Raw genomic sequence first — 115,343 nt, 5'->3', positions numbered from 1 at the left:
ATTTTGAGCATTCTTATCTTTGCGCTCGCCAAAGCGATGCCCGGAGACGCATTAACAGGCCAACTGGAGAGCAATCCGCAGATGGATGCACGAACTTTAGCGGAGCTCAAGGAGAAGCTGGGATTAAATGATCCTTTGTATGCCCAGTACACAAGATGGGCAGCCCATTTACTACACGGCGATCTGGGTCTCTCCTATATCCACCAGCAGCCTGTAGCCAGCATTTTGGCTGATAGAATAGGGAATACGGTTCTACTGGCTGCTTGCATTTTAGTAGTAACCTACCTCATTGCCGTACCTCTGGGTGTTATATCAGGGAGATGGAATGATTCATGGGCGGACAAACTGATCGTTGGATACAGCTATACAAGCTTTGCGACCCCATTATTTATTTTTGCTTTAATTATGCTGTATCTGTTCGGATTTAACTTAGGCTGGTTTCCTACGGGCGGCAGTGTTGATATTCAGTTGGAGCAAGGGACGGCCGGTTATTACATGAATAAAATGCAGCATCTGATTTTACCAACCTTGTCGGGGGCACTTATTGGTACAGTGGGCATGATTCAATATTTGCGCAGCGAAATCATCGAGACCAAGATGAAAGATTTCGTGAAAACAGCGAGAGCCAAGGGAGTGCCGGAATCACGGATTTATTCGCGCCATATTTTGCGCAGCTCCTTTATACCTATTGCTGCATTCCTCGGCTATGAAATTACGGGGTTAATTGGCGGCTCGATCTTTCTGGAGTCCATCTTCAGCTTTCCGGGGATCGGACAATTGTTCCTACAATCCATTATGCAGCGTGATTATAGCGTCGTTACTGCGCTCGTCATGATATCCGGGGCTGCCACCTTGGTTGGAACGCTGCTCTCCGATATTATTTTAAGCATTGTAGATCCACGCATACGAATCGAGTAGTAGGGGGCATAAAACGTGAATATCCTTTGGCGGGAAGTTGTGAAAGATAAATTGGCATTCAGCTCTCTGCTTCTTCTTGGACTCATTCTTATTTCGGTCTATGCTTCGTCTCTTTTATTGAATCAGGAGAAAATACTCAAGGTCGATTTGTTTTCGATTTATAAGCCTCCATCTGCGGAGTATTGGTTAGGCACCGATTACGGGGGTAGAGATATTTTTGGTCAGCTGATGATTGGCGCAAGGAACTCATTTAGTATAGCTCTGGCAGTTACCCTCCTAACCGGAATCGTAGGTTTGGCGGTTGGTTCGATCGCCGGGTATTTTGGCGGAATTATCGATAATCTCATTATGCGGGTGATTGATTTTATTCTAATTTTGCCTTTCTTGATGTTGGTCATTGTTTTTATCACCCTCGTTCCGAAAAATGATGCAGCGATGTTTATTCTGATTATGAGCGCTTTTTTATGGACGGGAAAAGCACGTCTAATCCGGGCCAAGATGCTGGCGGAAAGGGGAATGGATTATGTCAGTGCGTCAAAGACGCTGGGGACTCCAGACTGGAAGATTATCATCAGGGAGATTCTCCCTAATTTAAGCTCTATCATTATTGTGAGCTTAACCTTGAATTTGGCAGGAAATATCGGGATTGAGTCCGGGTTAAGCTACTTGGGCTTTGGTTTGCCAGGAAGCACGCCAAGTCTTGGTACATTAGTAAGCTATGCCATGAATCCGGAGGTTTTGCAAAATAAATGGTGGATATGGCTGCCTGCATCCTTACTTATCTTTGTGATGATGCTGTGTATTAATTTTATCGGTCAAGCCTTGAAGCGTGCGGCTGATGCAAGACAACGATTAGGATGATGAGGGGGAAGCACGAATGGGCAAGTATTGGAAGGTTTTCAGTGTGCTGGCCGGTCTTTTGCTTGTACTATCGGCATGTGAAGGAAGCTCGACAAGCAGTTCTGCTAAGAAATCAGAAGCCCAAAAAGAAAGCATCGAAAGCTTTCCGATGGCTGTCAAAAACGATGGCAAGCCTGTCGATGGAGTGCTGAATTACGGCTTGGTATCAGCTACTCCGTTCGAAGGGACACTCAATACGGCTTTCTACACAGGGACACCGGATGCGGAGATATTGCAATTTTTTGATGAATCTCTATTCCGTACGAATGGGGATTATGAAATTACGAATGATGGAGCCGCGACGTTTGAGCTTTCCAGTGATAAAAAAACGATGACGATCAAAATTAAAGACAATATTAAATGGCATGACGGCGAGCCCGTCAAAGCGGAGGATTTGGAATACGCCTATCTGGTAATTGGCAGCAAGGACTACACAGGTGTTCGATACGGGAGTACACTCATTCAAGATATAGTCGGGATGGAGGCTTACCACAGCGGGAAGGTGCAGAGCATTGCCGGAATTAAAGTCATGGATGCCAAAACGTTGACCATTACATGGAAGGATGCCAACCCATCGTTATTAACAGGAGTATGGGCAACCCCGTTTCCCAAGCATTATTTGAAAGATATTCCGATCAATCAATTAGCGCAGTCCAATAAAATTCGTAAAAACCCGATTGGCTTTGGACCTTTTAAACTGAGTAAGATCGTTCCCGGTGAGTCTGTCGAGTTCGTGCGAAACGAAGATTATTGGGCAGGTAAGGCGAACTTAAAGGGTGTTATTGTGAAAGTGGTCAGTCCGCAGGTTGTGCTGCAATCATTGAAAAAAGGCGAGATTGATATGGCTGAGTTTCCAACTGATCAATATTTAACGGCAAAAGGCACGAAGAATCTTCAATTTATCGGCAAAATTGATTCAGCTTACACGTATATCGGTTTCAAGCTCGGACATTGGGACGCTCAAAAAGAAGAAAGTGTGATGGATAATCCTAAATTCCAAAATAAAAAGCTTCGACAAGCTATGGCTTATGCGATGGATAACCAGTCAGTGGGGGATAAGCTCTATCATGGGCTGCGATTTCCAGCCACAACCTTAATTCCGCCATCCTTCATGGGATATCACGACAAGGGCGCGAAAGGGAATATGTATGATCCTGAAAAAGCAAAAAAGCTGCTGGATGAAGCAGGGTACAAAGACAAAGACGGGGACGGACTTCGTGAAGATCCGGATGGCAAGAAATTTACAATCAGCTTCCTTATGATGAGTGGAAGTGAGCTTTCCGAACCGCTGGCGAAGTTTTATATGCAGAGCTGGAAAGAGGTTGGCTTGGATGTACAGCTTGTGGATGGCCGGTTAGCCGAGTTCAACTCGTTTTATGATAGGGTGCAAAAGGATGATCCGAAAGTGGACATATTTGCTGCGGCGTGGGCAACGGGGTCAGATGTCGATCCGTATGGACTATACGGACGTAACGTTATGTTCAACTATACGCATTGGGTTAATGCCAAAAATGATGAGCTATTGGAAAAGGGCCATTCCGAGCAAGCCTTTAATAAGGAATACCGCAAAGATATTTATAATCAATGGCAAGCATTGATGAATGAAGAGGTGCCAGTGATGCCGACCTTATATCGGTCGGAGATCTATGCAGTGAACAATCGTGTGAAGAACTTAACGGTTGACCCAAGCTCGAATTTGACCTGGAAGGATGTCAGCGTTACATCGGAGAAGCCGGCTATGGAATAAAAGTAAAATCCCTACAGGCCCACGATCCATTCATTCGGGGAAGATTCAGAAGGACATCATATTCAATGTGCCCAAAGCCACTTCAATTGTTGGAGTGGTTTTTTTGTTTGCGAATAGTAAGTAGGGCACGAATAATTTGGAATGAACTTGGTTAACCTTCATGGGGTTAAATCCGAATTATGGCAGAACTATATTTGGAAAGCAAAGGAGATATAGAAATGGCTCGTCTTACAAATAAGGTGGCAATCATTACTGGAGCAGGGAGCGGTATGGGGCGTGAAGAAGCGCTTTTATTCGCGAGAGAAGGAGCCAAGGTAGTGGCAACGGATATTAATGAAGCAGCGGTACAAGCCGTTGTTAAGGAAATTGAAGCTATGGGTGGGCAAGCGTCAGCCTATGCGCATAATGTTGTTTCAGAGGAAGACTGGATCAAGGTTGCGGCAGATACGGTTAAAGCTTACGGCAAAGTGGACGTCTTGGTCAACAACGCAGGCATTTCTCTAGCTGTCGGATTGCTTGAAACGACGATGGATCAATGGAATAAAGTAATAAACATTAACTTGACCAGCACTTTCCTCGGAATGAAGCATATCATCCCGCACATGCAAGCCAATAATGGGGGCTCAATCGTTAATATCTCATCTATCGCGGGTCTGACGGGCAGCAGTGGAGCGGGTGCTTATACGGCTTCCAAAGGAGGGGTCCGCATGCTTAGCAAAGCGGCGGCTGTCGATTACGGCAAGGATCATATCCGTGTCAATTCGGTTCACCCGGGCTTTATAGAAACGCCCATGAGTGCCGAATTTGTTAATAACGATCAGATGCTGCAATGGTTCTTATCTCAGACGGCATTGCCAAGAGTCGGACGTGCATCCGAAGTGGCTGAAGCCGTTTTGTTCCTCGCTTCTGACGAATCTGCTTATATTACAGGTATTGAATTGCCAGTCGATGGAGGCGTCACCGCTAAATAAAACTTTATTGCAGAATAAAATTCCATTGTTCTTCGTGGAACAATTAGTAACGGATTAACCGATTAATAGAAAACAAAATGCACCTCTGCAAAACAAGGTAACAGGTGAGCCTTCAGCACTTTGTATCCTGATGCGGGGTGCATTTTTTCTACTTATATACTCTTCACGATATCACCCATCTAAGCCTAAGCACTACTCCACCGATGAATTGTTGCTATAATAGAGACTCAAAACCGAAATCAGCGCTTGACGAAGTCATCCGATTTTGTCTTCGTGTCCAGCCTAGCCCTAGACAAAAACTTAATAACGGTAATGACAGGGCACACGGCGTTATTAAAATTAATTCGATCGAAGCCCGTGCCTTCTCCCAAAAACCTGCATCTATACAGTTTTTGGCCCGGTATATCCGAAGTCTTATTGAATTCATGCAAATGTGCAGTTATTTTTTCATTCTTAGCTAATCCGCGGCGTTTTCCATGAAAATGGATGTACTTTTGCAGGTTTGTTCCCACTAGAGCAATTTCGGTAGGAAAATAACTGCATGTTTGCAGGATTTGTGAGAACTGGTGGTCGGAGGAGGGTCAAGTACTGATTTTGAAGCTGAGCTATAATAGAATCATTCTGTTTATGGAAAATGAGTTTACTATTAAAATGTTCTGTAATAAAAATTTCCTAATTAAGGAACGATAAGGCAATGGGCGCGGTCGATCTCCCTCGTGCTCCTTCCCTGGCAAGCTGTCAGGGAAAACAGGTTTTCTATTCATTTCATTCTTACAGTGTAGGTGGGATATACATGCGTTCAATATGGCAAATCTATAAAACAGATTGGTTAAATATTTTCAAGGTGCCTACCGGAATTTTTCTGATTGTGGCGATTATTTTACTGCCATGTTTGTACGATTGGGTCAATATCAAATCCGTATGGGATCCATATGCCAATACATCCGGAGTTAAAGTTGCGGTCACAAGCGAGGATCAGGGAGCTAACGTTGAGGGCAAAAGCATCAATATCGGGAGTGAGCTGCTTAAGAGCCTGGAGAGCAACAAGAAGCTTGGATGGACTTTCGTCAACAAGGAACAGGCAGAGAGGGGCCTGGACAAGGGAGCCTACTATGCCAGCATCTTGATTCCGGCCGACTTCTCCTCGAAAATTACCGGAATTATCACCGGGAATCTGGACAAGCCGCAGGTGATCTATAGCGTGAATGAAAAAGTCAATGCAGTTGCGCCTAAAGTAACCTCATCCGGTGTCTCTGCGATTACCAAGCAGATCAATGAGAGCTTTACGGAAGCGGTCAGCGAAGCCTTGCTTACGAAGCTTAAAGAGGTTGGCATTCAAATTGAGGAGCAATTGCCTACCATACGTAAAGTCGAGAGCGGTATCTTCGAACTCGAAAGCAAGCTTCCAGAGATTCAAGCCGCAGCACAGAAGGTGATAGAGCTGGAGGAGAAGCTGCCGGAAATCCATGAGAAAGCTCAAATTATACCGGAAGTGGAGAAGAGAATTCCCGAGATTAATCAAGCTGCTCAATATGTACTGAAAATCCAAAACAATTGGTCCAAAATCAGTGAAGCTTTATTGGAGATTGTTGAAATTCAGAAGAAGCTGCCACAAATTCAGCAAGCGGCGGATCGAATTCAGGAGCTGGATCAAAATTTCGATAAAGTAGCTGATGCAATAACTCTCGCGTCCAACAAGGCAAGTAAGGCGATCGAAATCGTTACGGCTGCACAAAATGCTTTGCCTCATATTGCTGAACTTGCTGATAAGGGCTCTGCATTCGCTAATCAACTTAATGAGTTTCTGGTTGCTAACAAGGATGCCTTCGAGATGGTAGCTCCGCTGGTGAAGCAAAACTTGATATTAGTGCAGCAAGCGCTCGATTCAGCCTCATTGCTCACAGATAGATTACTTAGCATAGACCCTAAGGTTCTGCCTACTGCAGAAGAGGTAACGGCCGTTAAAGACAAAATCACCACGGTTCTGAGAGTACTGGAACATACCACTTCATTGCTTGGGAGGATTAATAGCTATATTCCAGGTCAACCATTGAACGATAATATAGCACGGCTGCAGACTATAGAGAATAACTTGAATCGGCAAATCTCCATTTTGGGCATGATTGCGACCTCTCTGGCCAACGGAAATACCCCTGCCAAGGATTTGGTTGAACGCTTAAATGAGCTGTCCAAAAATACGAGTGCCGGATTAGGAAGTATTCTCTCCAAATATGATAGCGAAATTGTCCCTTTAATTTCCCAAGGTATCGAGAAGCTGCAGACGATCGCTAGTGCATCTTCCGACAAGCTGCAGATCGCTAAAAACAAGCTTCCGGATATTGAAGCGATCCTTAAGGATGCGAAGGCAGGGCTGGAATTCGGGCAAGCCGAGCTGACTCAGATTCAAGAACAGATGCCGCAGATTCGTGCGAAAATTCATGAGCTGGCGCAAACGCTGCAGAGCAAAGCGGATGCTTTCACCAAAGCGATTGATATCGCGGCGCCTTTCGTTCAGGACAATCTCTCGTCAATCGGTAAGAAACTGGACGAGGCGGCCTCATTCGTTGAGAACGACTTGCCTCAGGCGGAGAAGGAGCTCTCCAAGCTAGCCGATTTCGTACGCGAGAAGCTTCCGGAAGTGGAGTCCGGCGTCCACAAAATCGCTGGGCTTGTTCGCGATGACCTGCCTCAGCTTGAGCATGCCGTTCGCCAAACAGCGGATAAGCTCAGAAAAATTGAAGAGAACAACCACTTCGCTGATCTTGCCAAGCTTTTGCGCGGTGACATTCAGAAGGAGAGCGAGTTTCTGGCCAGTCCTGTGCAGATCATAGAGAACCGGAAATACCCGATTCCGAATTACGGCTCGGCGATGTCTCCGTTTTATTGTGTACTATCCCTATGGGTAGGCGCTACTCTGTTGATTTCCTTATTGAAGGCGGAAGCCGGCAATCCGGAAGGGCGCTTCAAGCCCTATCAGCTTTACTTGGGCCGCCTGGGCACGTTCATGACCATTGGGCTGCTTCAGGCTCTATGTATCACGCTGGGAGACTTCTTTATTCTGAACGCCTTTGTGGCGGACAAAATAGCATTTGTTTTATTCGCCATGCTGGTCAGCGCGGTGTTCGTTACGATTACCTATACGCTTCTGTCTGTTTTCGGCAATGTGGGCAAAGGAATCGCGATTATCTTCATGGTGTTCCAATTTTCCAGCTCGGGCGGTACGTTCCCGATTAGCATGACTTCACCATTTTTCCAGGCCTTGAATCCGTTTATGCCCTTCACCTATGCGATCAGCCTGCTGAGAGAAGGGGTCGGGGGTATTCTATGGGAAACGGCGATTAGAGATATTTTATACCTGTTCGGATTTATCGGCCTTAGCTTGTTCATCTCGCTTGCTCTAAAACGTCCGCTTAGCGGTATTATTAAAAAATCGACAGAAAATGCCAAGAAAACGAAGATTATTGCATGATTACAACCGCATTCAATCTCGCAGAATTTGCCAAAACTTGAAATAATAATTGATTAAAAGAGAGAAGGTGTAATACAATTAAGAGACAATGTTTGGAAATGGTAAAATGAGAGAGGGATAGTCTTGGCTATTATTGATGTTATAAAGTTTAATGGGATAGCCAATCGCAATTGGTTGGTTTATCGGTATCCGGGAGAAAGCTTTGTCTTTGGTACACAACTTATCGTTGGCGAGGGTCAGATAGCTGTTTTTGTTAAAGGAGGCAAGGCTCTCGACTATTTCTCCGCAGGAACCCATACCCTCAATGCTAAGAACATTCCTATTTTGCAAGGGTTAATCAATATTCCTTTTGGTGGAAGGACGCCTTTTACCGCAGAAGTATTTTTTATAAACAAAACAGTAAAGCTGGATATTTTATGGGGAACCAGCGATCCGATCAGTTTAATTGACCCTAAATATGCAGTCAGATTAAGAGTACGCGCATTCGGGCAATTTGGAATTAGGATTTCAGATTACCGTGTATTTTTGACAGAACTCATAGGTGCTGTGGGCGATGATCAGATTGTTAAATATGATACCGTAATTAGTTATTTCAAAGGTGTTACGGTTACCAAGGTTAAAACCATTATCGCCAATATCATTATTAACCAAAAAATTTCTGTGCTTGAAATAGCTCCTAAACTGGAGGAAATATCAGAGAGTTCCCAAAGAAGCCTTTCGGATGAATTTGAACGGTTCGGGATAGAAATTGTTAACTTTTATTTGTCTTCCATTAACTTTCCAGATGAAGATTTCGAAACTATCAATAGATTACTAGGTGAAAAAGCAGCCTTCGATATCATAGGGGATAATCGCTATACCGTTAAACGTAAATTTGATGTTATGGAAACGGCGGCCAGCAATGAGGGTGCAGGAAGTATAGCGGCGGCTGGTATGGGCTTAGGGTTTGGTGCTGGAGCGGGTACAGCAATGGGAAACCTATTTGGCAATATGTCAGCCAATGACGTCCATGCACATCCCAAAGGACAGCCTTGTAAAAAATGCGGGGAAATGAATGAGGCAGGGGCCAAGTTCTGTAGTAACTGCGGCGATAAACTTATCATTGCCCAAATCGAATGCTACTCTTGCAAAACCATGGTAGATGAGAATGTGAAGTTTTGTTCGAATTGCGGCAGCTCCATGATGAAAAAAATATGCCCCGGATGTCACAAAGAGAATAAACCTGGAACCAAGTTCTGTGCGGACTGCGGCACTAAGCAGGAGGAGTGAATATGAGATACTTCAATTTTTCCAATTTCGGACTTTATAGGCTGCTGGCAGTTCTAGTTTTTGACATTGCGATTATTTTAGGTTTCTATTCCATTTTTTCCGTCTTGTTTATTCTGGCGCCTATGAAGCTAGTAATCATGTCCCTGGTTTTGTTTGCAGGACTATTGTTTTTAAGCGGGGCTGTTGTATTTCCGAACCTGTTTGGAAGAGGCAGTATCCCTTATCCCATATCGATTGTGGTTGTATCCATCCTGTATTTAGCTGTATCTAATCTTATCTCGGTTACTTTTATTATGGGAAATATAGTTTGGTATATATGCTGGGAACTGTTTATCTTTGCGATCCTGATTGGCGTATTGTCAACTATCACTTATTTCTCCAATCGTGAATCTGAGGACTCCACCGAGTTGGAGAAATCCGAAAAGACCAACATCAACATGCAGCTCATGATCATTGAAGCCTCGCTCAATGCCAAGAAAAATAATGAGGGGATATTGCCCATCATCCAATCCTTCAAGGTGCTAAAAGAGCGAATCAATGCTTCAACACCTTTTGGCAGAATTACTGGCAACAGTGCAGTCTATGAATTGGAAAACACTATACGGGATAATTTGGAGTTTATACAATTACATATTCGATCGAATGCCATCGACAAAAATATCGCAGATATTCAGAGTTTAATTGATGAAACTCGACATCTTATTGTTAATAGAGAAGCATTAAACGTCAGATAAATATGTAAAGTAAGGGAGAGACATCTTATGAGTACAAGTAACTGTCCAGCCTGCGGGGCACCAGTCGCACAGAATGTAACGGAATGTAAATATTGTGGGGAAAGTATCGCTGTTAATCAGCCGCAAGTGCAGGCTCAGCAAAATACATCCGGATTTAATTCCTACACGCAGACTATTACCACATCGAATGTGAATTCCCCGGAATCTATAAACAAGGTCAATGAAATGATGAAAGATATGAATGAAATGATGGCTGGCATGAACACGAATAATGCCAACAACATGAATAATAACATGAACAATAATAACATGAACCATATGAATACTATGAATAGCAATGTGTATGTTCCCAGAAAAAGCAAGACTACTGCAGGTATACTCGCAATTTTGCTTGGTGGATTAGGGGTGCACAAGTTTTATCTTGGAAAAGTGGGTTGGGGAATTGTTTACTTACTTTTTTGCTGGACTTATATCCCGGCGCTTATTGGTTTTATCGAAGGCATTATTTACCTCGCATCGAGTGACGAATCGTTCAATATGAAATATGGAAGAAGCTAAGTTATTTCGATGAACGTCTCCAAGAGGAAATATTAGCTTGATTACGGGGTTGTTTCTAGTCTTATCCAGACTTAAGAGACAACCCCTTTAAACTGCGCAGGGTGTCCATAGGGATGCCCTGTATTTTCGTTCAATAGGTGTTATACTGAATCGTATTACTTAGGAGAGGTTAACTTTAATAGTTAAGAAGGTACATCGATATGAAAAAAAGAGCGGCGGATATTTTTATTCTTATTGTGGGTTCATTGATGTTTGCTTTGGCTGTAAATCTTTTTGTTATTCCTAATGAATTTGGTGAGGGCGGGGTTATAGGGACAAGCATTATTCTCTATTACGTATTTCAATGGTCCCCCGGATTGGTCAGCTTAATATTAAACTCTTGCTTACTGCTAGTAGGCTTTAAGTTTCTGGATAAAACAACGACACTCTATACGATTATTGCGGTTTCCTTCAATTCTCTTTTTTTATTTTTAACGGAGGGTTGGCGTATTTCTTCAGATGAATTAATCGTAAATGCCTTGTTCGGAGGAGTATTTGCGGGGATTGGCTTAGGCTTAATTATTAGAGTCGGAGGCACAACAGCGGGCACGACCATTCTGGCCAGAATAGCGAACAAATATCTCGACTGGAATATTAGCTATGCCCTGTTATTGTTTGATCTGATTGTTGTTTTTTCCTCGTATTTTATTATTGGGGCTCAAAGTGTAATGCTTACTATTGTAATGCTCTATGTAGCGACCAAGGTTATGGATTTCATCATAGAAGGGGTTAACCCCAAAAAGGCTGTCACCATAATATCGAATGAGCAGAGTAAAATTGCCGAACAAGTAAATGTGCTAATGGACAGAGGCGTTACTGTTATTTATGGCCATGGCTATTACACAAAAACGGCTAAAGAGATTCTGTATATCGTCATTAGTAAACAGGAAGTAAGCCTGCTCAAAAAAATTGTTAGAGCAACCGATAAAAATGCGTTTATAACGATTCATGATGTACGGGATGTGTTTGGAGAGGGATTTATTGATATTACAAAGTAATGGCCCTGTGGCGGGTGGTTCTGGCAAGCCAAGATTTACAAACCTTGAAAGTCCAAGTCCCCTTGCTTTAATAGAAGAATTTTGGGACAATCATAGAAAGAATGGTTAGCTTCGGCTGTAACTAGAATAAGTCTCGAATTCGTTTTGAAAAGAGGATAAGAATGAATAAAGACTCCATATATGGACTGACGTTGGAACAGTTGATAGCATGGCTCATGGAAAATGGGCATAAAAAGTCGCGGGCCTTACAGGTGTGGGATTGGCTGTATAGGAAGCGCGTAACGGATTTCTCAGATATGGTTGATGTTAATAAAGATTGTATTCAATTATTGGCCGATCATTTTGCCATTCAAACCTTAAACGAGCACTTGAAGCAGGAATCGGCCGATGGAACGATCAAGTTTCTGTTCAAGCTAAAAGATGGCAATCTCATTGAAACGGTATTGATGAGACATAAATATGGGCTGTCCGTATGTGTAACAACTCAAGTAGGCTGTAACATTGGATGCAGCTTTTGTGCGAGCGGATTATTAACCAAAAGCCGTGATTTATCCAGCGGAGAGATTGTCGAGCAAATTATGAAGGTTCAGCTTCACCTGGATCAAGCGCAGCAAGATGAAAAAGTGAGCCATGTTGTAGTTATGGGAATTGGCGAGCCTTTTGATAATTTTAAAAACACGGTGGACTTTTTGCAGGTGATTATAGATCACAAAGGACTAGCTATTGGGGCAAGACATATCACGGTATCGACTAGCGGACTCCCTGATAAAATAGTTGAATTTGCCGATATCTATATGCCTGTGAACCTGGCTGTTTCCTTACATGCGCCAAACAATGAACTGCGAACACAGATTATGAAAATCAACCGTGCCTATTCCATCGAAAAGCTAATGCAGGCTATTGATTATTACTTGCTAAAAACGAATCGGCGGATCACGCTCAGCTATATTTTACTGAAGGATGTAAATGATGGCAGGGAGCATGCGTTGGAGCTTGCTGACTTGATTCGGGATAAGCGGCAGCTGATAAATGTTAACTTGATTCCATACAATCCAGTGGATGAGCTTGATCAATACAAGAGAAGCGAGCATGAATCAGTGCGAGCGTTCTACGATACGTTAAAGAAGCAAGGCATTAGCTGTAGTGTTCGGCTTGAACATGGGACAGATATTGATGCTGCTTGTGGTCAGTTAAGAAGCAAACAGATCAAACAAACGACATAATGAAGGGACTGTCCCTTAAGGGTAGTACCAAATGAGCCTGTCCCCCAATAAAAAAGACTCCAGACCATTGTTAAAGTAGGCTGGAGTCTTCTTTGTTTGTATATAAAATTAATGCTGTACGGCTTGATCCTGTTCTTGTTCTTCCTTCAAATCCACAACAATTTTCCAAGCGTTTCCGATAGGAGGTAAGCTTCTTGTCATTGTCGGCCCGTAAAAGCCTACTACTTGGGTACCCTTAACGAGCAGAGATTTATCAATAGGATCTCCATCTTTGTTGATTAGAGTGGTTTCATCAGATATCTGAAGAACGATTTCGCTTTGTGACTGGTCGCTTAGTTTTGTGCCTTTAATCAAAAAGCTTGTTTTCCCGGCATCATTGCTGCGCACCTCTTCAATCTGGCCTGCAGTGCCAAGCAAATCTGCTTGTCTCTTTGGATCCAGAACCGTAATTTTGGTTGTAGGGGTTTGTGGCGGCAGACTAAGTGTGGCAGCAAGCGAATGCTCAGCTACTACAGTCAAGCCAATATGCAGATCAGAGAGGCTTAGCTTGGTCTCGTCAAGCATTTGATACTCAGTTTCGTCCCCTACATTAAGCACGAGTCCATTCATGCCCACACCCTGGATTTGAACGGATGAGTGGTTCCCTTCATTTCTGATAGCGGTAATAACTCCTGTTGCTTGAACCTTTTTTTGCTGCTCGGCGAGTGTTATTGACACTGAATTTCCTTGTGAAGCTACGGAAGCATGCAAGATCTTGCTTACAAAGGATGAAGGTACATACAGCTTGCTGTCGACCAGCTCAGGCGCTGTGCCAAGAGTTGTAAGCATTTTGTTGATAGTATAACTATCTTCGCCTGTTTTTACAGTTGTAAAAATCGGGCCTTTATTCAAATCGACGGATAGAGTCTCAGGGTTCCAGACTAAAGTATAGCCTAATTTCTCTGCAACAGCCCGGAGAGGCAGCATAGATTCTGCAGCATTAGGTGTTTGGTAGCCATATTCTGATAGCGGTTCGCCATTTAGATTAATAGTAACGGGAGACGTAGCAGCTTGAGTGGTAATGGGTGTTAAGGCATTAATAGGCTGTACATTATCAGTTGAAGCGTAAGCTGCCCCAGTTGACATCATAGTGGATAGGGTTAGAACGACCAGACTTTTTTTCATTAAAGGTTTCATTGTTGTAATTCCCTTCTGCGAGTAATTTAATGTTGCTGTCAATGATCTTTGACGAGACGGGTTTGGATTATGTTGCACTTGAGGTAATTGTTCGCAGAATACAGCGCTGTCGATCTGTTGTTAATCTTCTTGAATTGCGAATGGTTAAGGCGCTAACTTGGGATTAACCTAATGTAATAATCGCATTATTCATTGACGCTAGTGGGAACGAGTGATACTGTAAGATTATGTTCTTTATAAAGAACGAAAGCTCAAAGGGAGGTATTCTATTGGAAAAACAAACCGTACTCCTGCCACAATATATGCGCGAGTTTTCATGTATCGGTCCCGCGTGTGAGGATACATGCTGCGCAGGCTGGAAAATTACAGTTGACCAAAAAACGTACAAGCGATATGAGGAGGTTCAGGGCCTCGCTTCCACCCTTCCACTTTTGGAGCATCTAAAGAAGATTGAAGCATCTCCTGGCAGTCGGCATTTTGCAGAAATTCAATTAACCACGGGATCCGTATGCCCCTTTCTTAATCAGGAGAAATTATGCAGCATCCATTCGCAGCTAGGCGAATCGTATCTTTCTAATCTATGTGTGACGTATCCCCGCGTTTCTAATGTAGTGGACGGAATCCACCAGAAATCAGCTACTATGTCCTGTCCTGAAGTGGCTCGATTGGCATTGCTTAATCCTAATGGAATCGTGTTTGAAGAGATTCAGGAGGTTGTTGATGAGAGCCGGTGGGAAGCTATTCGTATAGATACCAACGATCCTAAGCCAGTACGTCGATATTTCCTGGAGCTTCGGAAGTTTACGTTTGAAGTGCTGCAAAACCGGAAGTACCCTTTATCGGAAAGGCTGCTTATTTTGGGCATGTTATTTGAGGAGCTGCAAGACCGACTATCGTCAGGTGAAGCAGAAGAGGTCCCAAGCATGATTTCCTCTTATAGGAACCAGATTGAGCAAGGATTGATAAAAGAAAGATCAACCAGCCTCCCTACGTCTATCGCTGATCAGATGGAGCTGTTGAGGAAATCGATAGATATGCATTTATTTAACGGAGTTAACCATAAGAGGTACCTCCAATGTATAATGGAAAGCTTGAGAGGGATTAAATTTATGGGGGATAGAGTAGACAAGGATAGCTTAGAAGCGTATAAAAATGCGTATCGTAGCCATTACTTGCCTTTTATGAAGGAGCATGAGTATGTTCTGGAGAATTACCTGGTTAACAATATGTTTAAAAAATCATTTCCTGTTGGAACGGATATATTTGAGGAATACATGACGTTCATTATGCACTATGCGCTAATCAAATTCCATTTAATTGGAATGATGGGTTACCACAAAGAAGATTTTGATATGAACCACGTCATTATGTTGATACAATCCTATTCGAGGACGTTCGAGCATGCGTTCAAGCATTCGCGTCAGTTTTTGAGCTGGTTGAAGGAAAATGGAAAGTATAATTTATCTTCTCTAGCGATTCTGGTTAAAAATTAATCCAACAGGATTATGATAAAATAGGATAGAAAACAGATAAAGGATGGAGATTTATAATACCCGTATCTGAGCATACACCCCCTGATCGCGTGCTGAAGTGGGTTGTTGATTCAGTGAGGCGGAGAGCCTTCGTTGGGCCTATGTGAATGGCATAGGCTCGCCGTAGATTATAGCCTTGGGTGAACACTTGCCGCGGCCCTGCCGGGATTGACATAGGCCATTGCCGATTGAATCTATTATGTCCATGCTTAGTTTGTTGTTTGTTTAAATCTGCCCAGCCGCAGGAGGGGATACACTGGCATTCCCCCCTGCGGCTGGGTCTACTTTAGGGTAATCCACCTTTCCTGTAAGGAACGGTAGGCGTTTACAGGAACATCTCTAGTAAATCCTGCAGCGATCCCGCATGATCAATGGCCGCAAATAAGCACACTGGTTCATGGCTTCTGTGGCCATATTATCAGCGAATGTTGGGACAACGGAAGCAAGGATCAAAATGTTGATGTACGTAAATCAAGAAAAACAGTAAAAACATCATGGAAGCGTTGACAGATTATTTGCTGGTTGTTATGATAAGGACGAAGTGAAGTACAAAATCTTTAAGTTAGGCAGTGGGTGTGACATGGATCAAAGCAAACGGTTAACTGTCAAGGAAATGGCAAAGCAAATCGGAATTTCCGTAGCCACATTAGACCGTGTATTGAATAACAGGGGAAATGTCAAACCTCAAACCTATCAAAAGGTAATGGACAAGATTAAAGAAATGAACTACACACCCAACAAGTCCGCTAGTTTTTTATCACGTAAAAATGAGTTTTCGATGGCTATCGTATTTCCGGAGCTTCCTGAGTATTTCTGGAAGCAGGTGGAGAAGGGTATTTTAATTGCCATTGATGAATTTCGTGATTATGGCCTGCACGTACGCATTATCCGTTCCGAGAAGTACGACCTGGAGCAGCAAAAGAAAACAGTATTGGAGCTCATTGATTCCGGAAAATTCGATGCTATTGCATTGTCACCGAATGATCCTCAAGAAATGGCTGATATCATTGACTACGGTGTAGATCAAGGGCTGGCCATTTGTACCTTTAACAGCGATTCTCCATTAAGTAAACGGCTTTTTTATGTCGGTTGCGATTACCGGATTGCCGGAAGGTTAGCGGCGGATGTATTGTGCAAGTTTATCGGAACGAAGACGAAGCTAGGGATGATTATGTCCTACACTAACTTTCAAATGCAGCAGAAAATAACCGGTTTTCGTGAGGTTGTTGCCGATTACGATCATATTGAATTGGTGGGTCCGCTCAAGCTGCAGCAGGAAGATTACGATTCTATTGACACATTTATGGATTATTTTCATCAGGTAGACGGCATTTATGTTTCCAGTGCCAGGCTGCATATTATCGCCAAGCATTTGGCCGATGCCAATTTATCGAAGCCGATTGCTTTAGTAGGCCATGATATGACGGAAGAAATTTACCAATACATGAGAAAAGGTGTTGTCACAGCAACGATTTGTCAAGACCCTATTAACCAAGGGTATCTTACGGTCAAATCCATGTTTGATTATTTGGTATCCGGCGATAAGGTGAATGAGAAGGAAAACATCACGAAGCTGGAACTAGCAACCAAAGAAAATGCGCGTTACTATATTTAAGCCATTCCATCAGGAAACAGCGTATTTTTTTAACACTAAATGATGTACGTACATCATTTAGTGAATGATTTATTGAGGCGATGCCCATGCCGCATCCGATATAATGTATGAAATCGTTTGTAGCACTGCATATTATGACTAAGTATTTTAAGGGGGAAGAAAAATGTTTAAGAATGTAAGGGCTCTCATGATGGCAATGGTTACCGTACCTGTTCTGTTAACTGCATGCGCACCATCTGGTGAGGCACCTAAATCAGCTCAAGGTTCAACCGCTTCAGGTGACAAGGTTACAATTCAGTGGTGGGATTCCATGACTAGCGAAGCTACTCAAGGTGCATTAAAGAAAACAATTGCAGAGTATGAGACTGCTCATCCTAATGTAAAAATCGAGCGCACCTTTGTCTCTTTTGCTGACATCAAAAACAAGCTGCTGCTCGGGGCAGCGGGCAATCAAGTACCAGACATTGTTTGGATAGACAATCCGGATCACCAGGCTTTTGCCGCTGCGGGTATCCTTGCCGATATTACGAAGGAAATTCAACAATGGGGTCAAGCGGATAAGTATTTCTCCGGACCTTGGTCATCCACAATGTATAAAGGCAAGAACTACGGCGTGCCGATTGGGAGTAATGATTTGGCGCTATATTACAACGTAGACATGCTGAAAGAAGCTGGAATCAATCCTCCGAAAACCTGGGATGAGTTAAAGGACGCAGCCCAGAAGCTGACTAAACCAGATGTGTACGGATTTTCGATGACGGCTGTAAAAACCGAAGAAGGCACTTTTCAATTCCTTCCATTAATGTACCAAGCCGGTTCCGACATTTCCAACTTCAACAGCGCGGGCACGGTTGAAGCAGCTACGTTGTTGAAGGACATGGTCTCCAAGGGTTATATGTCTAAAGAAGTGATTAACCAAAAGCAATCCGACACGGTTGTACAGTTCTCTACAGGTAAAGTTGCAATGATGGTGAATGGAACCTGGCAGATTCCTCTTTTAAGAAAAGAAGGAAAAGTTAATTGGGATGTCGTGCAGCTACCAACCAATAAACAAGGTGGAACTATACTTGGTGGGGAAAACTGGGCGATTACTGATGCCTCGAAACATAAGGATATAGCGTTCGACATTATTAAGTTTGCTAACGAGCCGGACCGTTTGAAGGAGTTTTTGAAAGCTGCGGGGCGTCTTCCAAGCCGTGAAGACTATTTGATGGATCCGTTTTGGCAAAATGACAAGCAGCTGAAAGTATTTGCTGACGCAATGAAGGTAGCTAAGGCAAGAGCTTATGGTCCGAATTATCCGAAAATTTCAGATGCCATTCAGATCATGATGCAAGAGGTTATTACGGGGGCTAAAGCTCCGGATGTCGCAGTTAAAGATGCCGATGCCAAAATAAAACCATTGCTGCAGCAGTAAATGGATGAGATACATGGGGGATGCAGCAGGCACCGCATCCCCTTTACTTATGTGAATAGGGGGAGAAATGATGTCCCATCAGCATGGAACGGGTGGAAGTTATAAATTATCTCGGAGCTCTAAATGGTTTTCCTCATGGAATAGCTATTTATTTGTTTTGCCAGCGCTTGTATTTATGGCCGTGTTTATTATTTACCCTATCGCCTATAACGTTGCACTTAGCTTTCAAGATGTGAATGTTTACAATTTGAAAGGCGAGCATCACTTTATCGGCTTCACCAATTATATGAAGTCGCTGCAAGATCCCGTATTTTATATCTCGCTGAAAAACTCAGTGATATTTACTGTAGTGAGTATATTCTTTCAGTTTACTATCGGCTTTGGCTTGGCCATTTTTTTTAACATGAAATTTCCGGGACGCAGCTTGTTTCGTTCATTGATGCTACTTTCCTGGATGCTTCCGGTTGTAATTACAGGCACGGTCTTTCAATGGATGCTATCCGGCGATTATGGAGTGTTCAATTATTTCTTGCAGTCGTTAGGACTAATAAGCAAGCCTGTGAATTGGCTTAGTGAAGGCAGTACGGCGCTGCTCGGGACTATCGTAGCCAATATATGGACGGGCATTCCGTTTAATATGATAATCCTTCTCTCAGGGCTTCAGACATTACCGGTTCAATTATATGAAGCAGCCAAGCTGGACGGTGCCAATCGCTATTTGCAGTTTAAGCATATAACGCTGCCGTTACTTAGACCTACAATCCTTGTCCTGTTCATGCTCGGTATTATTTATACATTCAAGGTGTTTGATCTAGTTTTCATTATGACAGCAGGAGGACCGGTAACATCCTCAACAGTGCTGCCTATCTACGCGTACCAGCTCTCATTTACGACGTTTGAGTTCAGTCAAGGAGCCGCTGTATCTATGATAATGTTTGTTATCTTAATTGCAATTGCTGTTGTTTACATGAGAATGTCAAGTAAAGAGGAGGTTCACTAATGGTTTATTCAAGATGGAAAGCATCTAGTGCAACCTTTATCGGTATATTGATTATGATCGTATTTCTGTTTCCGGTGTACTGGATGATCAAAACCTCGGTAACACCCATTACGGAGCTGTATCACAATCCGCCGCATATCTTTCCCGTGAAACCAACATTCGACTCGTATATCAATAACTTTATTCGCAACAAAGATATGATTGGCTATATCGGCAACAGTGTCATTATAGCAGTCGGGACGATGCTTTTGTCACTCGTTCTGGCGGTGCCTGCCGCTTACGCGCTTGCGCGTCTTTCCATAAAAGGCAAAGCCGTTATGATGATTTTGCTGCTTTCTATTCAGATGCTGCCTGGTATTATGATGGCTATGCCTTTGTTCATAATGTTTTCCAAAGTGGGCTTGACTGATAGTTTCGCAGGGCTTATTTTCGCCGATTTAATCCACTCCCTGCCTTTCGCTATCATTACACTTCGTCCCTTCTTCTTAAGCTTGCCGGGCGGATTGGAAGAAGCAGCGATGATCGATGGTTGCAATAAATTCACTTCGTTTACGAAAATTATATTGCCGTTAGTGAGTCCGGGCTTGATGACAGTGGGTGTATTTTGTTTCTTGTTTGGATGGGGCGACTTTATTTTTGCACTAACTTTAACCTCAGGAAATGCCGTTCGTCCGTTGACCTTGGGCCTTTATCGCTTTATCGGACAATATGGCACCGAATGGAACAATCTCATGGCTGTAGCTACTTTGGCTGCTCTTCCCATTATCGTTATTTTCGTATCGATGCAAAAGTACGTGGTAGGAGGCATTACTGCAGGCTCTATGAAAGACTAAGTCATGCTCTAAATGGCCGCTTACTGATAAAAAACATTCCTGAATGGCAGAAGTAAACATAGAAAAATACTAGATAGAAGAATCAAACGATAGGTGGAGGAAATAGAGATGAAATTTACTGATGGGTATTGGCATATCAGGCAAGGCGTAACGCTCAATTATCCGGTAGAAATCCGCAATATTCGCACCAAACCGGACGCTCTGACCGTTCTTGCTTCCTGCAAAAAAATAGTGACCCGTGGCGACACGTTAAACACAGCCATTTTAACGGTTAATTATACCTCACCCATGCCAGACGTAATTTGTGTGGAGCTTGTACACCATAACGGCAAACAGCAGAAGGGTCCCGAGTTTCAAAAAAATGAAGCCGAGGCTGTCGAAGTTCAAGTGGTCAATGGAGACGAGATTGCTAGCTTCACGAGTGGCAAACTAAGCGTCCAGCTTCACAAAAACGAGGGCTGGAGCACTCACTTCATTTATGACGGCAAACGATTGACCGGGAGTGGCTATAAAAGCCCTGGACATGTTAAAATGCAAGATCAAAGCACTTACATGAGAGAGCAGCTCGATCTGGGTGTGGGAGAATACATCTATGGTCTAGGCGAACGGTTCACTCCATTTGTGAAAAATGGGCAAGTCGTTGATCTCTGGAATGAAGATGGCGGTACCTGCAGCGAGCAGGCTTATAAAAATATTCCTTTCTATATCTCCAACTTTGGCTACGGCGTATTCGTTGATCATCCTGAGCGTGTTTCCTATGAAGTGGCTTCAGAGCAAGTGTCTAAGGTTCAGTTCAGTGTGCCCGGCGAATCTTTAAAATATTATATTATCGGTGGAGCCTCCATGAAGGAAGTTCTGCAAAACTATACGAAGCTTACAGGCAAGCCTGCTCTGCCTCCGGCCTGGTCATTTGGCCTGTGGTTGACAACATCTTTCACTACCAGCTACGACGAAACCACGGTTAATAGCTTCATAGATGGCATGATAGAGCGTGAGCTGCCGCTTCATGTCTTCCACTTCGATTGCTTCTGGATGAAGGAATTTCAGTGGTGCGATTTTCAGTGGGATCAGGATGTGTTCCCGGACCCTCAAGGTATGCTGCAGCGCCTGAAAAGCAAAGGCTTAAACATCTGCGTTTGGATCAACTCTTACATTGCCCAGCAATCTTATTTGTTCGATGAAGGTAAAGCAAATGGTTATCTTGTTAAAACAAAAGAAGGCGACGTATGGCAATGGGATAGATGGCAGGGCGGAATGGGGCTTGTTGATTTCACTAATCCTGCTGCTGTGCGCTGGTACAAGGATAAGCTTAAGGTGCTGGTGGAAATGGGCGTGGACAGCTTCAAAACAGATTTCGGCGAACGCATTCCTACCGATGTTGTCTACTTTGACGGATCCGATCCGGTGAAAATGCACAATTACTATACACACTTATATAATAAAGCGGTATTTGAAGTACTGGAGGAAACAAAAGGCAAGAATGAAGCCATGCTGTTTGCTCGTTCAGCTACTGCAGGCGGGCAACAATTCCCTGTACACTGGGGAGGGGACTGCTCAGCCAATTATAACTCCATGGCCGAAACGCTCCGCGGAGGCTTGTCTCTAGGCTTATCGGGCTTCGGATTCTGGAGTCATGATATCGGGGGCTTCGAGAACACGGCTACACCGGATCTTTACAAGCGGTGGACTGCGTTTGGTCTGCTATCATCCCATAGCCGCTTGCATGGAAGCCAATCCTACCGGGTGCCATGGTTGTTCGATGAGGAAGCATGCGATGTTCTGCGCTATTTTACCAAGCTGAAATCGACCTTGATGCCATATTTGTTCAGCACCTCAGTAGAAGCAACGCAAACAGGCCTGCCTGTCATGCGGGCTATGGTACTGGAGTTTATGAATGATGCCGCCTGCGATCAATTGGATCGTCAATATATGCTCGGCGATTCTCTGTTAGTGGCGCCGATATTCAATGATCAGGGAACGGCGAAATACTACTTGCCGGAAGGACGCTGGACGAACTTCTTGAGTGGAGCAGTCGTAGAAGGCGGTCGCTGGCTGCTTGAGAAACACGATTATTTCAATTTGCCTCTTATGGTTAGACCGAACAGCATTATTGCTGTAGGCACTAACGACCAGCGACCGGATTACGATTACTCTGATGGCGTTGTCCTCCACGTGTTCGAGCTTGGGGATGGGAGCACAGCATCAGCTACCATCTTTAACACGAAGGGGGAGTCGGAGCTGGAGGTAACCGCCGAGCGCAGCGGTCTTGGCATTGCTGTTAACGTGGTTGGTGCAGACAAGCCGTGGGAATTGATTTTGCGCGGCATTCACGAAGTTGAATCGATAGAAGGAGCAAGCTGGACAGCTGAAGAAGCAGGTCTGCGTTTGACTCCAAAAGCTGGTGTATGTAAGCTTGATATACAGTTAAAACTATAACGGTGGCATAAAGTATAAAAATGGAGGATGGCTATCACAGCTGTCCTCTTTTTCCTCTAATACGAACGCCAAAGTTAAGAAGGTCTGTGGGGGAGCACGAAGTATGTTAGAATTAAAGGTATAAACACTAAAAGGGGTTCTAATATGAGCAGCAAGAGCTTTAATGATTATAAACTAAGTGAAGATATACTAAGAGCGTTGGGGAGCTTGGGGTACGAGCAGCCAACGGATGTTCAAAGTGAAGTCATACCCATTGCGCTGGAGAAGAAGGATCTTACCGTCAAGTCACAGACAGGAAGCGGTAAAACGGCAGCCTTCGGGATTCCGATTTGTGAAATGGTGGATTGGGAAGAGAATAAGCCGCAAGCTTTAATATTAACACCAACGCGTGAGCTGGCGGATCAAGTGAAGGACGATATCAAAAATATCGGAAGATTTAAAAGAATCAAAGCAACTGCCGTCTATGGCAAGCAGCCCTTTGCTAAGCAAAAAGAAGAGCTGAATCAAAAATGCCATGTCGTTGTCGGTACACCTGGACGCGTATGGGATCATATCCAAAGGGGAACGCTCGACCTGGAGCGGATGAAATATCTTGTGATTGATGAAGCCGATGAAATGCTTAATATGGGCTTTATCGAACAAGTGGGAGCGATTATCGAGGAGCTGCCCGAAGACAGAATGACGCTGCTATTCTCTGCCACTTTACCCCAAGATGTAGAAAAGCTCTGTCATCAATATATGAAAAATCCATTGGATATCGAAATTATCGCAGCCGAAAATACGACAGCACAGATTGAACACTCCTTATTTGTAGTGAGAGAAGCCTCTAAATTCAATCTGCTTAAGGACGTAACCATTGCCGAGAACCCGGATAGCTGTATTATTTTCTGCCGCACACAAGAACAAGTGGAGAAAGTATGTAAGCAGTTAACCGAGCTGGACTATCCTTGTGACAAAATCCATGGGGGAATGGAGCAGGATGATCGTTTTAGTGTCATGAATGAGTTCAGACGAGGGGCCTTCCGCTATTTGATAGCAACTGATGTAGCAGCCAGAGGTATCGATATTAGTAATATTACCCACGTAATTAACTACGACCTTCCAGTTGAAAAAGAGAGCTATGTACATCGGATAGGAAGAACCGGACGTGCTGGCAAGACAGGAAAAGCGATCAGCTTTGTTACACCTAATGAGGATAAGTTCTTGGCCAATATTGAGAGCTATCTGGGGTTTGAAATTACCCGAAGAGAAGCTCCTTCCAAGGAAGAAATTACAGCTGCCAGGGCTGCCTTCGAAGAGAGAATGAGCGCTCAACCTGTCATCAAGAAAGATAAGAGTGAGCAATTAAACAAAGAAATTTTGAAGCTGTACTTTAACGGCGGCAAGAAAAAGAAACTGAGGGCTGTAGATTTTGTAGGTACTATTGCCAAAATTGAAGGTGTTACGGCCGATGATATTGGCATTATTACGATACAGGACAATGTTTCGTATGTCGATATTTTGAACGGCAAGGGTCCTCTTGTCCTGCAGGTCATGAAAAATACGACCATTAAAGGAAAGCTGTTAAAGGTTTATGCGGCTAACTCTCAGTAGTACAATAAACGGATGACTAGGGGCTGTCCCAAAAGACATTTTGAGACAACCCCTCCACCATTTTATCCTGAATAGATGGTTGCAAAAGAGCCCTCAATTCCACTTTAATAGTTGAAGGCTCTTTTACACATTCTTGTGTATTCAGTGACGCATAAGATGAGGTAGCTTTCCAACGCGTGCTAATCGCGGGTATCAGGTTCATGGCTCGTGGCTCGTGGTTCATGGTTCGGGGTTCGGTTACGGCATTGCATGGCAGTCTGGCGCACTCCGTGCAATTATCAGGAAAATGTCAAGTTAGTTACTCCGAAAATAGCGTTCCAAGTCTTATAGCTGGAATTCCTCCTGCTAATTCTACGTATTTTGGCTGATACCGACCATTTCACCTATATTAGAGTTAGTTTTTCCAGTTAGATTGATTTCAGGCGATATCCACGCTGGATTAGCGTTACAATTTCCATCTATTTTCTTTCCTTCCGCAGCGGCCCCGACAAATCATGGTCTCCTCCAGATTGAAAGCAGCCTTTGAACATCGCTTCTCGCTCCATCCCTTAAGTAACATCCAAAAAGCGGCCGGATTCATTTTTGAATTTTCGAACCCCCACTCTGATGCGAATTTCCCTACAAAAAAGACGCTTCCATTTCCGCTTACATGGTGGTTTTGGAGGCGTCTTTGTACATAGTTTGGGACTGATTCATTCACTGATACCCTTTTGGGAAAGCCTCTTTGTTCATGTTAGCTTAGCATTATTCTGCCTTGTTATATCGCTTTGGAAATCATAAGGTACAAAACGACAACCGGAATTAACGTTCCAACTGTTCCGAATATCGCCCAGTATAAACTAGCCTTTCGATATGCTTGGGAGAGAGTACCTGCACTTAGAGATTGCGCGCTGTGGCGGATCATGCTTCGCTGCAAAGGCAGCAGAAGGGCCAACCAGATTAGACCGGTTAAGGAAAATAACGTTAAGGATAACGTGAGCCAATTGAAGCCTGACATCGAATACCCGGCTTTAAGCGCCATCATAATGCCTGTGACTATGATTAATACCAATCCAGGGATTGTAAAAATATAGTCGGCCAGCATTACATTTTTTGCTGCGCTGTGAATGGCAGCCAAGTCCCCTTTCAAATCGGCTTTTACTTTCCAAAAAGCGGCTGTAAAAATATTACCGACCAAGAGGATAGCTCCCAACACGTGCAAGAATAACAGGAACTTCATTTTAATCCCCACTTTCCTTTTTAGAATTAGAGTTAGGCTGTAAAATGTTGACTATAAATTCGGAGAAGTCGGAAATGCCAAACGAGATAGTTTGGGGGGCGGTAGCCGCACGCATGCGAAACCCATAAGAAAGCAGAACGAATAATTCGGCTGTTTTGTCGGCATTTATGGATGCAGGTATCACGTCATGCTGCTGTCCTGCCTTGATCCATTGCTTCGAAGCATTAACCGCCTGCTCGTAGAAACGTTGAATCACTTCGCTGACAGCGGGTTGGTCACTTTTACTGAGCAAGTACATCAGGATTTGATTCGTAACATCGCTGGGATCGTCCAGTATCGACAGGCTCTCTGTAATCTTTTGCATAGGCCCCTTAAATTGTGGAACCCCCTGAGCTACAGCATCGAAAAAACGATCATTAATCTCCGCGAGCCTTGACTCTAAAACCAGTGCGAGCAGCTCATCCTTTCCCTGAACATAATGAAATATAGCTCCCTTCGATAGTCCTGAACGTTCCATAATGTCGCTTAAGGTTGTTTTGCTGCATCCTTTTTCACTAATTAACGTTCTAGTTGTATCCAGTAAAAGCTTGGTTGTTTGCTCTCTTTTCAGTTCTCGTTTCATAAGGAGGTCCTCTTTCGTATCTGTTTGTATTTGGTGTCTTCCAGTAACTCCATTATATAAACCGACCATCGGTTTGTAAATATGCAAATTGATATTGTTTCCAATTTTAATTTCTTAACAGACTGGAATGAATTGATAAATAATAATGATGCGAGAGGATACAATGTTATTGACAGGTTTGATAAATTAGATATATAATCTGGTTAATCGATTAAAAGGAGGTGAAACCGTTAATTTGAAGAGGGCAACTCTCAAGGAGGTAGCTAAGCTGGCTGGAGTTTCCACAGCTACCGTATCTAATGCACTGAACCGAACCAAATATGTAAGCGAAGAAGTGATGGACAAGATCCATTCAGCGATACAAGAGTTGAATTATCAGCCTAACATTGTGGCCAAGAGCCTGCGAGTGCAGGAGTCTAGAATCATCGGGCTGCTGATCTCGGATATTGCCAATCCATTCTTAACTATTGTAGTACGTGGAATTGAAGAAGAGCTTGCGAAAAGCAACTACAACATCCTTCTGTGCAATACGGATTCCTCCGTGGAGAAGGAACGTAAGTATCTCGAAGTACTAATCGGCAAAAGAGTAGACGGATTGATTATCTCATCGGCCGGGAACACAGGAGACTACTTCCGCTCGCTAGACAAGACGGGAGTGCCGATGGTATTCCTTAATCGGTGCCCGGAATTTATGAACTCCGATGTCATCATGACTAACAATATACAAGGAGCTTATTGCGCCACAGAGCATCTTATTCGACACGGCTACACTAAAATAGCGATCATTGCAGGACCTTCTTCGATTAGTACGGGTAAAGATCGTCTGATTGGATACAAGAGAGCGCTTGAAGACTATGGGGTCAATGAATCAGATCAGTTGGTGAAGGAAGGTTTTTTCAACACCCAGAGCGGCTATGATAAGATGAAAGAACTGATGGAGCAGGATATCAAGCCGGATGCCGTATTTATTTCCAACAACTCGATGACATTAGGGGCGTACAAATATTTGAAGGAAGCGGGCCTTCGCGTTCCTGATCAAGTTGCCGTGCTTGGATATGACGATCCTGATTGGGCGGAGATTGTAGACCCGCCGATTACGACAATAAGGCAGCCTGCTTATCAGCTGGGCGTGCAAGCTGCAAGCTTAATGCTGGCCAGGATCAAGGATAGCCAAGTGAAGCGGGAAATCATGTATATGGACCCGGCATTGATTATACGGCGCTCCTGCGGCTGTGTGGGTGAAGAGCAAATCAGGGGTGAAACTAACCAATTGAGAGACGTCCTATCCAGCTTATAACTTCGTGATGACAACAGAAAGTTGGAAGTATAGGAGTCTCCTTGCTTTTTGCACTCTTTCATTTAATCGATTAACCAAAAATAGATACATAAATTGTTTGTTCAGTAAATCGTTAACCGAAATGGGTATAACAGCTTAGATAGAAAATAGATGCAGATAAATGGGAGGAACAAAGAATGAGAATTGCAGTTGGAGGAGATCATGCTGGTTTTCCATTGAAGGGAACAGTTATAGCGGCTTTAGAGAAAATGGGTCATGAAGTAATAGATTTTGGTTCGTATGACGACAGCCCTGTCGATTTCCCTGATATTACCCGTACAGTAAGTGCAGCCGTGTTGTCGGGCCAGGTGGAGCGTGCCGTTATGGTATGCGGAACCGGTGTGGGGGCGTGTATTGCTGCTAACAAAATTCCGGGGATTCGCGCTTCCGTGTGTCATGATATTTATTCCGCTCATCAATGTGTGGAGCATGATGATGTCAATGTGATGTGCGTTGGCGCTCAAATTATAGGTCCTGTATTAGTAGTAGAGTTGCTCGAGAGCTTCTTGAAGGCTGAATTCAGTACGGAAGAGGAATTCCGGCGCAGAGTTGAGAAGCTGCATGAGATGGAACGTCAGAGTGTATTGCTGAATCAGGCCGCGGCATCCGAATAAGATGCTCGGTTTCATGGGAGGGTTAACTTGGTACAAAAAGTGAAAATTGTGGTGATCGGAAGTCTGAATATGGATCTTGTCGTCGTGGCTCCGAGAGTTGCGCTTGAAGGGGAGACGATAATAGGCGGTAAGTTTACTGCAATGCCCGGCGGTAAAGGGGCAAACCAGGCTGTGGCTGCAAGCCGGCTTGGGGCACAGGTGCATATGGTTGGCTGTATCGGTGATGATGGGTTTGGCCGAGAGCTTAGAGAACATTTGCGTGTCGGAAATATTAATACCGATTATGTAACAACAGTACCGGATGCTTCCAGCGGAGTGGCTATGATTACAGTTAGTGAAAGGGGCGAGAACAGCATCGTAGTTTCCCCTGGAGCCAATGATACAATGACAATTGCCCATGTTAAGCAAGCTGAGACGATCATTCGTGAGGCAGACCTGGTCTTAATCCAACTGGAAATTCCATTGGAGGTAGTCGAGGAGGCTGTTGCAATGGCAAAGAAGCATCAGGTTACCGTTATTTTGAATCCCGCCCCGGCAAGACAGCTATCAGAGGTTCTTCTTAAGCAAATCGATATCCTGACACCGAATGAAACGGAAGGAAGGATTATTGTCACAGGGCAGGCGGAAGGAGATATCCGTGAAGAGGCTATTATTTCTTTTCTCCGAAATAAAGGCGTCCAAAACGTCGTTATGACGCTTGGGGGCGAAGGGGTTGCATACTCGGAGGGGGGATCTGCCGGACGCCTGAAAGCGCATACAGTTGAAGTTGTAGACACTACAGGAGCCGGAGATTCCTTCAACGCAGGGCTCGGCGTCTATCTTGCTGAAGGTGGCTCGCTGGAGGCAGCCATATCCTTTGCTCAAAAAGTAGCGGCATTATCCGTTACCAAGTTCGGTGCCCAGCCATCGTTTCCTTACAGATCACAAGTAGACCGTTTTCAAGATCATCTACTCATAGGAGGGGAAGTCAATTGAATTCTAAAAAAATCGTTTTTCCGGTCATTTCCATGATGCTGGCTTTAGGGTTAACTGCTTGCAGCGCCAACGATACGAAGAGTGGGACTGATGCGAACAAGGACACGGACAAGGCAGTTAACGGCAAGAAGGTGGAGCTGCGTGTAGCTTGGTGGGGTGGTCAGGCACGTCATGACAAGATGAATAAGCTGTTCGACCTGTTTGAGCAAAAAAATCCGAACATCAAAGTCTCCCGTGAATTTACGACGGAGAATCAGTATGCGGAGAAATTTACGACGCAAGCGGCGGGAGGCAATGCCCCGGATGTGATGCAGACGAGCAGCTTTTTTCAATTTGACTTTGTAAAACGGAATATGATGTTCAATATGGACCCATTGGTGGCATCGGGCGATTTAAATGTGAAGGATTTCGATCCTATTGATGTAGGCGGCGGTAAGGTAAACGATAAGCTGTATGCGATCAGCCTCGGTCACAACATTAATGGAGTTATCTATAATACGGCTATGTTCAAAAAAGCGGGTCTGGAGCTTCCTAAGAACAATTGGAATTGGGACGAATACGTTGCTGCAGCGAAAACACTCCAGAAATCGCTAGGCAAAGAAGCTTGGGCAAGCGAGGATGAGGGCGGCGTATACCGAGTTCTGGAGCTGTTCGTACAGCAAAGAGGCAAGTCGGTGTTTACTGAGAACGGTCTTGGTATCGATAAAAAGGATTTGACAGACTGGTTTGCGTTTTGGGATCAAATGCGTAAAGACGGCCTGACTCCACCTCCGGCGATCCAGTCCGAGCAAGGAGATAAAACGCAGGAGCAGTCGATGCTTGCGCGCGGCAAGGTAGCGATGATTACCAAAAGCTCCAATCAGTTAAAAATCTATCAAGGCAGCGCCAAAGACGAGCTGGGCATAGTTAGCTATCCCATGGATCCGAAGGGCGATAAGAAAATCCCTTTGATCGTAGCTTCACTGGGTATGTATGAAAAAACAGCACATCCGAAGGAAGCAGCTATGCTGATTAACTTTGTTGTTAACGATCCGGATGCAGCCAAAATCTTTTTAGGAGAGCATGGCCCGCAGGCTTCGAAAAAAATGCAAGAGGTGATCAAACCATTGCTGGGCAAGCCTGAAGAGAAGGAATATGCATTCGTAAATGAAATGATGCCCTCCACAAGGCCGTATCCGACCATGCCAGGAGGCAGCACATCGGTTCAGAAGCTGCTGCTTTCCAATAACGAAGCTATAGCGTTCGGCAAGAAGACTATTCCACAAGCGGTTGATGAGTTTTTTGCACAGGCGAATCAGATTTTGAGTCGATAAGTCATTTATTACTTAATAGGACAAGAGTTCGAGAGGTAACAGGTACACTTGAGCTCTTGTCCCTACACAGAGGAGATTTCAGGCCATGTCGATATTTTCTAACCGCAAACGATGGTTATGGCTCATCCCATACCTCTTTCTCGCGCCTTGGTTGATCGGACTTTTGGTGTTTAATACAATCCCAATTTTCAGCTCACTGTATCTTTCGTTTACGAACTACAACTTCGTATCTTCGCCCAAGTGGATTGGCTTAAAAAACTATGTAACGATGTTTGGCAGCGATCCGCAATATTTGCAGGCACTGAAGGTAACGATTACTTACGTTCTTGTCGCAGTACCGCTGGAGTTAGCTTTTGCTCTGTTTTTGGCGCTGCTGTTGAACAAGGGGATACGGGCATTAGGCTTCTACCGGGCTGTTTATTATGTCCCTTCTCTGATCGGGGGCAGTGTGGCTATTGCTATTTTATGGCAGCAGGTATTCGGGGAGCATGGCATTGTCAATCAAGTTTTGGGCTTGGTCGGTATTGATATGCCGAGCTGGGTAGGCAACCCTGATTACGCCATCTGGTCCATTATTTTTCTGAAGGTTTGGCAGTTTGGTTCGCCGATGGTCATCTTTCTAGCAGGACTTAAGCAAATTCCTCCCGATTACTATGAAGCATCTTCGCTGGATGGCGCAGGCAAGTGGAAACAATTCTTTCATGTTACATTGCCGATCTTGTCCCCAATTGTATTGTTTAATGCGATCATGCAGATTATCAGTTCATTTCAAGCGTTTACGCCGGCTTACATTATTAGTAACGGTACGGGTGGCCCTGTCAATTCTACCTTGTTCTATACACTTTACTTGTACCAGAATGGCTTCGGTAATTTTCAGATGGGTTATGCCTCCGCCATGGCATGGGCACTTCTCGTCATCATCGCTTGTTTTACAGGGCTGATCTTTATGACTTCGAAAAAATGGATTCATTACGGGGATTAGGGGTGACACATAAAAATGGCAATGAAGGCTAGTGTTCAAAAATCGCTGCTTCACATACTCATCATCTCAGGGTTTATCATTATGCTGTACCCGGTACTATGGATGATCATCAGTTCATTTAAACCTACGGAAACGATACTTACAGATAACAGCCTTTGGCCGAGGAACCTTACATTCTCTAACTATATAAAAGGATGGGCCGGTACATCGGGTACAACGTTCAGTACCTTCTATGCAAATTCTCTGCTTATGGTGGCGCTGGCCGTTATTGGCAATATCGTATCCTGCTCACTGGCCGCATATGCTTTTGCACGGCTGGAGTTTAAGGGGAAAAAGCTGATGTTCGCCCTGATGCTGATGACGATGATGATTCCGATGCATGTGCTGATTGTTCCGCAATACATTATTTTCAATAAATTGGAGTGGGTTAATACTATACTTCCCATTGTAGTGCCGAAATTTTTTGCTGTTGAAGGCTTCTTCGTATATCTGACCATCCAATTTATCCGTTCTCTGCCGAGAGAGCTGGATAAAGCGGCAACCGTGGATGGATGCGGGCCAATTAGTATTTATACGCGGATTATTTTGCCGCTGACGACCCCTTCCATCGTTACCACAACCATTTTTACATTCATTTGGACTTGGAACGACTTCTTCAGCCAATTGCTTTACCTCAGCAGCGTCAAAAATTACACCGTTACACTTGCTCTTCGGATGTTTACGGATGCAGGCGGAGAGGCGGCGCTGGGTTCGCTTTTTGCCATGTCCGTGCTGTCCATTATACCGGTTTTCTTTATCTTTTTATTTTTCCAAAGGTATATTGTTGAGGGTATCGCAACGTCGGGTATTAAATAAATTCTTTAGCTTTAGAACATCTTATGGGCAGTAGAGGCTGCACTTGTTGCCTTCTCTGCTCCACATTGTTACACAAGTAGACCGACTGATTGCAGTCGGCCGTGGTCTTTCTATTTCTTTACAATGGGAACCCATACTTCACACTGGTAATCCTCTGAAGTTGTGTCTCCTGCCGGATATACTTCCAGCTCCGGTCCACCCGCATGCTCGTAGCCTGTTGAGGGGAACCACTCTTGGAAAACCTTTTTCCAAACCTTCTGAATAGCCCCAGGTAATGCTCCATTCGAGGTAAACACCGCCCAAGTAGCGTCAGAAATGTGCCTGGTTGTAAACTCGTCCGCCTCAGCCCCGGCTTTTCCCTCCACGGCGATGATATAGCTAAATTGCTCCTTGTCATGCTCCATATCCAGGCAGATTCCCAGCAGATTTCCGTTCATCCCAATAGAACTTAGTTTAGCAATGGTACCATCCTCGAAGCACTCTTGCCAAAATTTTGGAATTCTCCGAAGGTTTTCTCCGTCCCTGGTAGATACTTGAATAGACTTGCCGATAATTGAGAAAGAAGCTTTCTCTATGATTGTGTAATCCATTTCCTTATCTCCCTTCAGTGATAGATGGAAGGAGATGCGAGGGAAGGCTTTGAGCTTAACCCCGGGCTCGCGCGCAGCCGAAGGTGTAATCCCATGCGCTTTACGGAAGGCTTTGGAGAAGGATTCAGGGGAGTCATAGCCATACTTAAGCGCTACATCAAGTACTTTTGTCGAAGATATGGCTAATTCCTGAGCAGCCAGAGTTAATTTGCGTTTTCGAATATACTCAGCTACTGTGATGCCCGTCAACATATGGAACATTCGTTGAAAATGAAACGGGGATGAACACGCTGCTTTGGCTATTTCTTCGATACCCAGCTGTTCTTCCATGTTCCGCTCGATCAGTTCAAGAGCATCCTTCATCCTCAAAAGCCATTCCAACCTCGTCCCCTCCTTTGTTAAGATGATTCTATCACTTTATTATCGTGAAAACCTGTCAATCTATGCTATGTTATGACAGGTTTAATGGATAGCAGGGATCATCGGAGTTTACGAGCATGCTCCTTGCGCAATAAATAAACGAAATAGGGAGCGCCGATAATGGCCGTCATAATACCTACAGGCACCTCTCGCGGGATGATGATGATGCGGCCAAGGCAATCGCCAAGAAGCATGAGATCAGCTCCGATGAGCGCGGCCAGTGGAATCAGCCACTGGTGCCTGCCGCCAACGATGCTCCGAGCCATGTGAGGCGCGATGAGCCCGATGAAGCCGATGGCTCCGACCGCCGACACGGAGATGCCGGCAAGAGCTACAGCCAGCAGGAGCAGCCAGAAGCGCTCGCGCAGGATGTTCAGCCCGAGTGAGATGCTCGACTCATCCCCAAGCTGGAAAACATTCAGCTTCGCATAGCTTCCCCAAGCGAGTGGAAGGAGCAGGACAATCCATGGCAGGAGGGAGATCACCTCATTCCAGCCTCTGCTCCACAAGCTGCCAGCCAGCCACAGCAGCGCCATGTTAATATTGGTCGGATGCGTAACAATCAGGTATTGGGTGCCGGCTTGCAGAACCGCGCCCATCGCAACGCCGACCAGAGCAAGGGATGCAGGGCTTAAGGTCAGCCTCCGGCTGAGCAGCATTAATATAAAGAAGGCTCCAACGGCGCCTGCGAAAGCGGCGGCTGGAATTATGTAGCCGGGAGCTTTGGGAAATAAGAAGATAACGGCAGCCGCGGCTAACCCGGCTCCCTTGGTGATGCCAATTACATCAGGGCTTGCCAACGGGTTGCGCACGATACTTTGCAGAATGACACCGGCAACGGCTAAACCGAATCCCGCCAATATCCCAACGAGAACTCGCGGCAGACGAATTTGATGGACAATGAAATAGGCAGGGCTATTTTCATCCAGCAAGCTTACCCCGATATCCCGGAACGGGACGGATACGGTTCCTACGCTTACCGATACAGCGGCTAACACAATCATAACAAGCAATGCAGCGCCGAGCGCTATGCCTTTTCTCATCGATTTGCCCCTCCTTTTCTGCGGGCCAAATAAATGAAGAACGGACCGCCGATAGCTGAAGTCACGATACCTACCGGTGATTCGAAGGGAAAGGCGATCACTCGGCTGAGCAGGTCGGCATATACGAGCAATATACCGCCAAGCAGCGCAGTTAGCGGAGCCAGGATTGTCAGCCTATTGCCGACCAGTGCTCGGGCGATATGCGGGACAATCAAACAAATGAAGGCGATAGGGCCGCATATGGCAACTGCGGAGCCGGCCAGAACGATGACGAGCAGCATGCCTACAGCTCTGACAAGCATTACTCGTTGGCCTAACCCGGCAGCAATCTCATCATCGATCAGAAGCAGCCTGAACGATGGGAGCATGAACCCGAGAAGCAGCAGCCCGCCTATAAAGAAGGGCAATATCATCCGAACTTCCGGCCATCCCGCCTGATTAACGGAGCCGACCAGCCAGAAGATCATGCTGTCCGTCGAATACTGATTCAGTATAATGAGTCCTTCCGTTAAGGAGGATAGCAGAAAGTGGACCGTTATCCCGGCTAAAGCCAGCCGGACATACTGCTTTCCCCCTCCTGATCCGGCTAATGACCAGACAAGCAGGGCACCTGCCGCCGCCCCGACAAAGGCGAACAGCATCGTCGATAGAAGCGATAGCCCGGTTATGGCAACTAGCCCGAACACTACGGCTAAGGAAGCCCCTGCGTTAATCCCGAAAACATGCGGGGAAGAGAGCGGGTTCTTCGTCGTCAGCTGTGTGAGCAGCCCGGCTAAGGCAAGATGAATCCCAACGATGCATGCCGCCAAAGTGCGCGGCAAACGAAGCGTCTGGATATACAAATGAACCTTTTCTTGCGCCTGATAGGTTAAAGCTTCGAACAAGGTATGCCAGGAAACCTGGGCCTGCCCCCACTTTAGGCTGAAGAGGATACCGACGGCTAATAAAAGAGATGAAAGACAAAAAAGGAAGAGCAGAAACCAGGTACGGTTCTGCTTCTCCAGTCGAACGCTCTTATCCATTATTACTTTTCTCCCAGCTGCTTCACGATATCGTCGGCGATCTTCTCAGAGCCGAGCATTCCGCGGGAAAGCGACCAATCACGTCTTTCTACGGTATATACTTTTTTATTAGCTACCGCATCGATTTTATTCCATAATGGGTTGGTTTCCCATTGATTCACAATCGTAACTTTATCTGTCGGCATGAGGAACAGCGCCTGCGGATTGGTTTCCACAAGCTGCTCCAGTGTCAGCTGCGGATAGGCCGCATCATTTTTCAAAGGGTCTGTGAAGCCAAGCATTTTCAGCATAGAGCCGCTGTAGGAATGGTCGGAGTGGCCGAAGAAGCCCTTTGGATTAACTACTGCCGGCAGAACGGTCAGATTGGCACTTTTAATTTTCTGCTTGGCCGCATCCATCTTGGTTTGATGCTCCTGAAGGCGTTTCTTGCCTTCCTCTTCCTTGCCAACCGCCTTGGCTGTGATCATATAATTTTTTAGCATTTGATTGTAATCCGCCTGAAAGTCATCCAAGACGAGAATTGGAGCAATAGCCTTCAATTGGGGTAAAGCATTTTTATGTTTATTAATATCTACGATAATTAAATCAGGCTTCAACGAACTGATTAATTCAATGCTGGGTTCGTAGCGGGATCCGACGGAAGTGTAAGCTTTCAACTGACTTTTTACAGAATCCATGAATAGATCAGGACTGCTGTCATCAGCAATCCCAATCGGCTGAACGCCCAGCGTTACAAGCATATCGGTGAAGCTGAAATCCATCGTGACGATCCGTTCCGGCTTTTTAGCCAGTGTTACGGTCCCCACCGCGTCTTCAACAGTGATTTTTCCATCGCTTGGTGAAGGAGCTGCAGGCTGTTGTTGACCCGAAGCGTTGTTGGCTGGAGCTTGATTATTGGCCGTTTGACCGCATGCGGCAAGGCTTATAGCAAATACGAGCAGCAGCGAGAAGCATAGTGTACGGTTGATCCATTGATGCATTATTGTTTCCTCCTGATAATAATAATTATTCTCAATTAGATATTAGACGTAAATGTCCCATTAGACCATATCTAATTTTATGATCAGGCATGTTATATTTTTAGATTTTTGGCAAGTTTTTATGAAATGCAGTGGGTGAAGATCCTACCCCCTGTTTAAATATCCGGCTAAAATGAAAATAATCCACGAAACCGACTCTTTGCGCAATTTCTTTGGCAGGCAAGCGGGTTTGCAGGAACATCTCCTTCGCTTTATCAATCCGAAGACTGCGCAAATAACCGGTCATCGTTTTGCCGGTATGCTTTTTGAACAGTACTGTGTAATGGCCGACACTCATGCCAGCCCGCTCTGCGAGCATAGGGAGAGTGAGCTTCAGCATATAATGCTCATTGATATAAGAGAGGGATTCTTCCAAGGAGACGGCAGAGGATTTATCCTCTTGTCTCATGTGCGTTTCGTATATATAAATAAACAGGATTCTTTCCAGTATCAGACGTTTTCTGAATTGCTGGGCTGCTTCTTCCTCCGGTGAATGGGTATGGATCTCGTGAATGGTACGGATGAGCTCGTCCAGCATGTATTTAATTTTTACTTCGCTGACGGTACGGAGCGGGCCATGCAGCGTCCAGATGCTATCCTCAGGAAGAATACGATAGGTGATGACGACATACTCGGCTTCTTTCGTTCGGGGTACCTGGATGACGAAGGGACCATACTGGGGGTGGCAGGCAAAGCCCTGTGTAAAAACAAGTGGCGCTTGCTCCTTCGCCGAAATGGTAATATGCCCGCGTAGGACAACGATCAGGACGTGGCAGTCAGCGGGACATTCAATGGTTTGAGACACACAGCTGGAATCAACCTGCTCCAGGATTGGAATCATCGCAACGAGTTGTTGAAAGTTCATAATCGCGCAGCCCTCTTATGATTAGATTTCGTAATCATGTACAAACGAGAATTTGTCTGGAAAATCCCCCTTTTTTCGCAACACAGCGGTCTGCAATTGTAAGTCCGGCGTTAGCGAGCATTTCATCAATCGATTCAATGGTGATAACGATGACTTTGCTTGCAATGCGGCGGGCATGCTGAAGTATGGAGAATTGCTCCTGAGGAGTAGTTGTAGAAAATAAATTGTAGGGCATATCGACAATGGCTACATCGTAGCTTGCCGTAATATCGGAGATGGCGCCCAAAGTGACATTGCCTTCAAATCCGAAGTGAGCGATGTTCTCCCGCGCCCCGCTGGCTATAAAAGGGTTAATATCGCGACCTACGATGTCAATCCCCATGGAAAGTGCCTCTACCAGCACGGTTCCTATTCCGCAGCACGGATCAATCGCTTTGATTCCTAATGGATCGGGCACGGCAATATTGGCAGCGGCTCTGGCGACACGCGTACTAAGTGCAATGGAGTAATTACGGGGCTTTTTCATGTGATGAAGCCAAACAGCCTTGTTCCTCACATAGTTACCGAAATACCAGCGCCCACCCAAGGCGACTATGCCAAATACTTGGTCAGGCGTATGAATATCGGCTTCCCCTTCAATGTAACTGCCAATCTCTCGCTCAATTGCGCGCCGCTCATCATATTCTATTTTATCGGCCGAAGCTAGATCATTAATTTTGACGAAAATCACTTTAAACGTTGCTTCCAGCAGCTGTATATGCGATACTTGTTCCAAAATATGCGGCAGGGTATCTCCGTGGTATAGAACCTCTATCCGTTCTTTAATAAAGGGACTGCGGTCAGGCTCTATTTCAACGGTGCTCTTCAAGAGGTTGGATTGAGCTTGCTTTCCAAAAAAAGAGCGCGTCTCTAATTCACATAAGGATAGCTCGTCCTCACGACATGCATACGTATATATAAATGCGGGCAGTTGATTATCATTTTCCAATCCTGTCTCATCCTTTATCATATCAGATCTATCAACCATATCCGTAAAAGTGTAAAAAAGCAAAAGAAACGTTAACGGTAAGTTATGTTACAATGGCAGTATGATCACAACTAGGAGATGAATACGAATGAGTGAACAAATCAATGAGCAGGAGCTTGTCCAATACATAGCAAGTCGAACAAACGTTGAGGCCAAGAGCATTTTGCTTGTTTTAAAGCATGAAGAGTCATTTATCAACAATGCAAAAGCGGATGCCAAAGGCGAGGTAGATATCGATAGTGACGAGCTGGTCGATTATGTGGTGAGCCGATCCGATGTTAAGTTGGACGAGCTGACAGTTGAATTGATTCTTGATGCAGAAATGGATTATTTGATGGAAAAAGGACTCGCAGGTTATATAGATTAATTGGGTACCATAATGATGAGGCGGCGCATGATCCTGCTAAAGGGGTTATGCGTTTTTTTTATGTGAAAAAGGGGTCTATTTCCTATCGGGACATAGAAAGATACTAGAGTGAAAGCTAGAAGTTGTTGCTTACAAATCCTGGTTTATTTTGTACAATGAAGCAATATCTCTAAGGAGTGAGCACTATAACTTCCAAAATACTCATTGTTGAAGATGACCGGGAAATTCACGAACTGCTAGCTGCCTATTTACAGAAGGAGGGCTATCAAACGACGTCCGCTTATAACGGGGAAGAAGCACTTAGCCATATAACACAAACTGAATTCCAACTCCTCATTTTGGATCTAATGATCCCTATAATCGATGGTTATGAAGTTCTTCGCCGTGTACGCAGCATTCAAAACATCCCTGTGCTGATCTTGTCTGCTAAAGGGGAAGAGGTGGATAAAATCATTGGTCTTGGGCTTGGTGCAGACGATTATGTAACCAAGCCCTTCGGGCTGGGGGAGTTATCTGCGAGAGTCAAGGCGATGCTGCGGCGGTACACTTACTTCAACAACAATCCGCAAGACAATCCCTCCTCTGTGATAACCCATGGCGAGCTTGGGATTAATTTGTATACCTATGAAGTTACTTCCCGAACCGGCAAAAAAATGCTGACAGCCAAAGAATTTGAGATTTTAAAGCTGTTTCTTTCCAATCCCTCACGGGTTTTCACGAAGTCGCAAATTTTTCGAGCGGTATGGAAAGAGGATGACAATATGTCCGATGAGAATACCGTCATGGTGCATATCCGCCGGCTTCGTACGAAAATTGAGCTGGACCCTTCCGAGCCGGAGTATATCCAAACGGTGTGGGGAATCGGGTACAAGCTCGGGGAGGTTGAGCACTAATGGCGGTGTACGTCCTGACTTCAATCCTTTTATTCGTTGTATGCAGCCTGCTTGTCATTCGGCAATGGCATCTCAAAAGGCAATTAATGCTAGTGACCGCCCGTATTCACGAAATAAGTAAGGGTGCCCTCAATCAAAGAATTCGAATCCATACGACACAACCCATTTTGAACGACCTTGGCGGCAGTATGAACCGGCTTATCGATGATTTCCAGCAAAGCATGGAGAAGGTCAATTTACTGGAAAGTGAACGCAAAAAAATAATTACGCATCTTTCCCACGATTTGCGAACACCGTTGACAGCTATGCTGGGGTATGTGGAAGTCATGCAGCAGGATAACACTCTGCCAGAAGCTACTCGGCAGCATTACTTCCAAATTATTAGCAATAAAGGCCATAAGCTCGATGCTCTAATTCGGGATTTCTTCGAGCTGTCCAAGCTGGAAGCTGATGATGGCCCATTGGAATCTGAAAAAATTAACTTACTCGATAAAATGCAAGAAGCGGTTCTCTCTTTCTATCAACAGTTTCGGCATGCGCAGATCACACCGCAGCTGCAGTTTCCTGAACGTCCTGTTTATGTCTGGGGGAACGGACAAAGTATAGAGCGGATCATGAACAATTTATTGTCCAATTCACTTCGTTACGGCACAGCTGGAGGGATGATTGGTATTCAAATCCGGGAAGAAGGAGAACGTATATGGGTTGATGTATGGGATCGCGGCAAGGGGATTTCAGAGGTTGATCTGCCTCATATATTCGAACGTTTATATACCGGTAAAGCGTCCAGAGATGCCGTGCAGCAAGGGAATGGATTAGGACTGACGATTGTCAAAAAATTAGTTGATAAACAACAAGGGGAAATTCATGTCCACAGCATCCCTGATGAAAAGACCTGCTTCTCCTTTTGCTTGCCCAAGACAGCTTAAGAAAAATGTAAGAAACAGTTCAATTCGATGTAAATCCTGTTTTATATAATAAAATCCAACCAGAGCGAATGCTTATGAAGTCGTTTTTGCTTTGCAAAAACAATGCGTATGCTCCCCTAAGCCAGTGTTCTTCCAATACGGCCCATGGGAGTAGGGCACAACAAACTTTCAGGAGGTTGGTGGCAAGTGGAATATATTTTGAAAACTACCGCTCTTACGAAGACGTATAGGGATCATAAGGCGGTGGACGATATGAACATCTCTTTGAAAAAGGGAGAAATCTATGGGTTCCTCGGTCAGAACGGAGCCGGTAAAACGACGACGATTCGAATGATTATGGGACTCATCCAACCCACATCAGGCCAAATCGAGCTGTTCGGGCAGAAATTGGAGTCCAGCAGCAGAGCTGTTTTTGAACGGATCGGTTCGATGATCGAAATACCCGGATTTTATCCGAATCTGACGGCCGTAGAGAACTTGGACATTCACAGACGAATGATGGGGATGGGGAACAAGGAAAGCATCGAAGAAGCACTAGAACAAGCAGGCCTGCTGGATGCCCGCAATAAGAGAGTGAAAAGCTTCTCGCTCGGGATGAAACAGCGTCTTGGAATAGCCCGTGCCCTATTGCACCATCCGGAGCTGCTTATTCTCGATGAGCCTACGAATGGGTTGGACCCGGTAGGAATAAAAGAGGTGCGTAATTTAATAATTGAATTGGCGTCGAAGCGAAATATTTCTGTTCTGGTATCGAGTCATATTTTAAGCGAGGTTCAGCAGATGGCTACGGTGCTAGGCATTATTCATAATGGAAAATTGGTTGAGGAAATTGAACAACAAGTTTTACAGATGAGGAACAGACATTGTGTGGAGTTCAAGGTAAGCAATGATCGCCAAGCGGCCATGCTGCTGGAGCAGAAGCTGGACATCCACGATTACTCTGTTCCCGAGCCGGGGATTGTAAGGGTGTTCGAACAGCTGTCGGAATCGGCCATGATTAATCGAATGCTGGTTGGAAACGGCATCGATGTGATGGAAATTACGATGCTGCGCGAAACATTGGAAGAGTACTTCCTTAGCTTGACGGGAGGTGATCGGAGTGCTTAATGTTCTATATGCTGAATGGTTGAAATTAAAACGGTCCAACATCATTTGGTTAACGATCATCGGTGCTGTCCTGCCGGTGCTCATAACGACATTCGGGGAATTCAAGTCTATGAATTGGATTAACCTTTTGAATAACAATCTTCTATTTCTCAACGTAATGATAGGGCCCATGCTGTTAGCGATGCTCGCAGGTTATGTAGTTGTCCGGGAATATAGTGATAACACGGTTAATCAGCTTTTCGTATATCCTCACCGCCGCGTTACGATTTTGATTGGGAAGATGATCGTTATATTAGGTCTAACGGTTACTATATTTGTACTTAATTATGTGTTGATCTGGTTATCTGGCAGCTTAATTGGCGACCAGCCGATTACGGGAGAATTATTCTGGAAGTATACCGATGCGTACTTATGGATGTTTGCGCTGCAAGCTCTGCTAATCCCGATTACGATGACAGCAGGGATCGTTGGCAAAAGCTTCATCCCTCCGGTCGTGCTAGGGATTATCGCCATCCTGGTCAATATGATGGCGATTCAAGGGGTCGAAGACCATATCCCGGAACGGGTTACTTTTGTTAGCTATCTTCCATTTGGTTCTATGATCATACATTTACTGGATAGTATCAAATCCAATGTGAATATGGAGGTTCTTCACGCTGTATATCCTAATGGCATAACCTTCATATTATTTTTCATATTCAATGCGCTCTATTACACGAAGTCGGAGGTTCACAGCGGTTCTTGATAGATATCCGACCTGCCGGTGGTTAAGCTTGCTGTTGGATAGAGCGCATAGTTACTTTTCGCTGAAGCTGCCTGTCTAGGACAAGGAAAAGTGTTCGGATACAAAGTCCAACATAAGTCGATTGTGGTAAGCAACGACATCGTGACCGGTAAAAGGATAGGTATGAATAACTTTCTCACTGGTAATTCGGTTGTAAGCGGCGAATACGGTTTCGGGCAAACATACGGTGTCCTTCAAACCGACAGATAGCATAGCGGGAATGCGGATTCGCTCCCCCAGATTCAGAATGTCAAAGTAGCTAAGTGTCTCCAAAACCTGCTCCAGCTTGTCAGGGTAACGTGCAACGAAGGCAGCCGCCTCTGTTAGAGAGCCTGTGGAATTCAATAAACCGTGATCCATATAGCACATGTTTGGGATATTGGCTATGGCGAGTGCCGGCTTATCACTCAGAGCGGCTGTGATCAGGACCAACCCGCCGCCTTGACTGCCACCGACGATGGCAATCCGGGAGCTGTCGATCTCCGGCTGAGCATGCACCCAGTCTACAGCTTTTATACTGTCAATCGTAATGGCTTTATAGTAGCAGGTGTCCTTATCCAGAATCCCCTGAGTCATCCAACCTTTTGTCATACCGTAGTTTTGCGGCAGCAAATTGCCTGTTTCCCCGCCTTGGCCCCGGACATCGACTGCAAATACGGCAATGCCCATCAGCAGCCATTGGCTGTAGTCCTCCGGGTATCCGCTGCCTCCGGTATATCCGTGGTATATGACTACACAAGGCAAGTTCTGCTGAGGAACAAACTTGGGCAGCAGGAACCAGCCTTTGATCGGAGTATCGTCGAAGCCCTCAAAGCTCACTTTGTAAGCGTCAACAAAAGCTTGCGGTCCAAGAACCCTCTCTCTGGAATCATTCAATGGTTTAGAGCTGAATTGCTTTAAAGTTTGCTCCCAGTAGCTCGATAAATCCTCCCTTGCCGTCAAGGGAGGATTTAATTGTTCCAGCTCCTTGATTTTCTTCCCAATAGCATTTGGATAAGTAGTTTTCATTCATAATGCTCCTTTATCTGTGTCGATTTATTCACCGATACGCCTGTTACTTCCATAATTGTAGCAGAAAAAGCTCTTTTTTGATAATAATTGACAATGGACTTAACCTATAGCAAAATTTAACTATCAGTTATGATTTAATAGATTGGAGACTGAGATATGGATGGAACTTGGTCAAAACTCGCCAAATTTCTGATTGTAGACGATCAGGAATATAACATCACTTTATTGGATAGAATTTTGCGTCGCGCAGGATTCTCTAACCTTCATAGCACTATGAATTCACAGGAAATTGTGCCGCTTTTTCAAGAGATTGCTCCAGATATAGTTTTGCTAGATTTACATATGCCGGGCATAGATGGGTTCGAGGCGTTAAAGCAATTGAGAGAGCTGGACAAAGAGGGAAGCTATTTGCCGATTCTCGTGCTTACAGCAGATGTGACGCCGGAGGCTAAGAAGAAAGCACTTCAGGAGGGGGCCAACGATTTTCTAACAAAGCCGTTTGATAAAACAGAAGTCATTCTGCGTATTAATAATTTGTTGAAAACGCGCTACCTTTATTTGCAGCTTCAGCACCAAAATGAGCATTTGGAAGAAAGAGTACGGGAACGAACGGCCGATCTGGAAAAGGCGCAATTTGAAATTTTGCATCTGCTGGCGCGTACCTCAGAATTCCGTGATGACATGACAGGGCAGCATACGAACAGGGTTGGAGAAATGGCCGGAATGATTGCTCAGACCATGGCTCTTTCCAAGCAGGAGGTCGAATTGATTCGGCTCGCCGCACCGTTGCATGACCTGGGCAAGATCGGTATACCCGATGAAATTTTATTGAAGCCAGGCCGGTTTACCCCGGAGGAATTTGAATATATGAAATCACATACCTCGATTGGCGCCAGCATTTTGGAAGGAAGCTTGTTTCCGGTGTTGAAGGTGGCAGAAGAAATTGCAATGTCACATCATGAGAAGTGGGATGGTACCGGTTACCCGAAAGGGCTGAAGGGGGATGAAATTCCTTTTGTTGCGCGTATCGTAGCCCTTGCTGATTTCTTCGATGCATTGACACATGAACGTCCGTATAAAAGAGCTTGGACTGTAAGCGAAGCGCTCTCTGAAATTGATAAACAGCGAGGTTTGCATTTTGATCCACAGATTGTCGACGCATTCAAAAGCATTGTACAAAAGATAGGTGTTTCCTAAATTAGTGAGGGATGGTGCTTTTAATGAAAGGAATCGTTTTTACGGCTTTTATCGAAATGGTCGAAAGTAAGTTTTCATTGCAAATTGCGGATCATATTATCGGAGCCTCTGATTTGCCATCGGGCGGCAGCTACACAGCGGTTGGAACGTACGATCATAACGAAATTATTCGACTGGTTGTGCAGTTGAGCGGACAGACAGGCATTCCGGTTGCTGATTTGGTGCGGACCTTTGGGGAGTACTTGTTCGGGCAGCTTGTTGAGCTGTACCCGCAATTCGTGGATTCGGAGCTTACGATATTTGAGTTTCTACAAAAAATAGACGGGTATATTCATGTGGAAGTACGCAAATTGTATCCGGATGCAGAGCTGCCTGGATTTGAATGTGATACGTCGATACCGGGAACGTTGAAAATGACATACCGCTCCTCGCGTCCATTCGCGGACTTGGCGGAAGGCTTGATTCTCGGAGCTATTAACCATTACAACGAAAATATTGCTGTTGAACGGGAAGACTTTACGGACAGTACCGGTGCAGCTACACTCTTTATTCTGACGAAGCAGGAGTGAATGGAATGACTGAGCTGGACATCCTCCGAAGGCATCTGGAAAGAGAAAAGGCAGCACGCAAAGAAGCAGAGAAAATTGCTGAGCTGAAGACACGGGAAATTTTCTATATCAATCGGGAATTGGTACAGTTGAACGATCACCTGGAGGAAATGGTCAAGGGTCGGACTGCGGAGCTTGCGAAGGCTCGCGATGAAGCAATCGAAGCGAATATGATCAAAAGCCAGTTTCTGGCCAACATGAGCCATGAGCTGAGAACACCGTTGAACGCAATCATTGGGTACAGTGAAATGCTCGAAGAAGAAGCCGAGGACATGGGCGAGCAAGTGTTTGTAGATGATCTGCAAAAAATTAATAAAGCCGGCAAACATTTGCTTGCACTCATTAATGATATCTTGGATATTTCTAAAATTGAAGCCGGCAAAATGGATCTTTATCTCGAGGCTTGCGATGTGCCGGAGCTAATTCAGGATGTGCTCACAACGGTGCAGCCGCTTGTCGAAGCGAACAGAAACCGGATTGAGGTTACATACACCGATGGTGAAATGCACACGGACGTAACGAAGCTGAGGCAAATCTTATTCAATTTATTGAGCAATGCCAGCAAGTTTACCAAAGAAGGGACGATTGGGTTAAGCGTTGTCCGGGAAGAAAGGGAAGGCCAGCCGGGGTTCGCATTCAGTGTTACCGATACAGGGATTGGCATGACGCCGGAGCAAATCGATAAGCTATTTTTGCCATTTACTCAAGCAGACTCGTCGACGACACGCAAATATGGAGGCACGGGCCTCGGACTTACAATAAGTCAGCATTTCTGTACGATATTAGGCGGGAAAATCGAAGTGGACAGCGTATACGATCAAGGCAGTACATTTACTTGTTGGCTTCCTGTTCATGCAGATGGCGAGGATGAGCCCCAAGAGGAATCGCCGGAACGGCCGAAAGATGTACTGGAAGGTAAAGCAACCATTCTCGTCATTGACGACGAGCCGGCTAATCAGCAGCTGATCGAACGTTATCTGGGCAAAGAAGGATGGGCGGTGGCGGTTGCAGGCAGCGGTGAGGAAGGGCTTAAATTAGCCAAGAAGCTGCGTCCGAACGTCATATGCCTGGATATATTAATGCCAAGTATGGATGGATGGTCTGTATTGACCGAGCTTAAGAATGATCCGGAGCTGTCGGATATTCCAGTTATCATCTTATCGTTGACTAATGATAAAAAGATGGGGTATGCGCTAGGCGCCTCCGAGTTTATGACGAAGCCCATTCATCGTGAGCAATTGGTCGCTGTCTTGGGCAAGTATATCCCCAAGGGAAGTACGAATGCAGTGCTTGTTATCGAGGACGATGCAACGACTAGCTCAATGATGACGAAATTGCTGGAGAAGGAAGGCTATACGGCAACTCAGGCCGGCAATGGGCGCATTGCTTTGAAAAGCGTTGAGAAGTCAGTGCCGAAGCTGATTTTGCTCGATTTGATGATGCCTGAAATGGATGGCTTCCAGTTCGTCTCCGAGCTGCGTAAGAAAGAAGAGTGGCGCACTATTCCAATTGTCGTCGTAACGGCAAAAACAATTACAGCAGAGGATCGCGCAAGGCTGAATGGTTACGTTAAGAAAATTATTCAGAAAGGCGCGTTGGATCGCGCGGAGCTGCTCAAGGAAGTTAGCAGTCTGGTTGCTGATTCTCTCCATTGACCAAGAAAGGAGCACGATAATGCCCAAAATACTTTTGGTGGAAGATAATGAGATGAACCGAGACATGCTCTCCCGGCGTTTGATTCGCAAGGGCTTCGAAGTTATTATAGCTGTCGATGGCGAGCAAGGCATTGCCATGGCAAAATCGGCAAATCCAGATATTATCCTGATGGACTTGAGCTTGCCTGTGCTTGATGGTTGGGAAGCGATTCGACAGCTCAAGGCACAACCGGGGACACAAGCGATACCTGTCATTGCTTTGACTGCCCATGCGATGGCAAGTGACCAGGAGCTGGCGTATCAGGCGGGATGCGATGACTTCGATACGAAGCCCGTCGATCTGGACCGGCTGCTGGGGAAAATACAGGCATTTCTGAAGTAACACCTATTCTCGCTCATTTGCCGTAGGACCTGCGCTTATATGGCAGGCGGGTAAAATAAATGGATGTATATGTTAAGGGGGAGCGAAGCTTACCCCTTATTTCAATTCATGATGAACATTTTCATCCATCGTATGCTATGTCCTTGGATCATCTAACATGAATTCCGCTGATTAACGGAACGTCAATGCTCTATTGTTTGAAAACTCATCCCATTTCATGAAGTTGCGGAACTACGAAGCGCTATTCCGACTCTTATAGACCGAAATGCCCTGTTTTTTAACAAATAAGTGATCCTAGTTCCGTTTCACTCGAATACTAACGTTAAAACAATGAAATAGCGCACCTCATTTCCGTCTAAGCGAGTGATTGGCAGTTCGCAGCGCTAAAGGGGATGAAGACACGCCACCGCTTTAGCTTTGAAGGTACATATGGAATACAACAATGGGGAGTATGGCTATGAATACGGGATCGAAGATCGTACTGATTTTGCTCATAGAAAAACTGCACCTTCAATTGTTAGTTGTGTCTAACAATTCGGGTGCAGTTCAAATTTTCTAATGGTTTTTCCCACTTCGATTATCAGGGTATTTCTCAGCTGTCTTTTACAATCTCAGCCAACAGCTCATAAGATCGCAAACGAGCTTGATGATCATAAATTTGAGAAGTAACTATTAGTTCGTCTGCTCCGGTTTCAGCCAGAACTTTCTGCAGCTTCTCGCGAACGGTAGCTTTGTTTCCGGCAATGCCATAGCTTAATTGCTTGCGGACTACAGCTTGCTCCTGCAGGGTCCACAAAGAATCCATGTTATCTACTGGAGGATTCAGAAGACCGGTACGGCCGCGGATAATATTAAGAAAAGCCTGCTCCATCGAAGTAGCTAGCTTGCGACCCTCTTCGTCCGTGTCAGCTACCACTACATTCAGGCCTACCATAACGTAAGGCTTCTCCAATGCGTCCGAAGGACGGAAGTTGCTGCGGTACAATTCCAGAGCCGGAAGCAAATAGTCTGGAGCGAAATGGCTGGCGAAGGCAAATGGGAGCCCAAGCTGGCCGGCTAATTGAGCGCTAAAGCCGCTCGAGCCCAGCAGCCAGATCGGAATATTCAGTCCTTCGCCTGGAACAGCCCGCACTCCTAGTGGACGGCCGCCCAAGGAGGGATTCAGATAGCCGCGCAGCTCGCTTAGCATCTCCGGGAAATCATTGCCGTCGCTTCCCAAGCCGCGCCGCAGAGCTCGCATGGCAGGCTGGTCGGAGCCTGGAGCACGGCCGAGCCCCAGATCAATGCGGCCTGGGTATAACGTTTCCAGCGTTCCGAATTGCTCGGCAATGACGAGAGGAGCGTGATTGGGCAGCATGATGCCGCCGGAGCCTACACGGATTTTCTCGGTGCCGGCTGCTACATGCCCAATAATGAGAGACGTGGCGGAGCTGGCGATCCCAGGCATATTGTGATGCTCAGCGAGCCAATACCGGTGGTACCCCCACTTCTCGGCATGGCGTGCAAGGTCCAGTGTATTGCGGAAGGAGTCTGCGGCTGTAGCACCCACTACAATAGGGGCGAGATCCAGCACGGATAGAAGAGTCTCATGCAATCCTTTACTTGGCTTATTGGTGCTATTGTTTTCCGACATCTTAGATCAGCCTCCTAAAATAATGGTTATTGAGGATTTGTCGTCCATATTCCAGCTGTTTTAATGAAGACGCGCTGAGGCAGCTTGAGCGTAGCGAGAATCAATTCCGCTACATCCTCCGATTGCATCATGCGATCTTCATCACCTATTTTCAAGCCGGCATTTACAGCCAGCTCGGTATTAACGGTGCTTGGTGTGAGAGCTGTTACGCGGATGTTGGATTTTCTAACCTCCTGCATAAGGGCTTCCGTTAAACCTAGGACAGCGAACTTGGAGGCGCAATAGGCGGAGCCAGTAGCGAAACCTCGCTCTCCAGCGGTTGATGCGATATTAATGATGGTTCCTCCATTTTGCTTCAGCATGGTAGGGAGTGCGGCCCGGGTCACATAATAGGTCCCCATAAGATTGGTTTGGATAATACGCTCCCATTGCTCCGGTTCCATGTCTACGAGTAAGCCGAACTGTGCGGTTCCGGCATTATTAAGCAGGATATCGACGGATCCAAGCTTTTCAATTAGAGTCTGGATCGCTTGGTCTACCTCCGTTTTATTCGAGATATCAGCTGATGCATAATAAACCTTGATTCCATAGCTGTCCGTCAACGATGCTTGAAGGGATTCCAAATCGGCACTGCTTCTTGCCACTAATCCAAGGTGTACACCTTCTTTGGCCAGAGCGATGGCAGCGGCTTTTCCGATACCTTTTCCAGCTCCGGTGATGATGGCCGTTTTATGTTGCAAATCCATAGTCATTTCTCCAATCTGAATTATAATCTCATAAAGCAGGTACGCTATTTATCATAATACCCATTTATTAGCGCTGTATATGCTTCCAGTATATAAGAGGACTATTCAGAAAGCTCTCTTAGGTCTACTTTTTGAAGACGCACTATAAGTTATTATTAGTTATTTTATGATTAAAAACAAGTCCTAACCTTTTAGTAAGTTAGTATATTTATGTATGAGAAATGATCTGGAGGCTTTATTTTGAAAACATTTTTTTCGTTTAAAGCCGTTTTATGGTATTCTTCTATTGCAAATCAAGAGCTACTAATAGACCGGGTGACATAATGAATAATTTGTTTTGGGTTAAAGCTAAAATATTATTTTCCAATAAGCAGACCAAATTAATAATCTATCTGACGTTTTTTGTATCGTTATTTATAACGTCTGTAGGTATATTTCTATATGAAAATTATAAAAGCATTCTGGATAAAGACCTGAATCAGCCCTACACGGAGCTGCTGCAAATTAACCTCGGCGTGACGAACCGAGCATTTCGCGAAGCGGATGATCAGGCGGTTAAGGTCTCCTTCCACTCCAGCACCCTTAATTACATTCATGGAGAGCTTGCGGCCAAACAGAAGGATGCAGCTGTTCTGTCCTCCTATTTGAATACAATTGCTTTAAATGAAGATATCCATTCCGTCTATGTACTGGATTTGAAGAACAAGCTGATCGTTTCTGACAAATCGGCACAAAGCTTGGATTGGGCGAGCTACCCTGATCAGTCTTGGGCGGCATGGGTGGAAACTATGAAGACGAAGCCGCTGCTCATAAAGAGACGAAGCTTAGGGAACATTAACAATCCTGAATCGGTAGAGTTGATCTCCCTATATAGACCGATCTTAGCCGATCATGAGCTGATCGGTATCGTTATTGTAAACGTGGATTACGACCGCTTTTTCTCCAAAATATATCCTCAAATAGAGACGCCCCAGTATATCTTCAGTTTAGAGGGAGAAGTTATATATCCCAAGCTGCGAACTGAATTGCCCCTGGAAGAGCTTTATAAAGCTGTTGAAATGCTGGGGGTAAGGCCTTTCGGCGAGGTAAAGCTGGAGGGACAGTCGTATCTGGGGAACCAAGCTTTCTCTGATATGACAGGGTGGCGCTGGGTTTCATTAATTCCGTTGGATGAGCTGCTGAAGAATGTAAAATTGGTCCGTGATCTTGTATTTATGCTATCACTGGCTTCGATTGTTGTCGGTTGTGCGGCGATTTTCTTCTATAACTTTGCTGCATTTAAACCGATCAAACGCATTTGGCAGCTGCTTGCCACGAACAATTCCGTTTCATCAGGCCCTGATTCTGATTTGTATGATCTGGAGGCTGTGGTGAAGAACCTGCTCAAAGAGTTCGATTCCACCTCCTCAGTCGCAGAGCGGAGCTTGCCGGAGCTTCGATCGAAGTACATCCAGGATGTGCTTATGAGCCGTATAGGCTCCAAAGAGCTTCGTGACAAATGGGAAACGTATTTCGCTCAATGGACTAAGGATCAATTAATAGCAGTAGCTGTCTCCATTAACCGCTATTCGGAATGGTTCTCGACTTCGGGCTATAGTGAAGAGGACCAGCTGCTCTTGAAATACGCCTTGGTCAATATCATGTCGGAGCTGCTGGAAACGAAGTGGCGTATGCATTGCGTGCAGCTGGATAAAGAGAATCTGATGCTTGTGATTCAATCCAGGGAAAGCGGGCGGCCAGCTTCAGAGGAGCTTTTGCAGGAAGATCTGAGCGCAATGATGAAAACGGCTATGAAATATTTGAAGATGAGTCTATCTGTTGGAATCGGACAGCCCTGTGAATCCGTAGCAGGACTACATGATTCGTTTGAGGAAGCGAAAGCAGCTTTGGCAAGCCGGTTGTATGAAGGGTATGGCAGAACCTTTCGTTTCACTGAAGCAACGAGGGGAGAGCGGCTTCTCGATACGGATGCGGACGCCTGGAAAGCAGAAATTATGGAAAGCCTGGAGAGCAAGGATGATAGCATTAGCAATCAAGTGCTAGGACGTTGGGCTGCGTGGGTTCGCGAGCAGCGGTCTGCCCCGGAGTCGATCTATACCTTCGCGAATGAGCGGATTGGAGATTTCTCACGCATAATCGCGCTTCGCGGAATAAGCAGGCCCGCTATGCTGGATAACTATACGGAGCATCAATTAAGAATGATGGATTTGGATGATCTGCATCAGCTGCTGCTCCATGTGGCGGAAGCTGTTGTTAGCGGAATCCAGCTCCACAAGGCAACGAAAGAATATCATCTGGCCCAACGCATCACTCGATTTATGGAAGAGCATTTGCATGAGCAGATCGGCCTGCAGGAAGTGGCTGATTTTATGAATCTTAGCACATCATCCGTCAGCAGCGTGTTCAAAATGGAAACAGGCAGTACGGTGTATGAAAGCTTGACCAAGATGAGAATCGATCAAGCCTGCAAGCTGCTCTCTACAACGGATCGGAAAATCGCTGATATTGCCCAACAAGTAGGCTATCAGAATGAAAACAGCTTTATTCGAAGCTTCCGCAAGCTTAAATCTGTAACGCCGGGGAAATACAGAGAGGCCAATAAGCAATACTGAGCAGGGAGTTTCTTCAATTAGGGGAACTTCTTTTTTTTGTTCATCTACTAATCGGACAAGAGGTATGCAGATCGGCCAAAAACCTTGATTTTGGCCGATGTGTGGATTTTTTAGAAGAACGGATGATTGCCTGCGTCTCAAGGGCAGCCTATACTTTGGGAAGTCGACACACAACGAACAAACTTAAATAAGTCGGCAGCAAATATAACTATATATGAAATGGGGAATAGGTTTTGAAACAGCGGGGATGGCGTACATTATTGGCGGTTTCTATGATCGTTAGCGTTGCAGCATTAACAGCCTGTGGGGGCAAAACAGATAAAGCCGCAGCACCAGGGGAGAAGAAAGTGGACTTCCCTAAGAAAGCGGTTACGTTGATAGTTCCTTATGCAGCGGGCGGCGGTACAGATGCGACAGCTCGTGCTCTTGCTAAATCAGCTGAGAAGCATTTAGGGCAGCCGATTACGGTGGTTAATAAAACAGGCGGAGGCGGAGCTGTAGGAACAACAGAAGGAGCCAATGCCAAAAGCGACGGATACACGGTGACGATGGCTACAGTAGAATTAACTACTTTACCGCATCTGGGATTGTCTCCGGTTACGTATGAGAATTTTAAAGCGGTAGCGCTTATCAATTATGATCCAGCCGCTATTACAGTACGGGCCGAAAGCCAGTGGAAAACGATGAAGGAGTTTCTGGACTATGCCAAGGCGCATCCCGGTGAGCTTAAGCTGGGCAACTCAGGTACTGGAGCGATATGGCATTTGGGTGCCGTTACGTTGGAAAAAGGCGCTGGCGTAAAGTTCAACCATATTCCTTTTGAAGGAGCGGGCCCAGCTGTAACGGCATTGCTTGGGGGACACGTGGATGCTGTACCGGTTAGCGCGGCGGAGGTTAAATCACAGGTGGAGTCTGGTAAGCTACGGACACTCGCCATTAATGACAGCAAGCCTTCCGATGCTTTGCCAGGAGTCAAGACGCTCAAAGAGGAAACAGGATTGACCGTAAGCGTACCCGGAACCTGGAGAGGGCTTGCAGTTCCTAAAGATACGCCGGATGATATCGTAAAAGTATTGACGGATGCCTTTACCAAAGGAGCGGGAGAGCAGGACTTTAAGGATTATATGAAAAAGAATGGTCTGGGCATTGAGGTTAAGGATTCCAAAGCGTTCACACAGCACTTGAAGGAAAACCATGAGCAATTCGGAAAGCTGATTCCAGAGCTTGGACTTGGTAAAAAATAAGGGCATTAAGGGCTGGGATTGCTCCCCAGCCTTTCTTTTCACACGGGGAGGATTTATATGTTTAACAAGATAGGCGTAGGTTTGGGAGGCATTTTCTTAATTTTCTCCAGCGTCTTATTCTGGCAATCGTTCTCATTTGATTATTATAGCGACCTTGGGCCAGGGCCGGGCTTGTTCCCACGGTGGCTTAGCGCAGCGCTTATACTGCTGTCTGTGCTCTATATAGCAGGTTCATTGCGAGGCATGCAGGTGCGTTGGGGCGAAGTGCTGCCTAAAGGCAGAGACCTGTTGAACGTGATAATGGTTCTGGTTTCGGTACTGTTATTCATGCTGCTGTTGGATTCAGCAGGGTTCATAGCGGCTGGCTCTGTGATGCTGCTAGTGCTGCTGATGCGTTCATATGCTTGGTACAGGGCGGCCGCTATAGCTGTTGGAACGAGCGCATTTCTATATGTGGCGTTTAGTATGGGGTTGGATGTTCCGCTGCCGACGGGTGATTTATGGGATTGGATGGGGGGATGACTTCATATGCCGGCGTTTGATGTAATTGCACAAGGATTTGAAACGGCGTTCACTTGGTACAACTTATTGTATTGTTTGCTCGGCGTATCCATCGGTATGCTCGTTGGTGTATTGCCGGGATTGGGACCGACAACCGGAGTAGCGGTTCTTCTTCCGATTACGTTCGGGATGGAGCCGGTTTCCGCTATCATTATGCTGTGCGGTATTTATTACGGCGCTATGTACGGAGGAACCATTACCTCTGTTCTGATCAATACGCCGGGAGAAGCTGCCTCTGTAATTACATGCCTGGATGGAAGTCCAATGGCGAAGCAAGGAAGAGCAGGGGTCGCGCTGGGGATTGCGGGTATCGGTTCTTTCATTGGAGGGACGTTCTCTATTCTCGGCCTTATCTTTGTAGGGCCGCCTTTGGCTGAATGGGCTCTGCGTTTTGGACCACCCGAATTTTTTGCGTTAATGGTACTGGGGTTATCAACCGTAATCGGTTTAATGGGCAAATCCGTTATTAAAGGTCTGATCTCCGCTTTTCTGGGCTTGAATTTGGCCATGATTGGCATGGACCCGGTATCGGGTGCGGTTCGTTTCACATTCGGCCAGATGAATATGATGAACGGAATTGATTTCGTCATTGTGGCGATGGGGTTATTCGGATTATCCGAAATATTGCTTGGCATCGAGAATATGGGGACATCCGAGAAGCCGCCAAAGGTTAAAGGCTTGCTGCCGCGCAGAGATGAATGGGTACCGAGCATGAAATCAATAGGCAGGGGTACGGTGCTTGGGTTTATTATCGGTTTGATTCCCGGCACTAACTCGGTTATTCCGGCAATGCTTTCCTATTCGATGGAGAAGAAGCTGGCCAAGGACCCTTCGCGCTTCGGCAAGGGAGCGATTGAGGGTGTTGCAGGACCGGAGACGGCTAACAATGCTTATTGTGGAGGGGCTTTAATACCACTCTTTACGTTAGGCATTCCAAGCTCACCGACAATAGCAATTATTCTCGGGGCCTTCATGATGCATGGCTTAACCCCGGGTCCCATGCTGTTTCAGCAAAATCCGGTTTTTGTATGGGGCGTTATCGCCAGCATGTTTATCGGAAATTTATTGCTCTTATTTATGAACCTGCCTTTGGCGGGCTGGTGGGCCAAAATAGCCATGATACCTCCTAAGCTGCTGTATCCTGTCATTCTGATCATTTCAGCGCTTGGTGCTTACACGGCTAATAACAATTTGTTCGATGTCGGAATCATGTTCGTTTTTGGAGTGCTTGGGTATATCATGAAAAAGGCGGACATTCCTATGGCGCCAATTGTGTTAACGTTCGTGTTGGGCAAGATGATGGAAAGTTCTCTGCTGCAGTCTCTCAAATTGATGGATGGATCGTTTCTGGGCTTGTTCCAGCGTCCGATTGCCGGAACCTTGCTCAGCCTGGCTCTAGTCATTATTGTGCTGGGTCTGATCTCAGGACTTAGGAAAAAGCGCAGCGGATTCGCAGCCGATGTAGAGATGTAAGAGAAAAAGCCGGTAAGAAATGAAGACAAAAAAAGCTGAATGGGAGAACCCATTCAGCTTTTTTTGTCTTAAAGTACCTTCTCCAGAAATTGTCGTGCCCGTTCATTCTGAGGGCTATTGAAAAATTGCTGAGGGGAAGCCTTCTCAACGAGACGGCCGTTATCCAGGAAGTAGATCGTATCTGCGGCCTCCTGGGCAAACCTCATTTCATGAGTAACGATGACCATAGTTATGCCCGTTTGGGCAAGGCCGCGGATGACATCCAGCACCTCTTTGACCATCTCCGGATCGAGGGCTGAGGTTGGTTCATCGAACAGCATGATTTCCGGCTCCATGGCAAGGCTTCTTACAATAGCCACACGCTGCTTTTGTCCGCCGGAAAGCTTGTTCGGGAAGGCTGCCGCTTTGTCAGCAAGCCCGACCCGCTCCAAAAGATCCATAGCTTTACGGCGTGCTTGCTCCTGGGTCCAGCCCTTTACCTTCATTGGGGCAAAGCTTATATTATCTATCACGCTCATATGCGGGAACAAATGAAAATGTTGAAAGACCATCCCGATCTGTTGACGGACTTGCGCAATATTAGTTTTTGGGTCAGTGATATCCTTACCGTTAATCGTGATATGGCCGCTCGAGGGCGTTTCTAACCGATTTAAGCAGCGAAGGAACGTGGACTTACCCGAGCCGGATGGACCGATGACCGCAACCTCTTCACCTTGATTAATAGTCGTAGAAATATTATGCAGGACCGTATGCTTTCCGAAGGACTTGGACAAATTTTCTACTTTAATCACTACGGCGCAGCCTCCTTTCAAGAAGTCGGGCAAGAAGAGTAAGAAGAAGCACCAGAGTATAATAAATCACGCCTACAAAAACTAGCGGCTCGAAATATTTGAATGTATCGGAACCTACGACATTGGCTCGACGCATTAAATCCTCCACTCCGATAACCGAAACGAGCGATGATTCCTTAAGTAGAGCGATACATTCATTCACAAGTGCCGGCAAAATGTTTTTAACGGCTTGGGGCAGAATGATGCTGATCATCATCGTCTTATAAGGGACACCGAGAGACATGGCTGCCTCACGCTGCCCTTTGTCTACAGATAGTATGCCGCCGCGGATCGTTTCTGACAAATAAGCAGCCGAGTTAAGTCCAAAAGCGAGTCCAGCAGCCATCAGAGGAGAAATATCGTAGTGAAACAGCTGAGGAGTCGCATAGTAGATTATAAAAAGCTGAAGCAGCAGTGGTGTTCCACGAAAAATCGATGTATATACAGTAGCAAACCACCGGAGCGCTCCTACACTTGAGAGCTTGAAAAGCGAAAGCACGGTGCCCCATACAAATCCGAATAATGCGGATACGAACGTAAACAAAAGAGTGATGGCGGTCCCTTTCATTACATAGGGAATATATCCGTTAAGAACACTAAAATCTAAGCTCATTTCTCAACCGTCCCTACTTTCTTAATCGAACCATTTTTTAATCAGCTCTTCTTTATTACCGTTGCTGCTGATCTCTTTCAGAGCTTTGTTAAAATCGCTTACCAATGCAGAACCTTTTGGAAAAGCTATGGCATAACCCTCTTCTTTATCAGCAGGGATGACTTGAAATTTCAAATCCGGATTGTTTTTTACATAGCCTTGAACTACCGCATCTTCAATGATGGCCGCATCGATTCGATTGGCTTTGAGCTCTTGAATGATCTCAGGGATACGATTTAACTTCTTAATTTGAGCTTCCTTCAAATCACTAATGACCTGTTCTTGCGTAGATCCCAGTTGAACGCCGATCCGTTTGTTCTTGATCTCGTCCAACGTTGTATAAGGCGCCGAATTTTTTGAAACGATGGTGTTCTTCGCAACAAAATAAATGTCAGAGAAATCTACATTTTGCTTGCGTTCATCGGTAATAGACATAGCAGACATAACGAAATCGACCCGCTTGGATTGAAGGGCGGCAATTAAGCCGTTAAAATCCATGCTTTGAACTTTAAGCTCGTAGCCAAGCTGTGCCGCTGCCGCCTTAGCGATATCGATATCAAAGCCAACGATTTCTCCGTTATTCTTGGCATCTATACTCTCGTAGGGCGGGTAATCGGCCGATGTTCCCATAACGAGGGTCTTTTTGCCCTCTGTGGCAGGGGCTGGGGGGGCCTTAGAGTCTGAAGCGGAAGGACTCTTACTGCCGCTGCATCCGGCTAGCGTAATAAGTCCGATAAGTAATATTACAAGAAGCTGGAACCCATTTCTTTTCATCATTGTACTTCACTCCTGTTGTGTGTAGATTCTTTGCTGTAAACATGCAAGCTTAAATATATCAAAAAGCATACAGGGACTTCTAATGGAAATATATTCTTTGAACACAGCGAGCTTAGGGTGGATATAGAAAAAGAGCCCTATTTCTAAGGCTCTTTCTAATGGCGATAGTTATAATTTGCTCTTTAGGGACCTATCTCTATACCTGAACAACCGCTTCGGCAGTTTGTTTTGATAGCTACAGCCTGAAACTTAAGGCTCCCCTCGATAGGCATCGATGAATAACTGGGATGCTTTGGACACCCACCCGTTACGAAGCCCGATCAGCCCGGAGAGGGCGGATGGTAAATTTCCTTCGATTTCTAGACAGTGCACCGGAATATGCTGATGAAGCTTTAGCACGGCACCGGGTATGATGGTCGCGCCACAGCCGACCGACACGAGCTGAATGAGTGTGGATATGTCCGATGACTCGCAAATAATATTAGGCTGCAGCCCACGCTGGGCGAACTCCTCTTGAATCATATTATATAAGCCCAAACCCTCGGTGCTGGGGATAATCAATGGGTAATCTTGAATTCGGTTGAAGGGTACAGGGCTGCACTCTTCCTGATGGCTCTGAGAGGTTACGAAATAATAAGGCTCCGATTTGACATCATAAACAGTAAAATCATCCAACGGCACCGGCATACGTACAATAGCCAAATCTATAGTTCGTTCCTTGAGCAGCTGACAGAGCTGAGCTGATTCATTTTGTTGGATTTTGAAGGTGAACTGGGGATGCTTTTGACGAAATGCCATTAATATACGGGGAAGACGCTCGTCTGATAATGTATTGATCCCTATAGTCAGCTTTCCTGACCAGCCGTTGCGGATGGCACGGATTTCTTCCTGGGCTTCTTCCATGGAGGAGATAATTTTAACCGCATGCCTGTAAAGAGCTTTTCCTTCCTCGGTTAACTGCACTCCTCGGCCTTCTCTCTCGAATAATTGAACCCCAAGCTCAGTCTCCATCGCTTTTAGCTGTTGGCTTAATGGAGGTTGAGCAATATGCAGCTTTCTGGCTGCCGAGGTGATTTGACCCTCTTCAGCGATTGCCATAAAATATCGTAATTGCTTGAGATCCATAGCAGGTCTCCCTCCCTGAACTAATCCATATGTTTATTATATCATTGACAGAGAATTTAGATATTTTTCATATACCTGATCCCGTGATAACATAAGTTGAGCATCCTATTGAACCATACCCCGATGATTTGAATTCCCATCCAGGGGTTAGTTGGATAGACAGTTGGAAGCGGGAGACAATAATTTAATCTGTCCTTTGGAGGGAACAATTTTATGGAACATACAGAATCCTTCATTCAACGTGCGGTCGATATCGCTTATGAGAATACGAAGCATCATCATGGAAAACCTTTCGGGGCTGTAATTGTTAGAGGAGGGAAGATTATCGCCGAAGGCGTCAATGAAGTATTAGCTCTTCATGACCCGACAGCGCATGCAGAGATGCAAGCGATTCGCAAGGCAAGCGAGCTGCTGCAAACCTCCGACCTGTCAGACTGCGAGCTGTACGCGAGCGGCGAGCCCTGTCCCATGTGCATGGGAGCCATCTATTGGTCAAAGTTCAAGGAAGTATATCACGCTTTCACTGAGGAGGAGGCAGCTCGAATCGGAATGAGCACCCGATACGTCTATGAACAGCTGGCGCTTCCTTCAGGAGAAAGGGATATTAAGCTGGTCCGTCTTAGCCGTGACGTATCGAAGCATCCCTACACCCTATGGACGGAACAAAGCCTCTAAATGGAGAAGAAGCTTACTCCCCAAATAGGGCTTGCCGGGATTCAATGGATGTTTTTCATTCTTACGAATACGGTTGTAGTACCGCTCACTCTTGGTCAACTCTTTCATCTGTCCTCCGGTCAGATCGCGTTTACCTTGCAATTATCTTTCTTGCTTACAGGAGCTGCTTGTATTATTCAAGCATTGTGCGGTCATAGATACGCTGTGATGGATGGTCCATCAGGGGTTTGGTGGGGGTTTACGCTCAGCCTTGCAGCCTCAGCATCATTGGGCGGAAGCAGTCTCACGGCTGTTGGAGGAGGCTTGGCAGCAGGTTTTATGCTGTCGGGACTGATGATGATTGTGCTTGGAAGCTTGGGCTTTGCCAAGGTATTGACGAAGCTGTTCAATCCGATCGTCATAAGTGTATCCTTATTTCTGTTGTCGGCTCAGCTGATGATGCATTTTTTCACCGGTATGCTGGGAATCCAGGAAAATGGTCTTATGGACCTTCCGGTAGCAGCCTTATCCATCGGCATAGCTTTGTTCGTGGGTATCGCCTTCTTGAAAGGCCGCGGCTGGATCAGCAACTTTGCATTGCTGTTAGGTATTGTTTTCGGCTGGATTGGCTACGCCATTATATTTCCGTCATCAGGCAGCTCTCAAGTACTTGCCGATGCTCCAATGGTTTTATTTCCATGGGGGGCGCCGCGGCTTGATTTCGGAATAGCGTTAACTTCGTTCATCGTTGGATTTATCAACATGTCCAATACGGTAACGGCACTGAGCGCCGCGGAGAAGCTTTACGGCCAGAAGACGACACAGAATCAATACCGAAGATCGTTCTTGATCACCGGCTTGTTTACAGTGCTTTCACCTGTATTTGGCCTGCTCCCATTCGGGACATTCGCCTCTTCCCTTGGCCTGCTGGAAAGCACAAAAATTTTGCAGCGCTCCGCTCTCGTCATTGGGGGCAGCTTGTTTCTTATGCTCGGGTTGATTCCTCCGTTAGGAGAATTGTTCTCGAGGCTTCCTCTTAGTGTTGGAAGCGCCGTGCTGTTCGTTGCTTACCTCCAAATGTTTGGTACGGCGGTTCGTACTTTGCAAGGGAAAGTATTTGATTCTAAAAGCATATACCGTCTTGCTTTGCCAATATTGCTTGGAGTCAGCATTATGAACACTCCTGCAATTACGTTCACGGAGCTTCCGGTTTACATACAGCCATTGGCCAGTAACGGATTGGTTGTAGGTATTCTTGTTTCGGTTTTTTTGGAACTGATGGCGAGGAAGTCGCATGTCCAAGAGAAGTTGGTCAGCCCGCCCAAATAAAGGCGGAGAGGGATTTCTGTAATTATTCGAACGTTCGAAAAAAAGATAGGCACAACGTAGAAAAACCTGGCCGCTTGGCCAGGTTTCTTCTTTGTTTTGTGCTTTAAACTTCGGGCTTAGGAGTGCATACGCCATCCACACAAGCGGCATCCGCCGTGCCGCAGCCCGGGTCGTTAAGGACGATGAGCGGCTGATCCTCATCCCAAGCTTTCTGCAGCGCTCCAAGGAATACTTCACTTGATTGCGCGCCTGAAATCGCATATTTACGATTGATGACGAAATATGGAACACCGCGTATGCCGAGTGTGGCTGCTTCCTGCTCATCGGCGCGGACTTCCTTCGCAAAGTCTTGACCAGCTAGCGCTTTGGAAGCCTCATTCCTGTCTAAACCAATCTCTGCCGCTAAATCGGCTAATACTTCATGATCGCCGACATGCTTCGATTCCGTAAAGTAGGCATGAAGCAGTCGCTCTGTCATTTCATGCATTTTGCCATGCTGGGCTGCGTAATGAATTAAACGGTGAGCATCGAATGTATTGGTCAATATCATGCTGTCAAAGTTGAAGGTAAGACCTACAGCAGATGCTTGTCGAGCCACATCCCCATTCATCGATATAGCTTGCTCGCGGCTCATGCCATATTTGGATGAAAGCATCTGATGTGCGTCATGATCCTCATCTCGTTTGGAGTTCGGGTCCAGCTCAAAGCTGCGATAGACCACTTCGACATTGGATTTATTTGAAAATTGCTCCAGGGCAGCCTCGAACTTGCGCTTGCCAATATAGCAGAACGGGCACATAATATCCGACCAAATTTCAATCTTCATAAGTAACACCTCCCAAAATAATTAGAACGCTTGATGTAATCATTATAGTTACAACAAAAAATGAAGTCAACTTAATGCTTGAGAACAAATTCATCCAGCTTCGCTCCAACCACATCATAGGCTTGATAGGTCAAGGTATCTCCTTCAATCGTAATCCCGGCAAACATTTGCTTGTTATTCTGAAAATGCACCTTGTGATAAAACTGATCGTCCTTTTTTTCATTAAACTTGGGCCCGGCCGTATTGGTTACAACATATACCGTTCCTTGCCGGCCCGTCATGACTCCCTCGCCATCCCCCGTCTTTTTCCCCTTTCGCAGCGGATACGATCTTGAATATTCATGGTTATGTCCTTGCAGCACCAGATCTACCTGGAAGTCGTCCAATACGTCCACCCATTTCTCAACCTTCTTGTAGCTGTTGCCCCCGTATGCACCCCGATGCATGGCTACAATCTTCCACGGTTTATCGGTATTAGCGAGATCGTTTCGAAGCCAAGCCGTTTGTTTATCTATATTAGACTCCGTATTCAAGATGGCAATATGAGCCTCTCCATAATCAAAAGAATAAGTGGTACCGGGAATAGAGCCCTTTGCCCCGTTATCCGGCAAGTTGAAATGTGCGGTATAGCGATCGGCCTTGCCATCTACTTCATCATGATTACCGGTAACCGGCATAAGTGGAATTCGTCTTACCCATTGCTGTGCTTTATCGAAAAAAGCATCCCAAGCTTGCTCATCCTTCGGATCCTCCGTCAGATCGCCATTATGTACAAGGAAGCGTGCATTCGGAAACTTGGCAAAGGCCTGATCCAGGGTTTGTCCCAAAAGGTCGAAATCCGCTTCAGTAACCCCTTGGGAGTCAGCGACATTAATGAAAGTTAACGGACTGGCTCCGGAAGCTTCGGTTGCAAATTGAGCGGGAGAACTCCAGCCCTTGTCCTGGCCGCTGCCCACCCGGTATGAATACTCGGTCCCCGGTTCAAGGCCGGTTACGTTTACTTTATGTACACCTTGAATCTGTCCTTTTCCTGTTTCAATCGTTGTTGAAGAGCCTGTTACGGTTTGGACAGCAGTTCCTTCAAAAGAGCTCACCCCAGCTCCTTTAGTCAGCTGCAGGACGGAAGCCGCATTCGGGTCGTCCGTATACCATGTAAATGCCCGGCTTGTGTGAGAATCCCCTTTTAGCGTGGTGACGATAGATTTGGGCAGGCTGTTTGGCTTCGTATTTACCTTATATTTATACCACTGCAGTCCTATGACAGCAGCAACAATTAGTAAGAGAATGGCCAGAGTTGCATATAAAGTAAATTTTCTGCCATTTCTCATGCTCTCGGCTCCTCCTTGTTGTATAGATTAATCCGGTATGTGACTCATCGCCTTAATCCTGAAAATTTACACTCGCTTTACATTGTAAACGTAGTGTAAACATTCAGTTCGCATTCAGTCGTCCCTAAGGATGACCTCAGGCAAACATCATACAATGTTTTTGTAAGGCGGAACAACAAACGAAGTGAGAGCTCCTGACAAATCCAAGTATTAGATAAATATTTTTAATAGAGGAAGTAGGTGTGAAATGAGTAAGCCGCTAAAGTATCGGCATGAATTGAAGTTTTTCATCAACCAGCATCAATTCTACATTATTCGCCAAAGACTCAAAAGCTTGATGAAGCAAGATGAGAATGTTGGCCCTAGTGGGGAGTATCATATTCGAAGCTTATACTTTGACGATATCAGCAACAAGGCTTTGCATGAGAAATTGGGCGGAGTAAGGGATCGGCTTAAATACCGGATTCGGATTTACAACATTCAAGATAACGTCATTCATTTTGAAAAAAAGATTAAACGCAATGACTTTATCGCCAAAGTGAAGGAGCCGCTTTCCAGAGACATGTACGAAGCCATTGTAGCGGGCAACTTTGAGGTATTGAATGACCCGGATAAACCACTGTTTATGGAATTATACCATGAAATGAACCACAATCTGCTGCGTCCGAAGGTGGTCGTGGATTATATCAGAGAGCCGTACGTTTGCTACAACGGAAATGTCCGGATCACATTCGATAAGGATTTAAGAACAGGTCTTCATTCTGTGGATATATTCAATAAGGAAATGGACCCTGTAAGAGCGATCGATAACAACCTGATCATTCTTGAGGTGAAGTATGACGAGTATATTCCGGAGTATATAAGAGCGGCCCTTCAGCTTGAAGGACTACACCGCCAATCAGCTTCCAAGTATGTAATTTGCCGCAAATTTCTTAAATTTAACACATGGGAGGATTATTAATTTATGGATACTACTACTGCTGCTGCCGCAACTACAACGGCGACTACAACTACAACTAATTTTACCGACCTTCTAAAGAGTTCGGTTGTGAAAAACTTCGTTTCGGATATTGATCTATCGAAGATACTTATTTCATTAGCGGTCGCTTTTTTTATCGGATTCTTTATTTATTTGCTGTATAAAAGGGTGTTTAGCGGAGTTTTGTACTCCAAGAGCTTTAACATCTCGCTTATTGGTATGACAATGGTTACAGCGATGGTGATTATTGCCGTCAACTCTAATCTCGTATTATCACTTGGTATGGTTGGAGCCCTCTCGATTGTCCGGTTTAGAACACCTATCAAAGACCCGACGGATCTGATCTTTTTGTTCTGGGCAGCGGCTGCGGGTATCGTATCGGGTGCAGGCTTCTACATGCTGGCTCTAGTAGGTTCTGTAATTATCGGATTAATTATGTTCTTCTTTATCAAAAAAACGTCCTTCGAAACCCCCTATTTACTGGTTATCAACTGTGATGGGGATGAGAGTGAAAAAGAAATTCATACGGTAGTCGGAAAAATGGTGAAAAGATACAATGTGAAGCAAAAAACGGTGACAAATGGCAATATCGAAACTACCTTGGAAGTACGTCTTAACGATAATGAAGGTAAGTTTGTGAATCAAATTTCAGGACTTAATGGTGTCAAAAATGCCGTGCTCATAAGCTACAGCGGAGATTATGTGTCCTAAGATGGAGGGTGTCTAAATGAAAACGAAAGCCGCTGTGCTTCTTCTGTGCATCTGCGTGATCTTTGGGATAACAGGTTGTTCATTGACGAATAGTGTGTCGACCCTGAAAACCTCAGTCAAAGCAAGCGCAAGTGTCTCGAAGAATACACAGAATATAGCAGAGAAGGTATTCCCGAAGGATAAAGTGGTGGATGTAAAAATTACACTGGACCCTGATGATTTTCAAGATATGCTGGACAATGCCAGTAATGAAGAATTCAAAACAGCGTCTGTTGACTACAACGGGCAGCATTTCGACAATATTGCGGTGCGGACGAAAGGCAATCTTAGCTTAAGAAGCGTAGTCAGCTCGGACTCCGACCGGTACAGCTTTAAGATAGCTTTTGATGAATACATCTCAAGCCAAACGCTGTATGGCATCTCCAAAATCAATTTAAACAATAATTACAGTGATGCTTCCTATATGCGGGAATTTCTGACCTATGAGCTCGCAGAAGAGATGGGCTTGCCGACACCGGCATATTCCTTCGTCAATGTTTATATCAACGGTGAGCTAAAAGGCTTTTACCTGGCTGTAGAGCAAATAGGGGAGGAATATCTGGAGCGTAATTTTGGCAACGCATATGGCGCCCTGTATAAAGCCAATGGAGGAACCGGGAGTGAATTGAATTGGCTTGAAGACATCGATGCTTACACAGGGCTTGACTTGAAATCGAAATCTGCGAACAATAATGTACTCCTCGATATGGTCGATGAGCTGAACAATGGAACCCATTATGAAGAGGTTCTGGATGTCGATGAGGCACTGAAATTTATCGCTCTAAATGTACTTACAGGCAATATGGATAGCTATTTGGGAAACAATAAGCACAATTATTATTTATATGAGGATGATGGAAAATTTGCCGTCCTGCCTTGGGATTATAATATGGCCTTTGGAGGTCTTGGAGGGAGTGGGCTGTTGATTGATGAGCCGACTCAAGGCACATTGGCGGACCGTCCTTTAATCAATAAATTGCTCAAGGTCGATGCTTACAAGGAAAAATATCACGAAATTATCGAAGAAGCGATTGACGGTTATTTGTCGAATGAAGCTTTCTCTGCCCGTGTGAAGGAGCTGTCCGATATGATTTCTACTTACGTGGAAAAGGATCCTACAGCTTTTTATACGTATGCTCAATATCAGCAGGCTCTTCCTCAGCTAACTTCGTTTACGTCTACGCAGGTTAGCAGCTTTGCCAATCAGCTGGACGGAACAAGCCCATCTTCAGGTGATGGCTCGGGAAGCGGCGGAGGTATGGGCGGAGGCGGTCGTGGCGGCATGCAGGGCCAGGGCGGTAAGCAGAACGGCAGGGTGCAGGCTCTAGCTGCACCAGCCGCAGCGCAGCAAGGGCAAGCGGGGCAAGCCGCAGCGCAGCAGGGGCAAGCGGGGCAAGCCGCAGCGCAGCAAGGGCAAGCGGGGCAAGCCGCAGCGCAGCAAGGGCAAGCGGGCCAGGCCGCAGCGCAGCAGGGGCAAGCGGGCCAAGTCGCAGCGCAGCAAGGGCAAGCGGGGCAGGCCGCAGCGCAGCAGGGGCAAGCGGGGCAAGCCGCGGCGCAGCAAGGGCAAGCGGGGCAATCCGCAGCGCAGCAAGGGCAAGCGGGGCAATCCGCAGCGCAGCAGGGGCAAGCGGGGCAAATGCCGGTCCGCCAAGGAGGACCGGGCGGTCAAGGTGGCCTAGGTGGCCCAGGTGGCGCGCCGGGTGGCTTCGGGGGCGGACCTGGCGGGCCAGCCGCACAGAAGGGTAGTGCAACGGAAGCTATCGCATCCGGTGTTGCCCTGATAGTTCTCATTTTAGGCTGCCTTGTGATCGTATTTTACAAGCGAAATCGGTTGTAAGTAAGAGAAAGGCAAACTCCCTAGCATTAGCTGGAAAACCTCATGCTAATCATAGGCATTATGCCTACTTCTCAGCAAATAGCTGGAAGTCCTCATGCTAATTTCCGCTAATATAACTATTTGACTCAATTAGTGCCAATATAGAGGGAGCTTTTCCTGTTAAACTCTCAAACGAGGAGGTAATTGGAGAATTAGCTCCAGAAATTCCAGTTCACTCATTCCCTGTTAACTTATCAGCTATTTGTTTGGGTTTGGATGCTGCCGATTTCAAAAGCAAGCAGCAGCGTAATCATTGGGGAACGAGCGAACACTCTACTTTCACAGCAACGTATCCATCGCAAATAAAGGACCGTCAGGATCACTCTCCTGTCGGTCCTTTATTTCAGAGCACCTAATGGACAAACAATAAAAAAGCCAGCACCCGAAGGCGCTGACTTGGATGACTGGAATGAATTTTCCCAGGTCATTCGCACATTTGAACAAGCTTAGACTGCATACTTTTGTTGGAACTCTTCATCTGTTTTGGTCAAATAAAGGATTCCTTCAATTAAGCCGATAATGGACGGGATGCATGTCCAGCAAAATAGCAAGTATACAATACCAAGCAGAGTTTTACCCAAGTAAAACTTGTGAATGCCTAGACCCCCAACTAAAATAGCAAGTACGCCTGCGGTAACTTTTGATTTTGGATTCATTGAATTATCGCTCCCCTTAATTAGCTTCATCTTGCCATTGCAAGTTGACTTCATTTTATAGAATTGACTATGAAAAGACATGTAACCAAAGTTACATAAGCTAACATTTAATTAAATTAAATTGATAAATCAGGTCGAATTGACTAATTAAAGCGCAGTATTTAGGACTTTATTGCTAATAACCTGACAAAATTTTTTCGTGAAAAGTCATTTTCGACAGGTTCAGCATCTATTCCCTCTACTTAAATGGTGATAGAATGAAATGAGGTATTAGTTGAAAACAGGAATGATTTCCGTTAATTGGGTGGAGGAGCAGCATCAATGCGGCAGAAGGATGACATTGAGCTTAGAGAATTATTGGATGGAACTATTGAGATTTCCTCATTTATATATATAGCGATCGCGATGGTTGAGCTGGTTTATGGGCTGCATAAGAAGGAAACAGTCATTCGCGACTTGAATCCAGCTGGAATTCAGATACGACATACAGATGCTTATCAAGCTATTCTTGTCGATGGGCGTAAGCTAAACTACGCCTATTTGTCTCCTGAGCAAACAGGGAGAATGAATCTTACACCAGATAAGCGCAGTGATTTATACGCACTTGGTGTCATATTCTATGAAATGCTTACTGGGCGCATGCCCTTTCGGGCACAGAATGCGGAGGAGTGGGTGCATGCCCATCTGGCGATGCCTCCGATACCTCTAGATCGGCTGCGGCCCGAGGTAACCGGCTCTATATCTGATATCGTCATGAAGCTGCTGGCGAAAGCGCCAGAAGACCGATATCAAAGTGCTTATGGTTTGCTGGCCGACTTAAGGAAATGCGCCTCCCTAAATGGAAATTCAGGGGGGATTATTCGCTTTGAGATCGGTTTGGTAGATGAGGTTGGAAGGTTTCGGCTTCCAGGGAATCTGTTGGGACGTACTGCAGAACAAGCACAGCTGCGGGACGCTTATGAGCTGGCTCGAGCAGGAGCTTCTGCATTCGTGTTCGTTACGGGCCGGGAGGGCAGCGGTAAAACCGCGTTGATCCGTGAGCTTCAGACGGCGGTTTTTCGAGAGGGCGGTCACTTTATCGAAGGAAAATGCGATTTCATGAATCGGGAGACCCCGTTCGCGCCAGTTCTTCAAGCGTGTCGTGAGCTAGCCCGGCAAATGCTAAGAGAGACACCTGAACGGGTTGCCCAATGGACGAATCGATTAAACGATGCATTGGGTACCAATCTAGGTGTTATTGCTGAGCTTATACCTGAGGCATCGGCGTTACTAGGAGAGGTTCCGGCTGTAGACCAGCTTCCACCAGCCGAGGCGACCGCGCGTTTCCGCCAGCTGTTTCCTGCCTTCATTCAAACATTCGCTGAAAAAGAATATCCGCTTGTTATATTTCTGGATGATCTTCAATGGGCTGACGCAGCTACGGTAGAGGTATTAAGAGTGCTTTTACAGGATGCTTCCTTGTATGGCTTGTTGATACTAGGCGCATACCAGATCGAACAAGAGCCCATATGGGGTGAAGGTGGGTTTGATCATACGGCTGCGGTGGCAGCGATTCGAAGCTCGCTTTCTTTGCGGGAAGTGGATACGCATCCAGTTATGCGGCATCTTAGGATCAATCCTCTGCCCTATGTGGAGGTCGTTCGTTTTGTGTCGGTCGTACTTCACGAGGATACGGAGCGTACCCGGCAACTGGCGGATCTCCTGTATCAAAAGACAGGCGGGTATCCGTTATATATGCACCGCTCTCTGGACGGCCTGTACCGAGAGAAAAAGCTTTTTTTCGATACAGAACAAGCCGTATGGACATGGGATGCAGCGGCTATCAGGGAGATGCCGGAGTATGGAGATGCACTACGGTTGATCGCAGCTCATATTCATACGCTGCCGATGGGTACAGTTCGGCTTCTTGGTATAGCCGGTGCTATAGGGTACAACTTCCGCATAAGCACAATGGCGATGATAGGCGGGCATACGGTAGAAGAAGCGATCGAACTTTTACGCGCAGCTGTAGATCAAGGCTTAGTGCGGTGCGAGCTTAACCAGGATGATCATACGGTAGAAAACGCTTACCGCTACAGCTTTTTGCATGACCGTGTTCAACAGGCTGCTTATGACACTATACCCGCTTCTGAGAAGGCAGGCTTGCATCTGCAAATAGGGCGAACCATGCTCCGCCAAGCTGCTCTTGATGAAGAAGAACTGATCTTTGATATTGTGCATCATCTGAATTTAGGTTTGGATGAAATAACGAATGAAATAGAGAAGAGACAATTAGCCGAGTATAACCTGCGGGCCGGCATGAAATCCAAGAGCACGACGGCATACGCGACAGCGAAGCATTTCCTGGAAACAGGGCTGCAGCTTCTCGGAAGTGATATCGAGGCAAAGGATACTCTCGTGACTCAGTTGATGATGGAGCTATCGGAATGTGAGTATATGTGTGGTCGTGCAGATCGTGCGGAGGAACTGCTGGGGCAGTTGATGAACCGTTCTGTGGATTTGGTGGAGCGCTCAAGTATTTACTTGATTAGAATCGGGATGAATACGTATTTGAAAAGAAACACTGCAGCCGTGGCTATTGGTCTGGAGGCGCTAAAGGAATATGGTTGGGAAATACCGATAGAGCCCTCAAGATCATTCATGGCAGGGGAACTGGCACGAACACATTGGGCTCTGTACCGCAAACGTGATGTATTGCCTCATCTACCGCTTAATACGGACCCCCTTTATAAGTCATTTTCTGATATAGTCATGGCGATATCGGCACCGGCATTTATAGATAACGCCGAGTTGAGTGGAGTTCTTTATTCGAGATTCGTTCGTTATGGGTTAAAGCGAGGAAATAATGAAGCTTTCGCTTTTATGTTAGGTGCATATGGGACGCTTCTGACCTTCGGGCTTAAGCGCTATAGTGCTGGCTGCCGATTGGCGGAGATTGCTTATGAGCTGGCGGCTCCTTTCGAAAGTAAAGTTCTTAGATGCCGACTCCACTTCGTGATGGGTCTTATTGGACAATATCTATCTCCGGGCGAGGTCATCGCGAATATGGATCAGGCCGTGCGTTATGGGTTGGAATCAGGAGATATGATGTTTACGGGGTACGCCATGTCTCTACGTATACTCAATCATACGGAGGATTTGCACAGCTTATCAGCTTGTATTTCACAATATGAAGTATCATGGCATCTGCTGGATGCTGTTACATTAATGGTGTTCCGCATCGCCCGTTGGCATATGTCAAAGCTGCAGGGTGCACCTGTTGAAGTTGAGGTCGAAGTCGATGAATTCGAGGACTGGGTACAGGGCAACCCTACCAACGAAACTCAGAAAAACCAAGCTTACTATTACTGTGTCTGCCATATCGAGGCTGCATATCTGTCGGGTTGTTATCAGGAAGCACTCGAATGGATAGATCGCAGCAACAAGCTTAACGGCTTCCATCAAGGACCTTTGATGATACGCAAACAGCAGCTTTACCATTCATTATCGCTAGCGTCACTTTACTCGGAGATAGAGCTATCGGGGAATAAACGTAAAGGCGTACTCTCCGTGATGACCAAACATCTGCGTGCCATGAAGAGAGAGTTTGGCGGGTTCAGCCAGAAATCCTCCGATTATATTCTTATTGAAGCCGAGGTAGAGCGAATTAATGGGAATAAAGCAGCCGCGGCGGAGAAGTACGAGCATGCGCTTACGGCAGCGCGTGAAGAAGGAAACCTATGGATGGAAGCTATAGCGGGTGAGCGGGCAGTTGTCTACTATAGAGCCATTGGAATGCTTTCAACTGCAGATGCTCTATTGGTTGATGCATACAATGCCTATTTACGCTGGGGGGCATCCGCTAAGGTTCGGCAGCTTCAAGCTGAATATTCGGAGCAATTGGCGTTAGTTGCGGGTGCAGCGTACCGTGAGTCGGCAGCTGCAACTCAGGGCAAGGAAGAATATCAGTTAGGAGCGGGTCAAAGGTGGATGAGTGCTAACTCAGGGACTGCTGTAGAGGCTGTCCACCTTAATGAGGGTACCCGTGAATCAGAGCTCTTCAGAAATCTTGATGAGACCGTTATGCGGCAAGCCGCGGGTTGGCCTGGTGTAGGGAATAAGCAGCGCTTAACGGAGCGTTTCCTTGAGTCGGCACTGCGTTCTGCGGGTGCGGAGAAAGGATACGTAATAAATCTGTCAGGCGAATCCTTTAATATTGAAGCTTCAAGTAATGAGGAGTCTGTAGGGGAAAGTGCAGCAATGTTTGCGACTTCTCTCGTTCATTATGTCGTGCGCACGGGCAAGGCGGTCGTATTGACAGATGCATCTCAGAGCCTATATGCGGCAGATCCCTATATCCGCAAGCAGCAGCCGCGGTCCATTCTATGCATGCCAATTCCATATCCGGGCATTCGGCTCCCGAAGGTGCTCTACTTGGAAAATAACTTGGCGTTCGGAATTTTTGCAGAGGAAAGATTGGCTGTGCTGGATATGTTATTCTCCCGGATGGTTTATTTACAATCGTTGGAGGATTCCCGCGGAAAACCCGATGTGGTAGAAGAAGTGGGAAATGTACAGGAAATCAACTCTGTCAAAGCCGTGCGGCCTATGCTGGACCCTCTGACCAACCGGGAGATGGAGATGCTGAAAGCACTAGCCAGTGGCTTTTCCAACAAGGAAATTGCCGAAAGCTTTGGACTAACGGAAGGAACCGTCAAAAATCATATGTTTAATATGTATGGCAAGCTCGATGTGAAGAGAAGGGCGCAAGCAATTGTACGAGCAAGGGAATTAGGGCTGCTGGAATAGTTGGTTAAAAGATGGAGCTGCTTTTGGCGCCTGAATGGAGAAGGTAATAGCATCAGCGCGGCAAAAAGCCTCTGCAGATTTTTCCTGCGGAGGCTCTTTAAGTGGAATAGGAGGTATGAGACTATACACCTTGCTTCGCCGTTCAATCTAGATAAACGCATTCATCATTGTGGACGGCGCCTTGTATCCGTCATTCTTTAAAATTATTTGCGATCAAAGCGATGGCCTGATCGACATATTTCTCGGGTACTTCGAGTTTTATAGAACCGTGGCCAGATCCTTGGACGGCACCCATCGTATCCGAGGAGCGGATGCGGCTCTTTACTTGATTAGACTTTAGAAAAGCGTGCTTCGCCTCAATCTCTGCCACCGCATTGGCAGTACCGGCCTCAATCGTTTTCCACTTCGCGTTGTTTCGGATAACTAACCATACAATGATCCCTGCGACAACCAGCACCAACAGTAACATTACCATGAAAAACACCACCTTATTCATTTTGGCCTCCCATTTTGGGAAAAATGGGGTCTTCAATGGGTTGTGATCTGAATGGGATGATCGGTATATGTATACGATTCCAAATGGATTCGTATGACGAATATTCCATTTATTTCTTCAATTTTCTGAGACTTCGTTATCTGTTGATTTATGCTGCTAAATCGTTGTTTGGAACGGGCTAACAGAGGTATTATAGAGAATATGTTAAGAATGGAGCTGAAGTAATTGGCCAAGCCTTGGGCTGCGGAGCAGATTGTAACCAATGACGTAGCGTTAGAATTAATCAGCAAGCAATTCCCTGAGCTTGTTCCATTAACGATCAAGCTTATCGGCGAAGGCTTTGACAACACGGTTTATCAAGTCAATCAACAGTATGTATTTCGTTTTCCCCGACGCTCTATTGCGGTTGATTTGCTGCTGGTTGAGTGTGCGCTGCTGCCGCATCTTTTCTCGTTGGGACTTCCTCTAATGGTATCTGAACCAGTATTTTTCGGAAAGCCTGAGGAAAGGTATTCGTGGCCATTTGTAGGATATCGGTTTATAGAAGGCGAATCGCCGGGAGCGGCTACAGTAGATCAACGAATGCAGTCAGCGCGTCCGCTTGCACAATTTTTAAGCATCTTGCATCGTTTTCCGGTGGAGAAGGCGAAGGAACTGGGTGTACAGAACGACCTGCTGGGGAGGTTGGATCTTGCCAAAAGATTAAGCCAGGTGGATAGCAATATGAATAAAGCAATGGAGCTAGGCTTGTCGAGGGATCGACGTGTGCTGGATAGCTTTCTAAGTTCTTTAAGAGATGGGGGCGGCGATAATAGCGGAACCGGCAGCCCTCCCAAATGCCTCGTGCATGGAGACCTTCATATCCGTAACGTGCTCGTAGATGAGAACCATATCATTTCAGGAGTTATTGACTGGGGGGATGTGCATACCGGCGATCCGGCTGTTGATCTTTCGTTCGTCTACAGCTACCTGCCTCCGGAGGGCAGAAGTTTGTTCTTTAGCATTTACGGAGAAACAGAGGAGTCCACCTTGAAATTAGCCAGGTTTCGATCGATTCATATATCGCTTCTTTTACTATTATACGGATATGATCAACAAGATGATGTTTTGGTGGCAGCGACCCAGGATAGCTTGAAGTTGGCTTTTGAGGATTTGTAACGCTGAATAAGCAGCATAAAACCATATTATTTTTGAGAATTAATAAAGCCAGCCATTTTCTATTAACTAGAGAGTGGGTGGCCTATTTGTTCATGGCTACCTTCCCATTTTGCAATCTGAGTGTCCTTGGCCGTAAGGATTCTTTATGGATTGTTATGTTTTTTTAATGTTTTTGAGTGGTATTTTATTCGATTGTAATGCTTGAACGAGTATTCTAATTTTAGAGTTATTCATTAAGCAACACCATATGAATCCAAGGGAGAGATCTTATATGATAAAAAGTAAAAAGGCATTCGCAGCATTGGCGATTACAGCAGCAGTAGGCTTTTCTTCCGTTATTCCTTTTAATGTGTTACAAGTATCGGCGGCAGCTAACTTTATGGATATTGATGGAGCAGCGGCACCTTATAAAACAGCCATTGAAGAAATGGCCAAACAAAATGTAATATCAGGATTTAGCGATACTCAATTTAAACCTAATCAGAATGTAACTCGGGCGGAATTGGCCAAGATTGTAACACTAGCCCTTCATGTGGATCAAAACCAGGCAAAGAAGAATACTTTCACTGATGTAGCGGATAGTGCCTGGTATGCCTCTTACGTTACCGCTATGGTTAATGCGGGTGCAATGAAAGGTGAAGGAACCAGCTTTAGCCCTAATAATTCTGTTACGCATGAGCAGCTTGTTGAAATTGTAGCTTCAGTTCTTAAAGTGGATACGAGTAAAGTAAAAGGATTGATGGGCACAGCATTTGCAACGGGCAAATTGGCTTCCCGCGGCGAAGTGGCAATGCTCGTGCATGCGGCGCAGCAACTGGCTCCGGTTCAAGTGACCAGCATCAAAAATTTGAATGCTATCACGCTGCAAGTGACCTTCTCGGCTCCGCTTCCTAAAGAAGATATCGACGTAGACAAAGCGAAACAAAACTTTGTATTCGATAACGGGCTTACCGTTCTTAATATTCCACAGCTGAAATCAGGGGCAACAGCGACCTATATTGTGCCGGTTTCGCCTCAGAAGGCAGGAACTAAGTATTCCTTATCTTATAAAGGTCAGGCCGCTGGAACGTTCGAAGCTAATACGGAGAAGCTTGCTTTGAGATCAGGTCAGCAGGTTTCCTATGATACGTTCGAGATTGAATCCAGCCTTGAGGACGGTGTGGCGGATTACGGTTATGTAGTCGCGGCATACAGCGCTGCACGCAAGGGAGCCTTCGTTGTCGATGATAACAATATGAATAACGGTAAGTCGTATAAAATTCTTTCATCGATGAGAGACAAGCAGGTGTACATTACACCTGAAGGCGGAGAAACGATGACAGCGAGCTATGTATTGTTTACACAGGCAACAGACGGCAGACAAGCTCCGAAATTCCGCCTGCCTAACGGTGAAGTCTTCAAGCCGGGCGTGAAGTACACGGTAACTTCGGATTGGGCGACATTGGCGAATCCAACTTTCACGGCCAAAGAAATCGGGCCGCTAGCTATTCAATCGGCGCAGCAAGTGAGCGAAACATCGCTTGATGTGACATTGGCGCAGGATCCGAAGGACGAGTTATTCGCAGTGCGCAGCATTACGCTGACACCTTTGAATGGAGCGCCGCTAACGGCTCAATACAAGCTGACAAGCCGTAAAGGGGCAACAGGAACCTTTGATATCCAGAATGGCGGCAAGCTGGTTCCAGGCACTACGTACACAGTAGCTCCGCAGGGGAAATGGGCGACAGCCAATGCTGTTACAGTAACGGCTAAATAAGAAGCAGGGTAAGGATTAAGAGGAAAGTGACCCATGGAAGCCAGGGATGCTTTCCTCTTGTCATTTTTCATATCATACTTTTTATGGTGAGGTGAATAATAAGAATGCGGTGCAAAACAATCAAAATCACTTGCACAATAGCCGCAATTGGGCTAATTATAGTGTTGGCGGGCTGCCAATTGAAGTCTGGCGCAGAGGCGTCTTCAGAGCCGCGACCGACGGCAGCAATGCTGCCCAATTCATCGACAGTTGAAGCCGCGCAAGCGCCGAAAGTGGACAATAATGCTTCAGTGAAATCGCAATCCTTTAACCTTCTGCTAACAAACTCCGCAAGCGGATATATCTCCTTTTTGGACCCGGAGAAGGGAACGCAGGATAAGCTCGATGTTGGTAAATCCCCCTTCGGAATCGCTTTAGCAAGCAGCGGCACAGCTTATATCTCTACTGCAGAAGGGATTGCAGTCGTTGATACTAAGCAGCGCAAGCGGCTCGCTTTAATCCCTTATCAATCCCAGATTGGGCCTGTTCAATATGGTGAGTACCGTCCGGGCGGTATGGGTATCGCGGTTTCTCCGGATGGACGTTATGTATACGTAGGCGTTTACTTGAAGGGCAAGCCCAGCCAGCTTGAGATTCTGGACACGGAGAAGCTAGTCATTGTCGGTTCAGTACCTGTTGGAATTCGGCCTTTTGATGTAGTTGTAAGCAAGGATGGCCATGAGGTTTATACTATAGATCATGATTCTTATTCGGTAACAGCCGTGAACCCGGCAGCTCTCAGCACGCACAAGCTGGATGTTGCCCCGTTTGGCAGGGGTGGCTTCGAGAAGCCTCACTATGCGGTTGTTCGTGAGGACGGACGACTATTGCTTCCGTACCAAGGACGCGGGCTTGTAATACTTGATCCAAAGACTGGAGAATATGAGACACAGCCATTGACTGGTAACACCCATCAAGAAGGTTTGGCTCTAACCCAGGATGGGAAAAAGCTCCTTATCGTAGGAAACGGCGCCGCCGGCAGTGCGACCGGTAAGCCGAATCTGACCGTATTGGATGTAGCGACGATGGCTGAGCAGATTATCCCTTTAAATCGTGTGCATCAAATGGTAGCGAGCAGCCCTGATGGCCGGTGGGCCTATCTCACGGGAGGTGTAACCTTTGCCGATACAGGTTGGGACGGGTTAACAATTGTTGATCTTTCAACAGGCTCCACAAAGGAGATAACTGTTTCTGATTACCCGTTGGATATTGAGATTATCCCGAATTGATGTGGACTGCGTACAAAGAAACCATCCTTCACAATTAGTGAGAGATGGTTTCTTCTTCTTTCATTTGGGCCATATAACCAACGCCGGGGTACGTGATGATTACATCAAGCTTGTTCTCGATATGTTTAATTTTTTGTCGTATCCGTGCGATGGCTACACGCAAATATTCTACGTCGTCTCGGTATTCGCTTCCCCAGACTTCGCTTAGCAGCTGCTCATGCGTCATGACTTTACCGGCGTTCTGAATGAGCAGAACAAACAAGTTATATTCGGTTTCGGTAAATTTAATTTCCGCGTCCTTCAGCCAAGTGCGCCTCTGGGCGAGGTTGACAGTAAGGGTGCCCGTTCGAATTTCGCTTGCTGCCGAGGTGTGGATATGGGTTCGGCCATCCAGTCTGCGCAGCACGGCATTTACTCTCGCAAACAATTCATCGAGGGAAAAAGGCTTGGTTAAATAATCGTCCGCACCTAAATTTAATCCCTGTACTTTATCGCTGGAGTCACTACGGGCGGTTAATATAATAACCGGAACATTCGAGAAGCTGCGAAGTCTCTGCAGCGCTTGAAATCCATCCATGCCGGGCATCATGATATCAAGCAGCAGCAGATCGGGATCGAAGCCGTCAATCGCTTCAAGCGCCTCGGGGCCATTAGAGCAGGTCAGCGTTTCATGGCCTAACGACTTTAAATTAGCCGCAATAAATCGTAAAATTTTAGGTTCATCGTCCACGATCATGATTTTATGCTTTTTCATCGTCTTCCCCCTCTTTAGCGCTGAATGCCGGTATGGAAATGATGAAGGTGCTTCCCGCCCCTGGCGTGCTCCGCACTTGAATCCGGCCTCCATGTGCTTCCATTATTCCTTTGCATATCGCGAGACCCAATCCGGTTCCCCCTGTTTGGCGGCTCGCTGAGACATCCACTCGGTAAAATCGGTCGAATATGTGATCCAAATGATTTTCTGCAATGCCAATTCCGTTGTCCTCGATGAGAATATGAACCATAGCTTCATCGGCTTCAGCCATAATTCGCAGGAACGGCTTTTTATTATCATTATACTGGATAGCGTTAGTGAATAAATTGACCAATACCTGCTCCATACGAAGCTTGTCGGCGTAAATAAGCGGCAGGTCGCTGCTTAGTTGGATATCGAATTCGGTATTGGCAAAAGCGGCATGCTGCGGCAAACGGTGTATGGCGTTATCAATTACCGCCCCCACACGGAGAGGCTGACGATTAACCCGCATAGCGCCTGCATCAATCTTGGAGATGTCGAGCCATTCATCGATCAGATTCTGGATACGCCCAATATCCTCATGGATTCCTTCCAGCAGTTCTCTCTTGAAGCTCTCCTCCCATTCGGCGTCCTTACGCAGGAGCGTTTCTACGCCACCTCTAATACTGGTTATTGGCGTTTTGAATTCGTGGGATGCCAGGGAAATGAGATCGTTCTTCAGCGCATCAATCTCATGTTCCTTGGTAATATCACGCCATACATAGCCTCTGCCAAAAATCCGTTCATCACCCGCCGCTTGAAAAGCGGAAACGAGAATAAACCGTTCTTTGCCGCTATCACCGCGGATTTTCAATGTAGCTTGAATTTGCTGCTTGGAAGTCAGATGGGTCCATTCTTCATGGGAGCCCGACAGCTTGGCGGCAATTTCGCCGAACAGCCCTTCTTCGGTCATGGACAGCAATTCCTGCGTCGGGATGGCGAACATTTCGGTCATCCTGCGGTTGGCGTACACGACATTTTGCTGAATACCTATTAGAACAATAGCATCGGACATGCTTTCAAATACCGCATTTAAAGAGGCGTACTCATGCCGGAGGCGACTAACCAGGATGTCATTTTGTATAATAACTGCAATCGTATTGGAAAAGGTGTGCAGAAACTTTCGGTCATTCTCCGGTAAAGCAGCGCCGCTGCTATTGAAAATAGCCAGCTCACCGAGTGGTGAATTACCGGAATTGACAGGAATAACCGCGGCTGCAGCATTCTTCTGATCCAGGTCGGTTGACGGGTAAGGATAGAGACGCAGCCGGACTTCAACGCCAATCAGATTGCGCAGCTGCCGCATGCTTTCATCGATCATTCTATTGGTTTCCTGATTGGGCATGGCTGGCGTTAGCAGGACATTAACAATTTCCAGCTCCTGATTTTTTCGCAGCAAGCTTCGGGTACGTTCTGTCACGCGGTTCTCCAGCTGGGCATTAAGCTCTATTAAGGCTCTTTGATTTTCTTTAATTTGCTCGGCCATTCGAAAGAAATGATTAGCCAGCATATCGAGCTCATAAGGGACTCCCCAGGATGGCGTCATGTCTCGCTGAGGTTCTTCAAAAACTCCATCAGCCAGCTTTCGAGTATAGCCTACTAATAAATGAATGGTGTTGTTGAACCGTTTGGCTAATAGGTTGCCCACAATAACGGTTATGACAAGTGTAAGCACGAGCAGAATAAGTGTGGTTTGCATAGAGTCGGAAAAAGCGGCATTAACCGATGTGTAAGAACGGCTTACCCATACAGTCCATCCGAGATCTTTAATTGTTGTATAAGTAATAAGCTCGCTTTGCTTGCTAATGCTTGAATGATATTTTCCGGACCCTTGTCCGGCTGCTTGGGCATCCTGAACAACCGCCTCGGCGGATAAATCAACTAATGAGCTCGTAATTTCTCTGTCTGGATGATAGATGGCGCGGTCGGTAGGATCTAATACGACGGGATAAGCGTCTGATCCGTAGTCGTATTTCGTGACCAGCTGCTTGATTTGTTGCAAATCAAGGACGCCTACAGCGATACCGGCTAATTGTTTTTGATCGGAGTATAGGGGAGCTGCGATGACGATAGCTGGCTCGTTACCACTTTCTGGCCCACGGAACAGAGAAGAGATAGTGGTCTTTTCGGTCGCTTTCACCTTAATGAAATAATCGCGATTGCTCATATTCAAGCCGAATAACTGCTGCCTCAGTGTGGCTCCCTGCTCCGGGTAGTGGGCGGAGACAATTCCGTTCGCGTCGGCCACATACAGGCTGCTGAAGCCCGGCAGGTTGTCCTTGACCGATTGCAGCTTCGAGGTCAGACTTTCTCTCGTCCGGAAGGTGGGACCCGATGCGCTGATCGTTGTGGCTAAAGTTTCGACTGCGTTGCGATGGTAGTAGGTATAGGTTTGAACAGCGTCAGCCAGCCGATAAGTCGTCTGGCTTTGCGTTTTGTTGTAATCGTTGGTTATATTCCGAATTTGCAGCACTTGAATAGTGCCTAGCACAAGGATAGGTATCATGGCCATAATGGCAAAAGTAATGGTTAAATGTAACCGCAGTGATTGTTTGTTCACAAGTTCCTCCATCTACAAGGTAGATTTACATGGGTGTCGCCAAGCTTATGATTATTTTATCATAAAAAGGAGTAAACATATCACGAATCAGCGTAATAAGGAGAGGGGTTTTAGGAGGAATACGTAGAAAAGCCGCAATCGCTCGGTAAAGTAACCTGGCTATCGGGCTCGGAGATTGGGTGTATGCGTTTATTGCCGGATTAACTAGTCGGTAAAGGGAGAGGTATCTCAATCTCATGGCTGAGAAAAGAAGAGGCGGGAAATAGGGAAGGGATTACGCCCCATGATTACAATGAAATGCGGCGTATCCCTATGGCAGTATGTTCAAGCTCTATGATACAAGCGGAGGCTGGACGTTCAGGTCGGCGTAGATCAGTAATAGACATACCCAGCATATGCATTCGGACGGTATCCCTTACTTGGAGATCGCCGGGGAAATGAAGATGGCCAGTGAAAATATGGTTCATTTCTTGCTGAAGGCCTTCCTGGTATAACCAAGGGGAATGACTTTGCACGTATTTATTTAAGTTGCGAGTTGAATCTACCGATAAGATATATTCTCTTGTCTCCGGTACATCGAGAGGTACGTGAGTGAACAGAAGCTGCCGAGAGTGTCGGCTCTTTAATTCCCCGAGCCATTCCTTCGTGCCGTCAGGAACTCCGCTGCGGGCGCTGTCGAGCAGCACCAGTCCGGTATGCCCAAGGTCTATGTAGCGGTTGTGCAGCTCGATACCGCGCTCCTTCCACCCTTTCACCGCCGCTTCATAACCTTCCACTGCTGAGATAGAACGGATTCCTTCCGCTCCTTCGATAAAGGATTCATAATCATGATTGCCCGGTACAGCCAGCCATCGGCATGGCAATTGGTTTAATAATTCAATGGCGAAATCCCGGTTTTCGTCACTGTACCAGTCGACCATATCCCCTAGGCAGATGGCTAGGTCGGGTGCTTCTTGATGCAGCAAGCTGTTCAGCTTTTGAAAGGATGGCCATGCATCGGCAAAAAAACTCCTTTTTTCACGCAAACCGGTAAAGCGTTCTTTGGGAGAAATCGAATGCAAGTCTGTGAAAACAGCGATTTTCATAGAGCACCTCATGAACTGAATTTTACAAATTACGATAGCATGCTTTTTCTGAAAAGGACAGTAAAAGATAGGGCGCCGGAGCCAACCGATGGATCGGCCAATGAAACCAACCCCCTTTTATAACGTAAAGAGAACAGATCCAAATGAATTGCCGATGCTAAGACGCAAGACGTAAGAGGGACTTCATCGCAGATGGTTTCATTAGAAGAATTGAAGCAAACTTAAGCGAATACTTGGGGTGCCGGGTATCGCTGGAGTTAAACTCTCAGGAGGTGTGGCCATGTTACGCAGATTATTAAGCAAGCTTCTTGGTTTGGATAAGCGCAATGGATCCCAATATCGCCCCTACCGCAGCAGTGATGACTATCGTAGACCATCGAATGGAAATAAATACAACCAGCATAATCAATATGGGAACTCTCATTACAAGAAGAAACGATCTTCAAGCTCTTATAGCAGCTAAGTTTTCAGGTATAGAAGAATTTGATTTACATCGATTATGATGTCTTGAACATTAACATAGGGCTGTTCCGTCAATAGCAAGCGGCGGAGCAGCTTTTTTGTGCCCGGGTGAAGGGTGAGTTCAAGCTCCCAGCCCCGATCGGCACCTGCGGGTGCCTGCTCCTTCTGGTCATACGTGCTGTACAGCAGAAAAAGCAGAAGATGACCGACAGCATAATAGTCACTGGTTACATGGATGGTTCTACGCAGTATTTTTTCGGAGGGGTCATCCGCTTCAACATCTAAAACGTCTTCCACAACGGATTCGGCATTTGCAAGCTCGCGGGCTAGCCCTAGGTCGATGAGTTTAACACGCTCCCCCTCAACGACCACGTTAGCAATGTTAATATCTCGGTGCAGAATGCCGACAGAGTGCATATAAGCGACAATGGGCAGAAGCCTCCGGATCAAAAGCAGGGATTCACGCTCGGTAAAGGTACATTGCTCCTGGAATAAAAGAGTGTCCAAGCTCTTTCCCTCCATAAATTCCATAGTGAAGCACAGATGATTGCGATAACGGAATTTGCTGTAGAGTGCCGGAATGGCGGGATGGGAAAGAAGCTCCAGCATGCCGGTTTCTTTGGCATAAATAAACTGTGCCCTTTGTGTACCGCCTCGGAGCGGGGTGACCCGTTTCATAACGCAGCGCTGTCCGGAGCGGACATCCCGGCATAGGTAGGCGACTCCGTAGCTGCCCATGCCAAGCTTGCGCTCGATTCGATAGCGTCCTGTAATGATCGAGCCCTCACGGAACCATAGGTCATCCCATAGGCGGACGGCTTCGTTAGTTTTTTTATTTAAACTGCGCCATAGCTGCTTCCATATGTATCGGATGGACATGAGCCGGATACCGCTCCTTTGCTCTGCGGGTGCACTCCACTATTGGATTAACTCTATTCCCTCTATTCCTCGGCAACGGCAAAGTTGAGCATATAGATTCTAAAGCTTGCTTACAAATGTAATATGTATGCCGAACTATAGTTAATTATAGCAGTAAGGCGATTGATGGAAAATGTGTTATTAGTGAGTGCCCATTGAGGGGTAAGAGAGAGTGGATTCTTCGAATATAAGGTGTAGATGGATAGTCTTATGACATGTTTTCTTCTCTTTGTGATAGGGATTTGTCAATTCATCTAAGATTAAGTCCTTGTTTTGTAATTGAAAACAAAATTAATGTTAGAATAGTTTACGCGAACATCTCCTGTGATTAAAATGGAAATAACAAACATTTCGAAGCTGGTTTTCCCAGGGGAAACGAATAAGTGAATGCTTGCGAAATGAACTTTCCGGGTGGAAGTTCTTAGGAGGCTAGCCCATGAATGACCGTTCTTTGTTGATCCAAAATGCAAGAAGCATCGTCACGATGGATGGAGAAAGCCGTGTCATCAAGAATGGCAGTTTGTATGCAGTCGGACAGGAGATCGTTGCGATTGGCGAGAATCTTCCCTACGAGACGGCAGATAGAGTTATTGATGCTCGAAACAAAATTGTATACCCCGGTCTCATCAACACGCACCATCACCTGTACCAGACCTTGACCCGTAATCTTCCTCTTGCACAGGATTGCTCTCTTTTTGACTGGCTGTTGACGCTTTATGAAATTTGGCGACATCTGGAGCCTGAAGACATTTATTTAAGCGCGATGGTTGGACTAGGTGAGCTGCTGAAAAGTGGCTGTACCACTTCCTCGGATCATTTCTACTGTTTTCCCCGCGGCATTTCGACCGAGCTAATCGATGAGGAAATCCGGGCAGCGGCTGAGCTGGGCATGCGGTTTTATCCGACTCGTGGCTCGATGAGCTTGGGGCGGTCGAACGGAGGGCTCCCTCCTGACGAAGTATGTCAGAGCGAAGAAGAGATTCTAAGGGATACCCGGCGTGTGATTGAGAAATTCCACGATCCTTCCCGCTTTTCCATGCTGCGGATTGGTGTTGCGCCGTGTTCGCCCTTTTCGGTGACGCGGGAGTTATTGAAGGAGTCTGCCGATCTGGCCCGCAGCTATGGTGTTCGTTTGCATACTCATTTGGCTGAGACGATGGATGAAGAGCAATTTTGCCTGGAGAGGATGGGCATGCGGCCGCTTGAATATATGGAGGATACCGGTTGGGTAGGAAACGATGTGTGGTTTGCGCACGGTATCTGGTTTAATGATGCGGAAATTCAGAGAATGGGGGCCTGCGGCTGTGGTGTTGCCCATTGTCCTTCCAGCAATATGAAGCTGTCCTCGGGCACGATCCCTGTGAGGAAGCTGCTTCAGGCGGGGGTGAAGGTAGGCCTTGGGGTGGACGGTTCGGCTTCCAACGATGCTTCGAATATGCTGTGGGATGTGCGGATGGCCTACTTGCTGCATAAGCAATTAAATGGAGATGCCTTGACCGCCAATGAGGCGCTTTCCCTGGCTACACGCGGCTCGGCGCGGGTGCTTGGCTGGGAGGACGCAATAGGGTCGCTTGGGGTTGGCAAGGCGGCCGATCTCTTTATGCTGGATGCGTCGCAGCTCGGCTTTGCGGGAGCATTGTTCGATGATGCATCGCTGCCAGTAACGGTAGGCGCGTATCAGGCGGATATGACCATTGTGGGGGGACGCGTAGTTGTGGAGAAGGGGCGTTTGTCAGCCATAGATGAAGAGTTGGTTTCCTTCCGCGCGCAGCTTGCGGCGGACCGGATGGCAGCTGCTGCTGCCAAACGAACTAAGCTTGACTACCGCAAATATCGTTAGCTGAAGAAGACTTTTATCAGTAAGAAAATGAGCAGTACCTATAATGTCATGCTATTTGACAACAGAAAAGGTGTGGTCACAATGAAGCTGATGAGAACCTCCTCCTTGGGGTGGCAGCGATTGTTTGCCCCTGCGGTTGCATTAATGAATAAGCTGCGGTATCCTCAAAAATTTCTGCTGATTGGCTGTGTGTTCGCTATTCCCATATTTACACTTACAGCTCAGATGTTCTCCACTATAAATACAGATATTCAGTTCACAGAAAAAGAGAAAAAAGGCTTAGCCTATCATCAGTCTTTAATGGATTTAATGTTCGCGCTGGAGCAATACGGATGGAGCTTGCACATGGGTACTTCTACTGCACCCTCAGCCAATAAGGACACGAAGGGAATCGGGGAGCAGATTGATAGTATTATCTACGGGCTGAAGCAGGGAGCGAACCCTGATCTGCTGGACCCTGTATTATGGGCGAGCCTGGAGAAGCAATGGGAATTAATTAAGTCGAACGGAACCTCCATAAGCCAGAACTTTTACGAGATTCAACATACGGCTCTGGAGCAAATCGTATTGCTTCTTATTGAAGACGTGCAAAATTCCTCGAACCTGATTCTCGACCCGGAATTTGAGAGCTACTATTTAATGGATTCTGTCGTTACTATATTGCCGAATTATTGGACCAAGCTTGAAAAAATGGAGTTGATGGGGACTGAGGTCGTAGCCCGCCAGCAAATTAAGAACCCCCAGGAACAAGAAGAACTCATTCGATTGACAGGGGACCTGGAAGCTCTTTTGGATAAAATGAATAGATTTGCCGACTTGATAGGCAAGAGAACCCCCAAGACCAAACAGCAAATGGATGGACTTCTGGAAGCCAACAACCGTTCGACGAGGGCTGCCATAGATGCATTTAATAACAGGCTGCTTAACAATGGGGTTATTCAAATTACTGCAGACGAGATGACCTCTTTGAGCCGCAATGCCAAGAAAGCAAATCAGGAATTATTTCTTGGCCAAATGAAGCTGCTTCAGCAAATCTTTGATAACAGGTTGGACAGCTATAAGGCTAATAAGACGAAGGATATTCTGCTGATTATTATCGTAGTGGTGGTGGTTGTTTATTTGTTCACCGCTTTTTATTTATCCGTGAAACGAGCTATTCATCATCTTGTTCGCGCCTCCAATCAGCTGTCAGCAGGGGATTTAACAATAGAAGTTGCGACAGAAACGAAGGATGAATTTTCACAGGTAACCGCTGCATTCAATAAGCTGACGGATACGTTCCGCGAAGTTGTTAGACAGAGCAGGGAGGTGACTGAGCAAGCCTATGAATCTGCCGAACAACTAAAATCCAGTGTTGTGGAGAGTGAGGGGAATAACCGGATTATCTCAGGGGTGATGCTGGAGGTTGCGGCTGGCTCTTCCTTGCAGGTACAGAGTGCCCAGGAAACCTCGGTTGCCATGAATGAGGTGAATATCGGCGTTCAGAGAATTGCCGAAACCTCGTCTCTTGTAGCGGGGGCAGCTGGAGATGCGGCGGAAGAAGCGAGAAAAGGTTCGATGGATGTAGATCAGGCTATCGTTCAAATGTCGTCGATCAAAGCCAAGGTTGGCGAAACGGCCTCTACCATAGCGGAGCTGCATGAATTATCGACTAAGATTGACCGCATTCTGAGTGTTGTTCGAGAAATATCGGAGCAGACCCGTTTGTTAGCGTTGAATGCTTCAATAGAAGCAGCGCGTGCAGGAGAACATGGACGCGGCTTTCAGGTGGTTGCGGCCGAGGTTAGGAAGCTAGCTGATGAATCGAGTGAATCGACCAAGCAGATTGCCGAGTTAATTGCGATGGTTCAAACAAGCTCCAAAGGAGTAATTAATAAGATTGAAATAGAATTAAAAGAAGTGGAAAGAGGAAGCGTAGTGTTGTCACAGGTTGGGGTTGTGTTCGGCGCTATTTTATCCTCGGTGGAGAGGGTTGCTGAACAAATTCAGGAGGTTTCGGCGGCATCCCAGCAAATATCAGCCAGCACGGAGCAGGTTACAGCGACTATGGAAGACAGTGTTCAAATTTCCCGCAAGGCAAGCTCCTATGCTGCGAATGTGAAGTCCTCATTGGACAAACAAGCATCCTCTGCCAAGGAGGTTGCGGCTTCCTCCGAATCCTTGAACCAGCTTTCCGAGGAACTTCTCCGTTCGCTGCTGCGATTTCGGATAGAGTAGTGGAAGGTGATTTTTGAAGAGTGCTTTTGTCGAAAAGTGTTAGTTCCTGTCGGAGCGAACGCTTTTTTTCTATTTTATAGGCGAATAATAGGCTAATTCATAAAAGAAGTTAAAAAAAGCATATGCTGGAACCTTGAAGAAAAGGCCAATTAAAGTAATAATAGTTTTGCAAAGACTGATGGAGTGCTAAAGGAGGAGTAAGGGCATGAGTAAAGTTTGGTCTACGGCTATGGCAGATTCTTTTATGAAGAGGTATCCGCTGGTTTCCGATATGCCGTTTCAAAAAAGAAGATGTTGGAATTATGAGAATGGTTGTATTATTACGGCTTTGGAACGGGTTTACCTTCAAACTGGTGACGAACGCTATTATGATTACATTAAAATGAATATGGATCTGTTCATCCAGGAGGATGGCAGCATCGATACGTACAATTTAAATGAGTACAACGTCGATATGATTAACCAAGGTAAAGGCTTGTTCTTACTGTATGAAAAAACCGGTCAAGAAAAATATAAAAAAGCGATCGAGCTGCTTGTTACCCAAATAAAAGGACACCCGCGCACGAGTGAAGGTGGACTATGGCATAAGAAAATTTATCCTTTCCAAATGTGGCTGGATGGCGTATATATGACCTCGCCTTTGCTCGCTGCTTATGGCAAGAAGTTTAACGAGCATGAATGGTTTGATGATGTGGCTAATGAGATTCTATTGATGGAGAAAGTGTCGCGTGATCCCAAAACCGGACTGCTCTATCATGGCTGGGATGAATCGAAAGAGGAGCGTTGGGCGAATAAGGAAAACGGCTGCTCGCCGCATTTCTGGGGCCGTGCTTTAGGCTGGTATGTGATGGCCGTTGTGGACACGCTGGATTTCTTGCCTTTGGATCACCCGAAGCGTGGACAAATTATCGGTATTTTCTACCGGTTGGTACAAGCTATTCTGAACGTGCAGGACGAGGAATCGGGTCTGTGGTATCAAGTGCTGAATCAAGGAACTCGCAAAGGCAATTACTTGGAGGCATCCGGCTCCGCGATGTTTACTTGCGCTCTGGCAAAAGGATATCGGATGGGGTATTTGGGCAAGGATGCATTGCAGGCGGCAAGACGCGGTCACAAAGGGCTGCTTGAGCAGTGTGTGGGTCAAGAATCAGATGGCACCTATCATTTGGATAAAATCTGCAGTGTAGCCGGTTTGGGAAATAGGCCTTACCGTGATGGCTCCTTTGCTTACTATATCAGCGAACCTACCCGCAAAGATGATCCGAAGGGCTTCGCGCCATTCGTCATGGCTTGCTTGGAGCTAGAAGCGACAGCTTCCGTACAATAGGCAGGGAGCGGGGGAGGAGAATTTCAACGATGTGGAGTCCTGATGAATATTTGCGGCGGTTGTATGATGAGGCGAAGTCACGGCAGCTGGCATTCCAAGCGGAGAGTCGCTCGGAATGGCTGGAATGGAAGTCAGCGCTCACAGAGAAGTTCATTGACTCGTTAGGTGGACTTGAAGCTGCAGGAGTGGATTTGCAGCCGGTGGAGATTGAACGTGTCGAATATGAGGATCATATTCGTGAGCGGATCGAGATCACAACGGCCGAATCGTTGCGTATGCCGGTCTATCTGCTTCTACCGAAGGGGAAGCAGGGCAAACTGCCGGTCGTCGTTGGCTGTCACGGCCATGGTTACGGCGGCAAGTCTGTAGTCGGGCTGCTGGCTGACGGCGGGGAAGCCGGAGATGCTGACCCTGATGTTCACCACATGTTCGCGCTTTCCCTGGTCAAGCGAGGGTTAGCGGTTATTGTGCCTGAGCTGATCGGCTTTGGCGACCGCAAGCTGGAGAATGAGGTTGTGGTCAACAGCAGCACGAACTCTTGCTTTCCAATTGGTGTTTTTCTTCTCATGCTGGGTAAAACGATTGCAGGAGTACGCATTCAGGAAACAATGAGGGCAATCGATTACATATCGAGCCGTAGCGAGCTGGATGCCTCCCGAATCGGCATCTTCGGTCTATCCGGCGGCGGCTTGGTCGCTGCATTCACGGCTGCGCTCGATCAACGGATTCAGGCAGCGGTAGTTAGCTGCTATACGAATACCTTTCTCGACAGCATCCTAAGCATGCGTCATTGTGTGGATAATTACATCCCGAACGTGCTGCGGTACGCCGAGATGCCCGAGCTGATCGGCCTTATCGCACCGCGGCCGCTGTTTATTGAAGCGGGCCGGGAGGATAAGATCTTCCCGCTCCACGGGACGGAGAAGGCGTTAGTCCGGCTGAAGGCTGTGTACCAAGCGGCCGGAGTCCCGGATTCATTGGACTCCGACCTGTTTCCCGGGGGCCATGAGGTGTATGGCAAGCATTCGTTCCCGTGGCTGGAGAAGCAGCTCATGAAGTAACTGAAGCAAGAGTAATAAGGATGTTGGACGGGGCTGTCCCAAAAGTCATTTTGAGACAACCCCTCCACCATTTTATCCTGAATAGATGGTAGCAAAAGAGCCTTCAATCCACTTTGATTGTTGAAGGTTCTTTTGCATATTCTTGTGTATTCTCAGAGATGCATAAGATGAGGTCACTTTTCAACGCGTGCTAATCGCGGGTATCGGGTTCGGGGTTCGTAGTTCGGGGTTCGTAGTTCGTAGTTCATGGCTCGTGGTTCGTGGTTCGGTTACGGTATTACATGGCAGTCTGGCGCACTCCGTGCAATTAGCAGGAAAATGTCAAGTTAGTTACTCCGAAAATAGCGTTTCAAGCCTTATAGCTGGAATTTCTCATGCTAATTCTAGGTGTTTTGGCTGATATCGACCATATCAGCTATATTAGAGTTAGTTTTTCCAGTTAGATTAATTTCAGGCGATATCCACGCTGGATTAGCGTGAGGATTTCCATCTAATTCTTTTCCTTCCTTCCGCAGCCGCCCGAAAATCCTGGTCTCCTCTAGATTAAAAGCAACCTTTGAATATCGCTTCATGCCTCATCATTTAAGCAACATCACTATAGCAACATCCAAGAAGCGGCCGGACTCATTTCTGGATTTTCTAACCCCATTCTGAGGGGAATTTCCCTACAAAATAGACGCTTCCATTCCCACTTACATGGTGGTTTTGGGGGCGTCTTTGTACATCGTTTGGGACTGATTCATTCACTGATACCCTTATGGGATAGCCTCGTTTTAATTTTATTAACTTACTCTTCCGGCAGAGATGTATCATCGAATAACGCTCCCGCATAAACAGATCGGCCGCCTTGCCAGTGGGGTTCGACCGACCGCCATGCAATGCGCGGGAGCGTGCCTGGGATTCGCGCGCGTTGAAAAAACCTCAAGCGACCCTATCGCGTCCTTCCAGCCACGCTCCCGCGCATTGGAAGTTCACCGTCTTGTTGAATAGAAGATTGCGGAAGGGGTAATTCCCTCCATTGCAGCGAGCTGTACATAAAATAACCCAGAATAGGAAAGAGTATGAAACACACGATAAAGGAACAAGCAATCCTATCAGCGGGGTGCCTTTTAATGACCATCTTAGAGTGGCTTCGACGGCGTTCGAACAATAAGCAGCAGCAGCGGCGTTCCCAAGCGGCGGAAGTACCGGATCAATATTTGAATAATCATGAAGATGAGCGCCTCCCAGAAAGTCTGGAGGATGCGGTTGCTATTATTTCCGGGTTATTGGGCGAAAATGATGATTTTATGCTGCGCCATTTCCATATATTCGGACAATTCGATGCAGCATTGATTAACTTTTCCAATATGACGGACAGCGATGTTGTGAACACGGATATATTAAGGCCGCTTATGTATAAGCCTGAGCAGTTAGCCGGCACGATCATCCCCCAGCAGCAATTAATGGATGTTCTGTTGAAAGACGCGCTCTATCACAGCAAAGGCTCATCGGAATGCAGACTGTCCATGATTATGGAGTCGCTGCTGCGTGGCGGTACGGTCGTTTTAATAGATGGTTTGGGTGAAGCCATTATTGTCGAGACGACAAAGGTGGACAAACGGTCGATCGATCAACCCCAAACCGAGCAGGTTATTCGTGGACCACGTGAGGGTTTTATCGAGCAATTGGGAACGAATATTTCCTTGCTGCGCTACAGGCTGCCGACAACCGATTTTCGAGTGAAAATGATGAAAATCGGCCGTGTTACGAAGTCGAAAACAGCGATTTGTTACTTGAAGGGAATTGTCAACGATGCGTTGGTGGAGGAAGTGGAGAGAAGGCTTTCTATCATTGACATTGATGGAGTGCTTGATGTCGGTTACTTGGAGCAATTTATAGAGGATAACCATCTATCGCCATTCCCTCAAGTTCAGAACACGGAACGTACAGACAAGGCGATAGCCAGCATGCTGGAAGGAAGAGTCATTATTTTGGTGGACGGCTCGCCCTTTGCTCTGATTGTGCCAACGGTATTCAACCAATTTTATCAGACGACCGAGGATTATTCCGAACGGTTTCTAATGGTAAGCTTTATCCGATTATCACGGTTGCTGGCATTGTGCTTCTCACTTGTTACACCTTCTCTGTATGTGGCCATCATCTCATTCAACCCGGAGCTTATACCAACGGAGTTTGCGGTCGCTGTTTCAGGAGGGCGTGCCGGAGTGCCGTTCCCTTCCATTCTTGAAGTGCTCGTTATGGAAGCTTCCATGGAGGTGCTGAGGGAAGCTACTTTACGTCTGCCGCAGCAAATTGGCGGAGCCCTCTCGATTGTCGGCGTTCTTGTTATTGGACAAGCAGCGGTATCGGCAGGTTTCGTTAGTCCAATTACCGTTGTGGTCATAGCTCTAACTACAATCGGTTCCTTTGCCACACCGGCATACAATGCGGCCTTAGCTTTGAGGCTGCTGCGATTCCCACTTGTTTTTTTTGCAGGGATGTTCGGGTTATACGGTGTGATGGTAGGTCTCATCCTGATTGCCAATCACCTACTGTCTTTAAAATCGTTTGGCGTCCCGTATTTAAGTCCCGTGGTTCCCGGGAATTTCGATGGAATGAAGGATACGGTTGCACGATTGCCCCTGTGGACTATGAGAAAAAGACCGACGATGCTGCATACGCCCAATCATGAGCGTCTTGGTGGTGATGTGGAGGATAAGCTGAAAGAACAGCCTATCAACACATTGGATCCCCTGAAGGTAGGAAATCAGAAGGAGGAGAGTACGAATGGAGCATCCCCGTCAGATCACGGCGATTCAAGCAACGGGAGTACTCATTAGCACTATCATCGGAGTAGGTGTGCTTCCCCTGCCCTTGTTTGCAGTTAGTGCTGCCGATACAGGCGCTCCTCTGGTGACGCTGCTGTCCGTTATCGTTGCCTTCATTGGCTTGTGGCTTCTTACGAAGCTTGGTATGAGGTTTCCGAATCAGTCGATTATCGAGTACAGCCAAACGATCCTGGGCAAATGGCCTGCCAGAGCAGGAAGCCTGCTGATCATTGCTTTTTTTGCCCTGCTGACTTCGCTGGCAGCCAGGGAGTTCGGCGAAGTTGTCATTACTTCGGTTCTAAAGAAAACACCACTCGAAATAACCGTAATTGTTATGCTCATATTAGCTACACTCTCGTCTCGTACGGATGTGACTACGTTTGCTTATATCCATCATTTTTATTTACCGGTTATAGTTTTTCCTGCGGTATTAATAGTAGCGCTGTCTCTGAAAAACTCGGAGCTCGTCAATTTGCTGCCCGTATGGGGGAATGAGCCCTCCGGTATGCTGAAGGGGATCTTGACTATAGCTGCCTTATTCCAAGGCTCCTTTGTTTATACAATGGTAATTCCAGCTATGCGGAATCCGGACAGAGCTATGAAGGCAAGCTGCTGGGGCATAGGTATTGCAGGGGGGCTGTATTTTTCTATCGTTGTCGGAGCAGTTGGTGTGTTTGGTTCAGAAGAGACCAAGAAGCTGCTGTGGCCTACATTGGAACTCGCGAAGACGACAAGCCTGCCGGGTAATGTTCTGGAAAGACTCGATGCAGCTTTTCTTGCTGTGTGGGTAATAGCTGTATTCACCACCTTATTCTCCAGCTATTACTTTACCATCCATGCGCTAAGCAAGCTTTTTAAGCTGCGGGATCATAAGCTGTTTTCCATGTTCATTTTACCGGTTCTGTTTGCTGCCGCAATGTTTCCGGAAAATGTTTTGCACATGTATAAAATCATAGCCATTGTAGGGCGTTGGGGCTTATTGCTTACGATCGGCTATCCGTTGTTGCTTCTGCTGTTGGCTATGATTCGTAAGAAAAGGGGGGATACGGGTGGGGGACAAGGATTGGAGCAGACGAGTTAAACTGTTACTTCTTCTTTGTCTTACTTTTCCGCTGCTCTCCGGCTGCTGGGACCGTCTGGAAATCGAGGATCGTGCCGTCATATTAGGAATCGGTGTTGATGTGTCGGATCGGGGAGCAGAGGTTGAGGAGAAAGAATTCTTCCGCATGCACGGGACGCTTCCGCCGCCGAAGACAGGGCTGCTTCGCATCACCGTACAAATTGCTGTCCCCGGACGGATTCCATTAGGGCCCGGAGGTGGGGGTGGAGGTGCGGGAGGAGGTGGCGGTGGGGGCCAGAGTACAGTATGGGTCGTGGACAGTGAGGGACATACGCTTGACGATGCTGTTAACAACCTGCAGCAAAGGGTCTCAGCTCCGCTATTTTTCGGTCATTTGCGGGTTATAGTAGTTTCCGAAGTATTCGCACAAAAAGGGATAGAAAATCTGAATGATTTCTTTCGACGCAACGCGGAAGTTCGCAGAGCGAACTGGATGTTTATATGCCAAGGAAAAGCATTTGATGTGATGAAGGCATCGCCGCAGCTCGAACGGGTGCCGACATTATATCTAATGAATACGATGGAGCAGTCGGTCAAAATGGGCAGGTTTCCAAACGACTTTCTGGGTGTGTTCTGGAGCGCTACTTCTGCTAAAGGAAGGGAGGGTTATCTTCCCTATTTGGTGTTGAAAGGTCAAGAGACTGTAGAACTCGGCGGCATAGCCTATTTCAAAAATGATAAAATGGTCGGTTTGACTAACACGCTGGAAATCACCTTGTTTATGGGGCTTACCGGGGTTAATGTCGCGGGAGGGCAAGGTTTTGTCAATGTGCCGGGGACATCGGAGTATGTCTTGTTCGGGGGGCGAAACCGCAAAACCTCATTCAAAACCGAAATTAGAAACGGAAAACCGCACATCACAGTGTATGTTCATATAGAGGGAAATATATTGGAGAAGTCCAACGAGTCGGTCACCCTAAAACATGAGGTTATTAAGCAGATTGAGAGCCAGTTGCAAAAGGATATTGTTAAATCTTATCAAGCGTTAGTTAAAAAGACACAGGACAAGGGTGCGGATATATTCGGCTACGGGGAGCAATTCAGAGCGAAGCATCCGCAATATTGGAACCGCGAAATTAAAACCAAGGCCAAGTGGCAGGAAACGTATGCGGAGCTTTCCGTTGAGATTAAAGCGGATATTAATATAAGACGTATCGGGATGAAAGCGACTTAATTTACAAGGAAATCCCGTGTTGAACGAAGCCGGAATGGAGGGTTTATAACGTTTGAATCTAACCTTTTCAATAGGGTATGCGAACTTCACCGTATTATTAATGCTGCTTACAGGGGTCTTTATTCTGTGGATTGACGTAAAGGGCTATAACCGTACAGGCATGAAGAGGGAACAACGTACGGCTCGTTTCTTGGGATGGTTTAATATCATAGCAGGCTTGGGTACGTTCATAGTCAATTTGTTTTATCAAAGCATGCAGCTTTGAATGAGGTATCCAACCCTTTTATAAGCAACATTTGACGATGATAACCATTATCATTATAGTGAAGATATCCTAGTTGCAACATGGAGGGGTGTCTGCTTATGTTTATTCAAATGAGAACCATCGTAGTAGAGAAGGGAAATTCCGACAAGGTTGTGGAAAAGTTCGGGCAGCCAACGCGGATTGATGAAATGGAAGGACTTCTCGATGTGCATGTCATGGTTAACAAAAAAAGTAAAGAGACCGAAGAAATTATCGCTATGATCAGGTGGGAATCTGAGGAGGCCTGGAAAAATTGGGAGAAGGACCCTGTTCATATTGAAGGTCATCGTAACAGCAGAGGCCAAGAAAAGCCGGCATATGTTATTAGTTCGAATGTTAATATGTATGAAGTGAAAAAGGTAAAACCAGGCACATTTGGCAAGTAAATCGCATGCGGTGTGAGCTTGTGCCAGCAGCGCATAACAAAAACAGTCCAGCATTGGCCTTAACGGCTCTGCTGGACTGTTTGGTTATGCGGGGTTTTCACCGGGTGAGGTGCGTTTGGTGCTGCTGGTGTCGGTCTGCTTTCGACCAAATTGGAAGTAGAACAGCACCGTGTTTACAATGATGAGCAAGCTTAGTACCAGAAAGATATTGCTGAACACGGCAGCCGAAGGTATCAGTAGCAGCGGATTGTACGCCGGAGCGGTTTCCCCGGAATCGAGCATTCTGCCGATGAGTGAGGTTGCAATAGCCCCCGATATGAAGTTGGCCATCATGAAGAGGCCCATGCCGACCCCGGTTTGTTCTCTTGGCAGCGTCCGCGATACGGTATTGGACAATCCTATTCCCAAGAATGTAGCTCCAATATTGCCGAAGATCAGAAATACCCACAGTATAGTCGGTTGGATCCCGGCGGTAATGGACAGCAGCACAAAGGAAATAAACTGCAGAGCAACAGCTATAAGCACAAGCATAACATTACCCTTTCGGTCTGCCAGCTTTCCGCCGCTCCTCCCAAGGAAGGATGCTATAATAGCCCCAGGGAACATGACGAAGCCGACAACTGCAGGGGATAACTGATTCAATTGAGTTAACATCTGCGGAATGATAAAAGGGATGCCAAAGCCCAGCCCGCTGCCGATGAATGAAACCAGGATGGCGATGGTATAGTTCTTGTTCTTAAAGATAGAGGGCTGAATAAACGGATGTGCCGAACGGCGGATGTGCAGGATAAAGAGCACAAGCAGCACAGCCCCAACGAGAAACAGCGTCCAGGCTCCATTGGTGATGCCAAGCAAAAACACGGTAATGGTTATGGCTAGTATGGAGCCGCCGAGCAAATCAGTTTTGCCTTCCGTTCCTTTATTGTCATCCAAGTATTTACGGTAAGATGGCAATGTGAGCAGAACGATTACGGATAATAGGAACAAATAGCGCCAGCTGGCGAGGCTTGTCACAAATCCTGCAATAATGGGACCGATAGCCGTTCCCAGTGCTAAGCCTGAGGACGTAATTCCGAGTGCTCTGCCGCGGGTTTCGGGCGGGAAGTAGCGCACCGGAATAATCATTGCTGTGGCCGGGATGACGGACGCGCCTATGGATTGAAGAATACGTCCTGCAATAATCATCCAGTAATGTGTTGCGGCAAAGCCAAGCAAGGAACCCACTGCGAAAAAAGTCAGTCCTATGGTTAATAAATCCTTGAGACGGTACTTATCCGCCAATTTTCCATAGGTTACCGAGCCGATTGCATACACGATAATATAAGCCGTGACCACCCAGCTTACTTGCGATGCCGAGAGTTGGAATTCCCTTCCGATTGTAGGTAAAGCGACGTTAAACATAGTCGCATTCATTACAGAAAGAATCAGTGTAAAAGCTAGTACCCGGATTAGTTTCTCTCCCGATTGAGATGTAGTAGTCATAGAGCCTCCTTCTTGAATCATCAATACCTAACAATACTTTAGTATAACGCATTTAACAGGCTATGGGAAAAGCTTGTAAAAACTTACATTGACTATGAGAATCATTTTCAAATAGTATGAGTTTAAGGATACATGAAATTTTAAACTACTTCTATTACTAAGGATGTGTGTTTATGTCTTTTAAACCAGATCGCAGGGGCTACTTTTCATTGGAATACATAGGGACTGAAGAGCTCCATGTAATGGAGAGAAGCGACTTGCGCGTCAATAGAAGGAATGAACACTGCTTTGGTTTTGCGCTTCAGGAAAACGTAACGGTGACTTTATACAATAAAGATAAAAGCAAGACAGGCAAGGTTCTTAGCGGTGAGTTCTTCCTCATTCCGCCTGATTGTGATTTTACCCTGCATAATGAAGCTGAACGTACGGCTTCACTACTAATTATAGGGTTTCATTGTTTGCCATTCCAGCATTCCGTTACCCAGCATAAGCCTCATGTTCGTACTCAGCCGCTGCTGCTGATAGAGGAATTCCAGCTGTATAGCTTCCGAATGCCGCAGGTTCGCAGCTGGATTCAAGATTTTATGAGTGATTGTAAAAAGGGAGAACCTGCGCTTTTATATCAACTTCAATCGCATCTTTATGCAATGGCCGCCGCCTTCATGACTTTGGTACAAAAGCCGAAGGAGCTGGAGGAAGGGCTAAAGGGTTACGTCGAGCAGACCCGGCAGTACATGCTTGAGCAATATCACCGCGATATGGACATTGAAGAGCTTGCCCGTCTGTCGGGATCCAGCTCCAGCCGTTTTTATCAGGCATTCCGCAGACATACAGGGCTTAGTCCCAATAAATTTATTACCAAAATCAGGCTGGATGCATCTTTAAGCTTACTGGCAAATACACGGGAGCCTATTATAGACGTAGCTCATTCCATAGGGTATGCAGATGAATATTACTTTAGCCGTTTGTTTAAAAAGCATATGGGCATGGCCCCGACCGAGTTCGCAGCTTGTGCTCAGAAGACAGTTGCCAGTCTGTCCCCTGTATTTCATGGCGATTTGTCCGTACTTGGAATTACCTCGCAGGTCGCTTTAAAGAGAGGCTGGTCGGAATCACCCGATAAAGCACTTATGCAGCTTAAAAGATGTCAACCGGAGCTGATTCTGACCTCCCCTATATCTGATGAGGTGTACCGGTCGTTATCAGAAATCGCACCTGTTGTCATGCTTCATTGGAAACGGATGTCTTGGAAAGAGAGGCTGCTTGAAATCAGCAAGCATCTCGGTGTGACCAGTGTCGCTGAGCGGTGGCTATCTTATTTTGACATGAAGGTGGAGAATGCACGTTTTCATATACGCAATCATTTGGGGGATGAGCCGGTGTTGTTGGTTCGCGCCAGTGAGGAGCGGTTTCGGGTGTTTGGTATGCAGAGGCGTAAGATGAAAGACCTGTTTTATGACGATCTGCAGGTAACTCCGCCTGATCTTACGAGGCATATTGCTACGATGGATGCCACCTCTTTGACTGAAGTAGCTGCTTTGGATTGCGACAATGTCTTGTTCCTGGTGGACAAGCTGGAGACGGAGGCGTATTGCGCACAGCTGGAAGACCGTTGGGATCAGCTAAGAAAAGGGCGGGGGAAGAAGCACTGCCTGTTTATCCGGCATGTCGACCCGTTATTGTATAATGCGGCGGTTCATGAGAGTCTTGTTGATCAAACTGTGCAGCATTTCATGCAATACAAAAACTAGACAATGGCCTTACAAAGGCTCGATGGAGTTAAGAGAGCAAGGCTGTGGAAAAATCCAAGCTATAAACAGGAATATCTATTCACCCGTTGTTGAATTGATGTACGATTAATATTGATGAGAATGATTATCATATTAATTCAGCAAATGAGGAGATTCATATGGAATTAGCCCAATTGATTAAGGAAAGACGGTCCGTGCATCGTTTCGAGCAGCGCCCAGTACCTGTTGAATTGGTTATGGAGCTATTGGATACAGCTGTTTGGGTGCCTAATCACAAAATGACCGAGCCTTGGCGATTTATTCTGTTACATGGGGACGGGCGCAAGAAGATTGCTGAGGTGAGCCGTTCTCTGAACGAGAAGCGCGAGCGCGATCCGGAGAAACGTCAGGCGGCAGGGCAGAAGTTTTACGACAAGCTGATGTCCGTGCCAATGTTCCTGGTTGTGGTAATGAAGGAAAACCCTCATGTCGTGGTGCGCGAGGAGGATTATGCTTCAACGAGCTGCTTGATCCACAACTTCAGCCTGCTTGCTTGGGAACGCGGAGTAGGTATGGTGTGGGAGAGCTATCCGCTTATGCACGATCCCGCCTTCCGTGAAGCTCTGGGCATCGGACCGGGTGAGAAGGTAGTAGGCAGTCTGCATATTGGCTACCCGGCGAGCATTCCCTCAGCGCAGGAGAGAACCCCTGCCGAACGGCTGCTGACTATTATTGAGTAGTTTATAAGGGCATGAAGTTATTTGGTGTGATTTGGGCATGACTGAGTTAGAGTATAGAGGATCCTTTAAACAAGAGGCAGGATGGCGCTTGTCTAAAGGGTCTTTTTTGTGTTTTACGGATCCTGCTTGGTGACTTCCATCCCTTTAAGATAGGAACTGGGGATGGTTTCCACATTCCTAATAGTGGGTGCAAAAGCCATTCTTCCAGAAAAAGAAGCTGGGCTTTTTATTTGAAATAAGCCAATAAAAACACAATCGCAAACGAAAAAACAACAATTCGAGCTAAGCATCTTGTTATATATTTAGGCATAGGCTTGTCTATTTGTAAAAGGAGGATCAATAATTTGAAATCGTTTACATATTTTGGTTTAGTGCAACTTTTAGATTTTTGAAAATGATAAGGGAGGCGATTCTAGTGAGCAAAATTAAGAAAACAGTAAGTTTATTTTTGAGTGCGCTGCTTGTTTTGCAAATGGTACTGATTATTGCACCATTGCAGGTGCATGCAGAAACGATCAACGAACTAGCTAAATACGGTGCGAGTGCGAACGCTGTCATTGAACAAACCACTGCGTACCAGGGGTTTCACTTTCCAAGAAACCATCAAGGTGGCTCAACTGCTAGTTATAATGTCAAAGCAGGTAATGGAACGGAGCGGCAAGCGTACTTTAAGTTCGATTTGCCCGATCCTAGCAAAGTAACCCAAGCGGATAAAATATTATTGAGCATAAAGGCAAAAACAACGGTTACAACAAATCCAAGTTTTACTGTGGTAGGGGTAACTTACAACAATTGGAGTTCCGATATTAATTACCAATGGGTAGTTACGAATTCACCAGTACCACCGGCAGGTTCAAACTTGATTACATGGACCAATGCAGCAGTGCGATACAATAGTTCGGTAACAGATTCATTATTGAGATATGAGACAAAATATGGGGCTCAGGCCACTGAACTGGGAACCTTTTCCCCTACCGCAGCTGATGATGAATATAGGGTTGACGTAACTAATTTCGTCAAACAAAATAAAACTGCAGGAGCGGTTAGCTTCTTGGTTAGAGCAACTGAAAAGACACAAACCGGTGCTTCGACCATTTATAACTCTTTTAACACTGACGCTGATTTTAGCAGTTCGTTGTTCGGTAGTACCAACAAAAAACCAGCCTTGATTCTTCAGAAATTAGAAGGTTCAGGACCTAATCTTCCCTATACGATTCTGCCGGCTAACGTAACAGCCAGTGCCGATGACGGTAACATTCCTCAAAACGTGGTAGGCAACAATCGCTACTATCGGTGGTCTGCTCAAAACACGGCTGATCAACGTCAGTGGATACAGCTGGACCTAGGCTCAGCAAAGCCGATAGGTTATCTGGGCATTGCGTTCAATGCGGGGAAAATCAGGAAATCCTTTTTTGATATTCTTGTTTCCAACGATGGGATAACTTGGACACCAGTACTCGTGGGGCAAGAAAGCAGTGGAACAACAGAAGAAGTGGAGCTCGTCAATCTGAGTGGCAAGAATATAACAGCTCGTTACGTGCGGTACCTCGGAAATGGGAACAGCGCACCGAATTCAAAGGATTGGAACAGCTTAACAGCCTTCCAAATCTATCCGCCGGCTGCGGATGGCAGTACTAATCTTATTCCGGTTCCTTATACGGAGCCTCCAAAACCTCCGGCAAAACGTAACACTGTACCTGGTTTAGTCGATGGAGATGGAGCGCCATACATTCCGTATGAGCCAAATCGCAATCCAATAAAAACGTGGAACATTGTCACAGATTTTGGTGCTAAACCGGATGATCCTAATTTTGATAATTCGCTTATTATTAATAATGCCATAAGTGATCCTAGAGTTCTTGCTAATCATGAAATCTATTTCCCTAACGGTGTTTACCACCTCAAATCAACGATGAGTACGGATGCTTTATCCAATTTCCAAGTGAAGAGTAACGTCAATCTTCGTGGTGAAAGCGAACAAGGCACCGTTCTACTCTCTTACTTTAATGAACTGAATGGCAGCTCACGAGTAATTAAAGCTTTCGCCAAGAAAGAATTGCTTATCTCCAATTTTACTATCAAGTCGATTTTTGGGGACAAGTTGAATGAAATGGGACCAGACGGTCAACCGAAATATGCATATTCTACGAACACAAATACAGCGAATCCTAAAATCGGGGGATATGGAAACGGGATCTATATCGACCAGAGTGGTGGTATTGGATCTAATAAAATAGTTGTTGAGAATGTCACTGTAGAGCATTTCCAACGTATGGGCATAAGGGTTAGCCGGAGCCAAGAAATCACCATTCGAAACAGCACCTTTAAAAACGCTACTGATGTCGGCGCAGGGGGAGCAGGATATGGCATAGCTGTTCAAGGTGACACTACTAAAGTTGATCACTTCGGTGAACCTATTGATGTGTATTTCAACCTTGTTGAAAACAATAAGTTCCTTGGGCCCTATCTCCGACATGGAGTGATTGTCCAGCATTTCGCGCATAACAACCTGATAACAAAAAACTATGCCAATGGGACCTTGTTAGACTCTCTTGATCTTCATGGTGAAAATGAATATTTAAATGAAATCAGCTATAACTTGATCGAAAATGTTCCGAAGGAAGCGATTGGGGTCGGCAATACGGGAGGTACTCCACCAAATACGAATCACTCAGCTTCCGGCCCGAAGAACTATATCCATCATAATACACTTAAACATAATCGTGACGGCGTGATGGTTTACATGGGTTCCCCAGATACGATAATTGAAGCGAACGAGATTATCGGAACGTTAGATTATAAAATGTATGGCGGAACGAGTGGAGATGATGGGACTACTAATGTAGTTCAGGATGGAGTTGGCATTAAACTCCACAATGCTCCAGGAACCATTGTTAAGAACAACATTATCAGAGGCAACACTGCAGCTAATTACTCGGGAATCTTGCTATCTCATCATAATGGAGATAGTAACGTAAATATGCTTGGTGCAGGTGCAGGTGATCCTGAGAACGTCACAATAACCGGAAATACTGTAACCGGAAATACTTACGGATTAAGGATCGAAACAGGGAAAAATATTATTGTTAAGGGTAACACCATCAAGGATAATCTTATTCGGAATTTGAAGGTTGATATTGCTTTGGCCGAATCAGACTTGAAGGAAGCGGAGGCAACCTTAAGCAGCTTGAAGGTAACGGATGGTACTACGCCTCTAGACTTGTCACCAGCGTTTGCAGCAGATAAAACAGACTACTCTATAGCCAACGTAGCGAATCGAGTTAGCTCGCTTGTCATCAATCCAACACCGCAAGTTAATACTTCGGTTATTAAAGTGAATGGAACGGTTCTGACCGGCACGAACGGTGCTACAGTTGCTCTGTCTGCTGGACCAAATAACATCACAATTGAAGTCACTGCTGAAAACGGTACTAAGAAAAATTATCAAATAACAGTAGTCCGTTTTGGTTCCGGGTCCTCTGGCAGTACTAGTGGGGGATCTTCATCGGGAGGATCTTCATCAGGTGTAACACCGACTCCTGCAGAAGGAACTAAAAACAACCAATCTACACCATTGACTTCTGAAGTTAAGACGGTTAATGGCAAAGAGGTAGCTCAAGCTAAAGTCGATGATAAAGTAATTGATGCTGCTTTGAAGAATACGGACATTGGCAAGCTTAAGCTGGCAGTAGATTCTACTGTAAAAGCAAATCAAATGGTCGTAACTTTGAATAACAGCGCCTTGCAAAAGATCGCGACGGAAGACAAAGTGAAATCAGTGACCATTGATACGAAATTAGGAAGCTATGAGTTGCCTGTGAAACAGATCAACCTTCAGGAGTTGGCGGCGAAGCTTGGAGTTTCCAAAGAAAATGTTAATGTTGAAATAACGATTACCAAGAATGAGGATGCCGCGGAAAAGGCGAAGTCCTCCGGTCAAAAAGTGCTTGGAACGGTTGAATTTACGGTTAAAGTCACTTCAACGGATGGAAAAAGTGTAGAGCTTTCTACATTTACTCAATTCGTGCCTCGTACTATCAAAGCAGAAGGGACCTTAAACGCACGTAATTTAGCAGCAGTTCGTGTAGAGAAGGATGGTCAAGGAAGCCCTGTTTACCAGCCGGTTCCGTTCACTGTATCCGGTGCTGAGGCCACGCTTTATAGCAGAACGAACAGCACTTACATGTTGTTAGAAAATAATATTACATTTGCCGATGTTAAAACTCATTGGGCCAAAGACGAAATCGAACGTATGGCCAATAAATACATTGTGCAGGGCGTGTCGAAGGATGAGTTCCAACCGGATCAAGCGGTTACCCGTGCCGAGTTTGCAGCATTGATTGCCCGGTCTATGGGATTGAAGCCGATAACCTCATCCCAAAACAAATTTAATGATGTCCGTTCCGGGGATTGGTTTGAAGGTCAAGTGTATGCTGCGGCAGAAGTTGGTATCGTTTCGGGCTACGATGATCAAACCTTCCGTCCGAATCAAAAAATTTCCCGTCAGGAAATGGCTGTGATGATCTACCGTGCAATGAAATTTGCGGGATTTGATAACAAAAGCCAAGTGGGATCGAATGTAACGTTTACAGATGAGAATCTGTTTGAGAATTGGGCGAAGGAAGCTATTTCCGTAATGGCTAACAAAAAAATCGTAGAAGGCGTCGCTTCCGGTAAGTATGATCCGACAGCAACCGCTACTCGCGCTCAAAGCTCTGTAATTTTAAGCAGAATGCTTTCTATTGTTCAGTTTAATCAATAACATGATAAGCAAAAGACCCGCCATCTCTTAAGCAGAGTTGGTGGGTCTTTCTCATCCTATAGGTACAACAAAATTCCATGGTTTCTAGCGGAAAATTCCATATATTTTTGATAAAGCCAGGGATATAATTTTAGAAAATGGTACTGGGGGATGTCGACATGAATCAGAAGGGCAATGTTGAGGAGCAGTATAAGCTTCGGAGCCCCTTAAGATAAGGGCCAATACACATCGTCTGTACTCTGAGAATGCAATAAATCTGGACGTGGAAGCTCAAAAGCTAATGAATTTAAATGGGACAGAAGCGGTTCTGGACGTGGGCTGCGGTCCAGGCGCATTTCTGCGTTTTTTAAAAGACCAAGGCCATTCAGGACGTCTCGTGGGTTTAGATCAATCCCCAGGAATGATTGCAGAAGCACAAGATTGAGGGATTTGTCGGGGATGTGCAGCAGATCCCTTTTGGGGAAGGGGGCTTTCAGTGGGTTTCAGCTAGACATATGCTGTATCACGTGTTAAATATACCAATCGCATTGGGGGAAATGAAAAGAGTTCTGTCATCCAATGGAAATGTAATTATTACAACAAACTCGCAAAGATCGCTGTCTGGAATAAGGGAGCTCCGCAACCGAATGTTATTGAGCTTTGGTTATCAGGAGACAAGTTTGCAGGAAGCTTTTATTCATACTTTTTGTATCGAGAATGCGAATGAAATTTTGCGAGCCGCTTTTTCTTCTGTTCGGGAAGTTGTCTATGAAAATGCTTTACTCTTTCACAACTCTGAACCGATTGCAGCTTATGTGGGTACCATGTTCAACATGCTGGATATCCCAAATGACGAAAAGCTGCATGCTGAAATGCGAATGTGGCTGAAGGTCGAAGCTGAACGAATGATACGGAGTCATGGGGGTACTTGGCGTGATCCGAAAAATACGGCGGTCTATATTTGCCGGTGACGATTAGAGAAGCTTCCCTTCCCACGCACAAATGTTGTCTGTATTTCCGCAGCATAGGCCAAATGACGAGACTGCTGTGGTAAAATATAGAGCAGTAAGAAAACGTTGTCAAAGCGGAAACACATCAAAATTTATTTGTGAGGGGAATGGCTAATGGTAGAGCATCTGGTTTTATTCAAATTGCATGAGGACACAACGGAAGCAGATAAACAGAAGGTCGTGGAGACCCTGCAGGGTTTGAAGGATATTCCCGGCATTGCCGAGTTTTCAGTCGGTCTAAATCATTCCCAAGAGGGCAAAAGCAAAGGCTTCGAAGTTGGCATGAGAATTGGCTTTGAAGACCAGGCATCGCTTGATGCATACTTGCCTAGTGAACGCCATCAGTCGACTGTGGGACTGGTAAGAGAGCATTTTGCCGATGTTATCGTGTTGGATTACACATGGTAAGCAAGGAGAGCTTGAGATGAGCAGGGTAAGTTATGACGAGATGAAGAGTGAACTGCTTCGTGTTCTTTTGAAGAATGGCTTTTCTTCCGAGCGGGCTGAGCTGTGCGCGAGGATGTTTGCCGATGCGAGCCGGGATGGTGTGTACTCTCACGGCTTGAACCGTTTTCCTTCTTTTATCGAGCAGATTAAGAAAGGGAATGTGGTTGTGGATGCAGAGCCTGTGAGAATCACAGCTTGGGGAGCCTTGGAGCGTTGGGACGGTCAATATGGCCCCGGTAATTTGAACGCGCATGCTGCTATGGAAAGAGCCATTGAGCTATCCCGTGAGCATGGGTTGGGAGCTGTTGCGCTGAAGAACACGAATCATTGGATGAGGCCCGGCAATTACGGCTGGCAGGCCGCGGAAGCGGGCTGTATTGGCATCTGCTGGACGAATACGATGCCAAACATGCCTCCATGGGGCTCCTCAGAGAGCAAGATCGGCAACAATCCCATCGTTCTGGCTGTTCCCCGCGAGGGAGGGCACGTCGTACTGGACATGGCAATGGCTCAATTCTCCTATGGACAGCTGCAGTCTTACATATTCCGTGGGGAGCCGCTGCCGATTGAAGGTGGTTATGATGACGCCGGCAATCTGACGCGAGATCCGGCTGCCATTATGAGAACGCAACGAACGCTGCCGATCGGCTACTGGAAAGGCTCCGGGCTATCCATTATGCTCGATTTGATCGCTGTCATGCTATCAGGAGGCAAGTCTACCTACGATCTTGCTCAAGAGGGCGGAGAGCGGGGGATTTCGCAGGTGTTTCTGGCCTTTGACATGACCCGCGACCCATCGCATCAGGAGCTGGCAGAACGCATCGAGCAGATCGTGCAGGATTTGCAAGCAGCGGAGCCGGCACCTGGCTTGGGGAGTGTTCGTTATCCCGGCGAAGAAACGCTGCGCAGAAGACAGATCAATCTGGAGCAGGGGATTCCTGTTGAGCCGACGATTTGGCAGCAGGTGCTGGAGTTGTAAGCAGCTAGCAGCTCTATGTCGGGCTGAACTCATAAGCAGGTGAGAGAGTTCCACTCCCAAAAAAGCGGGCCACCCCACGTAGAATAAATCTACTCGGGATGGCCCGCTTTTGAATTGCAGGCGTGTTCCATTGATATCAGACAGAGAACTGTCACACAGCCCGGTTGAACTGGCTGGTGTACAGGTTGTAGTAGAAGCCTTGGGCAGCCAACAGCTCTTGATGGTTGCCTCGCTCTATGATTTCCCCACCGTTCAACACGAGAATTTGATCCGCTTCACGGATCGTGCTCAGCCGGTGGGCAATTACAAAGCTGGTGCGTCCTTTCATCAGCGAGTTCATCGCTTCTTGAATATGCATCTCGGTGCGCGTATCGACGGAGCTCGTCGCTTCGTCGAGGATCAGGATCGCCGGATCGGCCAGGATGGCCCGGGCGATCGTGAGCAGCTGCCGCTGCCCTTGGCTCAAGTTGCCGCCTTCCGCGGTCAACTGAGCATCATATCCCTGCGGCAGCTTGTGAATAAAGCTGTCGGCGTTAGCGAGCTTCGCCGCGGCTTCAACCTCTTCGTCCGTCGCATCGAGACGGCCGTAACGGATGTTCTCCCGTATCGTGTCGGAGAACAGATAAGCATCCTGCAGCACGATACCGAGCTGCTGGCGCAGGCTGTTCTTCTCCAGCGACCGGATATCTTCGCCGTCAATAGTAATGCTGCCGCTATCGATATCGTAGAAGCGGGTGAGCAGGTTGACGATGGTTGTTTTTCCGGCTCCCGTGGGGCCGACCAGTGCGATGGTTTCCCCCGGCTTGGCAGACAAGGAAACATTCTTCAGGGTTGGCGTATCCTTTTTATAACTGAAGCTCACATTATTGAACACGACCTCGCCCTGTACTTGCCCCAATTGTTTTCCTCCGTTAGCTTCATCAAATTCGGGTTTGACATCCATAACCTCGAATACTCTTTCTGCTCCGGCAATACCCGACTGGATCATGTTGAACTGGTTCGCAAGCTCATTGATAGGCCGTCCGAATTGCTTGGAATAGTTCAGGAAGGCGACAATGATCCCTATGGTGGTCATGCCTTGGATAGCCATCCAACCGCCTACAGCTGCGATCATTGCGTAACTCGTATTATTAATAACGTTCATGACAGGTCCGATGAAGCCGGATAAAATTTGTGCTTTATTGCCGGCTTCTCGCAGCTTCGTATTGATTTTATGGAAGTCCTCAATCGCTTTTTCCTCGCGATTGAACGTTTTGACCACCCTCTGCCCGGAGACCGTTTCCTCAATAAACCCATTGAGCTCACCGAGGCTTTGCTGTTGTCGGCTAAAAAAGCTGCGGGTCCGCTTAGCGATCTGGCCGGTCACACCCATGGCCACCGGTATAATAATAAGGCTGAGCAGTGTAAGCCATAGATTCAAGCTAAGCATCATAATAATGGCGCCGGCAAGGGTCAGGACGCTGGTCAACAGTTGAGTCACGCTCTGATTCAAGGTGTTGGTCACGTTCTCGATATCGTTGGTCGTCCGGCTCATGAGCTCACCGTGGGTTTTGCTGTCAAAGTAGGGGAGCGGTAGCTTCTGCAAATGCTCGAACAAATCGCGCCGCAGCTCAAAAACCGTGCGCTGTGATAGTCCCGTTATGACGTAGGACTGGATCCATGAGAGTGCCGCGCCAAATACATAAATGGCAAACAAGGTGAGACAAAGCCACAATAGGCCATCGTAGTTTCTTGGGATGATATACCTGTCGATGGAAATCCCGATAAGATAGGGTCCGATCAATGCCGATACTGTGCTGAGCGAGGTTAAAATAACAACAGTGATCAGACTTTTGCGCTGTTTGCGCAAGTATTGCCATAGTCTATAGAGGGTGGCCTTAGTATTCTTGGCGCGTACGACTTTGCCCATCATTCCGCGGCCTGGCCCCATACCACCACCGGGACCGCCTCCAGGGCCCATCATGATAGGAGGGGCGGCTGCAGGACCGGGAGACGAATGCTTCATTGAATCTCTTTCGTTAGCCATGGATAACCGCCTCCTCGCCTAATTGCGATTTATAAATATCTTGGTACACCGCGCTGGTCCGGTATAGCTCTGCATGGTTTCCTTCGGCAACCACTTGCCCATCCTCCAGCACAATAATGGTATCCGCTTCGAGTACGGACGATATCCGCTGCGCAATTACGATCCGTGTGGTGTGTGCGGACTGCTCCTTGAGCGCCTTCTGAATCCGGGCTTCGGTTCCCAAGTCAACAGCGCTTGTGCTGTCATCCAAAATCAGCACGGGAGGCTTCACGAGAATCGCCCGGGCTATGGAAATTCGCTGCTTTTGCCCGCCGGAGAGGTTGACTCCCCTTTGTCCGACAACCGTCTTGTAGCCATCCGGCATGCCGATGATAAAGTCATGAGCCTGTGCAGCTTTGGCCGCCGCCTCCACTTCTTCTTGCGTTGCATCGGGCTTGCCGAAGCTTATATTTTCCTGAATCGTTCCGGTGAACAAGACCGCTTCCTGCAGAACGACTCCAATGCGGGTCCGCAAATGCTGCAGATCGATATTCTTCACATCGGTTCCGTCAATAAGTATGCGTCCTGAGGTTGTATCGTACAGCCGTGGGATAAGGTTAACCAAGCTGGTTTTACCTGAACCTGTCGCGCCCAGGATGGCTATCGTTTTGCCTGGCTGAGCCGTGAAGCTGACTTTTTTGAGAACGAGCGATTTCATGTCGTTAGGATTTTTATTCTCAACATCAGCGTCAGAATCGGCAGCCGAGCTAGTGTGATACGCAAAGGATACGTTATCGAAAACAACTTCTCCATTGCGGATAACGTTAGTCTTGGCTGTTGCGCTGTTGATGATTTCCGTATCGGTCTCCAGCACTTCGTTCATCCGCTCAGCGGAGGCTCTGGCACGAGATACGTTCATCAGCACCATACTGACCATCAGCAGGGAGAACAGCATCTGGGTCACATAGTTGAGGAATGCAATTAGATCACCCACCTGAATGGAACTGCTCCATACTTGCTGCCCTCCGAACCAGAGCACGAGCGCAATGCTAGCGTTCATAATAAGCATCATAAGCGGCATGATCAATACGACTATGCGAGTGGCTTTGGTGGCAATCTCCATTAATTCTTCGTTGGATTTGCCGAACCTTTTATTTTCGAAATCAGCACGGACAAAAGCTTTCACGACCCGGATACCAGTCAAATTTTCCTGCAAAACGTTGTTTACGCTATCCAGCTTCTTTTGAACCTTGGAAAAAAGCGGAAAGCCCTTGCGGATTACAGTGGTTAGCACGATCAACAGAATCGGAGTGACTGCGGCTAATACCAAGGCAAGCGATGGACTGATTGTAATAGCCATGATCAAGCTGCCGATTACGAGAAGAGGGGCTCTGACTAATATGCGCAGCGTCATCAAGACAACGTTCTGCACCTGTACAACGTCGTTCGTTAACCGAGTTACGAGGGAGCCGGCTTTGAATGTATCCAGAGTACGGAATGAAAACGATTGCACTTTGATGAACAGGTCTTTACGTAAATCAGTGCCAAAGCTTTGCGAGGCGGTGCTGGAAAAGAATGTGCAGCCAATCCCGCCGATCAGGCCAATCAAAGCCGTTCCTACCATAAGCAGCCCCGTCTGCTGAATGAAAGCTAAGTCGCCATTTTGAATACCAATATTAACAATGTTGGCCATGTATTTCGGTTGAAGCAGGTCCATATAAACCTCGATAAGCATAAAAAGCGGGGCAAGTATGACAGCCAGCCAGTAGGGCTTAAGATATTTAGCTAATTTCCACATGCTGAGCACCTCATTTCGTTTGTCGGCATTTCGATCCAGAGCAGGGCGGCTTGTCGTCTTTGTTACACGGCCGTCCATACCTTTGTTCTTGTTCTTGATCTTGTAACAGATCGAGGTTTTTCTTTAGATTGTCGTACATTTGCAGCAGCAGCTTGCGCAGCAGCTCCTGATCTTCAACGGTAAAATTTTCGAAGCATTGAGCTTCCATAATTTTAAAAGCATTCCGAACCTCTTCGTGAGCTTCTCTGCCCTTATCCGTCAAATACACCCGGGAAATTCGCTGGTCCTTATCGTCCGGTTTGCGTTCCACAAGCCCGTTTTTCTCGGTGCGATTCAGCATAACTGTTAGGGTTGCCGGTTTTATATGCAGTTTCTCGGCAAGCTCCTTCTGGCTTTGACCGTCTTGCTTGGATAGGGCGAAGAGAAGCGGCGGCTGGCCTGGATAAACTTCCTGATCTTGAAGCAGGCTGTGCATAGTGTGGCGATGCGTCCTCAGCACCCGCATAAACACAGAGTGCAGAGAATCTGAAGTATGAGTATCCATAGTTATTCCCCCTCACCTATAATTTAATTAGTCGACTAACTATATTATTACCATTTGTTTCCGCAGCCGTCAACTGTGCGATTGAAGATTCTCGAAACGCGGCTTTCAGAAACAAATATAGGGATTGGATCGTCCAGTTTTACTCCACCTTCAAAGCAGCCCACAGGAACACAAAACACGCCAAACACACCGCCAACGATCCAGCGAGCACCGATACCCAGAACCACGGAGTTCTCACAAATTCTACCGCTTCGCCCCAAACAGACTCTGTACGGTTATTTTCCTGGAACTGTTGTATGGATTGCTCCAGGAAAGCTTTTGCCTGCATTTCATCCTGGCTTTCAAGCTGCTTCCAAAGCTCAGCATGCAGCTGCTGAATCGATTCTTTGTGTTCGCTGTCTTTTAATAAAGTCATTGAATGCCCTCCTATTTCCAGTTTTTATATATACTACCTAATATCTTTAGACTTAACGAAGTGTGGAATAGTTTCAAAGATTTCAGGAATTTTTATCAGAAAAGCATATAGCAGTTGACTGAATATAGGGTAGTGGGGTATACTATGTTCATGAAGTTGTTCAATACTCTAAAAGTCTATGATTGAACCGTGAGTCCTTAAACACATATGATCATCTATTACCCGAGTGTTTCTGGGCGCATATAACAAACTAACCAAGTAAGGGGAAATGAAAGATGACGAACGTGACATTGAAAGTAGAAGGTATGAGCTGTGGACATTGTGTTAATTCCATAGAGGGGGCGCTAGAGAAGATCGGTGTAGACGGAAAGGTTGATCTGGGAAATAAATCGGTTGCGGTTTCTTTTGATGAACAAAAGGTTACCCTTAATAAAGTAAAGGAAACTATAGAGGATCAGGGATATGACGTTGTTTAATTGATAATAAAAGAAGCTGGGCGCATATCCGATGGTAGCAATAATAGAACAGAGTGGAGAGTAACCTATGAGGAAAACATTAGTTGTGCTGCTTGCAATAATAGCATTCAGCACTTTAACAGCGTGCGGCAGCTCCAAAGGGGCTGTGACGGCGGGAGAAAGCCATCCCTCCGGTCATGGAGGCGGTCATGGGCAGGGAAATGCTGCGGATAAGATCGGCGGGGACGCTGCGCAGGATAAGCTTAAAGCTTCCTTTGCTTTTGGCGATGGTGGAGTAAATGCAAATCAGGATACGGAAGTAATGATACAAATAACAGGTGAAGACGGTACCCCGGTTAAGCAATTTAAAGAAAATCATGAAAAGCTGATGCATCTCATTGTTGTCAGCCAAGATTTATCCTTCTTCAACCATATTCATCCTGATTATCAGGGTAATGGCAAGTTCACGGTAAAAACCCGCTTTCCTGCGGGAGGCAAGTTTAAAGTATTTGCTGACTTCATTCCGGCCGGCGGCTCCAATAGTACCAAGAGTGAATGGGTGCAGGTAAAAGGGCAGGAAGCAGCGCCGATTGAAGTGAAGCCTGATTCCAGTCTCATTAAGCAAGTCGGGGATAAGGAAATTGAGCTCAAGCTTAGCGGAACAAAGGCGAAGGAAGAGGTTACTTTAACATTCAACATCCGGGATGCGGCAACGAAGAAGGGGATAAGTAACCTCCAGCCTTACCTGGGCGCGGTGGGCCATGTAGTTATCTTATCCAGGGATGCCGAGCAGTACCTCCATGTTCACCCTGTAGATGAAAAAGCGTCAGGCCCCGACGCCAAGTTCGCCACTTCGTTTCCGCAAAGCGGTATCTACAAAATCTGGGGACAGTTTCAGCATGAGGGCAAGGTATTCACAGTACCTTTTGTAGTTGATGTGAAATAAAGGGTTTGCAACCGACTGTCCCAAGTACTATGCGGGATGGTTTTTTGTTGTCCTCCATAGATTAACGAAAAAAAACGGGCCCTATGCAATAGGCCCGCGGATATCTTCATATAATGCCTGCAGCTCTTCCTTGCTGTCGAATAGGTTCAGCCAATCGAAAACGGCGAAGGAGAAATCAACGAAGGCGCGACCTGTAGCCGTAATCACATGACCGTCGCGAACGACCCGCTGCTGAAGAAATTGGTCGCGAGGAAAAGGGTCGCTTACGCCGAGGCTTGCGATAGCAGCGGGAGAGCAGGAGGTCGTGAAGCTGTGACGGTCCAGTATGCCCGCACGGCCAAGAAATTGGGGGCCGTTGCAAATCGCGGCAAGCAGCTTCCGCTCCTTGTCCAGCTGTTGAATAAGCTGTGTGAGCTGAGGCGGCTGCTCTGTAATCGGCCCACCCGGTATCAGCAGCGCTTCTATATCGGGGTAGTCGAAGGCTTCCTCGATCGTAGCGGCTGCCGTATAAATGAATCCGGATTGACTGACAAGCGGATTCAGGTCACTGCCGATGGTAATGATCTCTTTGTTGCCGACTGTCAGCAGCCGGTGGAAAGCGAACATGACCTCGAATTCGGCCATATTTGGATAAATAAAGCATAATACTTTTCCCATCTGCCAGTACCTACTCTCTTTGAAAAAATTTTTTACTCAATAATCGGTCGGTTCAGCCTCAGTTCGTCATAGCTGCATATGCCTTCATCAAGCGCATTCTGGCGCAGTGCCAAGTACAACTCCGCTTTTGTGGCATTTTCATAAGGCATTACAAACAATACACCAACGAACAATGCTAATACCCCTAGCAAATACCAACCTATAAATGAAAGATCCAATACAAACATATCGAATTTTTGGCCTGCTGTCATGTTTTTACTTAATTCAACAGCCCGCTTGTACCCGATGTTCGGATTATCCCCCAAAATATAAGGAACGAGACTGTAGGCGTACGTTTTAACAATACCCGGAATGATTAGAAGCAGGAACCACAAGAAGGTGAGGAAGGCGCGCCAGAACATGGCTTTTATAATATCGAGATATCTTGTTTTAGTAAAAGCGTACCCCAGGTAGTTCATGTTGACATCACTTTGTGCGGCTTGAGAGAAATAGCGTCTCCCTCCAACTTCAAGTGGAAAACCGAGAAAAATACGAAACCCTAGAGCAAATACGATGACTGCAACAGCGACAATAATGATGATTATCAAAACCAACAAAGGGAAATCCTCATTACCCGGCGAGTGGAAGCTGGAAGGTCGATTATAATTGAAATTAAAGGACCCGCTGCTGGAACCTCCTACAAACGCAACAATAAGGCTAACTAAAAATGCTTTCCAATAGGACAATCTAAGCACATCTTTGGCTCTTGCTTTGAGAATCTTGCGATCCCACATATGTATCCCCCCTAAGATTCATTTTGTTCAGGAAGCGCTAAATAACCGCTCTTTGTATAAGTACTTATATTCAACCAAATTATACCATAAAAAGAAGTCCGAAGAGCATCAGCCTGTGGTAGGAACTTATATTGCAGGACATTTCTTGTTATACTGGAAGAACATCATGAATTGTCTGTTTTCTGCTTATGCCCTTTTTTATATAATGAGATTGGACTCTACGAAAGGTGGTAATGATAGTGGGATTGAACAAAGAGCAAACAGTGATAGGTATGGTAGGCACAGGTGTTATGGGAAAAAGCATGGCCGGTCATTTCATTAAGGCAGGCTTTGAGGTTCATGTTTACAATCGCACAAAGGCCAAAGCAGAGGATTTACTTGAGCAGGGAGCCAAATGGCAGGATTCACCTGGACAGCTGGCGCAGCACTGTAATGTTATCATTACGATGGTAGGCTTTCCGAGCGATGTAGAAGAAGTGTATTTGGGGGAGCAGGGCATTCTGCGAAATGCTAAGCCGAACAGCTACCTTATTGATATGACGACATCCAGCCCTGCGCTGGCGGTAAAGATATATGAAGCAGCTCTTGAGCACAAGATGGTATCCTTGGATGCTCCGGTTTCCGGCGGTGACGTAGGGGCTAAGGAAGCAAGGCTGTCTATTATGGTTGGCGGAGATAAGGAAGCGTTCGATACGGTTCTGCCGTTGTTCGAAATCATTGGCAAGAACATTGTGTATCAAGGACAAGCCGGAGCTGGCCAGCACACAAAAATGTGCAATCAGATAGCTATCGCGAGCAACATGATTGGGGTATGTGAAGCCCTCGTATATGCAAAAAAAGCGGGATTGGACCCATCCACCGTGTTGAAAAGCATTGAGTCCGGAGCAGCTGGAAGCTGGTCGCTCAGCAACCTCGCACCGCGAATTATTGCCGAGAACTTTGACCCGGGCTTCTATGTGAAGCATTTCATCAAAGATATGGGAATCGCCTTGCAAGCAGCAGAAGAAATGAAGCTGGACATGCCGGGTCTGTCATTAGCCAAGTCATTGTACGAGCAGCTTGCGGCAATGGGCGAGGAGAACAGCGGCACACAGGCGTTGTACAAAATCATTGATAAGTAAGAGTGAGGCCGCTGTTTGGGAATAGGATGGAGGGGCAGCAGCTTGGGCGTAAAAAAATATGGCAGCTGCCTTATGGGCAAAGATGCCACATAAGCTTCCTATCCTATGCACAGGGCGTTACAGATGAAGACAAGCGAAAGACAGGTGAGAGTGCGCTAATAAAGCACGCCTTCACCTGTCTTTTTATCATTTTGTCTAACGGGACACGAGTGTATTTTTATCCAGATAGCTTTGGATAAAGGCTTTACTTATAATATCAGACTTAATAAATATTCTCAGCGGAGAGGAGCTGAACTAGTCTGATATTGCAAGAAAAGCAACCGCTAAGACACGGATGTATCATCATCCTGAGGGCTTCGGATAGAAGATTTACTTTTTACAGGAATTTCTCATGTTAATTTCACCCGAACTCTCTGAAATACTGATATAACTGGAAATTCTCCATCTAACTCCACGAGTTTTCTGAGAATCGACTGAATAGGTCATAATTAGCGCCGCTATTTCCAGTTATATACATAGATATACGTTAAATCAGAGAAATTAACATGATGTTTTCCACTAGCGTTGCATCAGACCTTACACATCATCAACTTAGTAAATCATCGTGTGAAAATTCACAAAGTTTTTCCATGACATAGTTAAAACACAACCCCACCTAAGCGTAGGTACATATTTCCAAAA

General features: G+C 46.2%; 96 protein-coding genes and 1 pseudogene (1 of these 97 running past the window's edge). 66 read left to right on the top strand and 31 right to left on the bottom strand.

What is annotated here, in order from left to right; genetic code table 11:
• The 10 genes from opp4B to rlmN all read left to right on the top strand — a co-directional run.
• On the top strand, positions 1 to 918 hold the 3' portion of the coding sequence (gene opp4B, locus NV381_RS26810) for an oligopeptide ABC transporter permease (RefSeq protein ID WP_258216373.1). 51 nt of this gene lie to the left of the window's left edge; 918 of the gene's 969 nt are visible here — the last part of the coding sequence; the start codon falls outside the window, past its left edge; the stop codon is at positions 916 to 918.
• Positions 919 to 933: 15 nt separating this feature from the next.
• Positions 934 to 1,779, top strand: a complete 846-nt coding sequence (locus NV381_RS26805; protein WP_258216372.1) for an ABC transporter permease — start codon at positions 934 to 936, stop codon at positions 1,777 to 1,779.
• 16 nt (positions 1,780 to 1,795) lie between these two features.
• Complete coding sequence (gene opp4A / locus NV381_RS26800; RefSeq protein ID WP_258216371.1) at positions 1,796 to 3,565, top strand: oligopeptide ABC transporter substrate-binding protein; 1,770 nt, start codon at positions 1,796 to 1,798, stop codon at positions 3,563 to 3,565.
• Positions 3,566 to 3,783: 218 nt separating this feature from the next.
• Positions 3,784 to 4,536: an SDR family NAD(P)-dependent oxidoreductase gene (locus NV381_RS26795; RefSeq protein ID WP_258216370.1), complete on the top strand. Its 753-nt coding sequence runs from the start codon at positions 3,784 to 3,786 to the stop codon at positions 4,534 to 4,536.
• Positions 4,537 to 5,329: 793 nt separating this feature from the next.
• A complete protein-coding gene (locus NV381_RS26790) occupies positions 5,330 to 8,005 on the top strand; it encodes a YhgE/Pip domain-containing protein (protein WP_258216369.1) in 2,676 nt (891 codons plus the stop codon).
• Between the two features lie 123 nt (positions 8,006 to 8,128).
• Positions 8,129 to 9,274 (top strand): SPFH domain-containing protein, encoded by a 1,146-nt coding sequence (locus tag NV381_RS26785; protein ID WP_258216368.1) that lies wholly within the window; start codon positions 8,129 to 8,131, stop codon positions 9,272 to 9,274.
• Between the two features lie 2 nt (positions 9,275 to 9,276).
• Complete coding sequence (locus NV381_RS26780; RefSeq protein ID WP_258216367.1) at positions 9,277 to 10,008, top strand: hypothetical protein; 732 nt, start codon at positions 9,277 to 9,279, stop codon at positions 10,006 to 10,008.
• 327 nt (positions 10,009 to 10,335) lie between these two features.
• Complete coding sequence (locus NV381_RS26775) at positions 10,336 to 10,566, top strand: TM2 domain-containing protein (protein ID WP_258216422.1); 231 nt, start codon at positions 10,336 to 10,338, stop codon at positions 10,564 to 10,566.
• A gap of 200 nt (positions 10,567 to 10,766) precedes the next feature.
• A complete protein-coding gene (locus tag NV381_RS26770; protein WP_258216366.1) occupies positions 10,767 to 11,603 on the top strand; it encodes a YitT family protein in 837 nt (278 codons plus the stop codon).
• 161 nt (positions 11,604 to 11,764) lie between these two features.
• Complete coding sequence (gene rlmN / locus NV381_RS26765) at positions 11,765 to 12,826, top strand: 23S rRNA (adenine(2503)-C(2))-methyltransferase RlmN (protein WP_258216365.1); 1,062 nt, start codon at positions 11,765 to 11,767, stop codon at positions 12,824 to 12,826.
• 108 nt (positions 12,827 to 12,934) lie between these two features.
• Here rlmN and NV381_RS26760 read toward each other — a convergent pair whose 3' ends face one another.
• Entirely contained in the window at positions 12,935 to 14,002 is a 1,068-nt protein-coding gene (locus NV381_RS26760) for a copper amine oxidase N-terminal domain-containing protein (protein ID WP_258216364.1), read from the bottom strand.
• Positions 14,003 to 14,271: 269 nt separating this feature from the next.
• Here NV381_RS26760 and fliB point away from each other — a divergent pair, with 269 nt between their 5' ends.
• The 7 genes from fliB (at position 14,272) to NV381_RS26725 (ending at position 24,428) form a co-directional block, all read left to right on the top strand.
• Positions 14,272 to 15,495, top strand: coding sequence for a flagellin lysine-N-methylase (gene fliB / locus NV381_RS26755; RefSeq protein WP_258216363.1), 1,224 nt, complete (start codon positions 14,272 to 14,274; stop codon positions 15,493 to 15,495).
• 619 nt (positions 15,496 to 16,114) lie between these two features.
• Entirely contained in the window at positions 16,115 to 17,149 is a 1,035-nt protein-coding gene (locus NV381_RS26750) for a LacI family DNA-binding transcriptional regulator (protein WP_258216362.1), read from the top strand.
• Between the two features lie 163 nt (positions 17,150 to 17,312).
• Positions 17,313 to 18,566: a sugar ABC transporter substrate-binding protein gene (locus NV381_RS26745; RefSeq protein WP_258216361.1), complete on the top strand. Its 1,254-nt coding sequence runs from the start codon at positions 17,313 to 17,315 to the stop codon at positions 18,564 to 18,566.
• Positions 18,567 to 18,633: 67 nt separating this feature from the next.
• Positions 18,634 to 19,566, top strand: coding sequence for a carbohydrate ABC transporter permease (locus NV381_RS26740; RefSeq protein ID WP_258216360.1), 933 nt, complete (start codon positions 18,634 to 18,636; stop codon positions 19,564 to 19,566).
• A complete protein-coding gene (locus tag NV381_RS26735) occupies positions 19,566 to 20,399 on the top strand; it encodes a carbohydrate ABC transporter permease (protein WP_258216359.1) in 834 nt (277 codons plus the stop codon). The genes NV381_RS26740 and NV381_RS26735 overlap by 1 nt, the downstream gene beginning before the upstream one ends.
• Positions 20,400 to 20,507: 108 nt before the next feature.
• On the top strand, positions 20,508 to 22,835 hold the full coding sequence (gene yicI / locus NV381_RS26730) for an alpha-xylosidase (RefSeq protein ID WP_258216358.1): 2,328 nt from the start codon (positions 20,508 to 20,510) through the stop codon (positions 22,833 to 22,835).
• Positions 22,836 to 22,979: 144 nt separating this feature from the next.
• Positions 22,980 to 24,428 carry a DEAD/DEAH box helicase gene (locus NV381_RS26725; RefSeq protein WP_258216357.1) on the top strand — a complete coding sequence of 483 codons (1,449 nt, stop codon included), beginning with the start codon at positions 22,980 to 22,982 and terminating at the stop codon, positions 24,426 to 24,428.
• Between the two features lie 757 nt (positions 24,429 to 25,185).
• Here NV381_RS26725 and NV381_RS26720 read toward each other — a convergent pair.
• The gene (locus NV381_RS26720; protein WP_258216356.1) at positions 25,186 to 25,647 is read right to left on the bottom strand and encodes a DUF2269 domain-containing protein; all 462 of its coding nucleotides are present in this window, start codon (positions 25,645 to 25,647) and stop codon (positions 25,186 to 25,188) included.
• Between the two features lies 1 nt (position 25,648).
• Positions 25,649 to 26,269 carry a TetR/AcrR family transcriptional regulator gene (locus tag NV381_RS26715; RefSeq protein WP_258216355.1) on the bottom strand — a complete coding sequence of 207 codons (621 nt, stop codon included), beginning with the start codon at positions 26,267 to 26,269 and terminating at the stop codon, positions 25,649 to 25,651.
• Positions 26,270 to 26,504: 235 nt separating this feature from the next.
• Between NV381_RS26715 and NV381_RS26710 the strand changes: the two genes are divergently transcribed.
• The 6 genes from NV381_RS26710 to NV381_RS26685 all read left to right on the top strand — a co-directional run bounded on the left by NV381_RS26710 (position 26,505) and on the right by NV381_RS26685 (position 32,344).
• A complete protein-coding gene (locus tag NV381_RS26710) occupies positions 26,505 to 27,566 on the top strand; it encodes a LacI family DNA-binding transcriptional regulator (RefSeq protein WP_258216354.1) in 1,062 nt (353 codons plus the stop codon).
• A 176-nt stretch (positions 27,567 to 27,742) separates the two neighbouring features.
• Positions 27,743 to 28,219, top strand: a complete 477-nt coding sequence (locus tag NV381_RS26705) for an RpiB/LacA/LacB family sugar-phosphate isomerase (RefSeq protein WP_258216353.1) — start codon at positions 27,743 to 27,745, stop codon at positions 28,217 to 28,219.
• Between the two features lie 27 nt (positions 28,220 to 28,246).
• Positions 28,247 to 29,194 (top strand): ribokinase, encoded by a 948-nt coding sequence (rbsK, locus tag NV381_RS26700; protein WP_258216352.1) that lies wholly within the window; start codon positions 28,247 to 28,249, stop codon positions 29,192 to 29,194.
• Positions 29,191 to 30,507, top strand: a complete 1,317-nt coding sequence (locus tag NV381_RS26695; protein WP_258216351.1) for an ABC transporter substrate-binding protein — start codon at positions 29,191 to 29,193, stop codon at positions 30,505 to 30,507. The genes rbsK and NV381_RS26695 overlap by 4 nt, the downstream gene beginning before the upstream one ends.
• Positions 30,508 to 30,592: 85 nt before the next feature.
• On the top strand, positions 30,593 to 31,489 hold the full coding sequence (locus tag NV381_RS26690; protein ID WP_258216350.1) for a carbohydrate ABC transporter permease: 897 nt from the start codon (positions 30,593 to 30,595) through the stop codon (positions 31,487 to 31,489).
• Positions 31,490 to 31,504: 15 nt separating this feature from the next.
• Positions 31,505 to 32,344, top strand: a complete 840-nt coding sequence (locus tag NV381_RS26685) for a carbohydrate ABC transporter permease (RefSeq protein WP_258216349.1) — start codon at positions 31,505 to 31,507, stop codon at positions 32,342 to 32,344.
• Between the two features lie 110 nt (positions 32,345 to 32,454).
• Here the strand turns inward: NV381_RS26685 and NV381_RS26680 are convergent, their stop codons facing one another.
• From NV381_RS26680 to NV381_RS26655, 6 genes are all read right to left on the bottom strand, one after another.
• Positions 32,455 to 33,315 (bottom strand): AraC family transcriptional regulator, encoded by an 861-nt coding sequence (locus NV381_RS26680; protein ID WP_258216348.1) that lies wholly within the window; start codon positions 33,313 to 33,315, stop codon positions 32,455 to 32,457.
• Positions 33,316 to 33,413: 98 nt separating this feature from the next.
• Complete coding sequence (locus tag NV381_RS26675; RefSeq protein WP_258216347.1) at positions 33,414 to 34,397, bottom strand: FecCD family ABC transporter permease; 984 nt, start codon at positions 34,395 to 34,397, stop codon at positions 33,414 to 33,416.
• The gene (locus tag NV381_RS26670; protein ID WP_258216346.1) at positions 34,394 to 35,419 is read right to left on the bottom strand and encodes a FecCD family ABC transporter permease; all 1,026 of its coding nucleotides are present in this window, start codon (positions 35,417 to 35,419) and stop codon (positions 34,394 to 34,396) included. Before NV381_RS26670 ends, NV381_RS26675 begins: the two co-directional genes overlap by 4 nt.
• Before the next feature lie 2 nt (positions 35,420 to 35,421).
• Positions 35,422 to 36,399, bottom strand: coding sequence for an ABC transporter substrate-binding protein (locus tag NV381_RS26665; protein WP_258216345.1), 978 nt, complete (start codon positions 36,397 to 36,399; stop codon positions 35,422 to 35,424).
• Positions 36,400 to 36,499: 100 nt separating this feature from the next.
• The gene (locus tag NV381_RS26660) at positions 36,500 to 37,303 is read right to left on the bottom strand and encodes an AraC family transcriptional regulator (protein WP_258216344.1); all 804 of its coding nucleotides are present in this window, start codon (positions 37,301 to 37,303) and stop codon (positions 36,500 to 36,502) included.
• Between the two features lie 34 nt (positions 37,304 to 37,337).
• Positions 37,338 to 38,291 carry a TRM11 family SAM-dependent methyltransferase gene (locus tag NV381_RS26655; protein WP_258216343.1) on the bottom strand — a complete coding sequence of 318 codons (954 nt, stop codon included), beginning with the start codon at positions 38,289 to 38,291 and terminating at the stop codon, positions 37,338 to 37,340.
• A 127-nt stretch (positions 38,292 to 38,418) separates the two neighbouring features.
• Here NV381_RS26655 and NV381_RS26650 point away from each other — a divergent pair, with 127 nt between their 5' ends.
• From NV381_RS26650 to NV381_RS26630, 5 genes are all read left to right on the top strand, one after another.
• Complete coding sequence (locus NV381_RS26650; RefSeq protein WP_258216342.1) at positions 38,419 to 38,697, top strand: hypothetical protein; 279 nt, start codon at positions 38,419 to 38,421, stop codon at positions 38,695 to 38,697.
• 176 nt (positions 38,698 to 38,873) lie between these two features.
• Entirely contained in the window at positions 38,874 to 39,590 is a 717-nt protein-coding gene (locus NV381_RS26645) for a response regulator transcription factor (RefSeq protein ID WP_419182306.1), read from the top strand.
• A complete protein-coding gene (locus NV381_RS26640) occupies positions 39,590 to 40,519 on the top strand; it encodes a sensor histidine kinase (protein WP_258216341.1) in 930 nt (309 codons plus the stop codon). Before NV381_RS26645 ends, NV381_RS26640 begins: the two co-directional genes overlap by 1 nt.
• A gap of 186 nt (positions 40,520 to 40,705) precedes the next feature.
• A complete protein-coding gene (locus tag NV381_RS26635) occupies positions 40,706 to 41,626 on the top strand; it encodes an ABC transporter ATP-binding protein (protein WP_258216340.1) in 921 nt (306 codons plus the stop codon).
• Entirely contained in the window at positions 41,619 to 42,371 is a 753-nt protein-coding gene (locus tag NV381_RS26630; RefSeq protein ID WP_258216339.1) for an ABC transporter permease, read from the top strand. The genes NV381_RS26635 and NV381_RS26630 overlap by 8 nt, the downstream gene beginning before the upstream one ends.
• A gap of 75 nt (positions 42,372 to 42,446) precedes the next feature.
• On the opposite strand, the gene NV381_RS26625 is transcribed toward NV381_RS26630, so the two are convergent.
• Positions 42,447 to 43,418: an acetylxylan esterase gene (locus NV381_RS26625; RefSeq protein WP_258216338.1), complete on the bottom strand. Its 972-nt coding sequence runs from the start codon at positions 43,416 to 43,418 to the stop codon at positions 42,447 to 42,449.
• Positions 43,419 to 43,577: 159 nt separating this feature from the next.
• Here NV381_RS26625 and NV381_RS26620 point away from each other — a divergent pair, with 159 nt between their 5' ends.
• Genes NV381_RS26620 through NV381_RS26605 form a run of 4 tightly spaced genes read left to right on the top strand, consistent with a single transcriptional unit; the run spans position 43,578 to position 47,263 of the window.
• Positions 43,578 to 44,618 carry an HD domain-containing phosphohydrolase gene (locus tag NV381_RS26620; RefSeq protein ID WP_258216337.1) on the top strand — a complete coding sequence of 347 codons (1,041 nt, stop codon included), beginning with the start codon at positions 43,578 to 43,580 and terminating at the stop codon, positions 44,616 to 44,618.
• Between the two features lie 23 nt (positions 44,619 to 44,641).
• Complete coding sequence (locus NV381_RS26615) at positions 44,642 to 45,187, top strand: heme NO-binding domain-containing protein (RefSeq protein WP_258216336.1); 546 nt, start codon at positions 44,642 to 44,644, stop codon at positions 45,185 to 45,187.
• 5 nt (positions 45,188 to 45,192) lie between these two features.
• Entirely contained in the window at positions 45,193 to 46,881 is a 1,689-nt protein-coding gene (locus tag NV381_RS26610; protein ID WP_258216335.1) for a response regulator, read from the top strand.
• A 19-nt stretch (positions 46,882 to 46,900) separates the two neighbouring features.
• Positions 46,901 to 47,263, top strand: a complete 363-nt coding sequence (locus NV381_RS26605; RefSeq protein ID WP_258216334.1) for a response regulator — start codon at positions 46,901 to 46,903, stop codon at positions 47,261 to 47,263.
• Positions 47,264 to 47,855: 592 nt separating this feature from the next.
• On the opposite strand, the gene NV381_RS26600 is transcribed toward NV381_RS26605, so the two are convergent.
• Both NV381_RS26600 and NV381_RS26595 read right to left on the bottom strand, forming a co-directional pair.
• A complete protein-coding gene (locus NV381_RS26600; RefSeq protein ID WP_258216333.1) occupies positions 47,856 to 48,896 on the bottom strand; it encodes an LLM class flavin-dependent oxidoreductase in 1,041 nt (346 codons plus the stop codon).
• A gap of 26 nt (positions 48,897 to 48,922) precedes the next feature.
• The gene (locus NV381_RS26595) at positions 48,923 to 49,642 is read right to left on the bottom strand and encodes a 3-ketoacyl-ACP reductase (protein ID WP_258216332.1); all 720 of its coding nucleotides are present in this window, start codon (positions 49,640 to 49,642) and stop codon (positions 48,923 to 48,925) included.
• A 323-nt stretch (positions 49,643 to 49,965) separates the two neighbouring features.
• On the opposite strand from NV381_RS26595, the gene NV381_RS26590 reads away from it, so the two are divergent.
• The 4 genes from NV381_RS26590 (at position 49,966) to NV381_RS26575 (ending at position 55,532) form a co-directional block, all read left to right on the top strand.
• Positions 49,966 to 52,254, top strand: a complete 2,289-nt coding sequence (locus NV381_RS26590) for a helix-turn-helix domain-containing protein (protein ID WP_258216331.1) — start codon at positions 49,966 to 49,968, stop codon at positions 52,252 to 52,254.
• Positions 52,255 to 52,487: 233 nt separating this feature from the next.
• Positions 52,488 to 53,498 carry a tripartite tricarboxylate transporter substrate binding protein gene (locus NV381_RS26585; RefSeq protein WP_419182305.1) on the top strand — a complete coding sequence of 337 codons (1,011 nt, stop codon included), beginning with the start codon at positions 52,488 to 52,490 and terminating at the stop codon, positions 53,496 to 53,498.
• 57 nt (positions 53,499 to 53,555) lie between these two features.
• Positions 53,556 to 54,020 carry a tripartite tricarboxylate transporter TctB family protein gene (locus tag NV381_RS26580; protein ID WP_258216330.1) on the top strand — a complete coding sequence of 155 codons (465 nt, stop codon included), beginning with the start codon at positions 53,556 to 53,558 and terminating at the stop codon, positions 54,018 to 54,020.
• Between the two features lie 6 nt (positions 54,021 to 54,026).
• Positions 54,027 to 55,532, top strand: coding sequence for a tripartite tricarboxylate transporter permease (locus NV381_RS26575; RefSeq protein WP_258216329.1), 1,506 nt, complete (start codon positions 54,027 to 54,029; stop codon positions 55,530 to 55,532).
• A 68-nt stretch (positions 55,533 to 55,600) separates the two neighbouring features.
• Here the strand turns inward: NV381_RS26575 and NV381_RS26570 are convergent, their stop codons facing one another.
• The 4 genes from NV381_RS26570 to NV381_RS26555 form a co-directional block, all read right to left on the bottom strand.
• Entirely contained in the window at positions 55,601 to 56,323 is a 723-nt protein-coding gene (locus NV381_RS26570; RefSeq protein WP_258216328.1) for an amino acid ABC transporter ATP-binding protein, read from the bottom strand.
• The gene (locus NV381_RS26565; RefSeq protein ID WP_258216327.1) at positions 56,316 to 56,975 is read right to left on the bottom strand and encodes an amino acid ABC transporter permease; all 660 of its coding nucleotides are present in this window, start codon (positions 56,973 to 56,975) and stop codon (positions 56,316 to 56,318) included. The genes NV381_RS26570 and NV381_RS26565 overlap by 8 nt, the downstream gene beginning before the upstream one ends.
• Positions 56,976 to 56,996: 21 nt before the next feature.
• Complete coding sequence (locus NV381_RS26560) at positions 56,997 to 57,791, bottom strand: transporter substrate-binding domain-containing protein (RefSeq protein ID WP_308862306.1); 795 nt, start codon at positions 57,789 to 57,791, stop codon at positions 56,997 to 56,999.
• Between the two features lie 249 nt (positions 57,792 to 58,040).
• On the bottom strand, positions 58,041 to 58,916 hold the full coding sequence (locus NV381_RS26555; protein WP_258216326.1) for a LysR family transcriptional regulator: 876 nt from the start codon (positions 58,914 to 58,916) through the stop codon (positions 58,041 to 58,043).
• A 213-nt stretch (positions 58,917 to 59,129) separates the two neighbouring features.
• Here NV381_RS26555 and NV381_RS26550 point away from each other — a divergent pair, with 213 nt between their 5' ends.
• A complete protein-coding gene (locus tag NV381_RS26550; RefSeq protein WP_258216325.1) occupies positions 59,130 to 59,591 on the top strand; it encodes a nucleoside deaminase in 462 nt (153 codons plus the stop codon).
• On the top strand, positions 59,592 to 60,899 hold the full coding sequence (locus tag NV381_RS26545; protein WP_258216324.1) for a uracil/xanthine transporter: 1,308 nt from the start codon (positions 59,592 to 59,594) through the stop codon (positions 60,897 to 60,899).
• 103 nt (positions 60,900 to 61,002) lie between these two features.
• On the opposite strand, the gene NV381_RS26540 is transcribed toward NV381_RS26545, so the two are convergent.
• Both NV381_RS26540 and NV381_RS26535 read right to left on the bottom strand, forming a co-directional pair.
• Complete coding sequence (locus tag NV381_RS26540) at positions 61,003 to 61,725, bottom strand: DsbA family oxidoreductase (RefSeq protein WP_258216323.1); 723 nt, start codon at positions 61,723 to 61,725, stop codon at positions 61,003 to 61,005.
• A gap of 71 nt (positions 61,726 to 61,796) precedes the next feature.
• Positions 61,797 to 63,053: a purple acid phosphatase family protein gene (locus NV381_RS26535; RefSeq protein WP_258216322.1), complete on the bottom strand. Its 1,257-nt coding sequence runs from the start codon at positions 63,051 to 63,053 to the stop codon at positions 61,797 to 61,799.
• Between the two features lie 247 nt (positions 63,054 to 63,300).
• On the opposite strand from NV381_RS26535, the gene NV381_RS26530 reads away from it, so the two are divergent.
• Genes NV381_RS26530 through NV381_RS26520 form a run of 3 tightly spaced genes read left to right on the top strand, consistent with a single transcriptional unit; the run spans position 63,301 to position 66,619 of the window.
• Positions 63,301 to 64,014, top strand: a complete 714-nt coding sequence (locus tag NV381_RS26530) for a polyphosphate polymerase domain-containing protein (protein ID WP_258216321.1) — start codon at positions 63,301 to 63,303, stop codon at positions 64,012 to 64,014.
• A 3-nt stretch (positions 64,015 to 64,017) separates the two neighbouring features.
• Entirely contained in the window at positions 64,018 to 64,743 is a 726-nt protein-coding gene (locus tag NV381_RS26525) for a DUF4956 domain-containing protein (RefSeq protein WP_258216320.1), read from the top strand.
• 16 nt (positions 64,744 to 64,759) lie between these two features.
• A complete protein-coding gene (locus NV381_RS26520) occupies positions 64,760 to 66,619 on the top strand; it encodes a CotH kinase family protein (protein WP_258216319.1) in 1,860 nt (619 codons plus the stop codon).
• Positions 66,620 to 67,104: 485 nt separating this feature from the next.
• On the opposite strand, the gene NV381_RS26515 is transcribed toward NV381_RS26520, so the two are convergent.
• Positions 67,105 to 67,314: a TM2 domain-containing protein gene (locus tag NV381_RS26515; RefSeq protein ID WP_258216318.1), complete on the bottom strand. Its 210-nt coding sequence runs from the start codon at positions 67,312 to 67,314 to the stop codon at positions 67,105 to 67,107.
• Between the two features lie 321 nt (positions 67,315 to 67,635).
• On the opposite strand from NV381_RS26515, the gene NV381_RS26510 reads away from it, so the two are divergent.
• The gene (locus tag NV381_RS26510) at positions 67,636 to 72,102 is read left to right on the top strand and encodes an AAA family ATPase (RefSeq protein ID WP_258216317.1); all 4,467 of its coding nucleotides are present in this window, start codon (positions 67,636 to 67,638) and stop codon (positions 72,100 to 72,102) included.
• Positions 72,103 to 72,292: 190 nt separating this feature from the next.
• Here NV381_RS26510 and NV381_RS26505 read toward each other — a convergent pair whose 3' ends face one another.
• The gene (locus NV381_RS26505) at positions 72,293 to 72,577 is read right to left on the bottom strand and encodes a hypothetical protein (RefSeq protein ID WP_258216316.1); all 285 of its coding nucleotides are present in this window, start codon (positions 72,575 to 72,577) and stop codon (positions 72,293 to 72,295) included.
• A gap of 246 nt (positions 72,578 to 72,823) precedes the next feature.
• Here NV381_RS26505 and NV381_RS26500 point away from each other — a divergent pair, with 246 nt between their 5' ends.
• The 3 genes from NV381_RS26500 (at position 72,824) to NV381_RS26490 (ending at position 76,780) form a co-directional block, all read left to right on the top strand.
• Entirely contained in the window at positions 72,824 to 73,756 is a 933-nt protein-coding gene (locus tag NV381_RS26500) for a phosphotransferase (RefSeq protein WP_258216315.1), read from the top strand.
• A 271-nt stretch (positions 73,757 to 74,027) separates the two neighbouring features.
• On the top strand, positions 74,028 to 75,512 hold the full coding sequence (locus NV381_RS26495) for an S-layer homology domain-containing protein (RefSeq protein ID WP_258216314.1): 1,485 nt from the start codon (positions 74,028 to 74,030) through the stop codon (positions 75,510 to 75,512).
• A gap of 104 nt (positions 75,513 to 75,616) precedes the next feature.
• Positions 75,617 to 76,780, top strand: a complete 1,164-nt coding sequence (locus tag NV381_RS26490) for a YncE family protein (RefSeq protein WP_258216313.1) — start codon at positions 75,617 to 75,619, stop codon at positions 76,778 to 76,780.
• A 34-nt stretch (positions 76,781 to 76,814) separates the two neighbouring features.
• On the opposite strand, the gene NV381_RS26485 is transcribed toward NV381_RS26490, so the two are convergent.
• The 3 genes from NV381_RS26485 to NV381_RS26475 form a co-directional block, all read right to left on the bottom strand.
• The gene (locus tag NV381_RS26485; RefSeq protein ID WP_258216312.1) at positions 76,815 to 77,534 is read right to left on the bottom strand and encodes a response regulator transcription factor; all 720 of its coding nucleotides are present in this window, start codon (positions 77,532 to 77,534) and stop codon (positions 76,815 to 76,817) included.
• Positions 77,521 to 80,115: an ATP-binding protein gene (locus NV381_RS26480; RefSeq protein WP_258216311.1), complete on the bottom strand. Its 2,595-nt coding sequence runs from the start codon at positions 80,113 to 80,115 to the stop codon at positions 77,521 to 77,523. The genes NV381_RS26485 and NV381_RS26480 overlap by 14 nt, the downstream gene beginning before the upstream one ends.
• A 287-nt stretch (positions 80,116 to 80,402) precedes the next feature.
• The gene (locus NV381_RS26475) at positions 80,403 to 81,200 is read right to left on the bottom strand and encodes a metallophosphoesterase family protein (RefSeq protein WP_258216310.1); all 798 of its coding nucleotides are present in this window, start codon (positions 81,198 to 81,200) and stop codon (positions 80,403 to 80,405) included.
• Positions 81,201 to 81,480: 280 nt separating this feature from the next.
• Here NV381_RS26475 and NV381_RS26470 point away from each other — a divergent pair, with 280 nt between their 5' ends.
• Positions 81,481 to 81,663: a hypothetical protein gene (locus NV381_RS26470; protein WP_258216309.1), complete on the top strand. Its 183-nt coding sequence runs from the start codon at positions 81,481 to 81,483 to the stop codon at positions 81,661 to 81,663.
• On the opposite strand, the gene NV381_RS26465 is transcribed toward NV381_RS26470, so the two are convergent.
• Entirely contained in the window at positions 81,660 to 82,541 is an 882-nt protein-coding gene (locus tag NV381_RS26465; RefSeq protein ID WP_258216308.1) for a serine/threonine protein kinase, read from the bottom strand. The two genes, NV381_RS26470 and NV381_RS26465, sit on opposite strands and share 4 nt — an antisense overlap.
• A gap of 475 nt (positions 82,542 to 83,016) precedes the next feature.
• On the opposite strand from NV381_RS26465, the gene NV381_RS26460 reads away from it, so the two are divergent.
• The 9 genes from NV381_RS26460 (at position 83,017) to NV381_RS26420 (ending at position 94,819) form a co-directional block, all read left to right on the top strand.
• On the top strand, positions 83,017 to 84,420 hold the full coding sequence (locus tag NV381_RS26460; RefSeq protein ID WP_258216307.1) for an 8-oxoguanine deaminase: 1,404 nt from the start codon (positions 83,017 to 83,019) through the stop codon (positions 84,418 to 84,420).
• Between the two features lie 81 nt (positions 84,421 to 84,501).
• A complete protein-coding gene (locus NV381_RS26455) occupies positions 84,502 to 86,637 on the top strand; it encodes a methyl-accepting chemotaxis protein (protein WP_258216306.1) in 2,136 nt (711 codons plus the stop codon).
• A 205-nt stretch (positions 86,638 to 86,842) separates the two neighbouring features.
• Positions 86,843 to 87,964 carry a glycoside hydrolase family 88/105 protein gene (locus tag NV381_RS26450; protein WP_258216305.1) on the top strand — a complete coding sequence of 374 codons (1,122 nt, stop codon included), beginning with the start codon at positions 86,843 to 86,845 and terminating at the stop codon, positions 87,962 to 87,964.
• Between the two features lie 29 nt (positions 87,965 to 87,993).
• Complete coding sequence (locus NV381_RS26445) at positions 87,994 to 89,025, top strand: alpha/beta hydrolase family protein (RefSeq protein ID WP_419182304.1); 1,032 nt, start codon at positions 87,994 to 87,996, stop codon at positions 89,023 to 89,025.
• Between the two features lie 1,112 nt (positions 89,026 to 90,137).
• Complete coding sequence (locus NV381_RS26440; RefSeq protein ID WP_258216303.1) at positions 90,138 to 91,847, top strand: spore germination protein; 1,710 nt, start codon at positions 90,138 to 90,140, stop codon at positions 91,845 to 91,847.
• On the top strand, positions 91,795 to 92,916 hold the full coding sequence (locus tag NV381_RS26435; RefSeq protein WP_258216302.1) for a GerAB/ArcD/ProY family transporter: 1,122 nt from the start codon (positions 91,795 to 91,797) through the stop codon (positions 92,914 to 92,916). Before NV381_RS26440 ends, NV381_RS26435 begins: the two co-directional genes overlap by 53 nt.
• The gene (locus NV381_RS26430) at positions 92,885 to 94,129 is read left to right on the top strand and encodes a Ger(x)C family spore germination protein (RefSeq protein ID WP_258216301.1); all 1,245 of its coding nucleotides are present in this window, start codon (positions 92,885 to 92,887) and stop codon (positions 94,127 to 94,129) included. The genes NV381_RS26435 and NV381_RS26430 overlap by 32 nt, the downstream gene beginning before the upstream one ends.
• A 52-nt stretch (positions 94,130 to 94,181) precedes the next feature.
• The gene (locus NV381_RS26425) at positions 94,182 to 94,394 is read left to right on the top strand and encodes a CLC_0170 family protein (protein WP_258216300.1); all 213 of its coding nucleotides are present in this window, start codon (positions 94,182 to 94,184) and stop codon (positions 94,392 to 94,394) included.
• Between the two features lie 98 nt (positions 94,395 to 94,492).
• Entirely contained in the window at positions 94,493 to 94,819 is a 327-nt protein-coding gene (locus tag NV381_RS26420) for an antibiotic biosynthesis monooxygenase (RefSeq protein ID WP_258216299.1), read from the top strand.
• 84 nt (positions 94,820 to 94,903) lie between these two features.
• Here NV381_RS26420 and NV381_RS26415 read toward each other — a convergent pair whose 3' ends face one another.
• On the bottom strand, positions 94,904 to 96,301 hold the full coding sequence (locus NV381_RS26415; protein ID WP_258216298.1) for an MFS transporter: 1,398 nt from the start codon (positions 96,299 to 96,301) through the stop codon (positions 94,904 to 94,906).
• A 173-nt stretch (positions 96,302 to 96,474) separates the two neighbouring features.
• Between NV381_RS26415 and NV381_RS26410 the strand changes: the two genes are divergently transcribed.
• From NV381_RS26410 to yiaK, 8 genes and pseudogenes are all read left to right on the top strand, one after another.
• Positions 96,475 to 98,052, top strand: coding sequence for an AraC family transcriptional regulator (locus NV381_RS26410; RefSeq protein ID WP_258216297.1), 1,578 nt, complete (start codon positions 96,475 to 96,477; stop codon positions 98,050 to 98,052).
• A 158-nt stretch (positions 98,053 to 98,210) separates the two neighbouring features.
• Positions 98,211 to 98,771: a nitroreductase family protein gene (locus tag NV381_RS26405; protein ID WP_258216296.1), complete on the top strand. Its 561-nt coding sequence runs from the start codon at positions 98,211 to 98,213 to the stop codon at positions 98,769 to 98,771.
• A gap of 415 nt (positions 98,772 to 99,186) precedes the next feature.
• The gene (locus NV381_RS26400; protein ID WP_258216295.1) at positions 99,187 to 103,533 is read left to right on the top strand and encodes an S-layer homology domain-containing protein; all 4,347 of its coding nucleotides are present in this window, start codon (positions 99,187 to 99,189) and stop codon (positions 103,531 to 103,533) included.
• A 280-nt stretch (positions 103,534 to 103,813) separates the two neighbouring features.
• On the top strand, positions 103,814 to 103,957 hold the full coding sequence (locus tag NV381_RS38540; RefSeq protein ID WP_419182303.1) for a class I SAM-dependent methyltransferase: 144 nt from the start codon (positions 103,814 to 103,816) through the stop codon (positions 103,955 to 103,957).
• A pseudogene (locus NV381_RS38535) lies at positions 103,938 to 104,096 on the top strand (methyltransferase domain-containing protein); the annotation flags it as partial. The gene NV381_RS38540 and the pseudogene NV381_RS38535, both read left to right, overlap by 20 nt.
• 63 nt (positions 104,097 to 104,159) lie before the next feature.
• Complete coding sequence (locus NV381_RS38530) at positions 104,160 to 104,483, top strand: hypothetical protein (RefSeq protein WP_419182308.1); 324 nt, start codon at positions 104,160 to 104,162, stop codon at positions 104,481 to 104,483.
• A gap of 153 nt (positions 104,484 to 104,636) precedes the next feature.
• Complete coding sequence (locus NV381_RS26390; protein WP_258216293.1) at positions 104,637 to 104,930, top strand: Dabb family protein; 294 nt, start codon at positions 104,637 to 104,639, stop codon at positions 104,928 to 104,930.
• A gap of 16 nt (positions 104,931 to 104,946) precedes the next feature.
• Complete coding sequence (gene yiaK / locus NV381_RS26385; RefSeq protein WP_258216292.1) at positions 104,947 to 105,948, top strand: 3-dehydro-L-gulonate 2-dehydrogenase; 1,002 nt, start codon at positions 104,947 to 104,949, stop codon at positions 105,946 to 105,948.
• 151 nt (positions 105,949 to 106,099) lie between these two features.
• Here yiaK and NV381_RS26380 read toward each other — a convergent pair whose 3' ends face one another.
• The 4 genes from NV381_RS26380 to NV381_RS26365 form a co-directional block, all read right to left on the bottom strand.
• Positions 106,100 to 107,908, bottom strand: coding sequence for an ABC transporter ATP-binding protein (locus NV381_RS26380; RefSeq protein WP_419182307.1), 1,809 nt, complete (start codon positions 107,906 to 107,908; stop codon positions 106,100 to 106,102).
• 58 nt (positions 107,909 to 107,966) lie between these two features.
• A complete protein-coding gene (locus NV381_RS26375) occupies positions 107,967 to 109,751 on the bottom strand; it encodes an ABC transporter ATP-binding protein (protein ID WP_258216291.1) in 1,785 nt (594 codons plus the stop codon).
• 10 nt (positions 109,752 to 109,761) lie between these two features.
• The gene (locus NV381_RS26370; RefSeq protein WP_258216290.1) at positions 109,762 to 110,295 is read right to left on the bottom strand and encodes a MarR family winged helix-turn-helix transcriptional regulator; all 534 of its coding nucleotides are present in this window, start codon (positions 110,293 to 110,295) and stop codon (positions 109,762 to 109,764) included.
• 139 nt (positions 110,296 to 110,434) lie between these two features.
• On the bottom strand, positions 110,435 to 110,710 hold the full coding sequence (locus NV381_RS26365) for a hypothetical protein (protein WP_258216289.1): 276 nt from the start codon (positions 110,708 to 110,710) through the stop codon (positions 110,435 to 110,437).
• 275 nt (positions 110,711 to 110,985) lie between these two features.
• Between NV381_RS26365 and NV381_RS26360 the strand changes: the two genes are divergently transcribed.
• Positions 110,986 to 111,186 (top strand): copper ion binding protein, encoded by a 201-nt coding sequence (locus NV381_RS26360; protein WP_258216288.1) that lies wholly within the window; start codon positions 110,986 to 110,988, stop codon positions 111,184 to 111,186.
• Between the two features lie 67 nt (positions 111,187 to 111,253).
• The gene (locus tag NV381_RS26355; RefSeq protein WP_258216287.1) at positions 111,254 to 112,111 is read left to right on the top strand and encodes a hypothetical protein; all 858 of its coding nucleotides are present in this window, start codon (positions 111,254 to 111,256) and stop codon (positions 112,109 to 112,111) included.
• 81 nt (positions 112,112 to 112,192) lie between these two features.
• On the opposite strand, the gene NV381_RS26350 is transcribed toward NV381_RS26355, so the two are convergent.
• Both NV381_RS26350 and NV381_RS26345 read right to left on the bottom strand, forming a co-directional pair.
• A complete protein-coding gene (locus NV381_RS26350; RefSeq protein ID WP_258216286.1) occupies positions 112,193 to 112,768 on the bottom strand; it encodes a DJ-1/PfpI family protein in 576 nt (191 codons plus the stop codon).
• Positions 112,769 to 112,800: 32 nt separating this feature from the next.
• The gene (locus NV381_RS26345) at positions 112,801 to 113,541 is read right to left on the bottom strand and encodes a DUF975 family protein (RefSeq protein ID WP_258216285.1); all 741 of its coding nucleotides are present in this window, start codon (positions 113,539 to 113,541) and stop codon (positions 112,801 to 112,803) included.
• 239 nt (positions 113,542 to 113,780) lie between these two features.
• On the opposite strand from NV381_RS26345, the gene NV381_RS26340 reads away from it, so the two are divergent.
• Entirely contained in the window at positions 113,781 to 114,662 is an 882-nt protein-coding gene (locus NV381_RS26340) for an NAD(P)-dependent oxidoreductase (RefSeq protein ID WP_419182302.1), read from the top strand.
• Positions 114,663 to 115,343 lie beyond the last annotated feature (681 nt).

It is taken from the genome of Paenibacillus radicis (ex Xue et al. 2023) (genome assembly GCF_024722015.1).
Classification (GTDB): Bacteria; Bacillota; Bacilli; order Paenibacillales; family NBRC-103111; genus Paenibacillus_S.
The sequence above is the reverse complement of the archived record's forward strand: the minus strand, read 5'-3'. Positions and strand labels throughout refer to the sequence as shown.

Coding starts and splice junctions, on each gene's coding strand:
- NV381_RS26560 (WP_308862306.1), bottom strand. CDS start 57,791: ATGATGAAAAGAAATGGGTTCCAGCTTCTTGTAATATTACTTATCGGA.
- NV381_RS26660 (WP_258216344.1), bottom strand. CDS start 37,303: ATGAACTTTCAACAACTCGTTGCGATGATTCCAATCCTGGAGCAGGTT.
- NV381_RS26470 (WP_258216309.1), top strand. CDS start 81,481: ATGTTACGCAGATTATTAAGCAAGCTTCTTGGTTTGGATAAGCGCAAT.
- NV381_RS26670 (WP_258216346.1), bottom strand. CDS start 35,419: ATGGATAAGAGCGTTCGACTGGAGAAGCAGAACCGTACCTGGTTTCTG.
- NV381_RS26535 (WP_258216322.1), bottom strand. CDS start 63,053: ATGAGAAATGGCAGAAAATTTACTTTATATGCAACTCTGGCCATTCTC.
- NV381_RS26420 (WP_258216299.1), top strand. CDS start 94,493: ATGTTTATTCAAATGAGAACCATCGTAGTAGAGAAGGGAAATTCCGAC.
- NV381_RS26495 (WP_258216314.1), top strand. CDS start 74,028: ATGATAAAAAGTAAAAAGGCATTCGCAGCATTGGCGATTACAGCAGCA.
- NV381_RS26790 (WP_258216369.1), top strand. CDS start 5,330: ATGCGTTCAATATGGCAAATCTATAAAACAGATTGGTTAAATATTTTC.
- NV381_RS26685 (WP_258216349.1), top strand. CDS start 31,505: ATGGCAATGAAGGCTAGTGTTCAAAAATCGCTGCTTCACATACTCATC.
- yiaK (WP_258216292.1), top strand. CDS start 104,947: ATGAGCAGGGTAAGTTATGACGAGATGAAGAGTGAACTGCTTCGTGTT.
- NV381_RS26575 (WP_258216329.1), top strand. CDS start 54,027: ATGCCGGCGTTTGATGTAATTGCACAAGGATTTGAAACGGCGTTCACT.
- NV381_RS26445 (WP_419182304.1), top strand. CDS start 87,994: ATGTGGAGTCCTGATGAATATTTGCGGCGGTTGTATGATGAGGCGAAG.
- NV381_RS38530 (WP_419182308.1), top strand. CDS start 104,160: ATGTTATTGAGCTTTGGTTATCAGGAGACAAGTTTGCAGGAAGCTTTT.
- NV381_RS26455 (WP_258216306.1), top strand. CDS start 84,502: ATGAAGCTGATGAGAACCTCCTCCTTGGGGTGGCAGCGATTGTTTGCC.
- NV381_RS26530 (WP_258216321.1), top strand. CDS start 63,301: ATGAGTAAGCCGCTAAAGTATCGGCATGAATTGAAGTTTTTCATCAAC.
- NV381_RS26345 (WP_258216285.1), bottom strand. CDS start 113,541: ATGTGGGATCGCAAGATTCTCAAAGCAAGAGCCAAAGATGTGCTTAGA.
- NV381_RS26650 (WP_258216342.1), top strand. CDS start 38,419: ATGAGTGAACAAATCAATGAGCAGGAGCTTGTCCAATACATAGCAAGT.
- NV381_RS26405 (WP_258216296.1), top strand. CDS start 98,211: ATGGAATTAGCCCAATTGATTAAGGAAAGACGGTCCGTGCATCGTTTC.
- NV381_RS26485 (WP_258216312.1), bottom strand. CDS start 77,534: ATGAAAAAGCATAAAATCATGATCGTGGACGATGAACCTAAAATTTTA.
- NV381_RS26740 (WP_258216360.1), top strand. CDS start 18,634: ATGATGTCCCATCAGCATGGAACGGGTGGAAGTTATAAATTATCTCGG.
- NV381_RS26475 (WP_258216310.1), bottom strand. CDS start 81,200: ATGAAAATCGCTGTTTTCACAGACTTGCATTCGATTTCTCCCAAAGAA.
- NV381_RS26615 (WP_258216336.1), top strand. CDS start 44,642: ATGAAAGGAATCGTTTTTACGGCTTTTATCGAAATGGTCGAAAGTAAG.
- NV381_RS26565 (WP_258216327.1), bottom strand. CDS start 56,975: ATGAGCTTAGATTTTAGTGTTCTTAACGGATATATTCCCTATGTAATG.
- NV381_RS26435 (WP_258216302.1), top strand. CDS start 91,795: ATGGAGCATCCCCGTCAGATCACGGCGATTCAAGCAACGGGAGTACTC.
- NV381_RS26605 (WP_258216334.1), top strand. CDS start 46,901: ATGCCCAAAATACTTTTGGTGGAAGATAATGAGATGAACCGAGACATG.
- NV381_RS26375 (WP_258216291.1), bottom strand. CDS start 109,751: ATGTGGAAATTAGCTAAATATCTTAAGCCCTACTGGCTGGCTGTCATA.
- NV381_RS26775 (WP_258216422.1), top strand. CDS start 10,336: ATGAATAGCAATGTGTATGTTCCCAGAAAAAGCAAGACTACTGCAGGT.
- NV381_RS26515 (WP_258216318.1), bottom strand. CDS start 67,314: ATGAATCCAAAATCAAAAGTTACCGCAGGCGTACTTGCTATTTTAGTT.
- NV381_RS26525 (WP_258216320.1), top strand. CDS start 64,018: ATGGATACTACTACTGCTGCTGCCGCAACTACAACGGCGACTACAACT.
- NV381_RS26690 (WP_258216350.1), top strand. CDS start 30,593: ATGTCGATATTTTCTAACCGCAAACGATGGTTATGGCTCATCCCATAC.
- NV381_RS26715 (WP_258216355.1), bottom strand. CDS start 26,269: ATGAAACGAGAACTGAAAAGAGAGCAAACAACCAAGCTTTTACTGGAT.
- NV381_RS26415 (WP_258216298.1), bottom strand. CDS start 96,301: ATGACTACTACATCTCAATCGGGAGAGAAACTAATCCGGGTACTAGCT.
- NV381_RS26450 (WP_258216305.1), top strand. CDS start 86,843: ATGAGTAAAGTTTGGTCTACGGCTATGGCAGATTCTTTTATGAAGAGG.
- NV381_RS26760 (WP_258216364.1), bottom strand. CDS start 14,002: ATGAAACCTTTAATGAAAAAAAGTCTGGTCGTTCTAACCCTATCCACT.
- NV381_RS26370 (WP_258216290.1), bottom strand. CDS start 110,295: ATGGATACTCATACTTCAGATTCTCTGCACTCTGTGTTTATGCGGGTG.
- NV381_RS26440 (WP_258216303.1), top strand. CDS start 90,138: ATGACCATCTTAGAGTGGCTTCGACGGCGTTCGAACAATAAGCAGCAG.
- NV381_RS26365 (WP_258216289.1), bottom strand. CDS start 110,710: ATGACTTTATTAAAAGACAGCGAACACAAAGAATCGATTCAGCAGCTG.
- NV381_RS26720 (WP_258216356.1), bottom strand. CDS start 25,647: ATGAAGTTCCTGTTATTCTTGCACGTGTTGGGAGCTATCCTCTTGGTC.
- NV381_RS26665 (WP_258216345.1), bottom strand. CDS start 36,399: ATGCATCAATGGATCAACCGTACACTATGCTTCTCGCTGCTGCTCGTA.
- NV381_RS26735 (WP_258216359.1), top strand. CDS start 19,566: ATGGTTTATTCAAGATGGAAAGCATCTAGTGCAACCTTTATCGGTATA.
- NV381_RS26625 (WP_258216338.1), bottom strand. CDS start 43,418: ATGAAAACTACTTATCCAAATGCTATTGGGAAGAAAATCAAGGAGCTG.
- NV381_RS26505 (WP_258216316.1), bottom strand. CDS start 72,577: ATGGTAATGTTACTGTTGGTGCTGGTTGTCGCAGGGATCATTGTATGG.
- NV381_RS26490 (WP_258216313.1), top strand. CDS start 75,617: ATGCGGTGCAAAACAATCAAAATCACTTGCACAATAGCCGCAATTGGG.
- NV381_RS26380 (WP_419182307.1), bottom strand. CDS start 107,908: ATGGGCCCTGGAGGCGGTCCCGGTGGTGGTATGGGGCCAGGCCGCGGA.
- NV381_RS26770 (WP_258216366.1), top strand. CDS start 10,767: ATGAAAAAAAGAGCGGCGGATATTTTTATTCTTATTGTGGGTTCATTG.
- NV381_RS26590 (WP_258216331.1), top strand. CDS start 49,966: ATGAATAATTTGTTTTGGGTTAAAGCTAAAATATTATTTTCCAATAAG.
- NV381_RS26460 (WP_258216307.1), top strand. CDS start 83,017: ATGAATGACCGTTCTTTGTTGATCCAAAATGCAAGAAGCATCGTCACG.
- NV381_RS26550 (WP_258216325.1), top strand. CDS start 59,130: ATGGAACATACAGAATCCTTCATTCAACGTGCGGTCGATATCGCTTAT.
- NV381_RS26350 (WP_258216286.1), bottom strand. CDS start 112,768: ATGGGAAAAGTATTATGCTTTATTTATCCAAATATGGCCGAATTCGAG.
- NV381_RS26555 (WP_258216326.1), bottom strand. CDS start 58,916: ATGGATCTCAAGCAATTACGATATTTTATGGCAATCGCTGAAGAGGGT.
- opp4A (WP_258216371.1), top strand. CDS start 1,796: ATGGGCAAGTATTGGAAGGTTTTCAGTGTGCTGGCCGGTCTTTTGCTT.
- NV381_RS26640 (WP_258216341.1), top strand. CDS start 39,590: ATGGCGGTGTACGTCCTGACTTCAATCCTTTTATTCGTTGTATGCAGC.
- NV381_RS26520 (WP_258216319.1), top strand. CDS start 64,760: ATGAAAACGAAAGCCGCTGTGCTTCTTCTGTGCATCTGCGTGATCTTT.
- NV381_RS26620 (WP_258216337.1), top strand. CDS start 43,578: ATGGATGGAACTTGGTCAAAACTCGCCAAATTTCTGATTGTAGACGAT.
- rlmN (WP_258216365.1), top strand. CDS start 11,765: ATGAATAAAGACTCCATATATGGACTGACGTTGGAACAGTTGATAGCA.
- NV381_RS26360 (WP_258216288.1), top strand. CDS start 110,986: ATGACGAACGTGACATTGAAAGTAGAAGGTATGAGCTGTGGACATTGT.
- NV381_RS26745 (WP_258216361.1), top strand. CDS start 17,313: ATGTTTAAGAATGTAAGGGCTCTCATGATGGCAATGGTTACCGTACCT.
- NV381_RS26355 (WP_258216287.1), top strand. CDS start 111,254: ATGAGGAAAACATTAGTTGTGCTGCTTGCAATAATAGCATTCAGCACT.
- NV381_RS26750 (WP_258216362.1), top strand. CDS start 16,115: ATGGATCAAAGCAAACGGTTAACTGTCAAGGAAATGGCAAAGCAAATC.
- NV381_RS38540 (WP_419182303.1), top strand. CDS start 103,814: ATGAATTTAAATGGGACAGAAGCGGTTCTGGACGTGGGCTGCGGTCCA.
- NV381_RS26510 (WP_258216317.1), top strand. CDS start 67,636: ATGCGGCAGAAGGATGACATTGAGCTTAGAGAATTATTGGATGGAACT.
- NV381_RS26610 (WP_258216335.1), top strand. CDS start 45,193: ATGACTGAGCTGGACATCCTCCGAAGGCATCTGGAAAGAGAAAAGGCA.
- NV381_RS26795 (WP_258216370.1), top strand. CDS start 3,784: ATGGCTCGTCTTACAAATAAGGTGGCAATCATTACTGGAGCAGGGAGC.
- NV381_RS26725 (WP_258216357.1), top strand. CDS start 22,980: ATGAGCAGCAAGAGCTTTAATGATTATAAACTAAGTGAAGATATACTA.
- NV381_RS26465 (WP_258216308.1), bottom strand. CDS start 82,541: ATGTCCATCCGATACATATGGAAGCAGCTATGGCGCAGTTTAAATAAA.
- NV381_RS26595 (WP_258216332.1), bottom strand. CDS start 49,642: ATGGATTTGCAACATAAAACGGCCATCATCACCGGAGCTGGAAAAGGT.
- NV381_RS26580 (WP_258216330.1), top strand. CDS start 53,556: ATGTTTAACAAGATAGGCGTAGGTTTGGGAGGCATTTTCTTAATTTTC.
- NV381_RS26410 (WP_258216297.1), top strand. CDS start 96,475: ATGTCTTTTAAACCAGATCGCAGGGGCTACTTTTCATTGGAATACATA.
- NV381_RS26600 (WP_258216333.1), bottom strand. CDS start 48,896: ATGTCGGAAAACAATAGCACCAATAAGCCAAGTAAAGGATTGCATGAG.
- yicI (WP_258216358.1), top strand. CDS start 20,508: ATGAAATTTACTGATGGGTATTGGCATATCAGGCAAGGCGTAACGCTC.
- NV381_RS26675 (WP_258216347.1), bottom strand. CDS start 34,397: ATGAGAAAAGGCATAGCGCTCGGCGCTGCATTGCTTGTTATGATTGTG.
- NV381_RS26780 (WP_258216367.1), top strand. CDS start 9,277: ATGAGATACTTCAATTTTTCCAATTTCGGACTTTATAGGCTGCTGGCA.
- NV381_RS26545 (WP_258216324.1), top strand. CDS start 59,592: ATGGAGAAGAAGCTTACTCCCCAAATAGGGCTTGCCGGGATTCAATGG.
- NV381_RS26705 (WP_258216353.1), top strand. CDS start 27,743: ATGAGAATTGCAGTTGGAGGAGATCATGCTGGTTTTCCATTGAAGGGA.
- NV381_RS26390 (WP_258216293.1), top strand. CDS start 104,637: ATGGTAGAGCATCTGGTTTTATTCAAATTGCATGAGGACACAACGGAA.
- NV381_RS26540 (WP_258216323.1), bottom strand. CDS start 61,725: ATGAAGATTGAAATTTGGTCGGATATTATGTGCCCGTTCTGCTATATT.